Raw genomic sequence first — 114,992 nt, forward strand, 5'->3', positions numbered from 1 at the left:
CGAGCAACTTGTGGTCGGTCGTCGTCAGCATCTTCCACACGAACGAGCCCGGCCGACCTCCACCCGTCGGGACGCCCGGCGGGTGGTCGAGCTCACGCGTCGGGCGCGTGGGCGGTACAAGAGTCTCCGACATATCGCTCCCCTGTCGTTCGTTCATCCGAAACTAGGCCGGAAGCCTCGGAACCGCATTGATCTAGGTCAACTCGGTGTGAGGAAATGCACACGTGGGCGCCCCACAGGGCCACACTGGTGACATGACCGCGCACGGGGACGATTCCGGAGTCACCGGGTCCGCGCTGTTCGCGGGCTCGGTCCTGTTCGCCTCGCTGCCACCCCGGTGCGGGGCCGCCCTGGCCGCCTCGTCGCGGACGAGTACGGCGAGGCCAGGCGCGGTGGTGCAGGTGACCGGGGAACCGGTGGGCCGCCTGGTGGTGATCACGGCCGGGGCCCTCCATGTCGTCAGGGAGGACCGGTCCGGGCACCAGCGTCACGTCCGGGTCCTCGGCCCCGGGAGCCATCTCGGCCTGGTGGAGTTCGCACTGGGCTGCCCTGCCCGTCACACCGTCGTCGCCGCGGAGGCCACCACGCTGACCAGCGTCTCGCACGGCGCGCTCCGGTCAGCGGCCGCCGCGTGCCCGGTGCTCAACGACTCGATCACCCGCGAACTGGCGTGGAAGGTGGTCGAGAGCGAACAGCACCTGGCGTCGATCACCTCGGAGGACGTGCTCACGCGACTGTCCGCCTACCTCGTGTCGTTACCCGGGTCGCCCCGCCAGGACGGGCGGATCCGGGTGCGACTGCCACTGTCCCAGTCCGACCTGGCCACGCATCTGGGGACGACCCCCGAGACGCTGAGCCGTCGACTACACGACCTCATCGCCTCGGGGGCCGTCGAGAGGGTCGCGCGGCGGGAGTTCGACCTCGACCACCGCCGACTCACCGGCGCCTGAGCACCCTCACCAGATGCTGACGCGCTCCTCGGGGGCGAGCCACAGTCCGTCGCCCTCGGTCACGTCGAAGGCGGCGTGGAAATCGTCGAGGTTGCGGACCACCTGGTTGCAGCGGAACTCCGGCGGGGAGTGCGGGTCCACGGCGAGCCGGCGGGCGGCCTCCTCGGCGCGGGTCTTGGTCCGCCACACGATCGCCCACGAGATGATGAGCCGCTGGATGCCGGTCATCCCGTCGATCTCCGGGCCCACCTCGGTGCCCTCGGCGGGTTCGCCGTCGGTGCCCTGCTCGTTCGAACCCTGCTCGTTCGAACCCTGTGCCAGCCGGTAGGCCAGCAGCGCGATGGTGAGACCGCCCAGGTCGCCGATGTTCTCCCCCACCGTGAAGGCCCCGTTGACGTGGTCCTTCGTGGCGTCCAGGCCGTCGGGGGTGAGGCCGTCGTACTGGGCGATCAGCGCCTCCACGCGGGTTCCGAACGCCTCGCGATCGTCGTCGGTCCACCAGTCGACCAGGTTGCCGTCGCCGTCGTACTTCGCTCCCTGGTCGTCGAACCCGTGACCGATCTCGTGCCCGATCACCGCGCCGATCGCCCCGTAGTTGGCGGCGTCGTCGGCGTCGGCGTCGAAGAACGGCGGCTGCAGGATGGCGGCCGGGAAGACGATCTCGTTCATCACCGGGTTGTAGTAGGCGTTGACCGTCTGCGGCGTCATGTGCCACTCACCGCGGTCGACCGGGCCGCCGAGCTTGCCCAGCTCGTAGTGGTGCTCGAACTCGGCGGAGCGGCGCACGTTGCCGAGCAGGTCGTCGGCGCGGACCTCGAGCGCCGAGTAGTCGCGCCACTTCTCGGGGTAGCCGATCTTGGCAACGAACGCCTCGAGCTTGGCCAGCGCCCGCTCGCGGGTGGCCGGGGTCATCCACGGCAGACGGCTGATGGAGTAGCGGTAGGCGTCGGTGAGGTTCTCCACCAGCTCGACCATGCGCGCCTTGTGGCCGGGCGGGAAGTGCCGGGCCACGTACTCCTTGCCGACCTCCTCGCCGAGGGCGGCCTCGACCACACCGACACCACGCTTCCAGCGGGCCTTGTTCTCCTCGGTGCCGGACATGACGGTGCCGTAGAAGCGGAAGTTCTCGTCCACCAGGTCCGAGGTCAGGAACGGCGCGCGCGCGGAGACCGTCCGCCAGCGCAGCCACTGCTTCCAGGTCTCCAGCGGCTCGGAGGCCCACAGGTCGGCCACGGCGGTGAGGAAGTCGGGCTGCATCGCGACGAGCCGGCCGAACGTCTCCTCGGTGCCGCCGAGCTCGCGGGCCCACTCATGCCAGGGGAAGCCGGGGGCCTGCTGCGGCAACTCGTCCCAGGTGACGGGGTTGTAGGTCTTGTCCGCGTCGCGACGGGCCACCACGTCCCAGTGGGCGGCGGCGATGCGGGTCTCCAGCGCGACGATCCGCTCGGCGGTCCGGCGGGCCCCGGTCTCCCCGTCCACGTCGTCGACCAGCCCGGCGAGGTCGAGCATCCGGGCGATGTGGTCGGTGTACTGCTCGCGCATCTCGGCGTACTGGTCCTCACGATAGAAGGACTCGTCCGGCAGCCCGATGCCGTACTGCACCAGGTAGAGGATGTACTCGCTCGAGTTCTTGGCGTCGTTGTTGACGTAGGCGCCGATCAGGCCGCCGACGCCCACCTTCTCCAGGCGCGCCATGGCCAGCGCGAGCGAGTCGGCGTCGGTCGCACCGTCGATCTCGGCCAGATCGGGCGCGAGCGCGGCCACGCCGGCGGCCTCAACGGCGTCGGTGTCCATGAAGGAGGCGTAGAAGGCGCCGATCTGCGAGTCGACCGGGGCGTCGGTGATGATGTCGCGCACCCGCTCCTCGGACAGGTCGCGCAGGGCGAGGAACGCACCGTCGATCGGCCGGTCGGCGGGGATCACGTGCTCACGGATCCAGGTGCCGTTGACGTGCTGGTAGAGGTCGTCCTGGGGCCGGACGTCCAGATCGACGTACTGCAGGTCGAGGCCCGAGGGACGGGGCGTGTCGGTGGTGGGGATCTCGGTCGCTGTCATGTGACCAGGTTACGTAAGTGGTCGCGGGGTGGGCGGTCGGCACGACGTCGGAGGTCGCCACCTCCGTGACGACGACGAGGCGGGCCGACGGGATGCGCCGAACCGGTGAGGCGGGCCGGTGGTCGTGGATGCCGCGCGCGGCTGCCGGACGCGGGTCAGGGCAGGCCGTGGCGGGCGTTGTGATCCTTGGCGCCCTGGTAGGCGTCGACCATCCCCCAGATCCAGAACCCGAACATGATGGGCAGTCCGATGAGGATGACCGAGAGCAGAGCACCCACGAGGTAGCCGGCGAGGATGCCCACACCCCTACCGGCCCGGCCGACCAGCATCGTCCCCAGGCCGGGCACGAGGAGGGACGCCACCAGCATCAGCGCCGGGTCCTTGCGGGCCGCCGGCGGGAACTGACCGTAGGACTGCATCCCGTACCGCTGACCATAGGACTGCATCCCGTACGGCTGCTGCGCCCCGTAGGCGTACTCGGCGCCGTAGAAGGGCTGCGCGCCGTACTGACCCGGGTCGAACTGACCGCCGCCCTGCGGGCTCCCGTACGGCGGGGTTCCGTACTGCGGGCTCCCGTACTGCTGACCGCCGTAGCCGCCGGCCCCGTACTGCTGACCACCGTCGTGACCGGGCCACTGCTCGTTCGCCCGACCGCCGAACGGGTCGTCGGGCCGGTCGGAGGCGTTGCCGTCAGCGGGAGTACTCATGGGTCCACAGTATCGCGGCACCACGACAGGTCGTCCGCGATCAAGACCGCTCACACCGCCACCACAAGCGGCCCCGGCTCCACGTCCTCGCTGGCCTACGCTGCCCGATTGCACACTCATCGAGGGGTTGGGCTGCGTGAATGGACCATCGCGGGCGCGTAGCCGGGAGGTCCTCCCGGGCCGCCCCTTAATTGCGGGCCGTCATCCCGGGCCGCGCCCAGATGTCCGCGCAGTCCACGCACGCGTCCTCCGAGACGATGCCGACCCGCTGGAGTTGCCCGTACATCCAGCAGCCCAGGCAGAAGCCGAGCGCGGCCTCGGCGAGCGCGGCGGCGACCAGCACACCGAGCACGACGCTGCCCGCCACCGCGAACCCGGCGAGGAACAGTCCGAACGCGATCGAGGACATCACCAGGCCGATCGTCTGGGCGAATCGCTTGGGCGCGCCGGCGACCATCTTGGGCTCGTCGCTGACCCGCGGCGCGAGCACGTGAACCGACAGGCGACCGAACGGCGAGTACCGCGGGCCGCCGGCAACCCGGAGCACGAAACCCACCACCAGCGCTCCCGCCAGCCATGTCCGGGCGGGCTCGGGAGCGAGGAGGGTGATCACCGCGAGCGTCACCACGAGGGCGGCGGTGCACCGCGCGGCGTAGTCGTTGACGATCTCGGGGAAGGCGAACGCTTCTCGCAGACTCACAGTTCTCGCTCCTCACACACTTCGATAGACCGATCGGTCTACCTCGCGGACCAGAGTACGCCCGCGCCCCGCGGAATCCCAGATGCCGCTAGTGTCGGCCCATGATCCCCGGTAGAGCAGCGGCAGGCACCGTCGCCGCGGCGGCCGCGTCCCTCGCGCTGGCGGTGTCCGGGTGCGGCCAGGTCAGCGTCGGAGACCAGACCCCCGGGACCGCGGACCCCGCCGTCCAGGCCACGGCCACCTCGACCATCGCGACGGCCACCTCATCCCCGGGGGCGGCAGCCCCCACCGCGACGTCGCCGCCCCCGACGCCCGGGCCGGAGGCCACCCCGGGCTGCGGGACGCTGACCGAACCCGTCCACCGACTCGTCCACGGCGCCGACACCGACCGCGAGGCCGTCTCCGCCGAGGTCCGCCGCCTTTCCGACGGGGTTACCGACAACGCCCTGTCCGCGGTGGCGAGTCGACTGTCGGGCATCGCAGTGCAGCCGACCGTCTCCCCGGCTGCACTCGAGGCCGAGTGGGACCAGTTCCGGCAACTCTGCGACCTCCCCTGATCGCGCCCCCTCTACGCTGACGGCCGTGCCCCCACCGCTGCGTCGCCGCTCGAACTCACCCCGTCCACCCGCCGCCCCCGTCATCCCGAGACGGGAGCAGCTCGAGCCGCCGCGCACCGAACTCGAGACGGACGGCCTGTGGGACGGGGTCCTGGCCGCCGCCGAACACGCGCCCGACCCGGAGGAGGGCGCGGCGCAGATCGGCGGGATGGAGATCCGGGAATCCGCACTCGAGAACCTCCGGTTGAGCGGCGCCCGCGCGGACGGCCTGAGGCTGACCGATGTCGTGATCAGCGGCTGCGACCTGTCGGGACTGGTGGCCGACGGCGCCTCGCTCACCCGCGTGAGGTTCGCGGGCTGCCGACTGACCGGGATCGTGCTGTCCGACGCACGACTGACCGACGTGACATTCGAGGACTGCCACGCGGACATGATCAACCTACGGATGGCCCGACTGCAGCGGGTCCGCCTCGCCTCGACACGGTGCCGGCAGGCCGACCTGCTCGAGGCGCGCATCGCCGATCTGACCACCGAGGGCTCCGACCTGCGTGGGGCCGCGTTCGACCGGGCCACCCTCTCGGCCGTGGACCTGCGCGGCGCCGACCTGGAGGACCTACGCGGGGCGTCGGCATTGCGGGGCGCCCTCATCTCGCCCGACCAAGTGCTGGGCGTGGGCCTGGCGCTGATCGGCGAGGCGGGGATCCGGGTCGACTGACCGGTCACCCACATCCGGCCGCCCGCATCCGACCGCCCGACGTCAGGGCGCAGCGCGTCGAGTCGCTCGAGGAGAGCTCAAATCAGGTGCGAGGCGGACTCGCGCCACTGGTTCACCGCGCGGTTGATGATCGCCTGGAGCTGCAGGATCTGGTCACGATCGGTGAGCGTGATGCCCTCCGCCCCGGTCTGCAGCCGCAACTCCGGAACCCCCCGCCCCGCCCCGTGCTCGTCCAGCATCACGGTCTCGGCGACCGACACCTCCAGAAAGGGGTCGTCGCCCGGGCCATCGACCTCGGTCACGAGGTCTTGGCGGTAACGCGGGGTGGTCAGGTCGATCGCATTGTTCATTGAGGGGCACTCCCGACTGGTCGGTGGGATTGCCTTAATCGTAGGTGAGGAAACCAGGTCATCGAACGCGTGGGGCAGCGTGTTACAGGTTGTGATCAACCCGTGATCTTGGCCACTCTCCGGTCGCTCTCCGGCCACCCTCCGGCGCCTCACCGCGTCCGCTGCCCGGGCCGGAACTGGACAGATGTGAGAAATGTTGCGTGAGTTGCTTGTGTGACTGAAGGGGTTGCAACATACTCAGCCCATGACATCTGCCGGACCGTCGGCCCGACGCGCCCCCCTTCCCCGCCTTCTCGTCGCCGTGGCCTCTGCAGCAGCCCTTTCTCTCGGCCTCCTCGTCGTCGTCATCTCCCCGCGCGCCGACGCCGGCGTCCCCCTGGCGCCCGCCTACCACGGCCTCGCGCAGGGGGTCGACGCCGCGAGCTGGCAGCATCCGCACGGTGCCGGCGTCGACTGGCACGCGGCCGCCGCGTCCGGGCAGTCCTTCGCGTTCATCAAGGCCACCGAGGGCACCGGACCCGCCAACCGCTACTACGAGGCCGACGTGGCCGACGCCCGCGCCGCCGGCATGCTCGTCGGCAGCTACCACATGGCGCGCCCCGCCATGGACCCCGCGCAGCAGGCCCACGCGTTCGCCGACCGACTGCAGTCCGTCGGCGGCCCGCAGCTCCCGCCGGTGCTCGATCTGGAGAAGGACGAGGGCCTCGACCCCGCCGAGCTGGCCGACTGGACGCAGGTCTTCCTCGACACTCTCGCCCACCGGACCGGCCGCGCGCCGATCCTCTACACCTACCGCTACTTCTGGATCGATCGGATGGCCAACACCCACCGCTTCGCCGAGTTCCCGCTGTGGCTCGCCGAGTACGGGGTCTCCGAGCCCACCCTGCCCGTGATCGGCGGCTGGAACGAGTGGCTGTTCTGGCAGCGCTCCGAGACCGGTGAGGTGCCCGGCTTCACCGACGCCGTGGATCTCAACGTCTTCGCCGGAACCCGCGACGACCTCCACGCCTGGCTCGGCCACGTCGAGCCCGCACCCGCACCCGCACCCGCGCCAGCCCCCGCACCCGAATCCACACCGGAGCCCGCACCGGCGCCGCCTCCCCCGCCCGCCCCAGAGCTCGTGTCGGACCGCGAGATCGTCGAGGCGCCCGCCGGGATCCCGCCGGAGGCACCCGTCCCGGTCGAGCCGTTCACGATCCCCGTACCGCGCGACCTGCCGGCCCCGGACGGGGTGCGCCTGCCGGAGACCATCGAGATCCCCCGCGAGGTCGTGGCCCAGCTGCCGCCCGGAATGCGCTGACCCGGAATGCGCTGACCGCGGGGGACGTCAGCGCGGTGCGGGTTCGCGTCGCCGCACCACGGCGGCGCGGATCGCACGCCATCCGATGAGGAGGACGGCGGTGACGACGCCCGCCACCACCATGAAGCTCCAGTGCGGCACACGCCCGTCACCGAGACCGCGGATCACCATGCCCACCACCAGCGTGGCCAGCCACAGCAGTACGCCCGACCCGACGGCGGCGGGCGGGCGGCGGGTCGTCAGCAGGATCAGCCACCCCACTGCCAGCCCGATGAGGAACGGCCACGCCGTACCCCAGACCTGGGCCACGCCGAGCCCCTCGGAGTGCGCGCCCCGGCCGAACGTGGAGAACACCACCACCAACACCGCATCGAGCACGATCATCACCGGCACGGCCACACGACTCACCGTCTCTTCCCCTCCCGTCGCTCGCTCGCGCTGACCGAGCAGGACGCATCGCCGGCCTCGTCGTCCATGACCCCGTCCTCACGCACGCGCAGTAGCGGGATGGGACCCGAGTCGTGGTGCACGTGGGGCCGCCACGGTGTGCCCTTGAGCGGCCACATCGCCGAAATCCCGGCCGGCGGGGCCGCCGCGACGGTCTGCCGCGACGCGGCGGTATACGCCGCCGCGGGGGACGGAGAGGGGGACGACGAGGTGTTCTCCCCCGGGTCGTCGGCGTCGTCCGGGTCGGCGTCGGGGTCGAGGTCCACGGCACCCCGGTAGAAGAGGAAGAAGACCACCCATCCGGCCAGGGCGACCAGCACGAAGCTGACGATGCGGTAGACGAACACCGTCGCGAACGCCTGATGCGCACCGAGCCCGCCCGCGGTCAGGGTCGTGATGAGCGCGAACTCCACGGTCCCCAGCCCGCCGGGCGTGATGGGCGCGCTGGCCACGATCTTGCCGGTCACGTAAGCGATGCACAGGCCGCCGATGCTGTGCTGGGCACCGACCGCGTTGGCCGCCGCCCACAGGCAGCCGATGTCGGCGACCCAGTTGAGGAGGGAGAACGCGAAGGCCTTGGACAACTGCGTCTTGGTCAGTTCGACGGCCTCGGCCTGCTCGACGACCTTGCGCACCGCGGCGGCACCGTGGTCGGCGGGTTTGCGACGCCGCGCGTTGATCCACTCGAGGAGGGCCAGGAGCGCCCCCTCGATCCTGTCGGGGTTCCGGGCGGCCCACTGGACCACCACCACGATCCCCACCAGGCCCATGGCAGAAAGCGCCAGCAGGAACGGGTTGGACACCGTCCCCACCAGGAAGAAGCCGAGCAGCGCCAGCAGGACGATGCCGACGGTCGACAGCACGCCGGAGATGACGAGCTGCCACGAGGCGACGACGCGGGTGGCTCCCCACTGCCGGGTCTTGCGGTAGGTCAGGGTGGTGCCGAAGACCTGCCCGCCGGGGATGCTCGTGGAGAACGCGTTGGCGGAGAACACCAGGCCGACGCTGCCCCAGTAGCCCACCCTGACACCGGCGGACTGCAGGAGCAGTTTCTGCACCGAGCCGTAGCTCGACATCGACAGGTAGGAGAACACCAGCGCGGCCGCGACCCAACCCCAGTGCGGGCGGGTGACGGCCTCGAATCCCTCGGCGAAGAACGGCATCTGGCCACGGAGCCAGTAGAGGATGAAGGCCAGGACAGTCAGGGTCGCGATGGCCTTGAACCACGGATTGCCCAGGACCACCCGGATGCGACGCCGCGCCTCGGCGCCCCGCGTGCCCATCATCGATCCACCATATCCAAAGGATCCGACCCGGCCCAGGACCCACGCCGCAGGGCCCTGGCGAGCGTCACGCGTCGCGCCCCTGCTGACGTTCCCGCATCAGACGGGCGATCAGGTCGGAGGCGGGGATCTTCCCGTCCTCGGTGATGTCGGGTTCCTCGTCGTACTCGGGGTCACGGACCGGCTCGAACTCCGCCTCCGGCTCGAGCTCTGACTCGGACTGCCACTCCGGCTCCGGCTCGGTTTCCGGCTCGAGCTCCGCCTCCGGCTCGAACTCCGGCTCCGGCTCGGCCCCGGGCTCGCGGTCGAGCACACCCACGCCCGTGGTGGGTGCGGCGACCCCCGGCTGTCCGGCGCCCGCGGAATCCGCGGAGACCCCGGAGTCCGCGGCGGGGACCGGCTCGGCCGCGCCGGTGGTGGCGGGTCGGCCGGTGAGCAGCTCGGGCTCGTCGTCGATCTCCGCCTCGCCGAGGCCGATCCGTTCCTGGACGCGCTTCATCCACCCGGGCGCCCACCAGTTGTCGGTGCCGAGCATCTGCATGACCGCCGGCACGAGCAGCATGCGGATCACGGTGGCGTCGATGATGAGCGCGGCGATCATGCCGAACGCGATGTACTTCATCATCACGATCTCGGAGAACGCGAACGCGCCGGTCACCACGATGAGGATGAGCGCGGCCGAGGTGATGATCCGGCCGGTGTTCGCCACTCCGCTGCGGATGGCCTCCGTCGTCCGAGCGCCCCGCGAGCGTGCTTCGACCATCCGCGAGACCAGGAACACCTCGTAGTCCGTGGACAGCCCGTAGATGATCGCCATGAGCAGCACCACGACCGGCGAGGTGAGCGGGCCGGCGGTGAATCCGAGCAACCCGGACAGGTGCCCGTCGACGAAGATCCAGGTGAGGATGCCGAGGGTGGCACCGAGGCCGAGCAGGTTCATGATCGCGGCCTTGATCGGCAGCACCAGCGACCCGAACGCGAGGAACATGAGGAGCGTGGTGGCGAGCAGGACGTACAGCACGAACCACGGCAGACCGTCGACCAGGGCCTCGACCGAATCGCGCTCCATGGCGGGGTTGCCGCCGACGTACACCTCGGTGTCGGCGGGGATCGGGAACGACTGCAGATATTCGACGGTGTCGGCGGCGTCGTTCCGGTCGACCACGCCGGTCTGCAACACCACCACGTCGCGGCCCTGCGCGTCCTGCTCGCCCGAACGGGCGAACTGGAACGGACCGGTCAGACCCGGCGCCTCGTTGGCCGCCGAGCGGATCTGCGACAGGGTGCCGCCGTCGGAGCCGATCACCACGAGCTTGACCGGGTCGGTCCGGGTGCCGGGGAAGTTCTCGTCGTACTGCTCCTGCGCGACGCGCGTGGTGTTGTCCGGCGGGAGGTAGGTCTCGTTGATGCCACCGAACTTCACGCCGGAGAACGGGATGATGAGCGCGACCAGCACCACGACGACGGGGATGGCCACGGCCACCGGACGCTTCATGGAGAAGTCGGCGATGCGACCGAACAGGCCGTTCTCCACCTGCTCGCGCGAGCGGTGACGCTGCAGCCGCTTGATGCCCAGCATGTCGATGCGGTGACCGAGCAGCATCAGCACGGCCGGCAGGAGCGTCACCGACAGTGCGGCGGCGAGGATGACGGCGGCGATCGCGCCGTAGGCGACGGACTTGAGGAACGCCTGCGGGAAGATGAGCAGCCCGGACAGGGTCACGCCCACCATGACCGCGGAGAACACCACGGTCCGTCCGGCGGTGGCGACCGCCCGGCGCACCGCCGCGTCCGGTGGGTAGCCCTCGGCCATCTCCTCCCGGAACCGGCTCACCACGAACAGGCCGTAGTCGATCGCCAGGCCGAGGCCGATCAGCGTCACCACGTTCTGGGCGAAGGAGTTCACCGGGGTCACCAGCGACAACAGATGCAGCGCCCCGAGCGAACCGAGGATCGTGAGCACGCCCACCGCGACCGGCATGAACGCGGCCACGACACCGCCGAACACCACGATCAGCAGCAGGAACACCAGCGGCAGCGCGATGAGCTCGGCGCGGACCAGGTCGGCGTCCATCCCGTCCTGCAGCGCACCGGCGACCGCCTGCACACCCGCGACGTCGGTCTGGATTCCGTCGATGGCGATCTCGTCCTCGATCACCCGGAAGTTCTCGAGGATCTCCTCGTCCTCGCCGGCGATCTGGATGGAGGCCACGACGATGCCCTCGTCCCTGTTGACCAGGGCCGGGGACTGGTTGAACACGAAGCTGGTGACGCCGGTGACCTCGTCGGGGTGCTCGGTGCGGATCGACTCGAGTGAGGCGCGGATCGGGTCCTGGAAGGCGGGATCGTCGACCGAGGTGCCCTCGGGTGCGTGGTACGACACCACGACGTCGCCGAGCGCGTCGCGTCCGTACGCCTCCTGCTCGAGCTGTTCGGCGGTCGCCCACCCGCTGTCGGGGTCCTCGAACCCGCCCTGACCGAACGGGTTGCCGAACGCGGTTCCGGCGAGGCTGATGAAGGCCATGACCAGGACCGAGCACACCAGGACCAGCACGCGGCGATGGGCGACGAACCGCCCGAGTGAGTTGAACACCGGGGAACTCCTAGCGCGAGGTGAGCAGGGCCGTGAGCGGCCGCAGCGGCTGCAGCCAGGCACCCTCGTCGGGCAGGTTCTCGAGGCTGACCCGGGGCAGCGGCTCGCGGAACACACCGGGGATGTCCTCGAGGTCGAGGAACGTGATGGTGTCGTGCTGGACGGCCCAGGTGGCGTGCTCGCGGAACCCGATCACGGTGACCGGGATGTCGTGGGCGAGGTCCTCCAGCGGTTCGCGGAACGCCTGCCCGTCGGCCGAGGCCACCACCACACCCGCGAGGCGGCCGGAGGCGGCGCGCAGGTCGATGTGCTGCAGCATGTCGTCGTCGACGTCGGAGTCGTCGCTGGTCTTCGGCTTGGCGAACACGGCGAAGCCGACGTTGCGCAGAGCCTCGACCCACGGGCGGACGTTGTCCGAGGTGCCCTGGACGATGTTGGTGAAGACCGTCGCCTCGGCTTCGAGGGTGTCCTCGGTCTGCAGGGACAGGTCGGCGGTGTACCCGAGCAGCCACCGGCCGAGCGCGTCGAAGCGCGGCCGGTAGATCGCGGTGGGGCGGCCGCCCAGGATGGACCCCAGCCCCATGTCGACGTTGGGCGCGTCCCACACCAGGAGCACCACTCCCGGGGCGTCGGGCGTGACCACGTCCGTCGTGTCGTGGTTGCGCATCTCGTCAGGTGGGGTCATCGCGTCCGCCTCGGTCGTCGTCGTTCGGGGGCTGTGGAGAAGGGCGTCAGTTCGTACGACGCCAGAGGAATTCGTTGATCACTCGCTCCTCCTGCAGCCCCTTGCCCTCGAACTTCGTCACGGGTCTGTCAAGACTGAACGGTACGTGCCCGAGGTCGGTCGCGGGGTCCAGCCGTCTCAGCGCGGGCTCGGCGTCGCCGGTCTCGCCGATCCACTCGGCGTAGTCGGCGTGGTCGGTGGCCACGTGCAACACGCCGCCGGGCGCCAGGCGTGAGGCGATGAGCTCGAAGGTGCCGGACTGCAGCAGCCGCCGCTTGTGGTGGCGGGCCTTGGGCCAGGGGTCGGGGAAGAACACGCGGACGCCGGTCAGGCTCGCCGGCGCGATCATGTTGGTGAGCACGTCCACGCCGTCGCCGCGGATCATGCGCACGTTCTCGAGCCCCTCGCGCAGGACCATGCCCAGCAGCTGGGCCAGTCCGGGCTGGTAGACCTCCACGGCGATCACGTCGACGTCCGGCTCGGCGGCGGCCATCGCGGCGGTCGAGGTCCCGGTCCCGGACCCGATCTCCACGATCAACGGTGCGCGGCGCCCGAACATCTGCTCCGGGTCCACGGTCTCGTCGGAGACGTTGCGCCCGTAGGTGGACCAGTGTTCCTCCCAGTTGCGCTGCTGGCCCGGCCGCAGGGTTCCGCGGCGGAACCGGTAGGCCGTCACCCGGGGGAACAGACGGGCGCTGTCGTCAGGAGTGGCACCGTCGTCGGGAGTGGCACCGTCGTCGGGAGTGACACCGTCGTCCGGGGTCCCGTCAGCCGCCGGGGCGGGGTTCTCGCTCTGGTTCACCCGGCCATCATCCCGTAATCCGTGGTCGGGTTACGAATCCGACCGACGTCCCCGCCCGTGCCGAAGGGCCGCTCGCCGCGCCGCGCGGGTGACCCTGCCTGGGGGAAGGTCTTGCCGCGGGCAGGTCCCCACGTCACGATTATCGCGTGCCGACCGTGACCCACGACACCGAGCCCCAGGCCCCGGTGCGACCCGAGAGCCCGGATCCCGCCGCGCGCGTCCGACGCCTGCTCTCCTCCGCCCGGGAACGCTCCGGACGGTCGGTCGACCCCGCCGTCGGCCCTGTCGTGTACGACCCTGGTGCGTACGGCCCGGTGGAGGAGGCCCTCGCGCGTTTCGACGCGCCCGTCGACATCCGGATCCGCGGCGGCCTGGGGTCGGGGCGCCGCACCCTGGCCGCGGCGCTGCGGGCGCGGCGCGGGTGGCGGGCGCAGGTCGACGACCTCGACGTGCTCGCCGCTCCCGGCGCGTCGGCCACGACGGCGCCCGATGTGGAGATCGTGTGCCTGCGCACCGCCCCCTGCCGCCACGAGGAGGCGTGGGTGCGGCGCCCGCGCCGGCACGCCCTGTTGGTGGTGGCCACGGGTGTCGGTGGCGGGGGCGCCGACGGTGGCACCGACGGCGGCGATACCGACGACGACGACAAGGTCCTGCCGCGGTGGGCCCGTGGGCTGCCCGCCGTGGATGCGCGCGAGCCGGGGCACCGGTCAGTTGACGGCGTCGTGTCCTTCCTCGAGCGCGCCCTGGACGCCCTGGCGACGGTCCGGGTGGCCCGTCTCGAGGCGGAACTGGAACGCCTCGCGGTCCACGACGAGGTGGGCGACCTCGCGGAGGCCGCCCTCTGCGTCCTCGCGGGATCGGGCCCGTCGTGACCGCCGCACCCGCACCGCTCCGTGACTCTCCGCCCCGTGACTCTCCGCCCCGCGACTCCCCACCCCGTGACCTGACGATCGCGGTCCTGGGCGCACGGGACTCCGCCGCGCCCGCCGTCGCCGAGGCGCTGACCTCGGCCGCGGGCCCGGCCGTCGATGGCGGAGCCCGGATCCGTGTGCTCGTCGACGCGGCACCCGAGAACCGGCCGGACGCCGCTGTCCTCGTCGTCGACGCCGTCTGTCCGGTGCGCCCCGACGACGTCGAGGTCGCGCGCGGCGTCGCCTCCCGACTGCCGCTGGCGGTCGCCCTGGCCGGGCGCGCCGACCAGTGCACGGCCGAGGGCCTGTCGGAGACGGTCGACGTCACCACCCGGCGACTGGCCGAGGCGGGCGTGACCGCGCCGGTCCACGTGGTCGCCGACAGTCGCCCCGGGGCCCCGGGCGCCCTGCTCGCCGCCGTCGTCGCCCTCGTCTCCAGCGGCCGCCGTCCGCCCACCGCGCGCCCCGTCCCCGGCGGAGCGCCGCCACCGGATCCGGCCGTCGCGACCGTCGACTGGCTCCTCGCGCGTCGCACCGAGGCCATCACCACCCGTTCCCAGGCACTGCGGCAGGACGTCCAGGCCCTGCGCATGCAGGTCGTCCAGGATCTCCACCGGTCGGTGCGCGACCTCGGCGGGCGCGCGCGCGAAGAACTCGCCGCGGTCCCCCGCGCCCGTGTCGACGCGCTGGTCCACCAGCTCGCCGCCGACGCCGACACCGCGGTGGCCGCCACCGTCGCCCGCGCGGACCGCCGCGCCGACGCCCTCGTCGCCCGCCATCTCGGCGCCGCCGCGCCGGCGGGTCCCCGCATCCCCCCGCCCACCAGCGGGATCGCCCCGGGTCGACCGCCGCGCAACACGGGCGAGGAACTGCTCGTCATGGTCATGGGTGCCGCCGGCGGGACCGGGGTGGGGCGCATGCTGCTGTCCCCGCTCGCCGAGATCCCCGGCATCGCGGCGGTGGTCATCCCGCTCGCCCTCCTGTGCGGTCTGGTGCTGGGGTGGATCACCGTCACCGTTCGCCGCACGCAGGCGCTGCGCACCCACACCGTCGCGGCCGTGGCCGACAGGCTCGCGGCGCTGCGGGCCGACGCCGAGCAGTCACTCGGCTCGAGGATCCTCGCCGCGGAGGCCACCATCACCGACGGCTTCGCCCACGATCCCGGCCCCCGGGTCGCCGACCTCGAACGCCGCATCCGAGCCACCCGCGCGGGACAGACCGCCCCGCCGGCCCCCACGACAGGGAGTCACTCATGACCGATCCGCTGTTCGGTGCGGACTCCTTCGATCACCACCCGGCGCCCGACGTGTGCGGCCTCCAGGACGCCCCGCTGGCCGAACCCTCGTCGCTGGGACTGCACGTGCCCGTGGGCGAGGACGTCCTCGACCTCGGCTCCCCCGAGGCGGACCTCGACGGGGACGGCTTCATGGAGGCGGTCACCCTCGGCGACGACCGGGGGCTCACCGTGTACACCGACGCCGACGGCGACGGCACCGTCGACCACGTCTCGACCGTGCGGTTCGACGGCAGTTACGACTCGTGGCGACTGGCGAACCCCACGGAGGGCGTGCCCTTCGGGGGATTCACGAACGAGGCTCGCGGGGACACGACCGGCGATTTCCCGTCGCCCGCCCGGTGGGAACGCATCGATTACGGCCACATCTGACCAGCGACCTGAGGAATGCCTCATGTCCGGGTGTGCAAAGGGGGCTGCGACTGAGCAGTCGACAACGCTTGACGATACTCTGTGACTAACACCATGCACCACGCGCGAGGAGCTGTGATGACCACCACCACCATTCCCGGCCTCGAGGGGCAGGCACCAACCGATCATGCGGAGATGCTCGCGTGGATCGCCGAGGTCGCCGAGCTCACCCAGCCGGACCGGGTCGTCTTCGCCGACGGCTCCGACGCTGAGTGGGATCGCCTCACGACCGAGATGGTGGAGGCCGGGACCTTCGTCAAGCTCAACGAGGAGAAGAAGCCGAACTCCTTCCTGGCCCAGTCGGACCCGAAGGACGTCGCCCGCGTCGAGTCGCGGACCTTCATCTGCTCCGCGACCGAAGAGGGCGCCGGCCCCACCAACAACTGGCGCGACCCGGCCGAGATGCGCGAGCACATGACCGGACTGTTCCGCGGCAGCATGCGCGGCCGCACGATGTACGTCGTGCCGTACTGCATGGGCCCGCTGGAGGCGGAGGACCCCAAGCTCGGCATCGAGCTGACCGACTCGGCGTACGTGGTGGTCTCGATGAAGATCATGACCCGCATGGGTTCGGCGGCCCTGGCCAAGATCGGCACGGACGGCGAGTACGTCAAGGGCCTGCACTCCGTGGGTGCCCCGCTCGCCGAGGGCGAGCAGGACGTGCCCTGGCCGTGCAACGAGGAGAAGTACATCACTCACTTCCCCGAGACCCGCGAGATCTGGTCCTTCGGGTCCGGCTACGGCGGAAACGCCCTGCTGGGCAAGAAGTGCTTCGCGCTGCGCATCGCCTCCGCCATGGCCCGCGACGAGGGCTGGATGGCCGAGCACATGCTCATCCTCAAGCTCATCTCCCCCGCCGACGAGGTCCACTTCATCGCCGCGGCCTTCCCGTCCGCCTGCGGCAAGACCAACCTCGCGATGCTCCAGCCCACCATCGAGGGCTGGCGCGCGGAGGTCGTGGGTGACGACATCGCGTGGATGCGCTTCGGCGCCGACGGTCGGCTGTACGCCGTCAACCCGGAGTACGGCTTCTTCGGAGTGGCCCCCGGCACCAACTACTCGTCCAACCCCAACGCGATGAAGACGCTGGAGCCGGGCAACGCCATCTACACGAACGTGGCGCTGACCGACGACGGTGACGTGTGGTGGGAGGACCTCGAGGGCACCCCAGACCACCTCATCGACTGGCTGGGCAACGACTGGACCCCGGAGGGCGACGGCAAGGCCGGCAACGCCGCGCACCCCAACTCGCGCTACTGCGTTCCGATCAACCAGTGCCCGGTCACCGCTCCCGAGTTCAACTCTCCCGAGGGCGTGCCGATCTCGGCCATCCTCTTCGGTGGTCGCCGCGCCGACACGGTCCCGCTGGTCAGCGAGGCCTACTCGTGGAACCACGGCGTGTACATCGGTGCGACCCTGTCCTCCGGTCAGACCGCTGCCGCGGAGGGGCAGGTCGGCGCGGTGCGTCGCGACCCCATGGCCATGCTGCCGTTCGTGGGCTACAACGTCGGCGAGTACTTCCAGCACTGGGTCGACATGGGCGCCCGGGGCGGCGACAAGATGCCCAAGATCTTCCTCGTCAACTGGTTCCGCAAGGGCGCCGACGGCCGCTTCGTGTGGCCCGGCTTCGGCGAGAACAGCCGCGTGCTCAAGTGGGTCGTGGACCGCATCGAGGGTCGCGTGGAGGGCGACGAGACCGCCGCCGGCATCACCGCCCGCGCCGCGGACATCGACATGACCGGCCTGGACACCCCGATCGAGGACGTCGAGGCCGCCCTGGCCGTCGACCCCGAGGAGTGGCGCCGCGAGCTGCCGCTCATCACCGAGTGGCTCGAGTTCTGCGGACCCAAGGTCCCTGCCGAGGTCCATGAGCAGTTCGCCGCCCTCAAGGAGCGGCTCGGCTGACACCTGCACCTGCACGGAAAGGCCCACGCGGACGGGCCACACCATTCCCCGGTGTGGCCCGTCCGCCTCTACAGTCTGGGCGAAGCCCTGTACTACTGCCCTTGTTGATGTCACAGTTACTGGCTGTGCGGGCAACAGCGTTCCCGCCCGGAAGGAGGGGCATGAGAGGCAGCGTGATCGGCCTCATCGCGCTTCCCATCGTGGCGAGCGGCGTCGCAGCAGCCGCCGTGGCCGGTTTCGGGCTCCCCGCCCCGACGTCCGTTCCTGCCGGGCCGACCGCCACCGCCGGGATCACCGGCGAGTCGACGGACGCGTCCCCGGCCGTCGACGAGGAGTACGCGGGCACCGCCATCGAGGGGATCAAGCCGTTCCTCACGGTGATCGACGGCAGGTCGGCCCTGCCCGTACCGGAGCCGATCCCGTCGTTCCTCTCGCTGTTGACGGTGCCCTCCGTGCCGCTGGCACCGCTTCCCCCGCAGGTCGACGGCCGGGCTGCTCCCGCGGACACCATCGGTCCGCGCGCCGGGCAGGGCCCGGACCGGGTCCGGGACGACCTCGTGCCCCGCGACCCCACGACGCGCCCCGGTACCGGCTCCGGGACGGACGACCAGCCGGTGACCTTCGAACCCCACTCCGAGGGCGGGGCCGATCGAGGCGACACGCCTGACGACCGCGGACCGGGCGGCCGTCCCGCCGTACCGGCGCCCGATGCCGGTCGGCCTCCCGTGTCCGTTCCCGGACCGCCCGCAGTAGGTGGCCCGCTGCCCGGGCCCCCGCCCCATGCCGGAGAGACCGGCCGACCGGCCCATGCCGACGAGACCGGGCCTCCCCCACACGCGGGTCGGTCGCCCGCCGGCGGCGCTCCGGTGCTCGGCCGACCTCCCGTGGGGGACCGTGCCGCGAGCGGGCCGGTGACGACCTCGCCGGGGGCGGGCGCGACAGTGGACAGGCCGACAGAGGCGAGCCCGACAGTGTCCAGCCCGAGAGCGTCCGGCGACGACCACCCGATGCCGAGGTGAACGCCTCGATACGGCCGGCAGCCCCGATCCGTTGGTGGCACTCCGCCCGGCTCCGCATCACCCTCGGCATCACGCTGATCACCGCCGCCGTGTTCGCGGCGATGATGGTGTTCACGTTCCAGCTCCTGAACCTCAGCACCGAACGGGTGATGGACTCGCGGCTCAACCGGGAGGCCGCGGACTTCACGACCTTCATGACGGCGGGGATCCTGCCGTCGTTCGAGTCGGAGAACCCCACCGTCGAGCAGTTGATCCGGGCGTACCTCGCCCAGCAGTACCCGTCCTCGGAGCTGCTCCTGGTCGGGACGGCCACCGAGTCGGGCACCCAGTTCACGCTCTCCCGATACGGGCCCGACGAGGACCAGCTCTTCCCGCCGGCGATGCGGTCACAGATCCAACGGATCGGCCTGGTCTCCACCGAGAGTTCGGGGATCCTCGACGGCTCGGTGCGGTGGCGCAAGACCACGGTCGAGAGCCCCGCCGGGCTGGCCAACATCGTCGTCGCCGTCAACGACCGGGGCACTCACCAGGAGACACAGCGCGTCGTCTTCTACATGCGCTGGGCCAGCGCCGGAGGCATGGTCGTCAGCGCGGTGCTCGCGTGGTGGATCGCCGGGCGGATGCTCGTGCCGGTGCGCCGTATCCGCGAGGCCGCCGAGACCATCTCCGCCGCCGACCTGTCGAGGCGGGTCCCCTCCGACGGGCCCGACGAGATCGTCTCACTCGCCGACACGGTCAACGCCATGCTCGAACGAGTCGAGGAGGCCTACCGGACCCAGCGGGAGTTCCTCGACGATGCCGGGCACGAGTTGCGAACGCCCCTGACCGTCGTGCAGGGCAACCTCGACCTCATGCCCGACGACCCCGACGGGCGCGCCGAGGCCACCCGCCTCATGCAGGACGAGCTGTCGCGGATGACCCGCATCGTGGAGGACCTGCTCACCCTCGCCAGGGCCGACCGTCCCGACTTCCTCCGGACCGTCCCGACCGACGTCGCCGAACTCGTGCTGGACGTCGAGGCGAAGATCGACGTGATCGCCGACCGCGACTGGCGGGTGCTCCCCTACGCCGAGGGCGTGGCCCGACTCGACCAGCACCGCATCACGCAGGCCCTCATGCAGTTCTGCTCCAATGCCGTCCGCTTCACCGGACCCGGCGACACCATCGAGATCGGGTGCCGCATCATCGAGCCGGGGGATCCCACCGTGCCCGACGGGTTCGCGGCGGGGCCCGTCACCCCGTCGCCCAAGCGGGAGGACTACCGCCGCCGGCTCCTGTGGTGGGTCCGCGACAGCGGACCGGGGATCCCGCCCGGGGAAGAAGAGAGCATCTTCCAGCGTTTCCACACCGCTCGCGGCCAACTGCGCGACGGCCGGGGCGGCACCGGACTCGGCCTGGCCATCGTCTCCACCATCGCCAAGGCACACGGGGGACGTGCGTTCGCGTTCAACGCCATGGGCGGGGGCGCGGTGTTCTGCATCGTCGTCCCCCTCATCGCGCCGCCACCGGAGAAGCGCCCCCGCGACGACGAGGACGCCGGCGCCGGCCCGGTCGTGTCGGGGGACAGCGGTACGCGCTGATCCCGCCCACGTACCGGACGAACCCGCGGACACGGGACCGGGCAGCGTCCAACTGATGTCTTCCCGTGGGATACTCCGGGTTCGAGAAGGAGGGTTGCATGACGAATGTTCTCGTCGTGGAGGATGACGATCTCATCCGATCGGTGTTGGTGAAGGCACTCGGCGGCGCGGAGTACACCGCACTCGAGGCCGTGGACGGGGAGAGCGCCCAGGCGATCCTGTCGACGATCTCCGACATCGACCTGATGTTGCTCGATATCGGCCTGCCGGACACCGACGGGCTGACCCTCCTCCGCGAGGCCCGCGACCGCGGGTTCGCCGCACCCGTCATCATCCTCACGGCCCGCGACAGTGTGGCGAACACCGTCGAGGGGCTGGAGTCCGGCGCGAACGACTACATGGTCAAGCCCTTCCGCGTGCCCGAGTTGCTCGCCCGCATCCGTCTGCGGCTGCGCGAGCACGAGGCCACCGAGGACCCGGGCATCCTCGAGCACGCGGGCATGCGCCTGGACATCCGCACCCGCCGGGTCGAGGTGGACGGCCGGATCCAGGAGCTGACCAACCGCGAGTACTCGCTGCTCGAGATGCTGCTGCGCAACAAGGGCGAGACCATCAGTCGCGAGCAGCTGCTCGAGAGCGTGTGGGGCATGGACTTCGACCCGGGCTCCAACATCGTCAACGTCTACATCCGTTCCCTGCGTCGCAAGATCGGCGAGAACAAGGTGCAGACCGTCCGCGGCGTCGGTTACCGCGTGGAGTGACACCCGGCCGGTCGGCGCCGCGCCGACGCGTCCGATGTGTGAAGACCCCCGGCCGAGGCCGGGGGTCTTCACACATCTGTCGAGGCCTCAGCCCTCGCCGGGCTCCCAACCGAACGGCATGAGCACACTCTGCAGCTCGCAGAAGGCCTCGAGCCCCTCGGGGCCGTTCTCGCGACCCAGGCCCGAGTTCTTGAACCCGCCGAAGGGCGCGCTCGGGTCGAAGGCGTACCAGTTGATGCCCATCGTGCCGGTGCGCACCCGCTGGGCCACGGCCAGCGCGGCATCCGGGTCGGCGGAGTACACGGCCCCGGCGAGGCCGTACTCGGAGTCGTTGGCGATCTGCACGGCCTCGTCGACCGTGTCGTAGGCGATGACCTGCAGGACCGGCCCGAAGATCTCCTCCTGGGCGATGGTCATGGAGTTGTCGACGTCCCGGAAGACGGTCGGCTGCACGTAGGCGCCCTCGGCGACGCCCTCGGGCAGTCCCTCGACCTTGCCGCCCCCGTAGGCGATGGTCGCGCCCTCCTCGACACCCTTGCGGATGTAGCCCTCGACGGACGCCTTCTGCTTGTGGTTGGCCAGCGGGCCGAAGGCGGTGCCGTCGTCGGCCGGGTCACCCACGGGCATGGCCTTGACGTTCTCCACCAGCGCCTCGACGACCTCGTCGTACCTCGACCGCGGCGCGAGGATGCGGTTCTGGGACACACACGCCTGCCCGGAGTTCATCAGGGCGGAGAAGACCATGGTGCCGGCGTTCGCGGCGATGTCGGCGTCCTCGAGCACGATGGCGGCGCTCTTGCCCCCCAGCTCCAGCGAGCAGCGCTTGAGGCTCTGCGCGGCGATCCCGGCGATGTGCTTGCCGACCCCGGTGGAGCCGGTGAACGAGATCTTGTCGACGTCCGCGTGCGAGACCAGGTGGTCGCCCACGGAGCTGGGGCCGGTCACCACGGACAGCACGCCCTCGGGCAGGCCGGCCTCGCGGAACAGGTCGGCCAGCCACAGCGCGGACAGCGGCGTGGCCGACGACGGCTTGAGGATCACCGAACTGCCGGACAGCAGTGCGGGAGCCAGCTTGGCGGTGTTGAGGTAGAGCGGGACGTTCCACGCGGTGATGGCGGCGACGACGCCGACGGGGTGGCGGGTGATGACCGACGCGCCGAAGTCCCCGTGCCGCACCTCGGACCACGGGAAGGTCTCGGCCAGGCGGGCGTAGTACCGCAGCACACCCAGGGTCGGCGTCACCTGGATCATCGCGGCGGTGCCGGGCGGAGTGCCCATCTCGTCGGAGAGGATCTGGCACACCTCGGCCTGGCGCTCCTCGAGCATGTCGGCCACGCGGGCCAGCAGGGCGCCGCGCTCGGCGGGCGGGGCGGAGCGCCACACGCCGGACTCGAACGAGTCGCGCGCCTGGCTGATCATCTCGTCCAGGTCCTCGGTGGTGGTCTCGGCGACCCGACCCACGACCGCGTTGGTGGCGGGCGAGGTCACCTCGAGGACGCCGGTGGTGATGGGATCGGTCCAGCGGGTGCCGGAGAAGAGCTTGTCATGGACGACGACCACGGGGACCTCCGAGAGGTAGAAAACAAGAACGTGTTCCACCTCACTGTAGCGAGTCCACGGCGCCCCGTGGGGCAGCTACCCGGCCCGCATCACCAGCACCAGGTTGGACACCAGGGCCTCCCTGACCAGCGGCACCCGCACCAGCCACCACGCCCACCGCGGGTGGTAGCGCGGGAACGCCGCGACCAGTTCGGCCGATCCGGTCTGGCGTGCCCAGTCGAGCCCCTCGGCGCAGCCCACCTCGAACAGGGACTCGCCGTAGACGTTCTTGGGCGGCCGGCCGTGGCGACGCTCGTACATCCGCCGCGCCCGCTCGCCACCGAGGTAGTGGGTGGGTCCCATCTCGTGGCCGCCGAAGGGTCCGTACCAGAGCGTGTAGGAGACGACGACGAGGCCGCCCGGTCGCGTGACCCGGCACATCTCCTCGGCCATCGTCCAGGGCTCGGGGACGTGTTCGGCCACATTGGAGGAGATGCACACGTCGACGCAGTCCGATCGGATCGGCAGCGACATCCCGCTGCCGCGGATCGAGCCCGCCTGGTCCAGGCCCGCCGCCGACATCTCCCCCACGTCCGGTTCGACGGAAACGTACCGCGCCCCCTCGGCGGCGTAGGCGTCGGAGAAGTAACCCGGCCCGCCGCCGACGTCCAGCACCGTCAGCCCCGGGAGGCGGCCGGTGTCGGACCCGGGGCCCCGCCCGGCCGGCCGGTCACCGGCGCGCTCCCACAGGTCCGCCACCAGTTCGACGGTGTCGCGGGCCAGACCGGAGTAGAAGACGTCCGGGTCGGACTGCTCGAGCGGGAACGAACGCAGCAATCCGAGCGACCGACCGAGGGTGGCGCGGCGGGCCACCGAGCGCAGGGCGGGCGAGCGGTGGACGGGATCGGTGATCACGGCGGTGACGATACCGGCGGCAGCGTTGACCACCCCGTCGGCGGTCCCGACGCCCGCGTACAGTGTCCGCGTGGCTCGTATCCTGCTGCTGTGCTGGCGTGACAGCACCCATCCCCAGGGCGGTGGCAGCGAACGCTACCTCGAGCACGTCGCGGACGGCCTCGCCGGCGCCGGGCACACCGTCGTCTACCGGACCTCGCGCTCACCGGGTGCGGCCCGCTCCGCCACCACCGGGGCCGGGGTGCGGTTCAGCCGGACCGGTGGGCGGTTCACCGTCTATCCCCGCGCGCTGCTGGCGATCCTGTTCGGCAGGATCGGACTGGGGCCACTCGGTGTCCTGAGGCAGCCCGACGTCGTCGTCGACACCCAGAACGGCGTCCCCTTCTTCTCCCGCCTCGCCACCACCGCGCCCGTCGTGGTGCTGGTCCACCACATCCACCGTGAGCAGTGGCCGGTGGCCGGGTGGCTGGTCGCGCGGATCGGCTGGTGGATCGAGTCGTGGCTGTCCCCGCGCGTGCACTCGCGCAGTCAGTACGTGACCGTGTCGCTCCCCTCGGCCGACGAGCTCGCCGGGCTCGGCGTGGACCCCGCGCGCATCGCCGTGGTGCGCAACGGACTCGACCCGCTCCCGGCGGACGTCGAGCCGGGCGAGCCGGCCGCGCACGAGGGCCCCGGCACTGACACCGACACCGCCGCCCCGCGGTTGGTCGTGTTGTCCCGGCTGGTGCCGCACAAGCACGTCGAGGACGCCCTCGACGTGGTCGCCACCCTGCGCGCGAGCAGGCCCGGCCTGGTGCTGGACGTCATCGGCAGCGGCTGGTGGTCCGACCGACTGCGTGAGTACGCCGCCGAGCGCGGGCTCCTCGTCCCCGCGCCGGGCTCGGGTGCCGGCACGGGCCCCGGCCCGGACGCGGGTTCGGTCGTGTTCCACGGGCACGTCGACGAGTCCACCAAGCACCGCATCCTCGCCGGCGCCACACTGCATCTCATGCCCTCCCGCAAGGAAGGCTGGGGTCTGGCGGTGTCCGAGGCCGCGCAGCACGGGGTGCCCACCGTCGGCTACCACCACGCGGCGGGACTACGGGACTCGATCGACGACGGCGAGACGGGCCTCCTCGTGGACGATGTCGCGGCCATGACCCTGGCCACCGATCGCCTCCTGGCGGACCCCGACCTGCGGGGGCGCATGGGCGAAGCCGCGCGCCGCAAGGCCGCGGGACTGTCCTGGCCCGCCACCGGATCGGCGATGGCGCAGGTCCTCCGGGCGGTCACCGAGGGCCGGCGCGTGAGCGGTGTGATCAGCGGCCAGGCCGGCTGACCGGTCCTCCCGCGGCGTGCGCGTCCCGGCGCGCCGTGGTGGTCGCGGCAGGAACGCCGGCGACGGCAATGGCAACGACCAGGGCGAGGACCAGCGTGAGCAGCCACAGCGCGTGCGCCGCCAGCACCCATCCGCGGGCCGACGCCGGAGCCGCGGGCTCGGCGGCGGCCTCCCATCGGGCATCCGCCCCACCCGGCCCGTTCGGCGCGGCCAGCTCGTGCAGGACGAGTTCGGAGCCGGTGAACCTCGTCGTCGTCGACTCCTGCGGCGTCGCGGCCAGCGTCCGCGCCGCCCGCCCGCGCGGGCCGGCGGACGTGCGCTCGTCGAGCACCCACCGCACCCCCAGTCCGGCCAGGACGCTCGGATCGTCCCCTCGCAGCAGCGCCTCGGTGGCCCGCCTCGCGCGATCACCCTCGCCCGGCACCGCGGCCGCGTCGTCGCCGGCAGCCCCGCCGACGACCAGGTCTCCGGGCACCAGCACGCGGGTGTCGAGCAGTCGGGGCGCCGGATCGAGCACCGCCGCGCCGCCCGCCCACAACGGCGTCGAGCGGAAGGACCCCGCCGGCAGGACCAGCAGGTCACCGGGCCTCCCGTCGACGATCCGCGCCACCTGCTCCCAGTCCTGGCCGTAGGTGACCGGCCGCAGCTGGTCCCACAGGGCGCGCGGGGCGTCGGGGACGGCGGCGACGGCCACCGCCGTGAGCAGCAGGCCCGCCCCGGCCGGTCGGAGTCGCCCGGCCAGCTCGCGGGCGGCGAAGGCGAGCGCCAGCACGGTCGCCGGGAGCGCCAGTGCGACGAACTTCTGGGTGTCGCGCAGCAGACCCGCGCCGGGGACCGCGGCGACGACGGTCTCCAGCGCGGCCAGGCCCGGCCCCGTCGCGGCGGCCGCCACCAGCAGCCACGTCCCGACCGCCAGCGGTACCGTCGCCCGCACCACCGGATCGCGGCGCGCCCGCCACACCCCGCGCGCCGCCACCACCCACACCACGAGCAGCAGGACGAGCGCCACGGCCGCCCACCACGTTGACCGCGACGGCGGCACCGCCTCCGAGTTCCAGATTCCGCCCAGGGCGACCACTGATCCGAGGGTGCCGATGCCGGGCTCGGCGCGGGCGGCGAACGCGCTCACGCCCGTGCCGGCGGTCGGCGCGGTGCCGGTCCCGGCCGGGGCGAGTGCGGTCGCGAGCAGCCACGGCAGCGCGGTGACCACGGCCGTGGCGACCAACGCCAGCGCTGCACAGACGCGCCGGCCCGGCCGCGCGGCGGGACCCGCACTATCACCGGCACTGTCACCGCCACCCGCACCGCCGCTGAACAGCGACACCGTCGCGACGACGACCGCGAGGACCCAGCCCGTCGGCGTGAGCCCCGCCGCGGCCAGCGCCGCGCACGCCGCCGCCACCCGGCGCCGACCGGGCGCGCCACCGAGGGCGCCGGAGGAGGCCAACAACACCGGCATCGACATCACCGCCGCCGTCCCGGCCAGCACGGACCAGTGCCCCTGCAGCAGCCGCTCCACCACGAACGGGTTCCACACCGCCCCCACCACGGCGGTCAGGCGCAGCCAGAGCCCGGACAGCCCCGCGGCCGCGTCGCCGGGCAGGACCCGGCGCACCAGCGCCCCCGCCGCCACCGCCAACCAGATGCAGAACACGGCGGTGAGAACGCCGGTCAGCGGCCACACCGGCAACCCCACCGCCTGCAGCGCGCGGGTCGCCCACACCACCGCCACGTCCTGGGGCACCGCCCGCGCCGCCGACTCCCCCAGCCCGAGCGCGGCGTCCGACAGGGGCGGTGTCGGCGTGGCCACCCAGTCCCTGAGCAGGGGGAACCCGGGCCGCGCCACCCCCGCCAGCAGCAGGGCGGTCACCACCGCCCCCACGGCCGCGTCCACCGCAGCGTCCCTCCCGGTGGATCGCAAGGTCACGCGACGGGAACCGACAGCGGACGACATGCGCTCATTCCACCACGCCCGCGCGCGGGGCCCGCCGCCACCGCGCGGCCGCGCCGCCGGCGGCCAGCCACCGGGCCACCGCGGCTGCCCCCTACGATTCCCGGTGTGGACCATCAGGCGCGCGAGGAGGCACCCGGCACCGCCACCAGGCGCTTCCTGACCGGCGCGGGGGCGGTGACGGCCGGGTCGATGCTGGCCAACATCGCCGCCTACCTGCTGCACCTACCGGCCTCCCGGTGGTTGGGGCCCGAGGGCTACGGCGCCTTCGCCGCCCTGCTCTCCGCGCAGCTGCTGGTCGCCGTTCCGTCACTGGCGTTGCAGGCGGTCGTTGCCCGCGACCACGTGCGCGGAGTACCGGACGGGGTCCTGCGCTCGCTCGGCAGACGGGTCGCGCTCCTGGTCGCGGTGGTCGCCGCACTGGCGGTCGTCCCGGTGTCGCTGCTGCTGGACACCCCCGTCCTGGCCACCGCCGCCGCGCTGGCCCCCGGCCCGGTGCTCTGTCTGCTCACCACCGAGCAGGGCGTGCTGCAGGGCGCCGAACGGTTCCGCGCCCTCGGTGGAGTGCTCGCCCTGGCCGGCGCCGGCAAGGTGGTGCCGGCCGTCGCGGTCCTCGCCGCGGGCGGGGGCGTGGGGCTCGCGCTCGCGGCCGGGGCCGTCGGCGTGACGGTGGCCTGGCTGGTGGCGGGGTGGATCTCGACACTCGGGCCCGGGGCGTGGCGACCGCCGACCGGGACCTCCTCGACCTCACCCGGCGTCGCGGCGGTGCTTGCGGCCGGTCAGGTGCAGCTCGTGATGATGGCCCTGACCTCCGTCGACCTGCTCCTCGCACGTGCCCTGCTGTCCCCGGGGGACGCCGGCCGCTACGCGCTCGGGGCGGTCGCCGCCAAGGCCGCGTTCTGGCTGCCCCAGGCCGTGGGCACCGTCCTCTACCCGCGGATGGCCGATCCGGCCGGGCACCGGGGCGCGGTCCGTTCCGCGGTGGGCGTCCTGCTGGGCATCGGTGCCGTCGTGGTGATCGGTGCCGCCGCGGCCGCCCCGCTCGTGCCGGTGGTCGTCGGCGAGGCCTACCGGCCCGTCGCCGGACTGCTGTGGGCGTTCGCCGCCCTGGGCGTGACACTGAGCGTGCTGCAGGCGTTCCTGCTGGCGAGCATCGCCTCCGACCGGACGGTGGAGGCCGCGATCGCCTGGTGCGGGCTGGTGCTCACCGCCGTCGCGGTGTGGCTCGCGCCCCGCGGCGTCGAGAGCGTCCTGGGCGCGACACTCGTCGCGGTCGCCCTCACCACGGTCGCCGCAGGCTGGCGGGCGCTGCGCGTGCGCCCCGCCTGAGGCGAGGGCGCCGAGCGGGCCGCGCCCTCGAGCCGAGCCACGTCGCCTATCCGTTGGCGACTCACCTACCGGATCCGCTAGGTGGCGCGTGATCCGATAGGCGGAGCGGCTGGCGGAGCGGCTGGCGGAGCGGGATCGCCGAGGCCGGCTGCGGGTTCGCAGCGCCCGATCCGACGGACAGATCGCGGGAGCCGGGCGGCTGGTGTCCCCGACGGTCGCGCGGCGGTCGCGGTCGGCTGCGCGGCGGCTGCGCGGCGGTCGCGGGTCCGTCACCCAACGAGAAGAGCGTTCCGCACACTCCCTCTCGGGTGTTGTGTGCGGAACGCTCTCGGCGATCCTCCGGGTGCGGCCCCCGCTCCGGACAGGGCGGGGGCCGCGGGGTAGGACGAATCAGGCGCGGGTCCGGGTGGTCCGTCCGCCGGTGCCGCCGCGGCTCCCGCGCAGGCCCAGCACGATGCCACCGATCAGCGAGAGCAGGCCGAGGATGCCCAGCACCGCCGGGACGACGCGACCGAACGTGTTGAGCGTGTCCGCGCTGTCCTGCGCCGCGGCCAGGGTGCTCTCCTGGGTCTCGTCATTCCAGCCGGACTGGAAGCGGACGGCCGTGCGGGTCGGCTCGGCCTTCTCCTCCTCGAGACGGGCCTTGTCGGAGAAGAAGGCGTCGGCCTCGGCCTGGTCCTCGGCGAAGAACTGGAAGATGTCCTCCTTGCCGTTGATGATCTGGCCGGTCGCCGGGTTCACGTACACCGTGCGGGTGTTGGTGTAGAAGCGCCGCATGTCGACCTCGCGCTCGGGGTCACCCTCGAGGCCCCACTGGCCGGCGGTCATGCCCTCGCGGCGGTAGCTGGCCAGGACCGACTCCACGGCGGGGTCGTAGCCGTCGGAGATCGAGGCGAAGTGGTCGCGGATCGAGGACCACATGTCGATCGGGCCGAGGTCCTGGGTGAACTCGTAGGCCTCGATCCCACCGACGGACGTCTCGCCGACGAACTCGATCGGGTTGGTGGTGAAGGTGCTGGCGTCGAAGTAGTCGTAGGCCCGCTGCTCGGTGTCGAACGGGAACTTGTACTGCAGACCCTCGCGGACGAAGCCCGTGGGGGCGGTGTCGTCGGCGCCGCCGGCGACGACCTGCAGGGTGCTGGTGGCCTCGTCGACCGGCTGCGCCGTGACGCGGTCCAGCGTGATGCGGTCGACGGTGGCGTTGATCAGGGACTCGACCTCGTCGCCGCCCGCGATGTCCTCGCGCAGCAACGACTGGGCGGCCTGCAGGGTGATGACGTCGGCGTCCGACGGCTCGACGGCCATCACCCGACGCTGCGAGTACAGGGGGATGTCGTTGTCGATGAAGCACGAGACGGGGAACTGCACCTCGGAGTCGTCGGCCTCGGCGCCGTCCTGGGTCTCGACCGCCTCACCCTCGGGCGCGTCGGCCTCTCCCTCGTCCCCGGACGCGGCCTCGGCCCCGTCCTCGGGGCGGCACTCGGGCCGGTCCGCGTTGAGCTCGGTGGGTGCGTTGCCCGCCAGTGCCCTGCCCACGAGGACCGCCCCCGGCGCGACCTCGGTGACGGTTGTCGAGTTGATGTCCAGCGGGGTCTTCTTCTGCGCCGGCACCACGAAGAACACGAGCGCCAGTGCGATAGTGATCAAGAATGCGCCGAGCCCGACGAGGACCAGCGCGGGCACTGACGACCTCCGTCCCGCGGAACTGCTCTGTCGTGCCATCGGTTGTCCTCCTGGAGTCGCGCCCTCGGTCCGTGGTCACGCCCGGGTAACGTCCCCGGGTCGGCTGCCAGACCGGACCATCATCAGGAGAAGATTAACAGTGATGAAGAACGCATTTGGCACCCCCGACCACCGAGTCGGGACACTGCCCTCGGCGACGGGCTTCGTGCCGGCGCTCGAGGGGCTCCGTGCGGTCGCCGCGTTCGGCGTTCTCACCACCCATGTCGCGTTCCAGACCGGGGCCTCGACGGGGTCGTTCCTCAACCGCGTCTGGGGCCGATTCGACCTGTCCGTGGCCGTGTTCTTCGCTCTGTCGGGCTTCCTGCTGTGGCGCGCGCACGCTCTGCACGCACGCCGGGGAGGCACGGGGACCGCCCGGTCCGCCCGCGACTATCTGCGCTCCCGACTGGTGCGGATCATGCCCGCGTATCTGGTCCTGGTGGCCGCGGTGTTCCTGCTGATCCCCCGGAACGCACGGAGCTCCGCCAGCACGTGGACGTCCAACCTGACACTCACCCAGGTGTACGTCCCGGACTCCCTCGTCGAGGGGCTCACGCACGCGTGGTCGCTGTCCGTGGAGATGAGCTTCTATCTGGTGCTGCCGTTGCTGTGGTGGGCGCTCGCGGGCCTGCGCGGGCGGGCGGCGCGGTGGCGCATCCCGGCGATCGCGGTCGTGGGGGTGGCGAGCCTGGGGTGGGCGCTCCTGCCGTGGTACGAGCTGGGTCTGCACGACCGGCTCAACGACCAGATCCTGCCGCCGGCGTTCGCGTCGTGGTTCGCGGCGGGGATGATCCTGGCCGAACTCGCCTGCGCCCCGCCCGGACGGGCGGCGGCGCTGGCCCGCCACCGCCACGCACGGTGGGGGTGGTGGGCGGTCGCGGCCGCGGCGTTCCTGGTGAGCACGGTGCCGCAGTGGTTCACCGAGGGGTTCGTGCACCCGTCGGGTCCGGAGTTCGCGATCCGCACCGCGCTCGGCGCCGTGGTGGCGTTCTGCCTCCTGGCCCCGGCCGCGCTCGCCCCGGCCGGCGCGCCGTCCACCGCCCCCGCCGGCCCGGGCACCGCGGACGGCGGCGGGCTGCGCTTCGCCGTTCTCGGCTCGACCGTCCTCACGACCCTGGGTCGGTGGTCGTACGGCGTGTTCCTGTGGCACGTCCTGGTCCTGCACTTCGCGTTCCAGATCGCGGCGGTGCCCATGTTCTCCGGACAGATGCTGCGGATCTGGCTGGTGACCGCGGTGGTCTCGACGGTGGTCGCGGCGGCCGGCTACGCGTTGGTCGAGGTGCCGGCCGGACGCTGGCTGGCACCCCGGCGCGCCCCGCGCGGACGGCCCGCGGACGGCCAGCTCGCGGCCAGCCCGGCGCAGACGAGCCCCGCCACCGTCGCGACCTGAGGCCCCCACCCGTCACCGGCGTAGCCCAGTGGGTCCGGCCACGGGGCGCGGGACAGCACCGCGGCGCCGGCGACGATCCCCGCCCCGGCCCCCATGACGAGCAGGTGCCGGGCCCGCCCCACCCCGAGGTACCGGCTCGCCACCAGCGCGCCGACGGTCAGCCCGGCGGTCAGCGCCAGGCCGACGGGTCCGGCCACCGCGAACCCGAGCGTGGCGGTCGCGGCGACCGTCAGCGGTCCGCGCCCCCGCCACGGCGCGGCGCGGGCCCCCGCCCGGTCGCGGCTGCCGCGGACGAGGAACAGCAGCAGGACCAGCAGCAGTGCGAGCGGCCCGGTGAGCAGCGCCGCACGGTACGGCGCGTCGAGCGGCACGGTGAGGACGAGGGTGGCGCCGGTGGTGGTGGCGGGCAGCACCCAGCCCTGCTTCCACCCGTCGACGGTGACCGGACGCGGGTCGGTCAGCTCGGTGCCGTCGTCGGCGACGAGCCGGGCCTGCCATGCGGGCGTGACGGATTCGGGGATCACCAGGACGCGTTCGCGCGGCGCGGACGGCACGCGCAGTTCGCGCCGCGAGTCGTCCCACAGCGCGGTGGCGACGGCCCGGGCGGGGTGCGGGGCACCACCGAGGATCGGAGAGGGGCCGCCCCCGGTGCCTCCCGTGCGGCTCCCGGTTCCCGGGTCGACGACGACGAGGCCCACCGTGTCCACGGAGAACGCCTGACCCGGGTCCACCGAGACCTCCTGCGGTCCCGCGTCCAGCCGGACGGCGGAGTCGTCGCAGAGCTCGGCCGTGACCGCGCGGCCCTCGAGCAGCGCCCGTCGGCTGGCGGTGATCCGCGTGCCGACGACCCGGTCGCCGAGGTGCAGCTTCGGCCCGTCCCGGCAGGTCAGGGTGACGGGCTCGTCGTCGGCGGCGGGCAGCGCGCCGATGCGGGCGCCGGTGGGGTCCTGTACCCACACCTCGGCGATGCCGGTGGGCAGCCGCGCGCCGGTGGGACCGCGCACGTCCCGGGTGTCGTCGACGCGGACGGTGATCCGATCGGTGTGGTCGGCGGGGACGTCGACGACGACGGAGCCGTCCTCCTCCGGGGTGAGCGTGGCCAGGTCGACGCGGGTGCGTTGGACCCCGGTGTCGACGGTGATGACCTCGGGCGCGGCGGGGGCCGCGGAGCGGGGTGCCCAGAGGCGGAGCGAGCCGACGAGCTGGCGACCGGGCAGGCTCAGGGCGAGCGACGGCGCGGGAACGTCCGGCGCGTGCCAGCTGGTGGAACGGTCGCCGTCGACGGCCGCCGACGGCCTGCCCGCGGGGTCGTCCACGAGCGACTCGCCCGTCGCGCGGACCTGCCGTGCGCGGGTGGCCGGGTCCCCGCGCAGGACGTCGTCGAGGGCGGGGCCGGGACGTGGGCGCACGAGCAGTCGCGGGATCACTGTCGTGGCGGCGGGGACGTCGAGCAGGCGGGCGAAGCGGCCCGGTTCCTCGGGGTCGATCGCCAGGCCGGGGGCGCACCTGGCGGCGCCGGTGGACTCCTCGGCCCCGGCGAGTCCCTCGACCGGGCTGCCGGCGTGGACGCAGTCCGAGCGGCCGGACAGTTCCTGGCGCAGCAGCCAGCCGGACGGCGCGCGGGAGTCCTCGGGCCGGCCGGGCAGGGCGATGGTCCGTAGCAGTGGGATGTCCTGGCCACCGGCGGTCAGTCCGATCTCGGAGACCTCGAGGTAGGTGCCGCGGCCGCCGTCGGCGAAGCCCGTGGCCGTCACCCTGACCCGCCCGGTGGGGCCGGGCGGAAGTGGCACGGAGGTCTGTTCGCCCACCGCGGGGAACACCGTCGTGGTTCCGGTGTCGGTGCGCACCTCCAGTCTGCTGACGGGCGGTCCGGCGGCGGGGTCCGGGACGGTCAGCGTCAGGACGCCGCGGTCGAGGGGCTCGGGCAGGTCGATCTCGATCCATTCACCGAACGCGGACCCGTACCCGCCGGATCGCCAGGCGGTGTCGGGATCACCGTCGACGGCGGCGGCGACGGAGTGCGCCGGCCTCACCGGTCCGGTCTGGGCCGAGTCGGCCGCCGAGGACGACACCGTGACCCGGGCGTCCCACCATCGGGCCCGCGTGAGAGCCGGGTCGTCCTCGGCGACGGTCGCCGGGTAGTCGGGGACCGTGCCGCGGCTGCGGCGGGGGTCGCCCTCGGCCCGGACGGCCGAGGAGTTGTGGTCGACCCGGCCGAAGTCGGTCTCGCGATCCGCCGGGGAGTCCGTCAAGACCGGGCCGGTGGAGTTCAGCGGCCGCGGCCGCGGGAACGGATCAGACGCCGGGTCGACGCCGGCGGCGAGCGCGTCGGCCTCGAGCAGGCGCGTGACCCGGGACGGCGAGCCGACGGTGTCCTGAGACGCCAGCAGGTCGTCCAACCGGGACAGTGATTCGGGCCCTCCGGCGACGACCTGGAGGTCGCGGAGTTCCACCGTGTACGGCGCGGTCGCCGAGCGGGGCGGTCCGGGCGGCGCCGCATCCGATCCCAGTCGTGAGTCGACCCGGTAGATCTCGATCGCCGGATAGGCCGGCCGCAGCCCGGAATCGGGCACCACGACCACCTCGTCGTCGTTCCTGGCACCGTCGTCACCAACCCCGTCGTCACCAACCCCGTCGTCACCGACCCGGGATCCCCCGACGGGGTCGCCGAACTCGGCGACCTTTACCAACCCGGGCGAGCCGTCGATCGCCTGGTGCACCAGCGCCGGGCGCGGCGCGGCGGCGTCCTCGGACAGGTCGTTGCGCACCACGAGGAACCCGACGCCCAGCGACGCCAGTGTGGCGGCCATCCCGGGCGCGGCGCGGCCGTCGGCCAGTCGTTGCTGCACGGCGTCGAGGGCGCGGATCGCGGGGGCCGGCTGCAGCGGCACGGAGTCGCGGACCGCCCACGGCGTCCGGGCCAGCGGCTGCAGGGGTTCGTCCCGGGTGACCCCCCACACCTGGCGGGCGAACGACGCGCCGGGGACCACGAGCGCACGCGTGGTGCCGGCCGGGTCGGACTCCCCGTCCTCCCCGTCCTCCCCGTCCTCGCCGTCCGCACCCGGCCGGTCCACCGGCGCGTTCTCCGACAGCCACCGCGCCGCCTCCGGCCAGTGGTCGGGCAGCGCCTCGTGGGCGCCCACCGGCGCGAGCCTGCCCAGCCACGCCGGGGCCACCGACACACCCGCGGCCAACACGACCACCATCGCCACCGCCACCGACCGGTGGCGCTCCGGGTGCGCCAGCGCGTCCACGACGCGGACGCGGGGGGTCTCGCCCGGGGCGGCCCCGTCGCCGCCCCGCGCGAGTCCCGCGAGCAGACAGGACACCAGGTGGGCGACGCCCAGTACCAGCGGCAACCGCAGTAGCGGCTCGAACTTGTGGACGTTGCGCAGCGCGGCGCCCGGGCCGTCGAGGACGGCGCGCAGGGTCTCGGCGAGGCCGCCACCGGCGGGCCCGACCCACGGCGCCGCCATCGCCACCAGGCCGACGGCGCCGATCACCAGCAGCCGGCCCCGTGCGGGCATCCCGCGCCACAGCAACCCCACGACGCCGGCCGCGGCGAGCACCCCGGTGGCCAGGACGAACACCGGCTCGCTCGTGAGGTCCGCGCCGGCGGTCCGGTCGGTCGACACGAACGGGACCCACGTCGAGGCGCCACGCAGCACCTCGGTCACCGAGGACCACCGGGTGGTGACCTGAGCCGACTCGATGTAGTCGAGGAACGGGGGCGAGACCCGGCCGAGCAGCACCAACGGCACCGCCCACCACACGCACACCGCCGCAGACAGCGGCAGCCACCACGCGGCGAGCCGCGCCCAGGTGCGGTCCGGACGGTGCAGGGCCCACCACAGCACCGCGGGCAGGCAGGCGGCCGCGGTGGCGACGGCGTTGACCGCACCCATCAGTGCCAACGCCAGCGCGGCACCTGCCCCGCCCCGGCGCGGCGACATCCGCCCCTGCAGTACCCGGATGACCGGCAGCAGCACCCAAGGCGCGAGGGCGACCGGCCAGATCTCCGACGAGATCGAGCCCAGGTCGCCGAGCATGCGCGGCGCGAGCGCGTAGAGGACGCCCGCGACCGGGCGCGTGACGCGGGTGCCGATGCGCAGCGCGGCGGCGACGCGGACCACGCCGACGAAGGCGACGGTCAGCACGACGGCCCACCACAGGCGCTGGGTCAGCCAGGCCGGCATCCCGACCAGGTCGAAGACCGCGAAGAACGGGCCCTGCGGGAACAGGTATCCGTACGCCTGGTTCTGCACCTGGCCGGAGAAGGACAGCCCGGTCCACAGGTGCGTGGCCTGGGCGAGGAAGCGCCCGGGGTCCACGACGAGGTCGTACTTGGTGTCCGGGACGACCAGACCCGGGGCCTGCAGGCACGCCAGCAGGAGAAAAGCGAGGAACGCGACGACCGCGTCACGCGCGCCGGCGCCGAGTCGGGCCCCGCGGATCACCTATGCCGGCGTGAGGGGTTGACGGCTGCGCGGGATCAGCGCGCGCCGTACTCGACCTGGCCCAGCAGGGCCTGGTCGGCCGGCGGCTGCGCGACCTCGGGGATGGAGTTCTCGGCCATGGCGGTGTTGACCCCGAAGGCGACGATGCCGCCGAGGACGATTCCGCCGACTGCGCTGGCGAGCGCTCCGGTACCGAAGCTCATCGGGTTCTCCCTGCGGTTCACGTGACAGTGTCTGACGATGTCTCACGGCGGTGCTGTGGAGCACACCGACGCCGGAAGAGTAGCACCCGCGGCCCGCCGGATCGGTGGAGCGGCTCCCATAAGTCCTTACCGGCGGGTAAGTTGGGTGTGGCACATGACACCGCGCCACACCAGACCGCACCACACCGCACCGCAGAGCGCCCGCCGGGAGGAGACCTGTGACGACGGGGACCAAACGCATCCCACGCGCGATCCGCGAGCAACAGATGCTCGATTCCGCGATCAGCGTGTTCTCCGATCTCGGCTACCGGTCGGCCTCGATGGACACCATCGCCCGCCACGCCAGCATCTCCAAGCCGATGCTGTACCTGTACTACGGCTCCAAGGAGGAACTGTTCGCCGCGTGCGTGGTCCGGGAGTCCGGGCGGCTCATCGACCACCTCACCGACGCCGCGACCGGCAGCGCCGGGCCACGGCGGAGACTCGAGGGCGTCGTCCAGGCGTTCCTGGAGTTCGTCGACCAGCACACGGACTCGTGGAACGTCGTCTACCGTCAGGCATTCGCCGAACCCCAGTTCCGTGAGGAGGTCGAGAAGACCCGGTCGGTCCTGGTGGATCTGACCACCGACCTCCTCGCGCAGAACTCCGTCGACGAGCGCAGCCGCGAGGTGCTCGAGGTCGTCGCGACCGCCCTCGTCGGGGCGGGCGAGGCGGTCGCCGACCGCGTTGCGCACCGCTCGATCCCCACGTCGGTGGCCGCCGGGGTCGTCGTCGAGCTCGCCTGGCGTGGCCTCGCGGGCGACCCAGCGAAGTCACTCACCACCGCCACAGAGGAGAAGCCGTGACCGACACGTCCACCGCCACCGCCCGCCGGTCCGAGGCCGCCCGGACCCTCAGCCCGGCCGACCTCGCCAAGGGCCTGCCCTCCCTGGTCGCCGACCTGCCGTCCGTCCTCAACGGTCTCCGCATCGTCCGCACCTCGCGCAGCAGCCACAAGGTGTCCATCGGCCGCCGCTTCCAGAAGCTCGCGGCCGACCGGCCCGACGCCCCCTTCCTGAAGTTCCTCGGCACCGAGATCACCTACGGGGAGGCCAACCGGCGGGCCAACCGCTTCGCCGAGGTGCTCAGGGCGCGCGGGGTCCAGCGGGGCGACACCGTCGGCATCTGCATGGTCAACCGCACCGAGGTCATGCTCGCGATCCTGGGTGCGGTCAAGGTCGGCGCGTCGGTGGGCCTGCTCAACCACCACCAGCGCGGCGAGGTCCTCGACCATTCGCAGAAGATCATCGAGTCCAAGGTCGTGCTCGTCGGCGCCGAGTGCGCCGAGGCCGTCCAGTCCGTCCCCCGGGAGAACTGGGTCGGCGAGCTCGTCGCCGTCAGCTCCCCGATCGACCTGCCCTTCCGCGAGTTCCGCGCGAACCACCGCCCGGAGGAGCTGTCCGACCTGACCTGGCTGGAGGACGAGCTCGACGCACTGGGCGACGACGTGGGTGACACCAACCCGCCGGAAGCCGACGACACCGTGGGGAACGAGACCGCCTACTACGTCTTCACCTCGGGCACGACGGGCCTGCCCAAGGCCTCGACGATGTCCCATTACCGCTGGAACAAGGCGATGGCCGGGTTCGGCCTGTCGGGCGTGCGGCTGCGCAAGGACGACGTCCTGCTCTGCCCGCTGCCGATGTACCACAACAACGCCCTCACGGTGGGCCTCGGCTGCGTGCTCGCCGCGGGCGCCTGCATGGCGATCGAGGAGCACTTCTCGGCGTCGAAGTTCTGGGATCAGGCCCGCGCGGCCGGCGCGACCGCGGCCATCTACATCGGCGAGATCTGCCGGTACCTGCTCAACCAGGACCCCGGCCCGGGCGACCGCGACCACTCGGTCCGCGTCATGACCGGCAACGGACTGCGCCCGGAGATCTGGCACGAGTTCCAGGAGCGGTTCGGTGTCGGCCGGATCTGCGAGTTCTACGCGGCCAGCGAGTGCAACATCGCGTTCGTCAACGCCTTCAACGTCCCCAGGACCACCGGCTACTGCCCGATGGACTTCGCGATCGTCGACTACGACCCCGAGACGGGCGAGCCCCGCCGGGGCGACGACGGCCGGTTGACCAAGGTCGGCAAGGGCCAGACCGGCCTGCTGATCAGCGGGATCTCCGACTCGCAGCCCTTCGACGGGTACACCGACGCCGAGGCCACGGAGAAGAAGATCGTCCGCGACGCCTTCAGCGACGGCGACGCCTGGTTCGTCTCCGGCGACCTCATGCTCGACCAGGGTCTCAAGCACGCGTCCTTCGTCGACCGTCTGGGCGACACCTTCCGCTGGAAGGGCGAGAACGTGGCCACCACCGAGGTCGAGGCCGCGGTCAGCTCCCTGCCCGAGGTGGACCAGGCCGTGGTCTACGGCGTGGCCGTCCCGGACGCCGACGGCAAGGCGGGAATGGCGGCGGTGCGTCTGCACGACAAGTCCGACTTCGACGGTGCGGCGATGGCGAAGCACCTGCGCGACTCGCTGCCCTCGTACGCGGTACCCCTGTTCGTCCGGCTGTCCAAGGAGCTCGAGCAGACCTCGACCTACAAGAGCCGCAAGAACGAATTACGTGATCAGGCGTTCGACACCTCGAAGTTCGATGACCCGCTCTACGTGTTGTCCAAGGAGAACGGGTACGTCCCGTTCTACGATGGCGCGGAGATCGACGTCGTCGCCGGCACCGTCTGAGTCCCCCCGCCCGACCCGGCCGGCGCCCCCCTACCAGGAGGTCCAGCCGCCGCATGCCCAGTAGTCGCATGCCCAGCCGCCGAACGTCGCGCCGCGCCCGGCCCGACCTGTCCCGCCGCTCGCTGTTGATCGGCCTCTCGGCCGGCCTGGGCGGGGCGGCGGGGTGGGCCCTGACGTCGATGATCGGAGCGGGTGACGACGACGAGGGGTCCGGTTCCGGCCAGGATGCGGACTCGGTGGGGCCGCGCCCGTACGTGCCGCCCGAGGGAGCCGTCCCGGTGACCGAGCCCCGCCGCCACTACTACGCCGATCCGGGCGACACCGACGGCCAGACGTTCGGCGACCTGTACCTACCCGACTCCGCGAACCCGGCGTTGCCGGTGGTGGTGCTGGTCCACGGCGGGGGGTGGAAGGACTCGCTCGGCCTGGCGTACATGGAGAACCATGCACGCGACCTGGCGTCCTTCGACGTGGCGGTGTGGAACGTCGAGTACCGGCGGGTGGACTCCGGCGGCGGCTGGCCCACCACCGTGGCGGACGTCTGCGATGCCGTCGACCACCTCGCCGAGGTCTCCGCGCAGCTCGACGGCCGGTTGGATCTACGCCGGGTGGTGGTGGCCGGGCACTCCTCCGGCGGTCATCTCGCGCTGTGGGTTGCGGGGCGGGCGCGGTTGCCGTCCTCGCTGCCCGGGTCCCGGCCGGTCGTGCCGGTCACCGGCGGCGTCTCCCTGGCCGGGGTGTCGGACCTGCTCATGGCCGAGCGCACCGGCGACCGGTACGTCCACAGGCTCCTCGGTGGCCGCCCGGACGAGCGCCGCCAGCGCTACGTCGACGCGTCCCCGGCCACGCATCTTCCCGCCGGGATTCCGGTGGTGTGCGTCCACGGCCGCGACGACAAGGTGGTCCTGCCCGAGCAGTCCGAGTCGTATGTCCGGGCGGCCCGCCGCGCCGGCGACCCGGCCCGGGTCTCGCTGGTCCCCGGCGGGCACGACCCGTGGGGCGACATCAGCGGCACCGTGTGGCACGACACCCGCGACACGCTGCTGGCCATGGCCCGCCGCAGCCCCAACCCGGCGGGCTAGCTCCAGCCGGTGTCCACGCGGATCCGTTCGAGCCGCCGGTAGGCGATCAGCCACTGGCCGTCCACCTTCCGGTACCGCTCGTGGTAGTGCCCCCAGCCGTGGAGCCGCCGTTCACGGCCGTCGACCGACCACCACAACCGGTCCTCCATCGCCCAGATGCCGGTGGCCGTGGGCTCACCGGTGGTCGGGTCCGGGCCCGTCAGCTCCAGCAGCGGCGTGTGCCCGTGGTGGACGCTCGTCACCGGGTTCGGACCGTCGAGGGTGTCGCGGATCGCGGCGGTGAGCGCCTCGCGCCCGCGCACCTCGGCCGCACCGCCGCTCGCCGCCCACGACTCGCTGACCACATCCTCGGTGTGGCACGGTCCGTAGGCGTCCCACTGTTTGGTGTCCATGACGTACAGGCGCCGGGCGAAGACCGCCCGGATCGCCTCGAGGTCCTCCACCGCGCTCCCGTCGTGCAGCCGGCTCATGTCGTGTAATCAGCGTTGATCGAGATGTACTCGCGGCTCAGATCGCAGCCGTAGACGGTGCAGGCCCCGTCGGCCACGCCGGCGCCGCTCTCCACACCCAGGTCGACGGCGATGGTGACCTCCTCGGCCCGCATGATCTCGGTGAGCCGCTCGAGTTCGGCCTCGCCCGGGAACGCCGGGTAGGTCTCGAGGTCGCCGAACACGATGCGGACCCGCTCGGGGTCGATGTCCGTGTCGTCGTGGCACTTGCCGATCGCCATGGCGACCCGTCCCCAGTTGGGGTCGGCGCCGTGGACGGCGGTCTTGACCAGCGGGGAATTGAGGATCGCCTTGGCCACCCGCTTGGCCTGGGCCCGGTCCCGCGCGCCCGTGACCTCGACCGTGAGGAGTTTGGTGGCGCCCTCCCCGTCGCGCGCGAGCTGGCGGGTCAGGTCGAGGCAGATCGCCTCGAACGCCTCACGCAGTTCGACCTCGCCGACAGGGTCGCCCGCGCCGCTGGCCAGGGCGATCGCGGTGTCCGAGGTCGAGGTGTCGGTGTCGACGGACAGGCAGTTGAAGGTCTCGTCCACCGCGGCCCTGAACGCGGAGTCCAGCACCCCCGGTTCCACCGCGGCATCGGTGAACAGCACCGCGATCATCGTGGCCATGTCCGGTTCGACCATTCCGACGCCCTTGGCGATGCCCACGATCTCGGCGGTGCCGCCCGTCGTCGTCGTCACCTCCACCCGCGCCGTCTTGGGATGGGTGTCCGTGGTCATCATCGCGGTCGCCAGCGCGACGGCGTCGGCGTCGAACGTCGCGCCCGCCAGGCCGTCGAGGTGCGTGCGCAGGAGGTCCATCGGGTACCGCCGGCCGATGACGCCGGTGGAGGCGATGAGCATCTCCTCCGGCGCCGCCCCCACGGCGGCGGCCGCGTGATCGAGCACCTCGCGCGCGTCGGCCATGCCCTGTTCGCCGGTGGCGACGTTGGCGTTCTTGGCCACGACCACCACGCCGCGCGCCCGACCGCTCGCAGCATTGGCGCGGCTGAGCACGACCGACGGTCCGGCGAAGAGGGACCGGGTGAACACTGCCGACGACGCCGGGGAGGGACCGTCGTTGACGACGACGAAGACGTCATCCCCGCGCTCACGCAGTCCCGCGGCACCCGAGTGGGCGCGAAAGCCCGGCGGGAGCGGAATCGTCTGGGCGGCGACGGTGGCGTTCGGCGGAGTCATGCCGACCATTCTCCCCCGCCGGGGTCTGCCCGCGGTATGTGACCGCCCGGGTCGGTCCGGGACGCCGGTTCCACCCCGAAGCATTTCAAGAATGTGACACCTCTAACAAGAGAAAGATGTGCGGTCCCGTGCTCTGCATAGATAAGAAAGTGTGCAGCCGGAACACCGGGCGAAAACCACCTCTCAATTAGTAATTCCGCGATCGCTGCGTAACGTCCTCCAGCGGATTCGGGATGTACATCGCGAGTCCGAAAGCAGGACTGCACCACGAGAGCGGCGCACCCTCGCGCCGCCCGCAGACGAAAGGATCATCACATGATCGAGCAGATCTTCACCGGCGTCCTCAACTTCTTCAACAGCCTGATCGGCACCGGCTCCACCGCCGCCGAGGGCTTCGTCAACACCGGCTCCGCCGCTGCCGAGGGTGTCTACGGCACCGTCACCGGCTCGCTCGGCAACGTCGTGGGCTCGCTCTGAGCTGAGTGACGCTGGACCCGCGAGGTCCTAGTCGCATTCAACGCCGACATTCTCTTTCGAGAATGTCGGCGTTGTGCATTTATCAGCCCATTCTTCTCCCGCCTTCCGGGCTTTTCCGGGAAAGCCCGGCACGCCTTTCGGCAATGAATGTGGCGCAGATCACATTAAACCGCGAGTGCCTGCCAACCAGCGAAAGTAAAGAGCATTCCCCGTGAATCGCCCGCGCGCGACACTGAACCGGGTGACTCCTGATGCAGCCGTACGTAGCGTCCGGAGGTGAGTTCCCGACAGGCCTCGTGCTCATCGAGGACTCCGCTAAACCGAGCGACGCACCAGGCGTCGCATCCCCCGACGAAAGGACCATCTCATGGGTTCCATCGAGACTTTCCTCCCCGGCCTCGCCACCGGCTCCGCCGCCGTTAACACCGGCTCGCAGGTCGTCGACGGCGGTGCCGACCTGGCCGCCAACGTCCTCGGCTTCTTCGCCGGCCTCGTCGGCACGGTCACCGACGCCCTCGGTTCCTGAGCCGACGCGCCTGACGGCGCCTCGCCCGGGCCCGGCTTCGGTCGGCCCGAGCGCAGAGTGAGACCGGCCCCCGCTACGGCGGGGGCCGGTCTCCGCATTCCCGCAACCCGTTCGGTCGCAACCCGTTCTGTCGCGGCCCGTTCCGTCCACACGCGCCGGTACCGTGGAGCCATGGAACTCGACCTGACCCGCCACGTCGCCGCCGACCCCGACACCGTGTGGGCCGTGCTCACCGACATCCCCGAGGCGCACCGCACGCTCAGTGGCGTGCTGGCGGTCGAGATCCTCACCTCCGGCCCGTACCAGCCCGGTCTGCGCTGGCGTGAGACGCGCAAGATGTTCGGCATGAAGGCGACCGAGGAGATGATGGTGCTGGCCGTCGAGCCGCCACACTCCACCACCATCGTCGCCGAGAGCGGCGGCACCGAGTACAAGACCGTCTTCACGATCACCCCGGACGCCGACGGCGGTTCGACCCTTCGGATGCGGTTCGGTGCACACACCGCTCACGCCCCCGCGGTCTCCCGGGTCGTGATGTCCGTGATGGGCCGGTTCGCCGAGAAGTCGACCCGCAGGACGATGGAGCAGGACCTGGCGGACATCGCCGCCGAGGCCGAGCGGCGGGCCGGGTGACCCGCACCCGGCCGGGCGCCGATCAGCCCCGCAGCGCCACCGCCCGGTCCCACAGGTCCGCGACGACCTCCGACGCCGGCCGATCGGCGTAGGCGTCGGCCGCCCGCCAGCGCGACCCCGCCCACAGCGGCGGCACCTCGGAGTCCCCGGCCTGCGCGGCGGCCTTGCGCATGGGCCCGGTGAGCAGGTGCAGATGCGGGTACGCCGGGGGCGCGGCCGCATCGAACTCTTCCACGAAACCGTTGACGAGCGCCCGGGCGTAGCGGCCGGTGTAGCAGCGGGTCGGCCGGGACTCTGTGAACCCGGGGTCGGCCAGCGCGCTCCTGTGCAGGTCGCTCGTGCCGGCCTCCGGGGTGCGCAGCAGGACGGTGCCCAGCTGCACACCGTCCGCCCCGGCGTCGAGCACGGCGACCACGTCCTCCGGCGTGCTGATCCCGCCGGCGGCGACGAACTGCGTCTCCGGCAGCGCCTCACGCACCGCCCGCACCAGCGCCACTGTGGTGATGCCGTCGGGCTCCTCCCCCACCGTCGTGGTGGAGCGGTGTCCTCCGGCCTCGGCGCTCTGCACCGACAGCCAGTCCGCCCCCGACTCGACCGCCCGGCGTGCGTCGGCGACCCCGGCCACCGTGACGACCACGGTCGACCCCGCCTCCTGCAGAGCCCGGACCACGCCGGGATCCGGGATCCCGAAGGTGAAGGAGACCACCGCGACCGGGTCGGCCACCAAGGCGGCGAGGCTGGCGTCCTGGTCGAAGTCGGTGAACTCCGGCTCCTCCGGGAGCGTGACCCCCAGCCGTCGTGCGACCGGCCCGATCGCCGCCGCGTACCCCGCCACCGCGTCCGGTCCACCCGCCGCCGACAGGGCGGCGTCGGAGTCGTCGCGGTCCACGAGGAAGACGTTCACCCCGAACGGCGCGTCCGTCAGCTCACGCACACGCGCGATCTCCGCGCGGAGGCCGGCGGCGTCGAGGTACCCCGAACCGATCATCGCGAGCCCGCCCGCCTCGCCGACCGCGGCGATGAGTTCCGGCGTTGTGGGTCCGCCCGCCATCGGCGCACCGATCACGGGACGCCGCAGGTGGGACGGCAGGAGACGGGGCCGGACGTGGCGGGTGTCGTCGTGGGTCATGCCCCCGACGATACGCCCGGCGGTACCGCCCGGCGGTACCGCCCGGCGTCGGGTCACCGCATAGACCGCGCCGCCGACGACGAAGACGACGACGCCCCCGATCACCGACTGCCAGGGCAGACTCCCGGCGACCACCACGCACCCGATCGCACCCAGCACCGGCACCCAGGCCGGCAGTCGCCGGCGTCGCCGATCGAGGCGCAGTGCGGCGGTGTTCGCCACGAGGTAGTAGATCAGCACCGCGAAGGAGGAGAACCCGATCGCCTGACGGACGTCCGCGACCAGCACGATCGCGGCCACCAGCACGCCCACGCAGAGCTCGGCGACGTACGGCGTTCGCGTGATGGGATGCACGGCCGCGAGCGGCGCGGGCAGGTGCCGGTCGCGCGCCATCGCCATCGCCGTTCGGGACACGCCGAGCACCCCACCGAGCAACGCCCCCAGGGCCGCGATCCCGGCGGCGATTCGGACCACCGACGCGAGCACCGCGCCACCGCCTGACTCGCCACCGTCTCCTGCGCCACCGCCTGCCGCGCCGCCGACCTGAGCGGCCGCGTCGAGCACCGGCGCGGCGCTCGCGGCCACTCCCCCCACCCCGAGCACGTGCACCGTGGCGGCCAACACCGCCGCGTAGACCCCGATGACCACGGTGATCGCCACGACGACCGCGCGGGGGATCGTGCGGGCGGGCTCACGCACCTCCTCGGAGAGGGTGGCGATGCGGGCGTATCCGGCGAAGGCGAAGAAGCAGAACCCCGCGCCCCCGAGGACCCCGAGGACCCGGGCGGGCCACGCCTCACCGTCGACGGCGGGCGGTGGCGCCACCGGGCCGGCACTCGCGGGCCCCGTGACCCACGCCATCGCGACGAACACCGCCAGAACCGCCAGCACGATTCCGACCAGCACCTTCGACGCGGCGGCCGTGCGCTGCACGCCGAGCACCGACAGGATCGTCAGCGCGAGCACCGCCGCGGCCGCGACGAGGTCGGCGTGCCCGGGCCAGGTGTACAGGCCGACGGTGAGGGCCATCGCCGCGCAGGATGCGGTCTTGCCCACCACGAAACCCCATCCGGCGAGGAACCCCGGCAGCGGCCCGAGGTGTTCGCGCCCGTAGACGTACGTCCCTCCCGCCGAGGGGAACTGCGCCGCCAGCCGGGCCGACGACAACGCGTTGCACACGGCCACCACCGCGGCCACCGCGAGCGAGACCCACACCAGCGAGCCGGCGCGGGCCGCGGCGGGCGCGAACGCCACGAACACCCCGGCCCCCACCATCGCGCCGAGTCCCACGACGACGGCATCGGACAGGCCCAGTCTGCGCTCCAGAGTCGACGTCACCGTGTCACCATCACAAACCCGGGTGGACGGCAGATGAACGTGGCACCCGGCCCCCGCTCGAATTCGGCTCACCCGCCGGTCCGGATACATTGGGGGTCGTGTCCCTCACCCGCCGGCTCCGCGTGACGGCTGCCGTCCTCATCACCGGACTGGCGATGAGCGGGTGCGCGGACGACGAACCCGTGGACCCGGCCCCCGTCAGCGCTGCGGCCACCCCGGCAGCGACAGCGGCTGGCGCTGCGCCGCCCGCGCCACCGGCGCCGCCACCTGCACCGCCGTGCGAGTCGCCCCTGGATTCACTGAGCCAGCGGGAGCGGATCGCGCAACTGTTTACCGTCGGCGTGAGTTCGATGGCAGACGCCCGGCAGGCGGTCGAGCAACACAAGATCGGGGGGATCTTCCTCGGTGGCGGCGTCGTCGGCGAGGTGGTCTCGGGCGACGCGCTCGCCCGTCTCCAGCAGGACTCTCCCCTCCCGCTGCTGGTCGCGATCGACGAGGAGGGCGGCCGCGTGTCCCGCATCGCCCCCTACGCCGGCCCGCTGCCGTCCGCCCGGGTCATGGCGGCCACCATGAGTCCGGAGCAGGTCCGGTCGGCGGCCCGCGCGCGCGGCGAGTTCCTGCGCGGGATGGGCGTGACCGTCGACTTCGCCCCCTCGGTCGACGTGTCCGCGCAACCGGACGGCGCCGTGATCGGGGACCGCTCCTTCTCCCCCGATCCGGCCCGCGTGGTGCGCTATGCCCGCGCGTTCGCGACCGGACTGCAGGACGCCGGTGTGGCCCCGGTCTTCAAGCACTTCCCCGGCCACGGCCGCTCCTCCGGCGACAGCCACAACCAGTCGGTGACCGTGCCACCCCTGGACCAGCTCGTGCCCCACGACCTGCACCCGTTCGCCGAACTCGCCGGGACCCCCGGCGCCGGCATCATGCTGGGCCACCAGCAGGTGCCCGGACTGACCGGGGTGGACCGTCCGGCCTCGCTCTCACCGGCGGCGTACCGACTCCTGCGGGAGGGCCAAGGTTACGGGGCGCAACAGTTCGACGGACCGATCTTCACCGACGACCTGTCCGGCATGCGCGCGGTCACCGACGCCTTCCCGCTGCCCCGGGCGGTCGCCGAGTCGCTCATCGCCGGCGCGGACTCCCCGCTGTGGATCACCACGGCCGGGATCGGCGAGGCCTTGGACGCCGTCGAACAGGCCCTGGCCAATGGCGCCCTGAGCAGACAGGCCCTCGACCGCTCCCTGATGCGCATGGCGGCACTGCGCGGGATCCCCGGCTGCGTGGGCGGCCCCGCCACCGGGCAGGTCGAGGGCGCCGCCGCACTGTCCGCACCGATCCCCGACCTCGCCCCCCGCGCCGGACTGCCCGCACTGCCGGGGCCACCCGGCTGACCGGTCAGCCCGCGCCCTCCGGAGTCGCCGCGCCCCCGGTCCACACGCCCGAGGATCCGCGACGGTGCGAATCCACCAGGTGGGTGTCGACCACCCCGATCGCCTCCATCAGCGCGAAGACGGTCACCGGTCCCACGAAGCTGAAACCCCGTCGTTTGAGCTCCTTCGCGAGCGCCTCCGACTCCGGCGAGCGGCTGGGTACCTCGTCCGCGGTCCGCGGCTGCGGGGTGGTCTCCGGCCGGTACGACCAGATCAGCTCCCCGAGCCCGCCCTCGGACCGCAGGGCTACCACTGCACGCGCGTTGGCGATGGCGGCGTCGATCTTCCGGCGGTTGCGCACGATCCGCTCGTCGGACATGAGCCGGGCCACGTCGTCCTCGGTGAAGGCGGCGACAGCGTCCGGGGAGAACCCCGCGAACGCCTCCCGGAAGGCCGGGCGCTTGCGCAGGATCGTCACCCAGCTGAGCCCGGACTGGAATCCCTCGAGGACCAGCCGCTCGAACAGGCCGGCCTCGTCGCGGACGGGCACGCCCCACTCGGTGTCGTAGTACTCCCGCAGCAGGGGGTCCCGCGCCGCCCAGGGAGGTCGCCTCAGTCCGTCCTCGCAGAGCACCGTGCCGGCGGCGGAGGCGTGGTTCTGGGTCTGGTTCTGGGTCTGGATCTGTGTCTGGGGCTGGGTCTGCATGGGGTCTCCCGGGTTCATCGGACCACCCGTGTGGCGGTCGCCCGCCACCCTAGGACCGCGCTACGACAGCACGCCCGTGAGCTGGACGATCCGCACCAGAGCCAGGACCAGCAGCGCCACACCCACCACGAGGGTGAGCACGCGCCCGGCCACGCGGCCGTACGACAGGAACCGGTCGATCCGGCGGGTGGCCGCGGTGATCCCGCCCGACCGGACCCGCGCCAGGGCGACGATCAACCCGGCACTGGGCAGGATCGCGATGATCGCGAAGTACAGGATCTGCAGCAGCTTGGACCACCACGGGGTCTCGGCGAAGGAGATGAGCACCATCCCCGCGGCGAACGGCGCCGACGTCCCGGACTGGATGACGCCCAGGGCGACACCCGTGGCCATGATCCCGAACTTCTGCAGGATGTTCTGCGTCAGCGGCGCCTCGACGCTCTCCTCCTTGGCCTCGGCGGGCTGCCGCAACCCCATGACCGTGATGACGAGGCCGACCACGCCGAGCGCGACCATCGCCCACAGGTTGTAGAACAGGCTGCGGACGAACTCCTGGTTGTTGCCGATCACCCACACCGAGATCAGCGAGAGCAACACGATGCCGCAGAACGCGCCGCCGGTGAACCGTGCGGCCCGCGGCGCGAACGCGACCCCGCGTCCGGCAGAGGTCAGCCACAGGCCCGCGATGACGGCGAAGGCCAGGAGGTTGAGCGAATCGATCGCCGCGAAACCCAGCAGGCTGAGGTAGTACTGCACCGGACAACCCTACCGACGTCGGCCCGGCCGGAAGTCTCGGAGGCCGTCGGGATCAGCGTCGTCGTCGCGGTCGCGGCCCTCGTTGTCGTCCCGTTCGCCGTCGTCCCGCTCGCCGTCGTCCCGCTCGCCGGCAGAGCTCCCCTCCCGGCGCGGGCGGCCGAACACCGACCGCTCGCGGCGCCGCAGCACGTCGAGGTCCCGCACGGTCCAGCTCCGCACCGGTGCCGGGACACGCCACTGTCGCCACCACGCGACCATGCGGAACGCGAACACGAGGAAGGACAACACGGTCGCGGCGATCGGCCCCCAGGTGTCGGTGGCCACGGCGAGGGCCGTCAGGGCGGCACCGGTCGCCGCCGGGATGACATACAGGTTGGAGCCGCTGAACACCGCGGGGATCTCGTTGGCGACCACGTCCCGCAGCAACCCGCCGCCCACCGCCGTGACCACCCCGAGCAGCAGCGCCGACGCGACCGGCATCCCGTGATCCAGCGCCCGCGCGGTGCCGAAGGTGCAGAACAGCCCTAGGCCCGCGGCGTCGAACGCGACGATCAGGGTCTGCACGCGGTGGATGAGCGAACCGAGCAGGTACACGACCGCCGCCGCGACCACGGGCGCGACCAGGTAGATCGGCTCCGACAGCGCGAGCGGGGTGACCCCCAGCAGGACGTCACGGATGATGCCGCCACCGAGACCGGCGAGAAGCCCCAGCACGAGGCCACCGGTGATGTCGATGTCCTTCCGCGCCGCCAGCAGGTTCCCGGACAGGGCGAAGAAGAACACACCCATCAGGTCGAACCACAGGACCAGCGGCGAGGACTCCACGGCGGGGCCTAGACCACCGCGTCGGCCGCGTCCGACGCATCCGTGGTGGAACGCGCGTGATGACGGTTGCGCACCGCCCGGAACGTCCAGAGCTTGTTGACGATGAAGTTGATCGGCATCGTGATGAGGATCGTCAGCAGCTGACTCCAGTACTCACGGGAGTTGATCCCGGCGTCCTCGTGGAACAGCGGCTCCGGTAGGTAGAACGGGCTGGTGGGGTTGGTGAACGCGAGCTTGATGAAGATACCCGCGGCCGCCGCCACCGACCCCACCACGAGGAACGGCCAGAACTCCTGCCAGGGCGGCGCCTTGTGCCCCTTGCCGAACGTCCAGTGCCGGTTGAGCAGGAAGTTGTAGACGTTCGCCACGAGGAAGGCCACGATCCACACCAGCGTGGTGAACCGGAAGTTGAACTCCGTCCCCCCGAGCGGGAAGAGGATGTCCTGGGCGTTCTGTGTCCCGCCGTTGGCCTTGTTCATCAGGACCGTGACGATCATGTTCACGACCATGCCGGAGCCACCCACGATCCCGAACATGAGGAACTGTCGGGCGCCACGACGGTAGCGGCCGGGTTCGGGGAGGGCTGGGGTCACAGGCGATGAGTGTAGGCGTTCACCGCCCTCTCAGGCCGCGCCGTGTCCTTCCGCGATGCGTTCCGCCGGGTCCTCGATGGGCCCGGGTGCGGTGCCGTCGCCGAACGGTCGACCGCCCAGTTCCTCGCGGTGGTGCGGGGTGAGCAGACCGGACAGGTCCGGCCCCTTGGGGACCACACCGGTGGGGTTCACGTCCCGGTGGACGTCGTAGTAGTGCTCCTTGATCTGCGGGAAGTCGCAGGTGTCACCGAAACCGGGGGTCTGGAACAGGTCCCGCAGGTAGCCCCACAGCGCGGGCATCTCGGAGATCTTGTTGCGGTTGGCCTTGAAGTGGCCGTGGTAGACCGCGTCGAAGCGGACCAGTGTGGTGAACAACCGGATGTCCGCGACGGTGATCGTGTCGCCGACGAGGTAACGGCGCGTGGACAGCCGCTCCTCGAGCCGGTCCAGCGATTCCCACAGCTCGTCGTACGCCTGCTCGTAGGCGTCCTGGTCCGCCGCGAATCCGCAGCGGTACACGCCGTTGTTCACGGTGGGGTAGATCCACGAGTCCAGCTCGTCGATCTCGTCCCGGTGCTCGGCCGGGTACAGGTCCGGGGCACCCTCGCGGTGGAAGGCCGTCCACTCGGAGAGGAGATCGAAGTTGAGCTTCTGATAGGCGTTGGTCACCACCGACTTCGTGGGCAGATCGACCAGCGCGGGGACCGTGATGCCGCGCGGGTAATCGGGGATCCGGTTGAAGTAGGCCTCCTGCAGGCGGTGCAGGCCGGTCTCCGGGTCGCGCTCGTCCGGGTCGAGGTCAAAGACCCAGGAGTTGACATCGTGCGTGGGGCCCGCGAGACCCATCGAGATGACGCCCTCGAGTCCCATGAGTCGGCGCACGATGATGGTGCGACTGGCCCACGGGCAGGCGCGGGCGGCCATGAGTCGATACCGGCCGGGCTCCACCGGCCACCGCATCTCGCCCACCCTGTCCCCCACAGGTTCCGACCCGGCCGGTACGTCCGCCACCACGCGATCGTTGATGTAGGTGGCGTCGCGGACGAACTCGCCGTCGGTCGAGGCGTTCCTGGCGGGCGTGAAGTCGGTGTCGGCAGCCATGAGGGCCTCCAGAGGTCGGCGTGAGGTCATTGATGCATCACCAACATACCGGGTGGAATGTGGCCAGGCCAGCCCTCCTCCCCACAGGGGGTGTGCGACGCTGGGCACCATGGACTCCGCGCACGTCGACGACGTCCCCGCCCGCTACTCCGACTTCGCCGAGTTCGAGGTCCGCGGACGCACCCCGGTGTACCTCTCCTGGGCCCGGGGCATCGCGGACGACCCCGCCACCAGCGACCTCATCGCCTCTCTGCCCCGGATCAAGCGTCAGCCGGCACTGTTCTTCGCCGCCGCCCGTCACGCCGGCGCGCCCGAGACCGAGGACTACCCGGCCTTCCGCGACTTCGTCCACGATCACTGGCCGGAGATCGAGCAGATCGTCCTCAGCCACTCCACCCAGACCAACGAGGCCAAGCGCTGCGCGGTGCTCCTGCCGTTCCTGTCCCTGCTGCCCGGACCGCTCTCGCTGGTGGAGATGGGCGCGTCGGCCGGCCTGTGCCTGTACCCGGACCGCTACGCCTACCGGTACACGCTCGACGGCGGCGCCACCCGCGAGCTGACGCCCGCAACCGTCGCCTCTCCCGCGGCGCCCCCGGTCCTGGACTGCGACCTGCGCGACGGCGTCCCGCTGCCCCGCGCATTGCCGGAGGTCGTCCACCGGGGCGGCGTCGACCTCTCCCCCATCGATCCAGCCGACCCGGATTCCCGCGACTGGCTACGCAGCCTGGTCTGGCCCGGACAGCAGGCCGAGCGCGTGCCCCGCCTGGACGCCGCGCTCGACATCGCGGCCGCCGACCCGCCGCAGATCATCGCCGGCGACCTGGTCGAGGAGCTGGAGGCCTCCGTCGCCGCGTGTCCCGCGGGATCGACACCGGTGGTGTTCCACACCGCGGTGCTCGGCTACCTCGAGCCGCCGGCCCGCGCCGAGTTCGTCCGCCGGGTCACCGAGCTGGACTGTGTGTGGATCTCGGTCGAGGGTGTGACCCTCCTGCCCGACGTCGCCGAGCAGGTCCCGGAGTCGCTCCGTCGACACAAGGGCATCTTCGTCGTCGCCGTCAACGGTCGCCCCCTGGCCACGGCGCACGGTCACGGTGACTGGGTCCGCGCGCTCGACATGCCCTGACGCGCGCCCCCCACGCGCGCCCCGCTCAGCCGAACGGCCACCCGCGCCGCATCGGCACGTCCGTTCCGGCCCCACTCGCGTCGGGCTCGATGAGGTACTCCGTGCCGAAGGCCGCGGCGTAGATGTCCGGCGGGAACGCCAGCATCATGCCGATGTCGCTGGTCTGACTAGCGTGGCACTGCATCGCGCGACGCTTGAGGTCGATCACGTCCGCCGGCAGGTCGATCGCCCACGCGATCTCCGATTCCGCGACCCCGATGGGTTGTCCGTCGTCGCCGATGAGGATCGCCTGCCGGATCCGATCCGCGTCGAGGTCCATCCCGCCGGCCGCGAGAGCCTGCATGAACTCGGCGGCGGCGGGGCTGTCGAGCATCTCCAATTGGGCGTCGCGGTTGGTCGTGGCCTCCAGCAGCCGCGGACGCCGCGCGGCCAGCTCCACCGCGCGGCGGGCGATCCGGTGCACCGCGATGTGGTCGGGGTGCCCGTAGTTGCCGTGGTGGTCGTAGCCCACCAGCACGTCGGCGTGCTCGCGGTCGAGGATCCGCGCCACCCGCGCGGAGGCCTCGTCGACGTCGGCGCTGTGGAGGCTCAGCGGGTGGTCGTTCTGCTCCCACCCGGTCATCCCCGAATCCCGGTACCCCAGCCAGTCGATCCGGGCCACGCCCAGCACCGCCGCCGCCGCACGGGCCTCCCCCCGCCGGTGCTCGACCAGGTCGCCGTCGGGTCCGACGCGCTCGGGCCGCTCGCCGTGATCGCCGTCGGTGGCGAACACCGTCACCACCCGGTGCCCGGCGCGGGAGGCGAGCGCCATCATCCCCGCGGTCTGGGACGTCTCGTCGTCGGGATGGGCGTGGAGGAACACGATGGTCGACACCCGGACATTCTGCCCTGCCCGACCGCCCGGCGCGGGGGGTCAGCTCAGGCGCGGGCGGCGGGGTGGACGGCGAGCCAGCGGTCGAACGCCTCGGCGCTGGTGAGCTCGGGCGAGTAGCCGAAGACCTCACGGAGCCGGCTGTTGTCGAGCACCGGCTCGGGGACCGCAAGGGTGCGCTTGCCGAGCGGCGCAGCGATCTGGTCGATGGTGAGCGTTCCCGTGCCGGCGACGTTGTAGACACCGGCCGGCCCGTCGCCCACGGCGCGCACGATGATCGCCACCAGGTCGGTGTCCCAGATGAAGACGAACGGCGAGTCCGACCCCCGGACGGCGAGCAACGGTGGAACAGGGCGGTGATCTGGTTGTCCACGGTGTCGCCGAGGATCGTGCCGATGCGCAACACGACCTGGTCGAGATGGGGGTGCTCGCGGCGGGCGTCGGCCAGCATGTGCTCGACGAGCGCCTTGTGGTGGCTGTAGGCGAACGCGCTGGTGCCGCGGACGGCGTGGTCCTCGGTGATCGACACCGACAGCGCCACGTCGCCGCGCGCCCGGTGGGTGAGGATGTTGGAGACGTTGCCGGGCGGGCAGCACGCCACGAGGATCATGCCGAGCGCGACCGACCCCTGCACGCCGAGCAGCAGCGTCAGCAGGAACGTCAGCGCGGGCAGCAGCGCGAACTGTGCGGCCACGGCCACCGCGAACGCCCTGGGCTTGCGCAGCGCCAGCCGGAAGTCGGAGAGCCGGGTGTCCATGGCGATGCCGAACAGGATCAGCCCCAGGACGATCTTCAGCGTGGTGAGGGACCCGGAGTCGAACGCGATCCGGATGTCGTCGACGTTCACGAGCCGGCCCCCTGTGTCTGCGCGGCCTCCGAACCCGCCGCTTCCATGCGCGCGACCAGCCCGGTCACGGCGCCGCGGTAGGCGCTCTTGTTGACGTAGTAGGCCATCCGGTCCAGCCCGAGGTAGTGGTAGCCCCCCGTGAGGTCCGGGCGGGGACCGCGCCGGGAGGAGTCGACGACGGCGAGGGCCGCACGCCCGGCCGGTGAGTCGTCACGGCGTGCCGCGAGATAGCGGGCGACGAGGTCGGCCTGTTCGTAGCGGCCCTGCCAGCCGATGCCGGAGGCCTCGAGCATGCCGAGTACGGCGAGGTCGTCGCGGGCCGACGGGAAGATGTTGAGGTGCAGGTCCGGCGCGGCGGCGCTCTCGGCCCAGTCGAGGTGTCGCCGGTCGATGAACGGGTAGTCCAGCACGTAGCCGGTGGCGAGCATGACGAGGTCGTACTCACCAGAAGTCCCGTCGACGAACCGCACGGTTCGCCCGTCGAACCGGTCGATGTCCGCGCGGACCCCGATGTCGCCGTGCCCCACGTGCTGCAGGATCAACGAGTTCACCACGGGGTGGGACTCGTAGATCTTGTGGTCGGGCTCCGGGAAACCGAACCGGGTCGGGTCGCCGGTGAAGGCCTTGAGTACGCGTGAGTCGATGAACTGCTTGATCCGCGGGGGCAGGGGGCGGCCGCCGGACCCGAGGGTGTCGGCGGGTCGGCCGAAGAGGTACTTGGGCACGAAGTGGTAGCCGCGCCGCACGCTGATGTCGACCGACGCGGCGTGGTGGACGGCGTCGACCGCGATGTCGCAGCCGCTGTTGCCGCCGCCCACCACGAGGACCCGCTTCCCGGCCAGCTCCCGCGGGTACTTGTAGCGGCTGGTGTGGCGGACCTCGCCACTGAACCGGCCCGCGAACTCCGGGATCTTGGGCTCGGAGAGGGTGCCGTTCGCGATCACCAGCGCCGAGAACTCCCCGGCGTCAGCCTCGGGCCCGGGGCCCACCTCGTCGTCGTCGTTCCCACCCACCGCGCGCACGGTGAGTCGCCACCCGGAGTCGCGCTCGTCACTCACCGGTTCCGCGCGGATCACCTCGGTGCCGAAGCGGAACCGTTCGCGTAGGCCGAAGTGGTCGGCGAAGTCGCGGAAGTAGGCCAGCAACCGGCGGTGGTCCGGGTAGTCGGGGGTGTCGGCCGGCATGGGGAACTCGGCGAACTCCGTGGTGCGGGCGGAGGAGATGAGGTGGGCCGACGCGTAGACCGTGCTGCGCGGGGAATCGATGTTCCACAGTCCGCCGACGTCTCCGGCGAGGTCGAAGCCCACCCAGGCGACGCCCTGACGGTCGAGGTTGCGGGCTGCGGCCAGGCCGGAGGGGCCGGCCCCGATGATCGCGACTGGACGGGTGTCAAAGAGGGGCACGGGTACAGATACTGCCCCAGAACGCGAGAATCCCCGGCCGGTTTCGTCCGCACTGGACGAAATCGACCGGGGAGGGCTCGGGGCGCGCCCCCGAACTGGCCGGAGCGGGCCGGGGTCTACTTCTCGCGAACGACCGAGCCGTCGTCCTGCAGACGCAGGAGCGGGTAGATGCCGTTCTCGTCGTGGTTCTCGTCGCCGACGACCGGGGGGTTGAAGACGCAGAGCATCTGCATCTCCTCCTCCACGATGACCTGATGCTTCTCGTTGCCGTCGAGCAGGTACATGGAGCCCGCCTCGAGCGGGTACTCCTTGTCGTTGGTCAGGTCACGCAGGGTGCCCTTGCCACGGGTCAGCCAGACGGCCTCGATGTGGTTGGCGTAGTGGAAGTCGTTGGTCGTGCCGGCGGCGATGGTGGTCTCGTGGAACGAGAACCCGACGCGGTCGTCGGCCAGGACGATGCGCTTGGACTCCCAGTTGCCGTTGTTGCCCTTGATGTGGCGGTCGGTGTCGGTGATCTCTGCGGTGGTACGAACGATCATGCGGGGCCTCCTCGGCGAGGTCGTGGGTCGAGGGTGTGTGGTCTGGGCGCTCAGAGGTACTGCTGGGCGAGGACGTGGTCGACGGCCTCGTAGCAGATCTCGATGCCGCGATCGCGCTCGTCGTCGGTCAGGGTGAGCGGGGCGAGGAACTTGACGACCTCGTCGCTCGGGCCGGCGGTCTCGACCAGCATCTTCTTGTCGAAGCACCGGGCCATGACCTCTCCGGCCAGCTCCGGCTTCTCGAGGAAGGCGATACCGAACGCCATGCCGCGGCCGCGGAGTTCGAGCTTGCCCTCGTACTTGTAGACCAGCGGGGAGAAGCGCTCGCGCAGGATGCGGCCGTTCTCCAGCGTGCGGTTCTGCAGCTTGTCGTCGGACCAGTACTTGCGCAGCGCCACGTCGGCGGTGATGAACGCCATGTTGTTGCCGCGGAAGGTGCCGTTGTGCTCGCCCGGGGTCCACTCGTCGAGTTCGCGGTTGAACAGGGTGATCGCCAGCGGCAGGCCGTAGCCACCGATCGACTTGGACAGGCAGACGATGTCCGGCTTGATGCCCGCGAACTCGAACGAGAAGAACTCGCCGGTGCGACCGCAGCCCATCTGGACGTCGTCGACGATCAGCAGGATCTCGTGGCGCTTGCACAGCTCGTCGAGGGCCTTCAGCCACTCGGCGCGCGCCGCGTTGATGCCGCCCTCACCCTGGACGCACTCGACGATCACGGCCGCCGGGCGGTTCATGCCCGAGCCGGAGTCGACGAGGACGCGCTCCATCCACTGGAAGTCCTCGGTGACGCCACCGAAGTAGTTGTCGTAAGGCATCGGCGTGGCGTGGACCAGCGGGATACCGGCACCAGCGCGCTTCATCGAGTTGCCCGTGACGGACAGCGACCCGAGGGTCATGCCGTGGAACGAGTTGGTGAAGTTGATGATGGCCTCGCGGCCGGTGACCTTGCGGGCCAGCTTGAGCGCCGACTCGACGGCGTTGGTGCCGGTCGGCCCGGGGAACATCACCTTGTAGTCCAGCCCGCGCGGCTCGAGGATCTTCGAGGAGAAGGTCTCCAGGAACGCGCGCTTGGCGACGGTGTACTTGTCGAGCGAGTGGGTGACACCGTCACGCTGGATGTACTCCAACAGCGCGCTCTTCATGTCGTCGTCGTTGTGGCCGTAGTTCAGTGCGCCGGCACCGCCGAAGAAGTCGAGGTAGTCGTCTCCGTCGACGGTCGTGAGCGTGGTGCCCTTGGCGGTGTCGAATACCACCGGCCAGTTGCGCGAGTAGCTACGGACCTCCGACTCGCGGTCGGAGAAGATGTCCGTATTGGTGCTGGTGTCGTGCGTGGACTCGGTCATGGTCTTCAGATCACTCCATTTGTGAAGATGCGGGCGACGGTGGCGGGCCGGGCGGCCCGCGCGCCCTCGTCTAGGAAATCGTGTACAGGTCTTCTTGCTCGTGACCTTCGCCGAGGAGTTCGGAGCTCAGGTAGTCCTCGTCGGACAGGGTCATCCCGCGGTCTCGCGCGACGGCACCGAAGGTGCGCTGTGACGCCTCGTTGTCCGGGCTGATGGTGGTGCGCAGGCGCACCACGCCGCGCTCGGCCAGCCGGTCCATGAGGTGATGCAGCAATCGCGCCGCCAGTCCCTTGCCGCGCTGGTCGGCGTCGACGCCGACCTGCCACACGAAGATCGTGTCCGGCTCCGAGGGGCGGATGAATCCGGTGACGAATCCGACGACCCGGCCCTCGACCTCCACCACCACGGAGCTCTCCGAGAACTCCGCCCCCCACAGCACGTAGGCATAGGAGGAGTTGAGGTCGAGAACGCCGCTGTCTCGGGCGATCTCCCACATGCGGGTTCCGTCTGCCGCGGTGGGCACGCGGAACAGCGCGTCGGACGAATCAGGGTTACGGGGTACTACTCGTTCTCCTGGGTTCATAGTCGATGTCCACCGTAGTGACGTCCCCACGTTGTTGCATCACCCTTGCCCAATTCGTTACCTGAAAACACGATGAGTGTGCAGGTGGCCGCCGGGGAGTGAGGTCGGTCACGCGGCAGTCTCCGACAACGGTTCCGGCGACGGCCCTGCGGTGAGAGAATTAGGACATGGACGCCAACCCGATCACCGAATTCGACGAGGCGCGAAGTCTGCAGCTTCTGGGCACGGTCTCCCTGGGACGCCTGGTCACCGTCTCCGAGGGCCGTGCCGACATCTTCCCCGTCAACTACGCGCTCTCCCCGGAGGGCAAGCTCTTCTTCCGCACCGCGGAGGGCTCCAAGCTCGCCGGGATCACGGTCCATCCGGATGTCGTGTTCCAAGTCGACCACATCGAGGGCGACGACGCCTGGTCGATCGTCGTCCGCGGGACGGCGCGACGGCTCGACAGCTTCGCGGAGATCAACCGCGCGGAGGAACTTGGGCTCAAACCCTGGATCCCGACCCTGAAGTACAACTTCGTCGAGATCACGCCCGAGAAGATCTCCGGCCGCGGGTTCACCTTCGGCGAGGAGCCGGAGCGCTACACCGGTTACTGAGCCACGCCTCACTGGCCTGCGCCCACCTAGCCACCTAGCCACCTAGAACGGTGGTGGGTCGATGAGTTCGTCGAGGCGTTCGTGGAGTAGGGCGCGGATGCCTTTTTCGATGTCGCTGTGGTGGGGTTTGTTGCGGGCCCACCAGCGGCTGGCGCTCTCGGGGGTGGCTTTCCCGGGCGTGGTGTCGGTGGCCGCGCCGGTGCTGGCGCTGGCGGCGTCCGTGCCTGTGCCGTTCCCGGTGGCCGAGGCGGTACCGGTGCCGGGGGCGGGTGGGGCGGGGTCGTAGGTGCGGGCGCGTTCGGCCTTGCGGCGTTCAGCATTGCGGCGTTCGGTGCGGTGGCGGGCGGCGCGGCGCGACCAGAACGTCGGCTCCGCGTCGGCCTTCTCGTCGCCGGTGGGGGCGGGGCTGCGGCGTTGTTGCCGGGTCCACGCCTCGGTCTCGGCGCGGGCCTGTTCGCGCCGGTACTCGGCCAGTGGGCCGGAGGGTCGGGTGAGCATGGTGGTGCCGTCCGGGGTGCGCACCAGCAGGGTGCCGTCGGGCTGCAGTTCGTAGATCCAGTCGGAGAAAGTCTTGAACCGGTGATGACGCCGGCACATCGCCGCGAGGTTGGCCTCGATGGTGTGCCCGCCCCGTTGGGGGTCGGCGTGATCGAACGGCACCACATGGTCCAGATCACAGGCCTCGGCCGGGATCGCACAGCCGGGGTGGCGGCAGGTGCCATCCCTTAGCCGGATCCGGCGGGCCAACTGGGCGCCGGGCCGGTACTGCAGGGCGGCCCGGGCGTCATCGGCGGCCCCGATGCGCGGGTCGATGGGCTCGAAGGTGGCCCCGTCGCTGGTGGCGAGCATGTCGAGCAGGGCCTGCAGCGCGGCCTGGCCGGTGCGGGCGAACTCCACCCGGGCGCCGCCCTCGTCGCGGGCGTCGTTGCCGGTGGCGATGACGGTGACCTTCGGCCGCAACGCCACCCCGGCACCAGGCGCGCCCGACCGGCCGGAGCGGGCAGAGGTGCCAGCAAGGCCGGCATCGCCGCACACCAGGGACATCAGGGCGTCGGCGCGCCGCTCGGCGATCGAGTAGTCCTCGACCTCGCCAGCGGCCGCGCGATCGCCCGCGTTGGCGGTGTCGGCGTTGGCGGTGTCGGCGTCGGTGTTGGCGGCGGCTTGGGCGTCGGCGTACTTGTGGTCTTTCACGCGCTGGTCGAGGGCCTCGGCCAGGACGGCGGCTTCCTCGGTGGCCAGGATCGCCGAGACGCTGGACATGCCGTCGACGCCCTTGTGGAACCGCACCCCGCGGGTGCGGGCCGCTTCCTGACGGCGCAGGCGGATCCCGTTCGAGTCGTAGCGGGCGATGATCGCATCGACGTTGCCGCGGATGGCTTTCTCGCCCATGCGCACCCCGCCCTCGATCGCGGCGAGGTACTCCTCGACGACCCGCCGCTGCACCGCCTCGAGCACATCGACGTGGACGGTGGCCATCTGCGAGGCCAGGATATTCGCGGCCTGCAGATCCAGCCGCCCCTGCGCCATCGCGGACAGGATCGCCGGATACCGCAGGTGCAGATCGAGGGCGAAGGTGATCATCCGCTCGGCCCGGCCCGTCGAGATCGCCATCGCCGACACCACGTACCCGGCCGCGACATCGATCGGATCGAGCACCGCATGCCCGGGCCGACACTCACCGCCGCCCGCACCGGACTCTTCCCGGCGCTGGCATTCGACAAACAGTTCGTAACAGGCCACGAACCGGCGCGCCGCCGCGCGATTCTCGCCCATCCACCCCTCCCGCGCCGCCGCCCGCAACCCCGACAGCGACACGGGCGCCGCGGAACCGGAGCCGCCACCAAACGAGGGCGAGCCACCGGACGGGGATGGGGACGGGCCACCGGCCGCGGTGTCTGCGTTTCCGCCCATGTGCCCCACCCCCTGACCGTCTGGTTGGTATCGAATCTGTGTTCTACGATACGCACACGCATTCGAACAGGCAAGGGTTTTTTCCGCTGCTGGCCTACCTATTGATTTGCAATCACCGATCGCCCATTTCAGCGAAATGTATGATCCACTCTTCTTGATTGCTTGGGGTGGATGCCCCGTAGACCCAAACTCGGAGGCGTTCCATGACCAAGACCATCACCTGTGCCGGAGCCGTGGCCGCCGTGCTCCTCGTCTTCTCTACGGGGGCCGCCGCCGCCCAGACTTCGGAAGCCACCGGCTCCGACTCCCTCCCGGGGGCATCGGAGACCGAGGGGGGCTATCTCGGCGAGGCCGGCGAGCTGCTGCCCGGTTCTGTTACGGGTTCTCTGCCCGGTTACGCCTCCGGACCGCTGGGTTCCACCGCCACCCTCGTGTGCAATCTCGGTTCGGCGGCCGGCGCCGCCGCCAACCTGATGGGGGTGCCGTTGCAGGTTCCGGTGGGAGTCATCTGCATGGTCCTCAACCCGGTCGCCGAGTCGGCGGATGCGCTGCTCGAGGGAGACGTCCAGGGTTCCGTCGGCGCGGTGGTGTCCGGTGTGCCGCTGGTCGGCGCGTCGCTCGAGGATCAGATTGACACCGGGTCCGCCACCGAGTCGGTGGAGGGGTCCGTGGGTGATCGACTGGGTTCTGTCTCCGAGGCCGCGCTGACTCCGGAGAACTGAGGCGGCTTCCGCGCCCGGCGCCCCGCGCCCGGGGCCCGGCGCCCCGCGCCCCGCGCCCGGACTCCAGCCCCAGGGCCCTGGCTAAGGGGCGGGGTCGATCCGGGTGGTGGGCGTCGGCCTACCTAACGCTGCTGGCGCCCGAAGGCGTGCGGTTCGACGGGCTGCTGCGCCAGGGGTAGGCCCGACACCACGAGTCGGTAGGACTCGGTGACCAGCTCGGAAACCATGTCCGCGGTCAGCGTGCCGCCGGGGTGCAGCGAGATCCAATGCCGCTTGTTCATGTGGTACCCGGGCGTGATGTCGGCGTGCGCATCGCGCAGGGCCATCGAGTCCGACGGCAGTGCCTTGAGGATCACCTGACGCTCGCCGTTGACGACCGCGTGGAACATGAACATCTTCCCGCGGACCTTGAACACATCGAAGTCCGGCCCGAACGGGAACTCCAGAGTCGACGCGGGCAGTTCGCGGGCGCGCATCGCCGCGCACTTCTGGAGTTCCCGTCCGTTCATGCCGTCGACGCTACCGTCGCCGGCTCCGCGCCCGGCTCTGCGCCCGGGCGGGCGGGACGCTGCGGGTCGCCCGGCGTGTCGTCGTCCCGGCCCGGCCGGGTGATGAGCGGGTTGGCGAGTGTCCCGGCGAACTGCAATGACCCGGCCTGATCGGTCAGGTCGACCATCTGCCGCGTGTTCCGCAACTGCAGGCGGTTGAGGCACGAGTGCTTGAACCGCGGAGCGAACAGCGCCTCCCAGGTGGGATGGTGCACCTCGCCGTCGTGCACCCGGCCGTCGTAGTCCCCGCCGTCGTGGTCCTCGCCGTTGTTCCCCTCACCGCCGCGACCCTCGCCGCCGCGACCGCCGCCGGGAGCCAGGGTCTCGAGGCACTGCCGCGTCTCGTCCCAGAACTGATCCGCGTCGAGCACCCCGGCGACGTCGAGGATCGAGGCGAGGTGGCGCAGCACCCCGTCCATGACGTCGGTGTGGACGCTCAGTGCGGCTGTCTCCGCGTCCACCACGTGGCGGATCCGCTCGAGCCCAGAGGGCAGAGGCCGGTCACGCACCACGGCGACCTCCTCGCCGATGTCCTTGAACAGCGCCCGGCGCACGGTGTGGTCGGGGCCCATCACCACGATCACGTTCTCACCGTGCGGCATGAAGACCAGCCCGTGCACGAGCAGGCACCTCGCGACGGGCAGCACGTAGGCGTCGAGCAGCGTCCGGAGCCAGGTGCGGGCGTCCAGGCCCGACCGCTCGAGGTGCTCGACGGCGAGGGACCGCCCGTGCAGGTCCACGTGCAGCATCGAGGCCAGCGTGACGGCACGTTCTCCGGGGGCCAGCCGTGAAACGGGGCTCTCGCGCCACAGGGCCGCGATCATCTTGGTGTGCGGCCCCTCGTCCGAGATCCCGGCCGCGGCCGCCCGGTGGTAGGCGTCGCCGGTGTAGCCCACGGCGGCGACCTCCCGCAGGATCTGGAAATCCAGCGCGCGCAACACCGGATCCGAGGCGACGACCCCGGCCACCCAGTCGTTGACGGCCGGGGTGTCGCGCATGTACTTCGGCGACAGGCCGCGGGTGAACCCCATGTTCTGCACGGCGAGGGCGGTCTTGACGTAGCCGCGCTCGGGGTGGGTCACGTCGAAGAAGGTGCGGACGGACTGCTGTGGCCGGTACTCGCTGTCGGATTCGCCCAGGTGGACCAGGTCGTGGCGCGCGAGATCGGGGGCGAACGCCACCGCGACCTCGTGCTGCCACTGCCAGGGGTGTACGGGCAGGAGGCGGTAGTCGGCGGGGTCGAGGCCCAGTGAGCGCAGCCGGTCATCGCACCGTACGAGCGCCTCGGTGCCGAACTCGCGCGCGTAGTGGTCGCGCTCGTCGAGGCCCGTGACGGTGGCCAGGTGGCTCAGGCCGCGGCGGGCTGCCAGCCACACCAGCCGGACGGTCGACGGGGCCTCGGGCGTGTAACGGTGACGGTCGGACAGACCCAGGCCCACGCGGCCGTTGTTGGCGACGAACCCGGGATGCCCCTCGGTCATCGCGCCCTCGACCTCCTGCAGGTCGGCCTCCGCGAGCTGCTGCGCGGGTCGATCGCGGTGGTGCAGGCAGAACGCCGCCGAGCCGAGCGTGGCCGCGATCTCCTCCAGGTAGGTCCCCACGAGCGACCCGGGGATCCCCAGATGGGGCGCGAGGGTGAGGATCAACTCCTGCGCGTCCGGCTCGACCGGGACGCCGTCGACCTCGCGGCACAGCGAGGCCTCGTCGATCGCCCAGTGCTCCAGCGGCAGCACCCGCGCGCGGAACGTCCACCGTTCGCTGCCGGCGCGGACCGCGTAGACATCGGGTCCGGCGTCGGTGTGAGTGGAGCGGGTGGGCGCGAGGAGTCGCTCGTGGGAGAACTCGGCCAGGGCCTTGGCGCAGAGGTGGCGGTGCGCGCGGCGCATGGCGTGACCGGTGAGGTGGGCGTGGGGTGGCGGTGTGAACGGGGGTGACGACGACGAGACCGGCGTCGCCGTCCGGCCGATCTCCGACTCGCGGAACGCCTCGGCACTACAGATGGAGAGCAGCGCCGTCTTGTCGGGCAGGTCGACGGGGCCGTCCTCGAGGAAGCCGGCGCGGGCGTTGAGCCGGTGCACGGCGGTGTTCCGGATGTCGGGCTCGACCACCACCCGGCGGGCCGGGGCGCCGAACAGCGGCACCTCGAACGCGGTCGAGCAGATGGCCCCCATCACGGCCGCGGACGTGCCGGGGACCGGCGTGCGGGTGGGCGCGACGAGCAGGTGCATCCCGAGGTCGCCCGGCTCGTGCGGGTACCGGCCGTCGAGTTCGACGACGGCAGGGTCGTAGAACACGGCAAGGCCCACACGTAGACCGTCGATGCGCACCGTGTGCACCGACCGGTGCGGGCTCGCCGACCAGTCGGTGAGGAACTCCTCGACCTGCGCCGGGGTGGTACCCCGCATACCCCAGTAGGCGGAACCGGGATGGTCGAGCCATGCGTGCAGGGTGCGGACGGTGTCGTGGTCGAGGGCCAGTGGTTCCAGGGTGACCAACCCGGCGGGTGTGTGGACGGTGCTGGTGTGGACGGTGCTGGTGTGGGTGGGGGCGGTGGTGTTCATCGTGCCTCCTGGTGCCGGGCGGTCGGGGCGCCGAACTGCTGGAACGCGATCGACGACTCGATCGGGTAGACCTCGCGGCCGCAGATCCCGCGCAGGATGATGCTGTTGCGCATCGCTCCCATGCCCAGGTCCGGGGCGGTGAGCCCGTGGGTGTGTTCCTCCGCGTTCTGGACATGGATGAAGGAGTGTGCGCGGTCGACGGTGTGATCACGGGCCACCCGGTAGCGCCCGCGGCCGTCCCTGTCGATCTCCTCGGCGATCCCGTCGAGGAACCGCGGCGGCGTGGGGGAGTAGCCCGTCGCGAGGACGAGTCCCTCCGTGTGATGGGTCCACTGCCTGCCGGTGTCGGTGCAGTGCAGGTCCAGGCGCAGGGCAGCGCCGGAGGCGGTGGCGGGGCCGGTGCCGGTGGCGGGGTCGGCCTCCCGGCGGGCACCGTCGAGGGCCGTGGCGGCGGCCAGCAGCCCGGTGTCCAGGCCCTGGACCGAACGGCGGTAGAGCAGATCATGGATCTGGTTGATCAACTCGGCGTCGATGCCCTTGTACAACGAACGCTGCTCGCGCAGCATCCGGTCGCGCTGGTCCGGGGGCAGGTCGTGGAAATGGTCGATGTACTCGGGCGAGGTCATCTCGAGTGTGAGCTTGGTGTACTCCATCGGGAAGAACCGCGGCGAGCGCGTCAGCCAGTCGACGCGCGGCCCGTCGCCGGCGGCGGCGGAGAGCAGGTCGTGGTAGATCTCCGCGGCCGATTGGCCACTGCCCACCACGGTCACCGACCCCAGCGAGAGCAGGTCCTCCCGCCGGTGCAGGTAGTCGGAGGCGTGGAGAGCCACCGTGCCGCCACCGTCGAGCAGTCCCGTGTCGATCGGCGACCACGGGGTCGTGCCGATCCCCAGCACCAGGTGGCGGGCGCGATAGGTCTCGGTGCCCTCGCGGGTGAGGGCGGTGACACGGTAGACGGGGGCCTCGTCGTCGTCGCCCGGTCCCTCTCGTCCCTGGTCCTCCCGTCGGACGTCGACGACCTCCCGCCCCCAGCGCAGGCCGCGCACCCGCTCGGCAGCCCACCGGCAGTAGGCGTCGTATTCGGCGCGCAGCGGCTGGAAATTCTCACGGATGTAGAACGGGTACAGACGCCCGACCTGCTTGAGGTAGGCGAGGAACGAATACGGCGAGGTCGGGTCCGCCAACGTGACCAGGTCGGCGAGGAACGGCACCTGGATGGTCGCGTCGTCGAACATGAGTCCGTGGTGCCAGGCGAAGCCGTCGCGGGAATCGAGGAACACCGCGTCCAGACCCAGCGGCTCGGCCAGGCACGCCAGGCCCAGGTTGAACGGGCCGATACCGACGCCGAGCAGGTCGTGCACGCGGGAGGTGCTCAGGTCAGTGCTCACGTCAGCACCCCCGCGGTCGTGGCCTCACGTATCCCCTCGGCGAGGTAGCGAGCGGCGTCGCGGACGTCCGTCAGCACGACGGCCACGTCCTCGTCTCCGAGGTTCGGATCGAGAACCGTCAGCTTGAGACAGGGCCGGCCGTCCACGACCGTCGACGCGACGAGCGAACGACCCTCCGCGAACAGCGCGTCGCGGACGGGGCGCACGAGGGCGTCGGCCTCGTCGTCAGTGAGTGCGCTGTCGGTGACGGGACGGTCGGGCGCGGTCACCGCGGGCCGGGGCCGGAAGAGCACCGTCGACAGCGCCGGGCGCCGCACCAACTCGAGTTCCGGGTCGGCCTCGATCGTCCGGCCGATCCGGGCGGCCACGTCGATCGCCTCGTCGAGTAGACGGCCGATGCCGTCAGCGCCCAGCACGCGGAGCGTCATCCACAGTTTGAGGGCGTCGAAACGGCGGGTGGTCTGCAGGGACTTGTCCACGGCGTGGTCGTCGCCGTCGGCGGGGTTGAGGTAGTCGGCGCTCACGGTGGAGTGGCGGAAGCCCGAACCGTCGCGCAGCAGCAGCGCCGAGGCGGCCACCGGCAGAAAGAACGTCTTGTGGAAGTCCACGGTCACCGAGTCGGCGAGCCCGATCCCGTCGAGCAGGTCCCGGCGCGTCGGGGAGACCAAGAGCCCGCCGCCGTAGGCGGCATCCACGTGTAGCCAGACGTCGTGGCGGCGGCAGATGCCACCGACCGCCCGCAGCGGGTCGATCGCGCCGTGGTCGGTCGTACCGGCGAGCGCGACGACGGCCGCGACCTCGTCCCCGGCGTCGGCCAGCGCGGACAGGGTGCGGTCGAGGGTCGCGGGGTCCATCCGGTCGCCGTCACCGGGCAGGGCGATGACCGCATCCGGCGAGAGACCCAGCAGGCGGGCCGCCTTGACCACGCTGAGGTGGGCGTGTTCGCCGGTGACGATGCGCAGGCGGGTCAGTCGGGCGCCGCGGTCCGTGTCCCGCTCCGCCCCCCGGCGCCCGGGGGCCGGTCGGGCGAGGCGGTCCTCGCGGGCGGTGAACAGGCCCTGCAGGTTGGAGGCGGTACCGCCGGTGGTGAAGACGCCGTCCGGGCGGGGGGTGGCGTCGAGATCACTGGCGTCGAAAGCACTGGCGTTGAGATCACTGGCGTCGAAACCGATGAGACCGGTGACCCAGTCGATGAGCTTCTGTTCGATCAGACACGCCGACGTGCCCTGATCCCAGGTCTCCACAGCCGTATTGACCGACGTCGCGAGTGCCTCGGCGGCGACCGCCGGGATGGTGATCGGGCAGTTGAGGTGGGCGAGGTAGCGCGGGTGGTGGTAGCCCACCGCGTGGTCGAGGTAGAGACCCCGGACCTCCTCGAGTGCCCTGTCCAGCGTGCCCAGCGGCGCCGCGAGATCGACGGCGGCGGTCTGCGCTGCCAGCGTCGACGGCGACGCGGATGAGCGCGGCGTGGTCCGACCGTCGAGATACCGGCTCACCTCGGCGGTCGCGGCAGCCAGGGCGGCGGCGTGGGCCTCCCGGTTCCGGCTGCTCAACAATGGATCGTTCACGGGTACTCCGACCTACTCGGGGACAGTGGTACGGCCGAACGCTATGCAGGGTAGGCTTACCTAAACAACAGTAGAGTGAGATGAATCACGTTGTGGGACAGGTGAAGTGGAAATCTTTCCCGTAGCTGTTGCGTTCGGGCGGCGGATCCCGTTACCGTGACGCCTACCAAGGTAAGCCATGCCTAAGTCGGCCGCACTAAGTCGGCCGCACCCTCGACGACCCCGGATCGGTTACCAACCAGGCGACGTTCCACACCAGACGGAGACCCCATGACCGCACCCGCTGCACGATCCCGGCTGACGCTCGACGGACCCGACGATCCGGCACGTCCGCGGGCCCGGGCGGTACTCGTGGCCCTCGCGGCCTTCGTGGCGCTCCTGGCCGTGCTGGCCGGGTGCTCGACCGGCGCCGTCGACGGCGGCGGGGACGCCGGCGCGGGAGGCGGGGTCGAGCGGCAGGGCGAGTTCCCCCGCACCCTCTCGCACGCCTACGGCGAGACCGAGATCCCGGAGGCGCCCCAGCGAGTGGCCACCATCTCCTGGGTCAACGCCGACGTCTCCCTGGCGTTGGGTGTGGTTCCGGTGGGGATGCCCCGCAACTCGTTTGGCGCCAACGCGAACGGGTCCACGGACTGGTTCGACGCGGAACTGGAGGAGGTCGGCGGTGACATGCCGACGCTGTACTCCGAGACCGACGGAATCAACACCGAGGCGATCGCGGCCCTCGAGCCGGATCTCATCCTGGGTGTCTACTCCGGGATGACCGAGGAGGAGTACGAGACCCTCTCGAAGATCGCCCCCACCATCGCGATGCCGGAGGGCGACGTCGCGTTCGGCACCGCCTGGCAGGACTCGACCCGGCTGATCGGCGAGGCCCTCGGTCGTTCCGAGGCCGCCGAGGAGCTCATCACGGACGTCGAGGGGCAGATCGATCAGGTCGCCTCGGACAACCCGGGAATCCGCGACACGACCTTCATCTACGGCACCGTCGACCCCGACGCGGCGGAGAAGATCTACGCCTTCACCGACGTCGACAACCGCCCCCGCTTCCTCGAGCAGCTCGGTATGGTCCAGGCTCCGGTCGTCGCCGAGGCCTCGAGCGGCTCGCCAGAGGAGTTCGCGGTGACCTGGTCACCCGAGCGCGCCGACGAGCTGGTCTCCGACATTCTCGTCACCTACGCCGCCTCCCCCGAGGTCCGCGAGGCCATCGAGTCCGACCCGCTGCTCGGGCGCATCCCCGCGGTCGAGGCCGGGCGGATGGTCGTCCAGACCGACGAGCAGCAAGTGCTCTCGATCTCCGCCTCGTCGCCGCTGAGCCTGCCGTGGGCGCTGGAGAACGTCGTGCCCGACATCATCGCGGCGGCAGAGCAGGCCTGAGAAGCGTGACCAGCCCCGCGACAAGCACCGCCGACCCGCCCGCCCTCCCGGCGGGCGGGTCGGCGGTGCCTGCGGTACCGACCGTGCAGCGGCGCCACCGTGTCGTGATCGGCACGGTGGCCTCGTCGACGTTGCTCGTCGCGGGCGTGGCACTCTCGCTGTTCGTGGGAGCGCGATCCGTCGACCCGGCGGTGGTGTGGTCGGTGTTGGCGGCGCTCCCGTCGCAGGTGTTCGCCGGTGACCTCACGGCCACCCTCGCCCCCGGGTCGGGCACCGGGATGGACGAGGTGGTGGTGGCCGCCCGGGTTCCCCGCACGATCACCGCGATCCTCGTGGGCGCCGCGCTCGCGGTGGCGGGCGCCGGGCTCCAGGGCGCCACCCGTAATCCGCTCGGCGACCCGGGCCTGCTCGGGCTCACCGCGGGCGCCGCGCTCGGCGTGGTGCTGGGGCTGGCCCTCGCGCCGGCCGCCGGCCCGTCCGCCGTCGCGTTGTTCGCGGTCGCCGGCTCCCTGGCCGCGGGCATGGTGGTGGTCGGCGCCGGCCGACTCGGAGCCGACTCGGGCACCGGACTCGTCCTCGCCGGGGCCGCCGTCACCGCAGGGTGTACCGCGGTGACCTCCTCGCTGGTCATCGCCCTTCCCGGGGTCCTCGACCGGTTCCGCTTCTGGGGCCTGGGCTCGGTGGCCCGCGCGTCCGCACCCGAGATCGGTGCCGCCGCGCCGTTCATCCTGCTGGGGCTCGTCCTCGTCCTGGCCGGCGCGGCCACCCTCGACGCCCTCGCGCTCGGCGACGACCTGGCCCGCGGGCTGGGAGTGGGACCCGTCGTCGGGCGCGCCGTGGTTCTGGCAGGTGTGGTGGTCCTGTCCGGGGTCGCCACCGCGCTCGCTGGCCCCATCGCCTTCCTCGGACTACTCGTGCCGCACCTGCTGCGGCGGCTCGTCGGGGTGGGCAACCGCGTCGTCCTGGGCCTGTCGGTGATCGTGGGGCCGGTGGTCCTGCTGTTCGCGGACACGGTCGGGCGTGTGGTCGCCCCGCCCGGGGAGATCGCCGTCGGTGTGATGACCGTGGCGATCGGTGTGCCCTTCCTCATCGCCCTGCTCCGCGCGAACCGGGGGGTGAGCGGCTCATGAGCCCCGACGTCCTCGACCGAACGGCCGGCCCCGCCGGCGGCTCCTCGACCTGCACCGAGCTCGCCGAGACCGAGCAGGTCGTCCGCCACCTGTCGGCCCGCCGCCGCAGGCACGCGGTCCTCGTCGTCGTCGGACTCGCGGTGGCCCTGGTGACGGTCATGGCGGTTCGCGTGCTGCTGGGTCGCTACACGGTGACCATCCCCGACTTCATCTCCATCCTCGGCGGCGCGACGATCCCCGGCGCCACGTTCGTCGTGATGGAGGACAAACTGCCGCGCGCGGTCCTCGGCGCGCTCGCCGGCCTCGCGTTCGGCGCGTCCGGCGCGCTGTTCCGCCGCGTCCTCGGCAATCCCCTGGCCAGCCCCGACATCCTCGGGATCTCCCACGGCGCCTCCGCCGGGGCCGTGGCCGGCATGGCCCTGTGGGGGCTGCGCGGCGTGGGGGTCGTACCCGCCGCGCTGCTGGGCTCCGCCGTCGCGCTCGCGATCGTCCTGGCGGCCTCCGCCGGCCGGCACACCGGGATCGTCGGCCAACGCTTCCTGCTCGGCGGTGTGGCCGTTGCCGCCCTCGGCACCGCCGTCGTCACCCAGCTCATCGCGCGGCTCCCGCTGACCGGAGCCCAGGAAGCGGCCGTGTGGACCGTCGGGTCGCTGTCCGGGGCGTCGGGGGAGCGCATCGCCTGGCTCGCCGTCGCGCTGGTGGTCCTGCTCCCGCCGGGGATGTGGCTGCACGCCGCGCTCCGGCCCGCCGAGCTGGGGCCCGAGCTCGCCGTCGGCCTCGGGTCCCGCCCGGTCCCCACCCGTGCTGCCGCTCTGGGGGTGGGGAGTCTGCTCGCCGCCGCCGCGACGGCGGTGGCCGGCCCGCTCGCCTTCGTCGCCCTGTTGTCCACTCCCGTCGCCGCTGCGCTCGGCCGCGGACGCCCGCGCATCGGGGCGGCCGCGTTGACCGGGGCCGTGATCGTCGTGGCCGCGGACATCGTGGCCTCAGAGGCGTTGGGGACGGTCGACCTGCCCACCGGCGTGGTGACCGGCGCACTGGGCGCCCCCGCCATGCTGTGGATCCTCCTGCGTTCGAGAAAGGCGGCCTGATGAGCATCCCCGCGCCCGTCGCGTCCGTGACCCCGGCCCTGCCCATGGACCTCGGCCCCGAACCCGAACCGGCCTTCCGCTTGCGCGGCCTGACCCTGGGCTACGGTGCCGACCCGGTTATCCGCGACCTCGACCTGGACCTCCCCGCCGGACGGACCACCGTGCTCATCGGTGCCAACGGCTGTGGCAAGTCCACGATCCTGCGGGCCCTGGGGCGTCAGCTGCGCCCGCTGTCCGGGTCGATCGAGACCGACGGCCATCTGTTGTCCGAGGTCCGTGCCCGCGAGCACGCGCGGTCCGTGGCGTTCCTGCCGCAGTCCCCGCTGGTGCCGGAGGGTCTCACCGTGGCCGAGCTCGTCGCGCGCGGCCGGCACCCACACCGTCGGTGGTGGGGAGGGGGCGACGACGACGACACGGCCGTGGCCGAGGCGTTGGCGATGACCGGCACCGCCGAATTCGCCCACCGGCGGGTCGATGAGCTGTCCGGCGGCCAACGGCAACGCGTCTGGGTCGCACTCGTTCTGGCCCAGGCCACACCAACCCTCCTGCTCGACGAACCGTGCTCGTTCCTCGACCTGGCGCACCAGCTCGACGTCCTGGATCTCGTACGCGACCTGCCGCTGCCCGCCGGTCACCGCGACCACGGCACCGGCCGCCGCACCGTGGTGGCGGTGCTGCACGAACTCAGCCTGGCCGCGCGGGTGGCCGATCACCTGGTGGCGGTCGCCGAGGGCGGCGTGGTCGCCGCGGGCCCGCCAGACCAGGTGATCACCCAGGAGACCTTGCGTCGCGTGTTCGACCTGGACGCCGACATCATCACCGATCCGGCCACCGGCCACCCCGTGGTGCTGCCCCGGGGACGACGGAAGGGGACCACATGACCGCTGTAGCCGTAGAGGCACCGATCGTCGTCTCGCAGACCCGCGTCATCGACGCCCGCCCGCTGGGGGAGTCGTTCGTCCGCCTCGTGGTGGCCGGGCCCGACCTGCTGCGCTGGTCCGCCGACGTGGTGGACCCGGGCACCGTCCGGGATGCCTACATCAAGGTCATCGTGCCCCCGCCGGGCGGCGGCGGCGCGATCCCCGACGCCGACGCGATCCGCGACTGGCTCGCACTGCCCGAGGGCGAACGCGGCTGGATGCGCACCTACACCGTCCGCCGCGCGGACACCGTCGCGCTGGATGGGGAACACGTTCCCGCACTGACGGTGGACATGGTGGTCCACCCCGGTGACGACGAGGGGCCGGGATCGGCGTGGGCGCGGTCCGTACGTCCGGGCGACATCGTGCACATCGCCGGACCCGGGCGCGGGCACGCGCCGTGGGCGGCCTGGGCGCCCGGCCGCGCCGAGCGTGTCGTGTGCGCCGGTGACGAGACCGCCGCGCCGGCGCTGCTGGCGATCGCCGAGGAACTGGCCGGGGAACGGGCCACAGCCGGCTCGGTGACGCGGCGTCGGGTACAGATCATCGTGGAGGTGCCCACCCACCGCGATGCCGTGGCACTGGCGGAGGGCGCCCCGGACTTCGTCACCGTGCTGCCGCGGGAGGGGGAACCCGGCACCGCGGTGGCCCGTCGCCTGGCGGGCGTGTTGGACCTGGGCGACGAGTGTGTGCGGACCGTCCTGGGTGGGCGCCGACCCGCGGAGCGCGAGTGGCAGCCGGCGACCGCCGTCTCCGCCGGCCAGCCGTATGTATTCCTCGCCGGAGAGGCGGGGCTCGTCCGTGCCATGCGCCGCCTCGCCGTGGACGCCGCCGGGGTGCCCAAGGAGGCCGTGGCGTTCATGGGGTACTGGCGGCGCGGCGCCGCGGAGTGCTGATCGGTCCTAGGCGCCGCGGTCGGCGGGCGGGTACGACGGGTCCCGCAGCGCCCTGAGGATGTGCGGATAGCGCGACCCGGGAAGACGGTTCGCGATCGGATCGAAGTGCAGGTTCTCGTCGTCGTCCTCCCACGAGTCCACCGTGAGCCGGCCCAGCGTCTTCCACTTGCCGAGCGGCGTCGCGTGTTGCAGGGTCCACGTGCCGCCGTCGCCGGTGGGGATCGCGGCCAACAGGAGCGGGCGACCCGCGATGAGCACCGGGAACATGGACGTCATGGTGCGGCCCATTGTCCGCCAGCCCGTGGTGAGGACGTACCGGCTCAGCGGTCCCGTGCCGGTGCTGGCCAGCAGGATGTCCACCGGCCGCTCGGCGTGGATGCGGACGGCCATCCCGCCGATGTCGGGCACCGCGTCCGGCAGCCCCACCGCGCGGGAGAACCGGATCGTCGCCGGCCAGCGGCCCGTCACGTCCAGCAGGGACGACCCCGTGCGACCGACCCCGGTCACGCTCAGCGTGGCCTCGGCGATCACGCCCTTGGGGTGCAGCGCCTTCGGGCGCGCGAGTCGCGCCACCGCGGCCACGGCGCCGAACGCGGACCCGGCCAGACTGGACAGGGGCGCCGAACGCAGCGCGACCTCCTTCGACTCCGTCGTGGTGGGCACGAGAGCGGAGGACCGGGGGGAAGAAGGCTCGGCTGGAGAGCTCGCTGCGGCGTCGTCGCGGCCGGCATTCCGGGTGCGTCGGGACATGGAGTCACGATACCGACCCGCGTCAACCCAGTGCCGATCGTAGGCGGGGCAGCACCCAGTCCCACGCGATCCGCTCCTGCTCCAGACGCAGGTCGCCCCGCGCGGTCAGCAACTCCAGCGTGGCGACCTCGTCCGCGGTCAGTCGCGTGGGTTCTCTCCGGGTGGGTCTGGGGTCCGTGACGGTGAGGTCACGCCAGGTATCGAGGGTCTCGACGTCCATGAGAACGCTGACCGCGTGTGGCGCGTGGTGGCGGAGCCTGTCGAGGATCGCGAAGCCGTGGGAGTCGAGGTCTCCCCAGTAGACAATGAGGGCGGCGAGGGCCCACGGCAGTGCGGCGACGGCATCGACGGCGAATCCCCGCCCGAACAGTGCGACGGCGCCGGGTAGAGGCGGGAGGGCCAGGAACGTGGTGAGATTCTCGACGACGACGAGGTGTTGCGGTCCCGTTCCGTCGTCCCAGAGCTCGGCCAGCTGATCGACCGGGCTCTCCACATCGCGCAGCGGGAAGGGGATCGCGGGGTCGAGGATCCGCATCCGGACGCGGAGGTCGGAGCGTTTGAGTCCCAGCCCGGAGACGATCGGCGGTTCGTCGTGTGCTGCGCTGTCGCGACCCGACCGGGCAGCGTCGACGAGCTGTTCGACCAGACGGATGCGGGTTTCGATCCACTTGGTGTCGACGCCGGGAACCGCGACCTCGCGAGCTCGCAACCCCTCGGTGGGATGCTCGAGCACCCATCGGCACACTGCGAGCAATCGCTCCATGTCCCGGTCGGGAAGCTTCTCCCAGAGGGGGGCGGTGGCCGCAGCGGCCAGACTGAGTTCGGAGTGGTCGGGGCCCAATCGGAGCAGATCATCCGCCCTGGCGCGCACAGTCTCCCATCGCGCGGCTCGTCCCCCGATCCGCGCGATGGCCCGGTCGCCTCGGATCTCCACGCGCTGAGGAAGGGCGACCACACCGAAGCCGGGCAGTCGACGGTCCGCCCAGGCGACCTCCACCTCGTGGGCGCCGTGGGTAGCGCGCGCGTCGACGGAGGATTCGAACTCCCGCCACCGGCGGATCCAGTCCGCGGTTCCGGTCGGATCGCCGGATGCGCGTGCTGCAGTCGGGCATGCAGTGGAGAATCGCAGGACGTCGGTGGCTCCGGAGGCCGGGTCGGCGAGCCATTCGCGGTACCTTCGAGCGAACCGGGTGGTGCAGGCCTCGGCGAGGTCCGCGGGAGTACGCGGCGGGTTCGGCCCGGCCATGTCAGGTCGCGGCTTCCCAGGTGACCCGCTCGATGCGGGAGCGGCTACCGTCTTCGTTTCCGACCACCACGAGGCCACCGATGTACGGCTCGAGGGTCTGCAGCAACTTGAGCGGGGTCGCCAGAACCATGTGGAACCCGAAGTCGGTGAACACGTCCATCGCGCGGCGGGTGTAGTCGGGGTCGGCCCGGTCGAACGCCTCGTCGAGGACCACCGTTCCGTAGCGGGGCACGTCCGCGTCAACGTCCGCGAGCTGGAACCGCAGCGCCGCGGCGAGACAGAAGAACACCAACTTCTGCGCCTGGCCGCCCGACAGGCCCGAGGACGAATCGTGGTAGTTGGTCGGCGTTCCGGCCTCGTCGATCTCGACCCCGATGAAACCGACGTGCCGCCTGGTGTCCAGCACGGTCTGGCGCCACCGTCGGTCGCCGGCGTCCGCGGATCCCAGCCGGTCCAGTAGGCGCGACATCACCGCGAAACCGGCCTCTGCGGTGTCGACGGTGCGTTTGTCGAGCGCTCCGGAGACCGCCTTCTCCAGGTCGCCCAGGAAGTCGGTGACGGTCTCGGTGCGTCGGTCACGCACGTCGATCTGCAGCCATCGCCCGGACTGGAACTCTGATCGGCGAAGCGAATCGTTGACCGGTCTGATCCCGGTCTCTATCTCGGAGCGGGCGCGGCGGATGTGACGGGCGAGTTCGCCCAGGTTCCGGGTCTGCATGTCCCCGATCAGCCCGAGAAAACGGTCCTCGAACTCCGCGAGGCGGTCGCGGCGGAGCTGGACGAGCCACTCGACGGCCTCACCGACGAACTCCGGATCGGACTTGAGGTCGGCCTTCCTGGCGGGCCACCGTTCCAGGTACGAGGTGAGGACCGAGGTGATCCGACGGTGGATCCTGTCGCGTTCGGTCGCGGTGGCCACCTGCTCGGCGGCGATGGCGCGCTCCGCGCGCTGGCAGACCTCCTGCACGTTGTCGGCGGTCAAGCGGCGCGTCGCCGCCGAGAGTCGCCTCCGGATGCGGGCTGCGGCGGCCTCGTCGATGCCGCGTTCCTCGTGGCCGGTGAGGCCGGCGAGCCGCCTGCCCAGGCTCTCCACGACGCTGGCGGCGACCGCTCCGGCCCTGTTCGCGGAGTCGTAATCCGCCTGGGCCCGCGATTGGGCCTCCTCCGCGGCGCGTAGGTCCCGCTCCATCTCGGCGACTTCCGGGTGCTCCTCGCGCCACTGTTCCAGCCGGTCACGGGCGGCACGAGCACGTTCGTCGGCGGTGTGCGAGTCCACCTCCTCCCACCGCAGGCCCATGAGGGTGATGGCCGCGCGTTGGCGGGCGCGGCGCTGCGCGTCGAGGTCGTCCAGTCCGGCCCACTGCCGCTCGTGCGTGTCCATACGCGCCCGGATCTCGTTCCGGAGGGAGGTGAGCGCGTCCACCTTGGAGTCGTCCATACCGCCCAGCTGGAACGCGGCGGGGTCATCGATCCGTCGACGGTCGTCCTTCTCGAAGCGCGCACCCCGTCTGATCAATCCGTGCAGGGTGACGGCTTTGTCGTGCTGATCCAGTTCGGCGGGGGTCTCGACGCAGGTCACGTCGAACTCGCCGGCGAGCCTGCGGTTGAGCCACTGGCGGAACGGCCCGTCGGCGGGTCGGACCTTGCGAACGAGGCTATAGGGGCCGGTGCGGCGGGTCGCGGAGTCATCGCCGTGGTCGACCACCTCGTAGACCAGACGCACGCCCAGGTGGGTCGAGTCGACGGCGGCGGCAACTCGTGCCCGGAGGTGGTCGGGGACGAGCATCGTGCGGGCGAAGCCGGACAGGACCCGCTCGATCGCGGGACGCCAGCGGGCGTGCTCGGCGGGGACGTCGAGGAGTTCTCCGGCAAACGGCAGTTCGCGCGCACCCAGCCCCGCCGAATCGCACACGAGGTCCCGCGCGGCCAGCAAACGCGAGTCGATGTTCGAGCGGTGGCGCAGCAGAGCCTGTAACTGCGCGGTCACCTCCTCGAGCGAGCGCTTCTCTTCGTTCAGGGAGCCGGCCACGTCGCGCAGTGTCTCGCGATCCCGCGCCCGCTCGGCCTCCTGTTCCGCGTCCTCGCGCTCGAGCGTGGCGAGCAGGACGGCGAAGTCCTCGGCGGACGTCGGAAGGGTGCCACCCAGGCGCTCGACCTCGGTCTGTGCGCGCGCACGCCGGGTGGAGACGGCGGTGGCGTGTTCGAGGGCTCGGTCGAGCTCCCGTGCGAGTTCGTCGCGCCCGGCGCCGGCGCTACCCCGGAGGCGGGCACGGATGTCGTCGGTCGCCGTGCGTCGGGCGTCGAGTCGCTCTCGAGTTGACGCGACGCTCGACTCCGCGGCGACCAGCGCCCCGCGGGCCGTCCGCAGCTCCTCTTCGACGAGCTCGGTGGTCACGGCGGCCTGCACCGCGGGAAAGGCCACATTCTCGGCGTCGAGTTCCTCGGCTCGGTCCAGTACGCGATCCCGGGAGGCCCGGAGGTCCGCGAGAGGGGTCAGATGGGCGATCTGCTCGCGCACGTCGACCACGGACCGGTGGGCTTCGCGGAGTTCTGCGAACTGCGCCACGGCGCGGTCGGCCACAGCGAAGGTGCTCGGCTCCTCCAGCATGAAATCGCGGAAGAGTTGGTCGAGACTCGACAGTGATTTGGCCGACAGGGTCCGGTGCAGCAGGAGCTGAGCGGACTCGGAGGCGATGCCGAGCCGCCGCCGGAACGCGGCGGCGAACGCCGAGTAGCTGTCGTGGAACCGCACCTGGGGGATCTCCCGCTTGAGCGCCCGCTTGTCGATACCGCTGCGGAGATAGCCGAACAGGTCCGGCAGGTCCAGGGGCTCGGTGGACGCGTGCTCACGGATGCCGTGGAGACGCTTGACGCCCGCTGCGGAGTTGTCACCCGAACGCAGGTACATCAACAGCAGGAGGGTTACGCAGGTGCCGCGGCCACACGAGTACGTCAGCGCGATCGCGGAGTAGGTGGCCCTGGGCCGCAGGTAGACGGAGGACAGGTCACCGGATTCGGCGTCGGCGCCGCGCCGCCAGGCACCGCGGATGTAGGACACGAGCGTGCGTCCTGACCCTCGGCCCGCCTCCTCTTGGGCTGCAGCGTTGAACCGCAGGTGAGCGGGGGGCACGAGCACCGCCGAGACGGCGTCGATGAGGGTGGACTTACCGGACCCGGAACCGCCGGTGATGAGGAAGCCCTTCCGCGGAACCTCCACGTCGTGATACCCGTCGAGCGTTCCCCAGTTGCAGACCTGGATCCGCGACAACCGAAGTTGACCAGGGTGTTCCGGAGCCCCGGGAAGCTGCAGTGCTTCAGTCATCGTCGACCACTTCATCGTCGCCCACCTCGTCGTCGAACACGTCGCCCTCGAACAGGGCAGCGTCCCGCCCGGCCGCGCTCTCACCGTCGGGCCCCCCACGCGACTCGATCAGTGCGCGGTACTCGTCGCGGATTCCCGCGACGACGTCCGCGTCGAACAGGTGGCGAAGCACTGGAGAGACCTCGGCGCGGCCCCCGGTCTCCGTGTCCGAGAGCAGTGAGTAGGACTTGAGACGATTCCACGAGGCATCGAACTTGCGCGCGTACCGGCTGCGGTCCGAGTCGACGACCGAACGGTAGACGTCGATCCGCTCGGCCACGTCCTCACGATCCACGATCACGCGCTCGCCAGGCTGGGCCACGGACAACTCGGACCGCAGGTGCAGGAGCAGGACGGTGTCCATGTGCGACAGCGTCTCGGTGCGTAGCACTGCCGGGACGTCAACCTGACCACCCGTGTCGACCTGCCTGGTGAAGGCGATGCCGGCATCATGGTCCAGCACCAGATCGAGGAACACATCCGCCAGTCTCGATCGAATGGCGGGCTCGTCGGAGACCACGGCCGCCCAGATCTCCGGGTGGCGGTGCGCCTGCACCAGTGGGCCAGTGAGCAACCGGGCCAGGGCGCGCCGGGAGGCGAAGGACAGTGTCCCGGTGTCGCCGGGCCACAGGCCCTGATCGGCGGCCTCGTCGGGTCCGTCAGCGTCGGCCGCTGCAGGGGTCGTCACAGATCATCCTCCAAAAATCGCTCGGCGCTGAAGACCAGTGTGGGGATCCGGGCGCTCAGTGTGGAGTCGAAGCCGCTCGACCACGTGACCGTCTCAACCGGACGCGGGTCCTCGGACGGGGCTTCCGCCTGCGTGGCGATGGCCAGGTTCAGCAGTCCGACGATACTGGCGACCCCCTGGGTGGCCGGGTGTTCGCGAAGGATCGCCCCGATCGACGACGGCCCGAACCTCGACACGACGTCACGGACATGAGAGCGGAGTTCGGTCTCGTCGATCTCCGAGGCGCGGACCAGCGCTGTCAGGGCCTCGAGGTCCGCGTGACCCTCCTCGTGGTGCGTGACCTCCGCGGCCACGAGTTCCTCGCCCGGATTACGCAGGCGCAGGGCGCCGACGGATCGGGCCGACATGCCGATCCGACGGAGCTGGACCGACATCTGGCTGGTCGGCTTCACGGCGCGGGCGCTGCTCGCCTCGGCGGCGGCGGCGCGGGCGGACCGGATCAATGCGAGCACCTGCCGGTGTTCGACGTAGGCGTCGGAGGTGACGAAGTGCCGGAGGCTGCGAGATAGAGAGGTGAGAACCCCGTTGACCTCCGCCCCGGCCGTCTCCATCTCATCGAACAGCGCCCTGAGGTCGCGCCTGGCGGACGGGGGCAGGTCGTCGACCTGCGGCCGACTCAGGATGTCGTCTATCCACGTGTCGACCGACGCCGAGCGCTCGGGGTCGAGCAGTACCGAGTAGAAGGACGAGAAGCTACGGCCGGCCTCGGAGTCGCCGATGAGGTCGACCCCGCCGAAGACTGCGTCGAGGACGTCGCCGCGGGCACCGTCCTGGTCGAGAAGACGACGTCGAAGATCCTGGTTGAGCGAGTCGAATTCAGCGCGGACGCGGGCGAAGTCCGCGGGGACATCGTCCGCCCCCCGAAGGATCTCCGACACCTTCTCCGCGACCCGTTCCGGGCCCGCGAGATCCACCTCACCCTCCTCCACACGGGCGATGGCGGCATCGATACGGTCCCGTTCGCGGTGGAGGGCGGCCAATCTGCCCTGGACCGAAGGATCGGTCTCGCGGGCGAGATCCTCCAGCTGCCGGGTGAGGGTCTCCACCCGGGACACGGTCAGCCCGCGCCGTGGAGTCTGAAGGCCGTCCAGGAAGTCCATCACCACCAGCGCGGCCTGGGTGGGCTCGAGCGTCTCACCCGTCGCGGCAGTCCCCGGCCGGCGGAGCATCCATCCGGCATCCACCCAGGTACGCACGTAGGACTGTGCAGTGCCGGGGACCTCCGTGCCGGCGTCGCGTACGGCGGTCAGTGTCCGGTCCAGGAACTCGTAGAACTCGGACGAGGGGACACGCCTGGACGACCCCTCGAACACCTCGGTCAGTACCGCGACGATCAACGGCCACAGCTGACTCCGCAGCAGCGCCAGAACAGCCGACTCGGCGCTGAGGCGGGAGAACGCGAGGTAGCGCGCGAGTGCGGACACGTGTTCATGGTGGCACGCGACACCGACATCACTCGTCCTGAGGTGGCGCCGGAGGTGATCAGTCGTCCACGCCCCGGGCGGCCAACGCGTCGCCCAACTGGTCGGCGGTGGTGAGCGCGCCGAGCACGGTCGGCACCACGAGCGCGCGGATCGACATGCCCAGGCCGCGGGCCTTGCGGGCCTCGGTGACCTGGCGAAGCCGACGCGCGAGCAGGGGGATGGCGCGGATGGTCAATACCAACACCAGTGCGATCCGGTCCGGTGAGACACCGACGTGCCGCAGCGGCTGGGCGGCCCGCGTGACGGCGTCTAGCATGTCCGAGACGCGGGTGGTCAGGGCGACGAGGCCCGCCACCGTGATCGCGACCAGCAGGGCCCCGCAGACCCGGAGGGCGGTGTCGAGGTCGGCGACGATCCACTGGAGTACCAGGATCGCGATGAGCATCGGCAGCACCGGGCGGACCTGGTCCCACGCCGCCCGCGGACGGATCCGTCCGATCGCGTAGAGGACCGCGGTCACCCCCAGGGCGGGCAGCACGTGCCAGGGCTCGCGTATCGCCAGGGTGGCGACGAGGATGAGCACGCACACCAGCAGGATCTTCCACCCCGCCGGCAGTCGGTGCAGGAGCGAGTTCCCCGGTTGATAGGTGGCGAACACCTAGGCCCCCGGCCCCGAAACCAGGGCGATCCGCCGATAGCCCGCCAGCGCTGGGCCGGGGGCGTCGTCGATCACGACCCGGCCGCCGTCCACCACCAGGACGCGGTCGAAGTCGGCGACGAGGTCCAGGTCGTGCGTCACCACCACCAGCTGCTGCTGCAACCCGGCGAACGTCTCGGCGACCAGTGCGCGGTTACGCAGATCGAGCAGGGTCGTGGGCTCGTCGGCGACCACCACGGCGGGTTCGATCACCAACACCGCAGCCAGGGCCAGCAACTGCTTCTGGCCCCCGGAGAGGAGGTGGCACGGATGTTCGGCATGGCCGGCCAGGCCGTAGGTCTCGAGCACCTGCGCGACTCGTCGTCGTCGCTCCTCCCGGTTCAGACCCGAACGGCGCAGCGAGAAGTCGACGTCCTCCTCCACGGTCGGCATGACGATCTGGGTGTCCGGATCGGTGAAGCAGAAGCCCACACGGCGGCGGATCGCCGCGCCCTTGCGGCGGGTGTCGAGGCCGTCGACGGTGACCGTCCCGGTGGTGGGGACCACGAGACCGTTGATCATCCGAGCGAGCGTCGACTTGCCGCCGCCGTTGACGCCGACGATCCCGATGCGTCGCTCGGTGAGGGTCAGGTCGACGTCGGCGAGGACGGTCCGGTCACCGTAGGCGTGGCCGACCCCGTCGAAGCGGATCTCCGTGCTGGTCACTTCCGGCGCAGCGGCGCGATCAGGCCGGGACGTGCCTTGTGGACCTGCGTCGCGACGATCGCCGTGACGACCGCCTTGACGAGGTCACCCGGCAGGAACACCGTGTTGGCGGCGATCGCACCGCCGAGCGTCAGTTCGGTGCGGAGCAGCATGCCGGCCACCCCGGCGGCATAGATGACGACGATGCCGCCGAGGATGTTGATGAGCAGTCCCGGGACGAGCCGGTAGCGCGGCATGATCCACGCGGTGAGCAGCCCGATCACGATCACCGCCGGGATCCAGCCGATGAGGAAGCCCGCGGTGGGGCCGGCCAGCGAGGTCAGGGTCGTGCGGCCGCCCGCGAGGACGGGCAGCGCGAGACCGATGACCATGACCGCGAGCACCGACAGGGCGCCCTTGCGCCAGCCGAGCAGTGAGCCCGCGAGCATCACGCCGAGCGTCTGCAGGGTGATGGGCACGCCCGCCGAACCGATGCTGATCTGGCCGGGTAGGCCCAGCACCACGATGAGGGCGGCGAAGACCGCGATCTGGGCGAGGTCTCGGGTGGCGCTACGGGCCGGGGCCCGGTCGACGGTGGTGCTCACTGGACTCCTTGGCTCCGCGGGTGCTGCTCGACAGCGTGATCCGGTCCATTGTCGCGCGTGTCACGTCGGATGGCCTCATCGGGCTCCAGCGCGTGCGGTCGCCGCCCGGATGGATTCCACTTAGGGTGATCCAGATCATAGTCGGGCGAGCAGGGGTGGCGCGTCATGGGTCGAGCACGAGACGGACGCGGAACACTCATCGTCACATTGCTCGCCGCTCTGGTGCTCGCGGTGGTGTCCGTCGTCCACTCGCCGCCGACCGCGGGTGCCGCGTCGTATTCGGTCTACCTCGATGTCCCGGCCGACAACGCCGACGGTGAACTGGCGGGCGGCGTCTCCACCGGGATGACCACCGACGTGACGGAGCTCCGGGCCGCGCTCGACGTGGTGAGGGCGGCCGGCGTGGACCCGCACCGCTATTCGACCCTGGCGCGCCAGTACTGGCTCGCGGTCGGAGCGGAGAACGCCGACATCGACCTGGGGGAGTGGGAACCCGCCCGTGGTTTGGCGGCGAATCTCGACACGGTCGACAAGGTGTACGTCAACTACCTGCGCCTGTACAACTCCCACGACGGATACTGGTGGGCCGGGATGGCCGGGCTCGCGGGGATGTCGTTCGCCGCCGGATTCTGGGACCTCGACGAGGTCGGCGGGCTGCTCACCGTGCCGGGCGTGCACGAGGTGGGACTCGGGGTCGGAGGGGCGATGGCCGGCGTGCCGTGGGAGGTGGCACGCGAGATGCCGCGCGACGTGCACCTGCTGGCCACGGCCGGTCCGACCCTGCGGCGGCCGGATGTCGACTGGTACATGCACCGGCTACTCGTCATGCAGCGCCACATCTTCACGGACATGATCCCGGTGCACGAGGCCTACGCCGCAGGGGGATTGTCCGCGGTCGAGGAACTCGCCGCGGGAGGAGCGTACGACGACTACGCGCTGGAGTCCTGGCGGATGCTCGACGCGGGATCCCCCGACGGCCTGTCCGAGGCCCTGCTGCGGATGGCGTCCCGGGAGCAGAACCAGATCATCGCCGACCAGTGGGACGCCACCGCCGCCGGCCGCGGCGACCTCGGCAGGGTGCTCACCTACATCACCACCGTCGGCGGTGCCCCCGACATTCCTGGCGCACGCACGCTGGGGCAGTTCCGACCACTCTCGGTCCGCGCCGAGGTCGGCGGTCAGCCGGTGGTCGCCCACACGCCGCTCCCGGCCTTCAACTGGGCCGACCGCGAACCACGGTGGGAGTACATCGAACAGGACCTGGTGCCCGCGTACCGATCGCTCGTCCGCGACCGCCCCGACGAGGCGCCGCAGTATCTCGACGTGGGATTCCGTCCCCGCGCGGAGCAGAACCGGATCCTGGTGCGTCTTCCGGAGTTCGCCGGTCAGATGACCACGGGGTGGGCGGTCGTCCCGGGGCGGTAGGGGAGGACGATCACAACTCCCGGCAGGGCGACCGACTCGCCTGCTCGGAACCGCCCCTCGCCCTCGTGCCCGACAAGATGCTGACATCGTGTCGCGAAGATCACCGGGCCGGTGCCGCCCGGATGTGCGCCCGCTCGCCCTGCCGGCCCACCAGGCTGAGGAACTCCACCGGGCCGGCGCTCGTGGCGCCGAACCAGTGCGGGGTGCGGGTGTCGAACTCGGCCGCCTCGCCCGGCGTGAGGACGAGATCGTGCTCGCCGAGGACCAGTCGGAGCCTGCCGTCCAGGACGAACACCCAGTCGTAGCCCTCGTGGACGTGGAGGTGGGGCTCGTCGTCGTCACTCCCGGTGGGGAGCACGAACTTGTACGCCTGGATTCCGCCCGGTCGGCGCGACAACGGGATCACGGTCGCGCCGTGGTCGGTGGCGATCGGCTGCAGCGTCACCCTCGGGTCACCGGTCGGCGGGGCGTCGACGAGCTGGTCCAGGGTGACGCCGTGTGCCCGCGCCAGCGGCAGCAGTAGTTCGAGGGTGGGTCGGCGCTGCCCGGACTCGAGTCGCGACAGCGTGCTGGTGGAGATCCCGGTGGACTCTGCCAGCGCGGTCAGTGTGAGGTCGCGGCGTTGCCGGAGGGCCCTCAGCCGCGAACCCACGGCGTCGAGGGTGCGGGCGGTCGGATCGGTCATGCGCCGAGTTTGCCAGACTGGCAAGGTTAGTTGCGACATCCGGGTGAAGGGACCATCGTCGAGGGGGACGAGGCCCGGAACCGGTGGCCCGGAGAGCGGAGGTCGACAGATGGACTCGGACGATCGGGAACTGCGGGATGTGGTGGTGGTCGGTGGCGGGGCGGCCGGCCTGAGCGCCGCGCTGACGTCGGCCCGCGCCCGCCGTCGGGTGACGGTGGTGGACGCCGGCGAGCCGCGCAACGCTCCCGCCGAGGGGGTCCACGGGCTGCTCGCCCTGGACGGCGTGAGCCCGTCGGACCTGCTCGCGCGAGGCCGCGCGGAGGTCGGACGGTACGACGGCGAGGTCCTCGACGGCGAGGTCGTGGACACACGCACGGCCGGGCACGGCTTCGACGTGATCCTGCGCGACGGTTCGGTACTGCCCACCCGCACGCTGCTCATCGCGACCGGGGTGAGCGATGAACTCCCCGACATCCCCGGGGTCTCCGAGCAGTGGGGGCGCGGCGTCCTGCACTGCCCGTATTGCCACGGTTGGGAGGTGCGCGACCAGCGGATCGGCATCCTGGGGATCCACCCGATGTCCGCGCACCAGGCCATGCTGTTCCACCAGTGGAGCCGGGACATCACGTTCTTCGGCGGCGGTCGCCCGATCGACGAGCAGGATCGGGTCGCCCTGGCCGCCCTGGGCATCCCGATCGAGGAGCGGGGGATCTCGGGCGTGGTGGCCGACGGTGGGCGGGTGGTCGGCGTGGAGGTCGACGACGACGAAGTGATCGATCTGGACGCCGTGGTGGTGGCCACCCGGTTGACGGTCGGGGTCGAGCCGTACGCGGCCATCGGTCTGGAGGCGGTCGATCACCCGGTCGGCACGGTCATCCCGACCGACGAGATGGGCGCCACCCCGGTGCCGGGGGTGTGGGCCGCGGGCAACTGCGCCGATCTCATGGCGCAGGTCGGAGCCGCCGCCGCCCAGGGGGCCCGCGCCGCGCAGCAGATCAACGCCTCGCTGATCATGTCCGACCTCGAGAAGGCGATCGAGGTGCGCGATGGCACACGAGTTTGACCGCGCCTACTGGGACGACATCTGGGCGGGTGCCGGCGGCAGCGTCGGAGACGACGACGGTGACCGCCCGGCCGCGATGGCCGCGAACCCCCCGAACCCGCACCTGATCCGGGAGGTCTCCCGCCTCGTCCCCGGGACCGCGCTCGAGGCGGGCTGCGGCGCCGGGACCGAAGCGCTCTGGCTGGCCTCGCAGGGCTGGCAGGTCACCGGGGCGGACATCGCCGCGGAGGCGTTGACGATCGCCGCCCGGCGCTCGGCGGAGCTCGGGCTGTCCGGCCGGGTGTCGTGGGTGGAGGCGGACCTCTCGGCTTGGGAGCCTCCGGCGCGGTACGACCTGGTCACCACCCATTACGCCCACCCGGCGATTCCGCAGCTGGACTTCTACGAGCGGCTCGCCAGCTGGGTCGCCCCTCGCGGCACGCTGCTCATCGTCGGGCACCTGAACGACGCCGGGCATGGGCGGCACGGCGGGCACGTGACCCACGCCGGGCACGATCGCGGCGCCCATCCGCCGGCAGAGGCCGGTGTCACCGCGGCGTCCGTCACCGCGCGGCTCGAGGCCGACCGGTGGGAGATCGTCGCGGCCGAGGAAACCTCGCGCGAGATGCCGGGCCACGGCGGCGCGCCCGTGACGGTCCACGACGTCGTCGTCACAGCCACTAGGAGGCCCTGAGGCGGTGGGTCGCGGCGTGTGGCCGACCCGCGCGACGGTGGCGAAGGTAGTTCTTATACATGGCCCGTGTCATCCCCGCTCACCCCGTCTACGGACATCCCACCGAGGAGAAGGTGGTCGACCTCCTCCGCGACCAGCTCTCCGACGACAGCCTGATCGTCGTGGGTCAGCGGGTGTCCACATACGAGAAGGAACACGAGGTCGACATCCTCGTGGCGATGCCCGGCGCGGGGATCGTGGCGATCGAGGTCAAGGCCGGGCAGATCGCGATCGAGGACGGCCGGTGGGTTCAGGGCAGCGGCACCAAGAAGGTCACCATCGACCCGGTCGCCCAGTGCCGCGACGCCCTCTACGCGTTGCGCGGGTACGTCAGTGAGGATCCGCGGTGGCCGGATCAGCTCCAGCGCTGGACCCACATGCTGGTGTTCCCGAACGCCTCGATCCCCGCGGACTTCGCGATGCCGGAGATCCCGCGAGACCGGATCGTGGACCGCGATCAGCTCGACGACCTCGCGATGATCGCCTTCCGGTTGGCCCGGGACTCGGGCGCGGCTGACCGTCCGTTCCTGTCCGCGGACACCGTCGACCGGCTGTCCGAGATCCTCGGAGGTCGGGGGATGCCCCAGCGCGACGTGGTGGCCCGCGCGGCCGAGAACGCCGACATCGCCGACGCGCTCACCCGTGAACAGTCGGTGCTCCTGCGGGCGGTCGACGCCCTGCCGCGGGTGGAGATCCGGGGCGGCGCCGGTAGCGGTAAGACCTATCTGGCCCTGGAACAGGCACGACGGTTGTCAAGGGACGGGCAGCGGGTCGCACTGATCTGCTACTCGCACGGGCTGGCCAGCTACCTCAAGCGGGTCACCAGCGGATGGAAGCGCCGGGAGAGGCCCGCGTACGTCGGTGAGTTCCACGCCCTGGGCGTCGACTGGGGCGCGCCGGTGGGGCCGGATGAGCGAATTCGGTCCACCGAGACGGTGCGGTGGTGGGAGGAGGATCTGCCCCGGTTGATGTCCGACCTCGCGGACGAACTGCCCGACGGCAAGCGATTCGACGCCGTGATCGTCGACGAGGCCCAGGACTTCGCCGACAGTTGGTGGCAGCCGGTCGTCGGAGCGCTGCGTGACAGGGAGAACGGTCGGCTCATGATCGTCGGCGACGCGGGCCAGAGTGTGTTCGAGCGTGCCGGCCGTCCGCCCGTGGACCTCGTGCCGCTCGTGCTGGACCACAACCTGCGCAATACGCGGCAGATCGCCAGCGCGTTCATGCCGCTGGTGGGTCAGCGCATGGAGTTGCGCGGCGGCACAGGTCCCGCCGTCCGGTACGTGGAGGTGCCGGAGGGCGCCGATCCCGTCGCGGTGGGTGACGACGAGGCGATGCGGCTGCTCGACGAGGGGTGGGAGCCCCGCGATGTGGCGCTGTTGACCATCGGCTCGCGTCACCCCATGCAGGTCGAGCTCCAGGAGGACGGCAACGACGCCTACTGGGAGACGTTCTGGGACGGCGAGGACATCTTCTACGGTCACGTCCTCGGCTTCAAGGGTCTCGAACGACGTGCCGTGGTCCTGGTGTGCAACAGCTACGCGGGCATCGACCGCCTCCGCGAGCGCATCTACGTGGGACTGTCACGGGCGACGGACGTACTCGTGGTGGTGGGGGAGATCGACACCTGAGCTCTCGCGGACGACACCGGCCGCCCCGGCCTCGAGGGGAGGCCGGGGCGGCCGGGGCGCGACGGAGTGGTGGATCAGCTCCCGAGGTCGGTCTCGCCCTCGACGAGCTCGGCTTGCTCGGCCCTCTGGTTGCCGTGCGAGACGGCGATCTTGCGCGGCTGGGCCTCTTCGGCCACCGGGATCACCAGGCGCAGGACGCCGTCGGTGTAGTCGGCCTCGATCTTGTCGGTCGCCAGGCCCTTGCCCATGGCGAGCTGCCGGGCGAAGGTCCCCGACTGCCGCTCGTGCATGAGCCACTGCGCGTCACCCTCGGCAGGCGCCCGCCGCTCGGCGCGGACAGTGAGGGTGCGGTCCTCCACGTCGATGTCGATGGTGGAGGGGTCGACCCCTGGCATATCGATGAGCCCGACGAAGCGATCGCCCTCCTTGTAGAGGTCCATCGGCAGGGAAGTCGAGGCGGTGGCGCTGCGGAGCCCCTCGCCCAGGAGGCGATCGAGCTCACGGAACGGATCGAAACGGGTGCTGGTGGCCATGATGGTCTCCTTCTGGGCTGATCGGTGTGCGCCCGGTATCTCCGGGGTCGCACACGGTTCAACCCTCGAGCGGAGTTGAGTATTCCCGACTCAGGTCGACATTTTTCGGTTGAGTCCGCTCCGCTCAGCCCGGAGGCCGACGTGGTTCACGGGAAGGCCGGCTTCGGTGGAACCGGAGGGGTACCTCGCGCCGTCACCCCGAGTAGGAGAGGCTCGGGCGCCCACCGAGAACGGGCGTCCACAGTGTGCGGACATCGGGGCGGGTGCCTCGGCTATGGCCTGGTGGAGAGCCCTCGCGTTCGAAGGTCAGACGATGCGGGGGTCCGATTCCCCTGAGGTGTTCGTCCTCCTGACCTTCAGCGTGATGTTCTTCGTCGCGGCCGATCTGACGGGGGCAATTCTTCTCTGGCATCTGAAGTGGAGTGAACGAACCATCATGAGGACTCGTGCCGCGGTGGCGGGACTGATCATCGTGTACGGCGCGACGTCCACCACGACGCTCGCCCTCATCGCGGCGTCCGAGTGGGCGCTGGGTGCGATCCTGCCGGGGGCGTTCACCGCCTACGTTCTGCATTTCACTGTTCGCGGGCACCGCGTCCGCCGGGACCGGCGGGACAGTCCCCACCCCGTGGAGTCGTGAAACGTTGTCGCACGGCTGGTCGTTCTTCGCCGTGGCTCTCCCTTACTCCCGGACGAGGTTCCCGGGGAAAGCGCTCGTCCCGGCGGGTTTCGACGCTGACGAAGCCCGGGATCGGCGACTCCACGCCGGACCCGCCCCAGGGCGCGGGTGCGCGCGCCGGATCCCCGGGATCCACCCGCGCAGGTGGCCCGGATCGCGGTGCTCGCGGCCGCTACTAGACTGGTGAAAGGTCGTCGCGTGCGGCGTCCGCAGTACCGCGTTCTCCGGAACGCGGTGCTCGCGGGCCCGTTCGTGCCGTCCCGGCACCCCACTGAAAGGCCACACCATGCTCTCCCGCATCGACCTGCGCGGTCGCTCACTCGGCACGGCCGAGTTGCGGCGCACACTCCCGCGCGGCGCCGCCGACGTCGACTCGGTCGTCGACACCGTCCGCCCGGTGGTCGAGGCGATCCGCGAGCACGGGGCCCCGGCCGCACTCGAGTACGGCGAGAAGTTCGATTCGGTCCGTCCGGCGTCGGTGCGGGTCCCGGCCGAGGTCATCGCCCGGGCGGTCGACGAGTTGGACCCTGACGTCCGAGCCGCGCTGTCCGAGGCGATCCGTCGTGCCCGCATCGTCCACTCAGCGCAGCGCCGCGGTGACACCGTCACCGAGGTCGCCCCCGGGGGGTTCGTCACCGAGCGGTGGGTACCGGTCGAACGCGTGGGCCTCTACGTTCCCGGCGGCAAAGCCGTTTACCCCTCCAGCGTCATCATGAACGTCGTACCGGCGCAGGTCGCCGGGGTCGGGTCGCTGGCAGTGGCCTCTCCGCCCCAGGCGGATTCCGGTGGCTGGCCGCACCCGACCATTCTCGCCGCGTGCTCACTGCTCGGGGTCGAGGAGGTCTGGGCGGTGGGCGGCGCCCAGGCCGTGGCGTTGCTCGCGTACGGCGGTCAGGACACGGATGACTCCGTTCTCGAGCCCGTCGACATGGTCACCGGGCCCGGCAACGTGTACGTCACCGCCGCCAAGCGCCTGTGCCGCAGCGTCGTGGGCATCGACTCCGAGGCGGGCCCCACCGAGATCGCCATCCTCGCGGATGACACCGCCGACCCGGTCCACGTCGCGTACGACCTCATCAGCCAGGCGGAGCACGACCCGAACGCCGCGAGCGTCCTGGTCACCCACTCCGAGACGTTGGCGGACGCCGTGGACCGCGAGATCGAGTCGCGCTACGAGGTGACCCTCAACTCGGACCGGGTGCGCGAGGCGCTCGAGGGTCCGCAGTCGGGCATCGTCCTGGTGGACGATATCGAGGCCGGTCTGCGGGTGGTCGACGCCTACGCAGCCGAGCACCTCGAGGTCCAGACCCGCAATTCCGCAGCCGACGCCGCCCGCGTGCGCAATGCCGGCGCGATCTTCGTGGGCGCCTACTCGCCCGTCCCGCTCGGGGACTACGCGGCGGGGTCCAACCACGTCCTGCCCACGTCCGGTACGGCGCGACACTCGTCGGGGTTGAGCGTGCAGACCTTCCTCCGGGGGATCCATGTCGTCGACTACGACCAGGCCGCCCTCAAGGAGATCGCGCCGACCGTGGTCGCACTCGCGGACGCCGAGCGGCTGCCCGCGCACGGTGAGGCCGTACGGGCCCGATTTGAGGACCTCGGCGCGGGAGAGGACGGACGATGACCGATTCCCCACGTCCCGGAGTCGGGCTCGGCGCCCTCCCGCTGCGAGAGAATCTCCGCGGACAGAGCGCCTACGGGGCCCCGCAGCTCGAGGTCCCCGTACAGCTCAACACCAACGAGAACCCACACCCGCCCAGCGCGGAACTGGTCGCCGACATCGCCGGCGCCGTCGCCGCAGCCGCCGAAGACCTCAACCGCTATCCCGACCGCGACGCCGTCGCACTGCGCACCGACCTGGCCTCGTACCTGACCCGCCAGACCGGCGTCGATCTGGACGTGGACATGGTCTGGGCCGCCAACGGTTCCAACGAGATCCTGCAGCAGCTGCTGCAGGCGTTCGGCGGGCCCGGGCGCAGCGCCATGGGCTTCGTCCCCAGTTACTCGATGCACCCGATCCTCGCGGCCGGAACCGATACCGAGTGGATCCCGGTGGATCGCGGGTCCGACCTGTCCATCGATATCGCCGCTGCGGTGGCGGCGATCGAGGAGCACCGGCCGGACGTGGTGTTCGTCACCACGCCCAACAACCCCACGGGGCACGTGGTCGACCTCGACGACCTGCGACGCCTGCTCGACATGGCCCCCGGCATCGTGGTGGTGGACGAGGCGTACGCGGAGTTCTCGCCGTCCCCGAGCGCCTGCACCCTGCTCGCCGACTATCCGACCAAGCTCGTCGTGTCGCGGACCATGAGCAAGGCGTTCGCCTTCGCGGGTGGCAGGCTCGGCTACTTCGCGGCCGACCCGTCCTTCGTCGAGGCCGTACTGCTCGTACGGTTGCCCTACCACCTGTCGATGATCGCGCAGGCCGCTGCCCGTGCGGCGCTTCGTCACGCCGACGAGACGTTGGCCTCCGTCGCGCTGCTCGCCGGGGAACGCAAGCGCGTCACCGCCGGGCTGGAGGAGCAGGGCTTCGAGGTGCTTCCCAGCGAGGCCAACTTCGTGCTCTACGGGCCGTTCGTGGACGCGACGCGCGCGTGGCGGCGTTATCTGGACGCCGGCGTGCTGATCCGCGACGTGGGCATCCCGGGTCGACTTCGTGCGACCATCGGGCTCGAGCACGAGAATGATCGGCTGCTGCGGGTGAGCGCCGAATTGGCGGTCGACGAGATCGAGACCCGAACCGAGGAGAAGCGATGAGTGAACAGACCGCGCGGCGGGGTCGTGTCGAGAGGTCGACCAGGGAGTCGTCGATCGTCGTGGAGATCGACCTCGACGGGACGGGCCGGTCCGACATCTCGACCGGGGTGCCGTTCTTCGACCACATGCTGACGGCCTTCGGCCAGCACGGTGCCTTCGATCTCACCGTGCGCGCGACCGGTGACAGCGAGATCGAAGCGCACCACACGGTGGAGGACACCGCGATCGTCCTGGGACAGGCGCTCGCGCAGGCCCTCGGCGACAAGCGCGGCATCCGCCGCTTCGGTCAGTGTTCCCTGCCCATGGACGAGACGCTCGCCGAGGCGATCGTCGACGTCTCCGGACGGCCCTACTTCGTCCACACCGGTGAGCCCGAGATGATGGTCGGCTACGTCGTGATCGGTCACGACAGCGCGCCCTACGGAACGGTGCTCAACCGGCACGTGTTCGAGACCCTCGCCTACAACGCCCGGATCGCGTTGCACGTCCGCGTGCACTACGGCCGCGATCCGCACCACATCACCGAGGCCGAGTACAAGGCGGTCGCGCGTGCTCTGCGCGCAGCCGTCGAGCCGGACCCGCGGATCACCGGCATCCCCTCGACCAAGGGCGCGCTGTGATGCCGGCGTGACCCCGCGCGTCCACACCCCGGGGGCGTTCTCGAAGCTGGCGCGTACCCCCGGGGTCCCGGCCGCGTTCGTCCTGGTCCTGCTCGCCTTCGGCGGGTTCTCCCTGCTGCTGCCCGTGGTGCCGCTCGCCGTGGTCCGTGGTGGCGGGAGTGAGTTCGTCGCGGGCGCCACCACCGGTGTGTTCATGACCGTGACCGTCCTGTTCCAGCTCGCCACCCCGAGAGTCACGGCCGCGATCGGTTATCGCTGGGTACTGGGTATCGGCAGCGCGCTGCTCGGTCTCCCCTCGGGTCTGCTCGCACTGTTCGACGGCCCGTTCGCGGTATTGGCGATCAGTGGAGTGCGAGGCGCAGGATTCGGCATGATGACCGTCGCCGGCTCGGCTCTGGTGGCAGAACTCGCGCCCCCCGGCATGCTCGGTCGGGCGACGTCGCTGATCGGACTCGCCGTCGGCATCTCCGAAGCCATCTTCCTGCCGGTCGGCCTGTGGCTGCTCGACCTCTTCGGCCTGCCCACGGTGGCCTGGGCGGCCACCGGGTTCGGCGTCGTGGGACTGGTCGCCGCCGCTCGACTGCCTCACGTGTTCCCGAGCCCCCCGGGGGAGTCGGACCAGTCGGCGCTCGGCCCGAGGCAGGTCGTTCTCCTCCTGGCCGGGCCGTTCCTGGTCATGGTGGCGGTGACCCTGCCCTACGGAGCAGCGGCATCGTTCCTGTCACCCGCGTTGGATTCCATCGTCTCCGGAAGCGGCGCGGTCGTCGCCGGCGTGGGACTCGGACTATTGGGCGCCGGTGTCATCGTCGGCCGCACCGTCGCCGGGCTCATCTCGGACCGACGTGGACCCGGGGCACTGGTCTGGCCGGGTCTCGGGGTGGCGGCACTCGGAATGCTCGGCATCGCCGGGTTGTTGACGATTGAGGTGAGCCCCTGGTGGTTCCTCGTCCCGACCGTCATCTTCGGTCTCGGGTTCGGAGCCGTCCAGAACGAAGCCCTGGTCGCGTCGTTCGAACGGATGCCGCGCTCGCGCCTGGGGACGGCGTCCGCGTCGTGGAACATCTCCTTCGACGCCGGTACCGGTCTCGGATCCGTCGTCATGGGCGGGTTCGCCGGCTTCGGCTACGTCGTGCTGTTCACCGTGGCGGCCGGAGTCGTCCTCGCGGTGGGCGGCCCGGCGGCGGTGGGCGCCCGACGCACCAGGCCCACGCGCGATCTGACCCTGACCGACACCGGCGATAAGGTGAACCAATGACGACTTCCGCCACACGGGTAGCACTCCTGGACTACGGCTCGGGAAACCTGCGGTCCGCGCACCGTGCGCTCGAGCGGGTCGGCGCCGAGGTCGAGCTCACCTCGGATCCCCGCGTCGCCACCGAGGCGGAGGCGCTGGTCGTGCCGGGGGTCGGCGCGTTCGCCGCCTGCATGAAGGGCCTCGAAGCGGTCAAGGGCCCCCGGATCATCGGTGAGCGTCTCGCCGGCAGCCGGCCCGTCCTGGGAATCTGCGTCGGCATGCAGGTCATGTTCGAGCGAGGCACCGAGTTCTCGGACGGGGAGCACGAGGACTCGCCGGGCGTCCCCGGGTGTGGTGAGTGGCCCGGTGTGGTGGAGAAGCTGCACGCGCCTGTGCTGCCGCACATGGGTTGGAACACCGTCGAGGTGCCCTCGAACAGCGTCCTGTTCGCCGGCATGCCCGCCGACGAGCGGTTCTACTTCGTCCACTCCTACGGCGTCCAGCACTGGGAGATGGAGCCGTCGGATCATCTGCGCGCCCCGGACGTCACCTGGGCCGAGCACGGCACCAGGTTCATCGCGGCTGTGGAGAACGGGCCGCTGTCGGCCACTCAGTTCCACCCCGAGAAATCGGGCGACGCGGGACTGCAGCTCCTCGAGAACTGGATCCGTTCTGTCCGATAGGGGTGAAGGGGACCGGGCCCCGGTGTCCTTCGCCGTGCTCGCGCTGGGCGTGGCCGGGGCGGGAGTCCTCGGCCTCGCGCTGACCGCGATCGCGGTGGCCGTGCTCCCCGTGCCGCCGGTCGGCAAGGCCGTCGTCGCACTGGTCGGGCTGATCCTCGCGGTCGCGGCGATGGGTCTGGTGTCCAACCGCATCACCGATCGCGCGATCCGCGCCGAGTACGGCGAGGAGCCCGGCGGGCAGGCGGAGCGCCCCGGTGACGACGGACTAGGCTGATGGCCGTGACCAACGCCAATTATCTCGAACTCCTGCCCGCCGTCGACGTCGCAGACGGTCAGGCCGTCCGTCTCGTACAGGGGGAGGCCGGGACCGAGACCTCGTACGGGGCGCCGCTCGACGCGGCGCTGCAGTGGCAGCGTGACGGTGCGGAATGGGTTCACCTCGTGGACCTCGATGCCGCGTTCGGCCGGGGCTCGAATCGCGATCTCCTCGCCGAGGTCGTGGGGGCGCTCGACGTCAAGGTCGAGATGTCCGGTGGCATCCGCGATGACGATTCGCTCGAGGCCGCCCTGGCCACCGGCTGTGCGCGCGTGAACCTCGGTACGGCCGCGTTGGAGAACCCGGAGTGGTGTGCCTCGGCCATCGCCCGGCACGGCGATCGGATCGCGGTGGGACTCGACGTGCGAGTGGTCGACGGCGAGCCCAGGCTGCGTGGTCGCGGATGGGTCTCCGACGGCGGCAACCTCTGGGAGGTTCTCGAGCGTCTGGACGCGGACGGCTGCGCCCGGTACGTCGTCACCGACGTGTCCAAGGACGGCATGCTGAACGGGCCCAACCTCGAGATGCTCTCGCAGGTGTGCGCGGCCACCGATGCCCCTGTCGTGGCGTCGGGCGGTGTCTCCTCGGTCGCGGACCTCGAGGCCATCGCCACGCTGGTTCCGCAGGGTGTGGAGGGCGCGATCGTCGGCAAGGCGCTCTACGCGGGCCGGTTCACCCTTCCCGAGGCGCTCGCCGCCGTCAGCCGACGCTGACCACGCGGCCTCGTGACCGCCAGGTAGCTTCCCGACCCCGCATGACCTCGAGCAGGAGGCCCGAGATGGACGATCAGACCGGAAATGCCCTGCCGACGGACCTCCCCGTCGACCCGGCCGAGGCGCTCGCACTGGCGACGCGCGTGCTCGACGAGGTGACTCCTCGCTTCGTCGAGGGGGTCGGCGCGAAGGGCATCCAGAACAAGGGATCGCGCAACGACTTCGCGACCGAACTGGACCTCGAGTTGGAACGCCGTATCTCGGAGGCCCTGAGGGAGGGGACAGGGCTCGAGGTGCACGGTGAGGAGTACGGCGGTCCGCCCGTCAACGAGGGCACCCTCTGGGTGGTGGACCCCGTCGACGGCACGGCCAACTACTCGTTGGGCATCCCGACCGCCGGCATCCTGGTCTCGTTGGTCCACGAGCGTCAGCCGGTGCTGGGGCTGACCTGGTTGCCGCTGCTGGGGATGACGTTCACCTCGATCGCGGGGGGACCGCTCAAGGAGAACGGCGCGGAGGTCTCGCAGATCTCCGACGTCTCCATCCGCGACGTCGCACTGGGGCTGGGTTCCCTCAACACCGGTGCCCGCACGACCTACCCTCCGGCGTATCGCCGCGAGGTCTTCGAGCAGCTCACGCTCGACGCGGCCCGGACCCGCAAGTTCGGCTCCACCGGGGTGGACCTGTCTTTCGTCGCGTCGGGGCGACTGTCGGCGGCGGTCAGCTTCGGCAACTTCGCGTGGGACAACGCGGCCGGCGCCTCCCATGTCCGCGCAGCGGGTGGTGTGGTCACCGACCTCACGGGGGAGCCCTGGTCCACCGACTCCCAGTCCATCCTCGCCGCGGGCCCGCGAGCCCACGCGGAGGTCCTCGACACGATCCGTCAACTCGGCGAGCCGAGCAACTTCTTCGAGGCCGGGCGACGGCGCGCCACTCCGGAACCCGAGAGCCCCCGTCCGTGGCTACAGAGCGGGCGGTGACCGGATCATGACACTCGCCACCAGGGTCATCCCGTGCCTCGACGTGGACGCCGGGCGCGTGGTCAAGGGCGTCAACTTCCTCGACCTCCGCGACGCGGGTGATCCCGTGGAGTTGGCCGCCGCCTATGACGAGCAGGGCGCCGACGAGCTGACCTTCCTCGACGTGACCGCGTCGTCGTCGGGTCGCGGGACCATGATCGACGTGGTCAAGCGCACCGCCGAGCAGATCTTCATCCCCCTCACCGTGGGAGGAGGCGTGCGTACCGAGGAGGACGTCAACCAGTTGCTGCGGGCCGGCGCGGACAAGGTGAGCGTCAACACCGCCGCCATCGCCCGCCCCGAGCTGCTCGGCGAGCTCAGTCGACGATTCGGCTCGCAGTGCATCGTCCTGTCCGTGGACGCGCGGACCGTACCCGAGGGGTCCGAGCAGACCCCGTCGGGATGGGAGGTCACCACGCACGGTGGTCGCCGCGGTACCGGCATCGACGCCGTCGAGTGGGCGCGGCGCGGGCAGGAGCTCGGCGTGGGCGAGATCCTGCTCAACTCGATGGACGCCGACGGCACCAAGGCGGGTTTCGACCTGGCGATGGTGAAGGCGGTCCGCGAGGCGGTGTCGATACCCGTCATCGCCTCGGGCGGTGCCGGTGCGGTCGAGCACTTCGCTCCGGCGGTCCACGCCGGGGCCGACGCCGTCCTCGCGGCCAGTGTCTTCCACTTCGGGGCGATGACCATCGGCGACGTGAAGGACGCGCTCGCGGCAGAGGGGATCACGGTCCGATGAGCGCCCACGTCCTGGATCGGTCGATCGCCGAGAGGCTGTCGCGCAACGCCGACGGCCTGGTCGCCGCGGTCGTGCAGGACGCGACGTCGGGCAGGGTGCTCATGATGGCGTGGATGGATGACGCCGCGCTGGCGGAGACGCTGGCGACCCGGCGGGGTGTGTACTACTCCCGCTCGCGTGGGCAACGGTGGGTCAAGGGGGATACCTCCGGCCACGTGCAACACGTGCGTCGCGTGGAGATCGACTGCGACGGAGACACCGTCCTGCTCCATGTCGACCAGACCGGCGCGGCCTGCCACCGGGGCACCACCAGCTGTTTCGACACCGCAACCCTGCTCGGAGAGGACTGAACGGCGTGCCCTTCATCCAGATCAACCAACTCGACGGGATGGCCGCGGCGGACAAGGCCCGCGTCATCGAGGCGGTCACGGCCGCGTACGCCGAGGCCTCGGGCAAGGACCCGGCGAAGGTGTGGGTCCACGTCCACGACATGCCGCACGATTCCTTCGGGATCGCCGGCAAGGCCTTCGGATGAGCACCGAGACGACCACGTTCGAACAGTTCCGCGCGCTCGCCGCGGGCCACCGGGTCGTGCCGGTGGTGCGCACGGTGTTGGCGGATTCCGAGACCCCGTTGTCCGCGTACGTCAAGCTCGCCGGCGACCGACCGGGGACGTTCCTGCTGGAGTCGGCGGAGCACGGGCGCTCGTGGTCGCGGTGGTCGTTCATCGGCTGTGGGGCGGCCGCCGCGTTGACCGTCGACGGCTCGGGCGAGGCGACGTGGTGGGGCAACGTGCCCGCGGGCGCGCCCACCGGCGGTGACCCGCTGGACGCGCTCCGGAGGACACTCGACCTGTTGCGCACCGATCAGATCCCGGGACTTCCCCCGTTGACGTCGGGGATGGTCGGTTACCTCGGGTACGACATCGTGCGCCGGCTCGAGCGGATCCGGCCCGACACCGTCGACGACCTGCAGGTGCCGGAGATGGTCCAGTTGCTGGCCACGGATCTGGCGGCGTTCGATCATCATGAGGGCCGCATCCATCTCATCGCCAACGCGGTCAACTGGGACGGCAGCGACGAGCGGGTCGAGCAGGCCTACGCGGACGCGGTGGCCCGGGTCGACTCGATGACGGCGCGGCTAGCCGACCCGGGGACGGGCGGCGTGAGCGTGTTCGACACTCCCGCCCCCGATGTGCGTCGCTGCACCGACGAGTCGACGTACCACGCGCGGGTCGCCGACATCATCGAGCAGATCTACTCGGGCGAGGCCTTCCAGGTGGTGCTCAGTCAGCGGTTCGAGGTCGACACCGCCGCCTCGCCGCGCGACGTCTACCGGATTCTGCGCACCACCAACCCGAGCCCCTACATGTTCCTCATGACGATCCCGGACGGTAGCGGGGAGGACGGGTTCGGCGATACCGCCTTCACCATCGTGGGATCGAGCCCGGAGGCGTTGGTGACCGTCCAGGACGGGGCGGCGACGACCCATCCGATCGCGGGGACCAGACCGAGGGGCGACGACGAGGAGCACGACGTCCTGCTCGCCAAGGACCTGGTGGATGACGCCAAGGAGAACGCCGAACACCTGATGTTGGTCGATCTCGGTCGCAACGACCTCGGCCGGGTCTGCGTGCCGGGCACGGTGGAGGTGACCGAGTTCCGCCAGGTCGAGCGCTACAGCCATGTGATGCACCTCGTGTCCACGGTGACCGGGCGCCTGGCCGACGGGCAGACGGGCATCGACGCCGTGACCGCCTGTTTCCCGGCCGGCACGCTGTCCGGTTCGCCCAAGCCCCGCGCACTGCAGATCATCGAGGACCTCGAGGACACGCGACGCGGTGTGTACGGGGGCGTGGTCGGCTACGTCGATTTCGCCGGCAACACCGATCAGGCCATCGCGATCCGGTCGGCCGTGATCAAGGACGGCACGGCCTACGTCCAGGCGGGTGCCGGCATCGTCGCCGATTCGGTTGCCGCCTCGGAGGATGCGGAGTGCCGCAACAAGGCGATGGCGGTCCTGCGGGCCGTCGCAGCCGCGGAGACACTGCGCGACGCCGGGGAGGGCCGGTGACCCACCGCGCCCGTCTGCTGGTCCCCGTCGTGCTGTTGGTGGTGGGGGCGGCGCTGCTGTGGGTCGCCTCGCGGATGGTGTGGCTCGACGTGGTGGCCTTCAACGACCAGTCGGGAGAGGGCCGACGGGCCCTGACCGGAGCGGACTGGCAACCCGCCCTCGTCCCGCTCGCACTGGGCGCGCTGGCGGCGATCGCCGCTGTGGCCCTGGTCCGAGGTACTGCCGCGCGAGCGGTGGGCGCCGTCATCGCGCTGCTCGGCGTGGCCGCCGGGGGCCTCATGGCGATGTCGGTGGGGGAGGTCGACGCCGACCGGGTCCACTCGGTGATCACGAGTGACGAGGGCCTGGCCCGGACCGATGCCGGGCCGGGTTCCGAGGGCGCGGAGGCGATCCCGCAGTGGTCGGAGATCACCGAGTTGTCGACCCGGCCCGCGGGACCCGTGATCACCGGCGCGGGCGCCGTCGCCCTGTTGGCGGCGGGGATCGTCGTCCTGGCCAGTCCGGCCCGCCCGGTGCGCCGTGACGACCGGTACGTGACCCCGGCGGCCCGGCGGGAGGGTGCGGCGACCGGACCGGACACGGAGGACGACGCCGGGCGGGATCTGTGGCAGGAGTTGGACGACGGACGGGATCCGACCGGCTGACCGGGTCGGGGCGGTCCCGATTCGGGAACCCCGGCCGGGACCTCTATTGTCGATCTCGATCACACTTTCCGCCCTACGACTGCAGAGGGAGGTCACGGTGGGTACCGTGCTCGACTCGATTCTCGACGGGGTCCGTGAGGACGTCGCGGCCCGTGAGGCCGTCATCGATATGGCGGCCGTGAAGAAGGCGGCCCAGTCGGCGCCGGACCCGCTCGACGCGCTCAAGGCGTTGCGCGATCCCGGGGTGGGCGTCATCGCCGAGGTCAAGCGAGCCAGCCCGTCCAAGGGCGCCCTGGCCGAGATCCCCGACCCCGCCGTCCTGGCCCGGATGTACGAGGAGGGCGGGGCGCGCGTCATCTCCTGCCTCACCGAGGAGCGCCGTTTCAACGGCAGCCTGGCCGATCTCGACGCGGTCCGCCGCGCGGTCGACATCCCGGTTCTGCGGAAGGACTTCGTGGTGGGGCCGTACCAGATCCACGAGGCGCGGGCGCACGGCGCGGATCTGATCCTGCTCATCGTGGCCGCGCTCGAGCAGGACGCCCTGGTGTCGCTCCTCGATCGCACCGAGTCGCTGGGTATGACGGCGTTGGTGGAGGTCCACACCGAGGAGGAGGCCGACCGCGCGCTGGAGGCCGGAGCCACGGTCATCGGTGTCAACGCCCGCAACCTCAAGACACTCGAGGTCGACAGGGACGTGTTCTCCAGGATCGCGCCCGGGCTCCCGTCCGACGTCGTCAAGATCGCCGAGTCCGGGGTCCGGGACGCCTCGGACCTCCTGGCGTACGCCAGCGTCGGGGCGGACGCCGTGCTCGTGGGCGAGGGACTGGTGACGCAGGGCGACCCGCGGGCGGCCTGCAACGCCCTGGCCACGGCCGGTGCCCACCCGTCCTGCCCGCAGGGACCCCGCTAGTCCGGTGCCGCCGGCTTCAGGCAGACTGGGGACGTGAACTCCAAGGATTTTCCGTCACTGCCCACCATGGGAGAGGTGCTCCGGTCCACCACCGGACATGAGCCCGACCAGCGGGGCCACTGGGGGCCGTTCGGCGGCCGTTACGTCCCCGAGGCCCTGATGGCGGTGGTCGACGAGGTGACCGACGCCTACGCCAAGGCCCGGGCGGACGACGAGTACCTCGACGAGCTCGACCGGTTGCAGCTCCACTACTCGGGTAGGCCGTCGCCGTTGTACGAGGCGACGCGGTTCGGTGCGGAGATCGGTGCGCGGGTGTTCCTCAAGCGCGAGGACCTCAACCACACGGGTTCCCACAAGATCAACAACGTCCTCGGCCAGGCGCTGCTCGCGCAGCGGATGGGCAAGAAGCGGGTGATCGCGGAGACCGGCGCCGGTCAGCACGGGGTGGCCACGGCGACGGCGTGTGCCCTCCTCGGCCTCGAGTGCAAGGTCTACATGGGCGCGGTGGACGTGCGCAGGCAGGCGCTCAACGTGGCGCGGATGCGGTTGCTCGGTGCCGAGGTCGAGGCCGTGGAGATCGGTTCGGCCACGTTGAAGGACGCGATCAACGAGGCGATGCGGGACTGGGTCGCCCACGCGGACGACACCTATTACGCGTTCGGTACCGCGGCCGGGCCGCACCCCTTCCCGACGATGGTCCGCGACTTCCAGCGCGTCGTCGGCGCCGAGGCCCGGGTGCAGATCCTCGATCAGGCCGGTCGGCTGCCGGACGCCGCCGTGGCGTGCGTCGGCGGTGGTTCCAACGCGATCGGGTTGTTCCATTCGTTCATCGACGACGAATCGGTTCGTCTGGTCGGGTGCGAGGCCGGGGGTGACGGCGTGGGGTCCGGACGCACCGCGGCGACCGTCAACGCGGGGACGCCCGGGGTCTTCCAGGGTTCGTACGCCCATCTCATGCAGGACTCCGACGGGCAGACGATCGAGTCCCATTCGATCTCGGCGGGCCTGGACTACCCGGGTGTCGGGCCCGAGCATTCGCGCCTGGCGGAGATCGGGCGGGCCGAGTACCGCCCGATCACGGATACCCAGGCCATGGACGCGTTCGCTCAGTTGTGCCGCACCGAGGGCATCATCCCCGCCATCGAGTCGGCGCACGCGATCGCCGGTGCCGCGCAGCTCGCCGCGGAGGGCGTGGACCTCATCCTGGTCAACGTCTCCGGTCGCGGCGACAAGGACGTCGACACCGCCGCCCGGTGGTTCGGCCTGTTGGACGGGGGGACCCCGCCCGAGGCCGGGGTGGATTCGAGCCAGGGCGCCGACGACGGCGCGGGCGAGTTCGCGGACGGAGGAGTCGAGGGATGAGCGTTCTCAGTGACGTGTTCGAGCGGTGCCGGAGCGAGGACCGGGCCGCGCTCATCGGCTACTACCCGGCGGGTTACCCGACTCTCGAGGGGTCGATCGACGCCGTGCGCACGATGGTCGAGGGCGGATGCGACATCGTCGAGGTCGGCATCCCGTACTCCGATCCCATGATGGACGGGCCGACCATCCAGGCCGCCGCCGACACCGCGATCGAGGCCGGGTTCCGCGTGGCGGACACCTTTGAGGTGGTCCGCGCGGTCGCCGCGGCCGGTGCGGTCCCCGTGGTCATGACCTATTGGAACCCGGTGCTCCAGTACGGTGTCGACCGTTTCGCTGCCGACCTCGCCGCCGCCGGCGGTACCGGCGTCATCACGCCCGACCTCATCCCCGACGAGGCCGACGACTGGATCGCCGCGTCGGACGCCCACGGAATCGACCGGGTGTTCCTCGTCGCGCCGTCGTCGACCCCCGAGCGACTCGCGATGACGCTCTCCCACACGGGCGGTTTCGTCTACGTCCAGGCCGTCATGGGTGTCACCGGCGCCCGGGACGTCGTCTCGGACGCGCCCCGGACCCTCACCGCGCGGGTCCGTGAGATCTCCGGCCTCGCCTGTGGGGTCGGGCTGGGGGTGCGCAACGGTGAGCAGGCGGCCGAGATCGCCTCGTACGCCGACGGCGTGATCGTCGGGTCGGCACTCATCACGGCGGCGACCGAGGGGCTCGACGCCCTCGGGAGGCTGACCGCCGAGTTGGCCGAGGGCGTCCGTCGAACCGGAGCAGCGTCGTGATCCCCAGCCCTCCCCAGGGCGTCTGGGAGATCGGTCCGTTCCCCCTGCGTGCGTATGCCCTGTGGATCATCCTCGGCATCGTCGTCGCCATCTGGTGGGGCGAGAAGCGCTGGGTCGCCCGTGGCGGCCGGGCCGGGGTCGTGATCGACACGGCGCTGTGGGCGATCCCCTTCGGCCTGATCGGCGGACGGATCTACCACGTGGCCACCGATTGGTACCGCTACTTCGGAGAGGGCCGCGATCCCGTCGACGCGTTGAAGATCTGGGATGGCGGCCTGGGCATCTGGGGGGCGGTCGCGTTCGGCGCTCTCGGCGCCTACATCGGTCTGCGCCAACAGGGCATCCGGGCGCTGGGGGCGCTGGGCGATTCGATCGCCCCCGGCATCGTGTTGGCACAGGGGATCGGCCGACTGGGCAACTACTTCAACCAGGAGCTCTACGGCCGCGAGACCGATGTGCCCTGGGCGCTGGAGATCTACCAGCGCTACGACGAGTCCTACGGGTACTCGGAGACGATCGGGCGGTCGACCGGACAGGTGCTGGCGACCGTTCACCCGACATTCCTCTACGAACTGCTGTGGAACGTTCTCGTGGCGATCGCCCTGGTGCTGATCGACCGGCGGTTCCGCCTGGGCCACGGTCGGCTCTTCGCCCTCTATGTGGCGTTGTACTGCTTCGGTCGCTTCTGGGTGGAACTGCTGCGCGCGGACGCCGCCACGGAGGTGTTCGGACTGCGCATCAACACCATCGTCTCCCTCGTGGTGATGCTCGCCGCGCTGGTGTATCTCTGGCGGGCCCGCCGCGGCCGGGAGGAGGCCTCCGACCTGCGGGCGCCGGACGACGTCGGGGACGACCCGGCGGAGGGTGGTCCCGCGGGCGACGCACCCCCGTTGGCCGGTCGTTGACCTCGGGTTAACCGGGTGGCCGGTCGGGGGGACTAGATTGGTACGAGTGAATCGTCGTACCAAGATCGTCTGCACCCTGGGTCCCGCCGTCGCGTCGGAGGAAGGAATCCGAGAGCTGGTCGACGCGGGCATGGATGTCGCCCGCCTCAACTTCAGCCACGGAGAGCACTCCGACCACGAGGCCAACTACCGATGGGTCCGCAAGGCCTCCGACGAGTCCGGCCGGGCCGTCGGTGTCCTCGCGGACCTGCAGGGCCCCAAGATCCGACTCGGCCGCTTCCTCGAGGGCCGGCACGAGTGGGAGGAGGGCGACCGTGTCGTCATCACCGTCGCCGAGGTGGAGGGCACCAAGGATCGCGTCTCGACCACCTACAAGGGGCTGGCGAACGACGCCCGCCCGGGAGACCGCCTCCTCGTCGACGACGGCAACATCGGACTGACCGTCGAAAACGTCGACGGTGACGACGTCCAGTGCGTCGTGACCGAGGGCGGTACCGTCTCCAACAACAAGGGCGTGTCCCTGCCGGGCATGAACGTCTCGGTCCCCGCGTTGAGCGAGAAGGACATCGCCGACCTCCGGTTCGCCCTCGGCCTGGGGGCGGACTTCATCGCCCTGTCGTTCGTGCGGTCGCCGGCGGACGTCGACCTCGTGCACGAGGTGATGGACGAGGTGGGCATCCACGTTCCCATCATCGCCAAGCTGGAGAAGCCGGAAGCCGTCAAGAATCTCGAGTCCATCGTCCTGGCATTCGATGCCATCATGGTGGCCCGGGGCGACCTCGGCGTGGAGTTGCCGCTGCAGGAGGTGCCGCTGGTCCAGAAGCGTGCCATCCAGATCGCGCGCGAGAACGCCAAGCCCGTCATCGTGGCCACCCAGATGCTCGAGTCGATGATCACGAACTCCCGGCCCACCCGGGCCGAGGCGTCCGACGTGGCGAACGCCGTCCTCGACGGGGCGGACGCGGTGATGCTCTCGGGGGAGACCTCCGTCGGCAAGTACCCGATCGAGACCGTACGCACGATGTCGTCCATCGCACTCGCGGTGGAGTCGGACTCCACGGCCGCGCCGGATCTGGTGCACATCCCACGGACCAAGCGCGGTGTCATCTCCTACTCCGCCCGCGAGATCGGTGAGCGGCTGGGGGCGAAGGCGCTCGTCGCGGTCACCTCGACGGGGGATACGGTGCGGCGGCTCGCCCGTCTGCACAGCCACCTGCCGCTCATCGCCATCACCAGCGACCCCCGCATCCGCAGCCAGCTGGCGCTGACGTGGGGGACCGAGACCTTCCTCACCGACCGCGTCAACGACACGGCGGAGATCGTCAAGGTCACCGACGAGATGCTGCTCCCGCTCGACGGGTACAACGAGGACGACCTGATCGTGCTCGTCGCGGGGAACGTGCCGGGCGTCGAGGGGTCAACCAACTTCATCCTCGTCCACCGGATGGGCGAGGTCGACCACTGATCACCATCGGATAACAACCGACAGGCGCCGGTGAGCAAGCCGCTCACCGGCACTTTCGTCTGTGTTCGTGCCTTTGACGTGACAGAGTCGAGACACTTCTGTTACCTTCGTGGAGTCGACTGGGAAGCCGGTCACGTCCCTGCTTCACCCGCTCCAGTCTCCGAGGTTCCCTGATGTCCGACGCCACTCGCATTTCCTACGCCGAGCTCGCCGATCGACTCGGCGTCGAGGGCACCGGCGCGACCGCCGGGCGCCACCGCGCCGCCCGCTCGTCCAACATGGGCCGCCTCGTTGCCGGCACCGTCGCCGGCGCCGCCCTCTCCGGCGGCATGGCCATGGCCGCCGCCCCCGCAGCCTCCGCCCAGTCCGCCGAGATCAACGCCGACCAGCTGACCGAGATGGCGCAGGGCGTCATCCAGGGCATCGGCCTCACCGAGGACCAGCTTCGGGAGTACGCGATCGACCCGGCTGTGTTCGGCTCGCTCGGTGTCCCCTCGGTCGGTGGCGCCCACGCCCCGACCTACGGTCCGATCACCTCCGGCTTCGGCCCCCGTTGGGGAACGTTCCACAACGGCACGGACTTCGGTGCACCGATCGGGACCCCGATGTTCGCCGCCAAGTCCGGCACCGTCGTGGCTGCCGGCCCGGCCTCGGGGTACGGACTGTGGATCCGGATCCAGACCGACGACGGCCACCTGCTCGAGTACGGACACAACGACCAGAACCACGTCTCGGTCGGCCAGCGGGTCAACGCCGGGCAGGTCATCGGAACGGTCGGAAACCGCGGCTACTCCACCGGGCCGCACCTGCACTTCGGCGTGCGCAACCCGGCCGGCCAGTGGATCGACCCGGTGCCGTGGCTCCGCGCCAACGGCGTCGCCGTCTGATCGATCGACGCCCCCGACACGCACCCGTCGCGCCCCGTCTCCCCTCGAGGAGGCGGGGCGCGACCGCGTTGACGGGCCACGTGTCGGGCCTTTCTGACACAGTGGGGCGAGAGAGTCCACCACCAGTCGAGAGGCGATCCATGTCGCAGACCGTCAAGGGCGTCATCGCCCGTAGCAAGGGGGCCGAGGTCGAGTTGGTCGACGTCGTCGTCCCCGATCCCGGACCGAACGATGTCATCGTGCGGGTGCAGGCGTGCGGCGTCTGCCACACGGACCTGGCGTACCGGGACGGCGGGATCAACGACGAGTACCCGTTCCTGTTGGGCCACGAGGCCGCGGGCATCGTCGAGACCGTCGGTGACCGGGTCACCCATGTCGCCGAGGGCGACTACGTCGTCCTCAACTGGCGCGCGGTGTGCGGTGAGTGCCGGGCCTGCAAGCGTGGCCAGCCGCAGTACTGCTTCGCCACCCACAACGCGTCCAAGAAGATGACGCTGAGCGACGGCACCGAGCTCACCCCCGCGCTCGGCATCGGCGCGTTCATCGACAAGACCCTCGTCCACGAGGGGCAGTGCACCAAGGTCGACCCGGCGGCGGACCCGGCGGTCGCCGGACTGCTCGGATGCGGTGTCATGGCCGGCATCGGCGCGGCCGTCAACACCGGACAGGTCAGCCGTGGCCAGTCCGTCGCCGTCATCGGGTGCGGTGGAGTCGGTGTCGCCGCGGTCGTGGGCGCCCGACTTGCGGGCGCCTCGACGATCATCGCGGTCGATATCGACGACACCAAGCTCGAGTGGGCCAAGGACTTCGGTGCGACCCACGCGGTCAATTCGACCTCGACCGATCCGGTGGCCGCTATCCAGGAGCTCACGGACGGCTTCGGCGCCGACGTCGTGATCGACGCCGTCGGTCGGCCGGAGACGTACGAGCAGGCCTTCTACGCGCGTGATCTCGCCGGGACCGTGGTCCTGGTGGGCGTGCCCACGCCGGAGATGCGGTTGGAGTTGCCGCTGCTGGACTTCTTCGGCCGTGGTGGCTCGCTCAAGTCGTCCTGGTACGGCGACTGTCTGCCCGAGCGCGATTTCCCGATGCTCGTGGATCTGCATCTGCAGGGTCGGCTCCCGCTCGAGAAGTTCGTCTCCGAGCGGATCGGCATCGGGGCCGTCGAGGCGGCGTTCGAGGCGATGAAGTCCGGTTCAGTCCTCCGATCGGTGGTGACGATGTGAGCGAGATCCACACCAGCGCCGGGCACGCCGGCGGTCTGCGTATCGAGAAGGTCGTCACGAGCGGCATCTTCGCGCTCGACGGCGGCGAGTGGGAGGTCGACAACAACATCTGGATCCTCGGGGACGACTCCGAGGTGTACGTGATCGACGCCGCGCACACTGCCCAGCCGATTATCGACGCGGTGGCGGGCCGCCGGGTCAAGGGCATCCTGTGTTCGCACGCCCACAATGACCACATCACCGTGGCGCCGGAACTGTCGGAGAAGCTGGATGCGCCGATCCTGGTGCACCCGGGTGACCAGATGCTGTGGGACGAGACCCACCCCACCGTCTCCCACGGCGAGCTCTCCGACGGGCAGCGTCTGGAGATCGCGGGTACCCTCATCGACGTGATGAACACGCCCGGGCACTCACCGGGATCGTGCGTTTTCCACGTTCCCGAGGCGGGCGTGTTGTTCTCCGGCGACACCCTGTTCTCCGGCGGACCGGGGGCAACGGGCCGCTCGTACTCGGATTTCCCGACCATCATCACCTCCATCCGCGAGCGCATCCTCACGCTGCCCGCGGAGACGCTGGTGCACACCGGTCACGGTGACGGGACGAAGGTCGGGGACGAATCCCCGCACCTCGAGGAATGGATCGCCCGAGGGCACTGAGACCGCCGCCGTGGGCGCGGGGAGGACTGACGCGGGGGAGGGGCCGGGGAGATGACGACGACGAGGACGCCCGCAGAGTCCGGTCCTCCCACTCCGTGGCACACCCTCGCGCCCGCGGAGGTGTTGTCCCGCCTCGGTGCGGGCCCGGACGGGCTCACCAGCGCCGAGGCGGGCGCCCGTCTCGTCCGGCACGGGCCCAACACCTTGCCCGAGGCCGAGCGGGTGCCCGCGTGGCGGCGGGTGGCGAGGCTGTTGGCGGATCCGATGATCCTCGTGCTCGCGGTCGCGGCTGCGGTGAGCGCGGGGGTGTCCCGGGAATGGGAGACCCCCGTGGTCATCCTGCTGGTGGTCGCACTGAACACGATCCTCAACTACGTCCAGGAGACCCGTGCCGAGGCCGGTCTCGCAGCCCTACGCGATATGTCGGTCCCGCACAGCCGGGTGGTGCGGGACGGCGTGGAGGCCGAGATCGACAGCAGTGGGCTCGTCCCGGGCGACATCGTGGTGGTGGAGTCCGGAGACAGGGTCCCCGCCGACGGCCGGATGCTCTCCGGATCCCGGTTGCAGGTGGCCGAGGCGACGTTGACCGGGGAGTCGGCCCCGGTGGACAAGGCCGCGGGAGCGGTACAGGACGTCGACGCGCCTCTCGGAGACCGCGCTGGCATGGTCTTCATGAACACGGAGGTCACCCGGGGCCGGGCGCGCATCGTGGTGACCGGTACCGGTGAACACACCGAGATGGGCGCTATCGCGGACCTGCTGGGCGGTGCGGGCGCCGGTCCGACGCCGCTGCAGAAACGGATCGGTACGCTCGCCCGCGTCCTCACCGGGATCGCGCTGACCGTGGTGGGACTGGTCCTCGTGATCGGGCTCGTGCGCGGTCAGTCCTGGGAGGACATGCTCCTGTCCGCGGTCTCCCTGGCGGTGGCCACGATCCCGGAGGGGCTCACGGCGGTCGTGGCGTTCACGCTCGCGATGGGTGCCTCGCGCCTGGCCCGCGAGGGCGCGATCATCAAGAACCTCGCCGCCGTCGAGACACTCGGTTCGACGAGCCACATCGCGACGGACAAGACCGGGACCCTCACTCTCAACGAGATGACCGTCACGCGGATCGTCGCGGGCGGCGGGTCGTACTCCGTGACCGGGACCGGATACGACGGGGCCGGGACCGTCCTGTCGTCCGACCCGGACGTCGTACCGGACCTGAGACGGGCCGCGGTGGCCATGGCGTTGTGCAACGACGCGATCGTCGCCGACGGGCGACTGGTCGGAGATCCGACCGAGGGCGCACTGTTGGTGGCGGCGACCAAGTGCGGGATCGACGTCGAGGGGCTGCGCGCCGCCCGTCCGCGGGTGGCCCAGGTCCCGTTCGACTCGGCGTACAAGTTCATGGCGACGGTCAACCGCGCACCGGGTGGAGACCTCGTCCTCCACGTCAAGGGTGCCACCGGTGCCGTTCTGCCTCGCGCCACGCACGTCTGGGACGGGGCGACGGCGGTGGAGCTCGACGACGAGCGGCGTGGAGCGTTGCGCGCGGACACGGAGGGGCTCGCCGCGTCCGGCCTGCGCACGCTGCTCGTGGCTGCCCGGCCTTTCGGCGACGGTGACGGACAACCCGACGAGGACTCTCTGCTCGGCGAGGTCCGCGACCTGACCGTGCTCGCGGTGCTGGGGATCGTCGACCCACCGCGGCCACGTGCGGCCGAGTCGATACGCATCGCACACCAGGCGGGCATCTCGGTGCACATGATCACCGGTGACCATCTGGTCACGGCCTCGGCCATCGCCCGCGACCTCGGTATCGGCGGGGAGGCGGTGAGCGGTGTCGATCTGGACCGCATCGACGCCGAGGAGCTGTCCGCCCGGGCCGCTCGCCTCGGCGTGCTGGCCCGCGTGACCCCCGAGCACAAGATTCGGATGGTGCGGGCCCTCCAGGCTGACGGGGACGTGGTGGCGATGACGGGAGACGGTGTGAACGATGCGCCCGCCCTGCGCCAGGCCGACATCGGGATCGCCATGGGGATCACCGGTACCGACGTGTCCAAGGGCGCGGCGGACATGGTGCTCACCGACGACAACTTCTCGACGATCGTCTCCGCGGTGCGCCAGGGGCGGGGGATCTACGACAACATCGTCAAGTTCGTGAAGTTCCAGCTCACCACCGCGTGGGCGTTCGTGATCGTCTTCCTGGCGAGTGGTCTGTTGGGGCTGGCGACGGTGCCGTTCACCGCGCTGCAGGTTTTGTTGGTCAACATCGTCATGGACGGCCCGCCGGCGATGGCCCTGGGCGTCGAGCCTGTGGAGAAGGACGCCATGCGCAGGCCTCCGCGGCCGGCCGGCGAACAGATCCTCACTCCGGCGCGATTGGTGCGGATCCTCTGGCTGGGTGTGGTGATGGCCGGGGGTACCCTGCTCGTGCTGGCGTCCGCCGAGGCGGTGTTCCCCGATCGAGCAGGGGAACCGCTGTTCGCCACCACGTTGGCGTACGCGACGTTCGTCTTCTTCCAGGTGTTCAACCTGATGAATGTCCGATCCGACCACGGCTCGGTGTTCTCCCGCGACATGGCGCACAACGCCCCGATCTGGGTCGCGCTGGGCGCGGTGCCGCTGCTGCTGATCGCGGTGGTCCAGGTGCCGTTCCTGCAGGGCGTTTTCGACACCACCTCGCTCCGCGCCGACGAATGGCTGCTGGCCACCGCGGTGGCGTCGTCGATCCTCTGGCTGGAGGAGCTGCGCAAGGCCGGCGCGAGATGGCGTACGCGACGGGCCGGTGCGTCGGGCAGGATGGACGTGGTCTGACGCGCCCACCCGAGGGCGCCGCCACCACCGCGTCAGGTAGCGGGCGCGACACGGTCGGACCGACGAGGAGGAGTCATCATCATGGCCAGGGTCACCGCCAGCAACACCATCGTCATCGAGGCGCCCGTCGAGGCCGTGAGCGCGGCGATCGCCGACTACGCGCAGGTCCGGCCCCGCATCCAGCCCGAGCAGTTCAGCGCCTACCGCCTGATCGAGGGTGGACAGGGGGACGGCACCGTTGCGGCGTGGAACCTCCAGGCCACCAAGAAGCGAAGCCGGGACGTCAAGGCCAACGTCACTGTCGACGACGCCGCCGCGCACTGGTCACTCGTGGAGAAGGACGAGAACTCGTCCATGGCCACCACCTACACGGTGCGCGAGGCGACGGGGGGCGCGCTCGTCGAGATGACCACCTCGTGGGACGGCGCCGGGGGAGTGGGTGGATTCTTCGAGCGGACCTTCGCGCCGGCCGGGCTCAAGCGCATCCAACACGCCCTGCTGTCCAATCTCAAGGACGACCTCGAGGGGTAGCCGACCGGGCTCCGACCGGGCTCAGTCCGGCCGGGCTCAGTCCGGCCGGTCCGCCGAGCGGGAGCGGTCCGCCGAGGGACTCGTCGTAGTCGTGGTGGCGGACTCGGCCGCCTCGACATCCGTCCCCGTGGGCGCGGCCGCCGCGGCCGCCTCACGCGCGGCCTCGGCCTGTGCCGAGCCGGTCCGGAGCACGATCTGCGGCATGAACGCCAGGATCACCGAGGCGGCCACGGCGAGGATGCCGGCCACCAGATAGATCTCGGACATGCTCAGTGCGTAACCCTGCTCGAAGGGGTGGGCGACCAGCTCGGGAAGCCGGTTGATCACCGAGGAGTCCTTGGTGACCGTCTCCAGTGCCCCCGCGCCGGTGGTCGGGTCGGCGAGCGCCCGGACGATCCCGTACGCGTCGGGGTCCTGCCGCAGGACAGGGTCGGCGAGGCCCTCCCGTACGCCGCGGGCGAGGCTACCGTCGGCGGCGGCCTGCTTGAGTTCGCCCGAGATGGAGCCACCGACGCGGCTGAAGAGAATTGACAGGAACACCGCGACGCCGGCGGTGCCACCGAGCTGACGGAAGAAGGTGGCCGACGCGGTGGCCACACCGATCTCCCGCGGACTCACGGCGTTCTGGACGATAAGGGTGAGCGGCTGCATGCAGTTGCCGAGCCCGATGCCCAACACCAGCATGTAGACCATCACCAGCGTCAGCGACGTGTCGGCATCGATCGTCCACAGCAGGAACAGGCCGACAGCGGCCACCGCCGTGCCGAAGATCGGGAACTCGCGGACACGACCGGTCCTGGAGATGAGCTGGCCCGACACGATCGAGGCACCCATCATCCCCGCGACCAGCGGGAGCATCATGAGTCCCGACTCCATGGGATCGGCGCCGTGCACGATCTGCATGTACAGCGGCAGCGTCATCATGCCGCCGAACATGGCCATACCCACGATCACGCCTCCGACCGTGACGATCGCGAAGGTGCGGTCGCGGAACAGGCGGAGCGGGATGAGGGCCTGGTCGCCCGCGCGGGCCTCCACGATGAGGAAGAGCCCGATGCCGGCCAGCCCGACGATGTAGCAACCGAGGGCGGCAGGGGATCCCCACCCCCAGGTGTTGCCCTGCTCGGCCACCAGCAGGAGCGGCACGAGTCCGACGACGATCGCGGCGGCGCCCGCCCAGTCGACGCGATGGTCGACCCGGACGTTCTTGACGTTGAGCGTGATCATCACGAGGGTCAGGGCCGCCGCGCCGATGGGGACGTTGATGAGGAAGATCCAGCGCCACCCGTCGATGCCGAAGATCGTGTCGGCGCCGGCGAAGAACCCGCCGATCACCGGCCCGAGTACCGACGACGACGCGAAGACCGCCAGCATGTAGCCCTGGTACTTGGCGCGGTCACGCGGCGGGATGATGTCGCCGATGATCGCGAGCGCCAGGGACATCAGTGCGCCGGCGCCCAGTCCCTGGATGCCGCGGAAGACGGCGAGCATGTACATCGAGGTGGCGAGCGTGCAGAGCAATGAGCCGAACACGAAGATGACGATGCCGATCACGAAGAACGGCTTGCGCCCGTAGATGTCGGAGAGCTTGCCGTACAGGGGCGTCGAGATGGTGGACGTCATGAGATACGCGGTGGTGACCCACGCCTGGGCGTCAAGGCCCTGCAGGTCGTCGGCGATGGTGCGGATCGCCGTGCTCACGATGGTCTGGTCGAGGCTGGCCAGGAACATGGCGGACATGAGGCCGGCCAGGATGACGAGGATCTGGCGGTGCGTGAACTCGCCGTCCTCGCTTGCGTGGACCGAGGATGTCTTGGGAGTGGTCATCGGTTCTCCTCGGCGGAGGTGAGAGAGCAGAGTTCGGCGTGGAGGGAGTCGGCCAATCGGGCGAGGTCCGCGATGAAGGCGTCCGCCCGGTCCGGCGTCCAGTCCTCGAGGAGGCCGGCCATCCAGTCACCACTGCGCTCGAACACTTGGCTGACGAGATCGGTGCCCTCGGCGGTGAGTGTGACGAGGCTGGCACGTCCGTCATCGGGATCGGGGACCTTTGCGATGAGCCCGCGGGTCTCGAGTTGGCGGACCTGGCGACTCACCACCGAGACGTCGGTGTGGACTCGGGCGGCCAGGTCGGTGACCCGGGCCGGGCCGTCATGGATGGCGAACAGCAGCGGATGCGCGGACGGCTCGACGGCCTCGTCGTAGCGGGGCACCGAGAGGTTGACCGCACGCAGGAGTTTGACCACCCGCGAGAGGTCCACCACCAACCGGCCACCGCGTTCCGCGTCTATCGCCATCTTGACTCCTCGAACCGATTGCTTGCAACAAGCAAACATTACGCGCGTCGCGGACCACCGCGCCACCGGCTGGCGCGCGGGTGGAGAGGGCGGAGGCGGTGATGAGGTGATGAGGTGATGAGGTGATGAGAGGAATACGAGCGGGTCTGACCTCGCTCGAGCGGTGGTGCCCCCGGTCGGACTCGAACCGACACTGGACGGGTTTTGAATCCGTTGCCTCTGCCAATTGGGCTACGGGGGCGAACGCGGTGAACCGCTGGTCCGGAAGTCTAACCGACGACCGATGAGCGTCTGTCCGACGCCCGCCCTAGAGTGGCCGTGTGAGCACCACGAGTCAGACCGCAGAAGCCAACACCGCCCCCGGTTCGGGCGCCACCTCCGGCGCCACAGCGGGGGAGGGGCCCACCCGCCTGCTGCTCCTGGACGGGCACTCACTCGCGTTCCGTGCGTTCTACGCGCTGCCGGCCGAGAACTTCTCCACGGCGTCCGGGCAGCACACGAACGCCGTGTACGGATTCCTGTCGATGGTCGCCAACCTGGTGACCGAGGAGGAGCCCACGCACCTGGCCGTGGCGTTCGACGTCTCCCGTGCGACGCTGCACCGCACGGCGGAGTACCCCGAGTACAAATCCACCCGGTCGGCCGCGCCCGAGGAGTTCAAGGGGCAGGTCGAACTCATCCAGGAGGCGCTGGTGGCGCTGGGGGTGCGGACGCTGTCGCTGGAGGGCCACGAGGCCGACGACATCATCGCCACCCTCGCCACCCACTCGGGCGGTGCCGAGACGCTGATCTGCACCGGGGACCGCGACGCTCTGCAGTTGGTGTCCGACGAGGTCACCGTCCTCTATCCGGTCAAGGGGGTATCCGAGCTCGCCCGCTTCACACCCAGCGCCGTCGAGGCGAAGTACGGGGTGACACCGGCCCAGTACCCGGACGTCGCCGCGCTGCGCGGTGACACCTCCGACAACCTCCCGGGCGTGCCCAAGGTCGGCGACAAGACCGCAGCCAAGTGGATCACCCAGTACGGCACCCTCTCGGAGCTCATCGCGCACGCGGACGAGGTCAAGGGCAAGGTCGGTGAGAGCTTCCGCGAGCACCTGCCCCAGGTGCAGCTCAACCGGCGGATCACCGAGCTCACGCGTGACCTGGACCTGGGCGTCGAGATCAGGGACCTCGTCCGCGCCACCCCGGAGCGTGCCGACGTCAACGCACTGTTCGACCGGTTGGAATTCGGCCCCCAGGCGCGCGACCGATTCCTCTCCGCCTTCCTGCCGGAGGGCGCCCCCCAGCCCGCCGCCGAGGTGGAGCTCGAGCAGGCCTCGGTGCTGCACGCCGGCGAGGTCTCCGACTGGCTCGCCGCCCACGCGCCGGCCGGGCAGCGGCACGGCCTCGTCGTCGTCGGGCCCTCCCGACCCGGCGCGGGCGACGCGCAGACCATCACCATCGCCGCCGCCGGCGGAGCCTCCGGACACCTCGACCTCGCGAACATCGGGCCGGACGACGAGCAGGCGCTGCGCGCCTGGCTGGCCGACGACGCGGTATCCAAGGCGGTCCACGACGCCAAGGCCGCCACGCACGCACTGACGGGACGCGGGCTCCGGTTGGGCGGGGTGACCATGGACGTGGCCCTGGCCGCCTACCTGGTGCGACCCGGACAACGCAGCTACGGACTGGCGGAGCTGTTCCAACGTCACCTACAGCGCGAACTGCCCGAGGCTGAGGCGGGGGACAAGCAACTGTCCCTGCTCGACGATGTCGATGACGCCGAGACTGAGCAGAAGAACGCCGACGCCGCCGCGACCCGCGCCCGCGCGGTGGTCAATCTCGCGGAGCGGCTGGACGTGGAACTGGAGCAGGTGCACGGGGCGCGCCTGATGGCGGAGATGGAACTGCCGCTCGTGCCGGTGCTGG

The 114,992-nt window shown here is 71.2% G+C and carries 103 protein-coding genes, 1 tRNA gene and 3 pseudogenes (1 of these 107 running past the window's edge); 58 read left to right on the forward strand and 49 right to left on the reverse strand.

Annotated features, from left to right (window positions below; all coding sequences use genetic code 11):
* The first annotated feature begins 254 nt into the window (after nt 1–254).
* Nucleotides 255–950, forward strand: coding sequence for a Crp/Fnr family transcriptional regulator (locus NR111_RS07315; protein WP_067715997.1), 696 nt, complete (start codon nt 255–257; stop codon nt 948–950).
* Between the two features lie 6 nt (nt 951–956).
* Here the strand turns inward: NR111_RS07315 and NR111_RS07320 are convergent, their stop codons facing one another.
* The 3 genes from NR111_RS07320 to NR111_RS07330 form a co-directional block, all read right to left on the reverse strand.
* Nucleotides 957–3,005: a M13 family metallopeptidase gene (locus tag NR111_RS07320; protein ID WP_256820433.1), complete on the reverse strand. Its 2,049-nt coding sequence runs from the start codon at nt 3,003–3,005 to the stop codon at nt 957–959.
* Between the two features lie 155 nt (nt 3,006–3,160).
* Nucleotides 3,161–3,712, reverse strand: a complete 552-nt coding sequence (locus tag NR111_RS07325; protein ID WP_069390026.1) for a hypothetical protein — start codon at nt 3,710–3,712, stop codon at nt 3,161–3,163.
* Nucleotides 3,713–3,899: 187 nt separating this feature from the next.
* Nucleotides 3,900–4,412 (reverse strand): DUF4395 domain-containing protein, encoded by a 513-nt coding sequence (locus tag NR111_RS07330; RefSeq protein ID WP_096906655.1) that lies wholly within the window; start codon nt 4,410–4,412, stop codon nt 3,900–3,902.
* A gap of 101 nt (nt 4,413–4,513) precedes the next feature.
* Between NR111_RS07330 and NR111_RS07335 the strand changes: the two genes are divergently transcribed.
* Nucleotides 4,514–4,969 carry a hypothetical protein gene (locus tag NR111_RS07335; protein ID WP_143337737.1) on the forward strand — a complete coding sequence of 152 codons (456 nt, stop codon included), beginning with the start codon at nt 4,514–4,516 and terminating at the stop codon, nt 4,967–4,969.
* Nucleotides 4,970–4,994: 25 nt separating this feature from the next.
* On the forward strand, nt 4,995–5,684 hold the full coding sequence (locus NR111_RS07340; RefSeq protein ID WP_096906654.1) for a pentapeptide repeat-containing protein: 690 nt from the start codon (nt 4,995–4,997) through the stop codon (nt 5,682–5,684).
* Between the two features lie 77 nt (nt 5,685–5,761).
* On the opposite strand, the gene NR111_RS07345 is transcribed toward NR111_RS07340, so the two are convergent.
* Nucleotides 5,762–6,034 (reverse strand): hypothetical protein, encoded by a 273-nt coding sequence (locus NR111_RS07345; RefSeq protein ID WP_067715983.1) that lies wholly within the window; start codon nt 6,032–6,034, stop codon nt 5,762–5,764.
* 244 nt (nt 6,035–6,278) lie between these two features.
* On the opposite strand from NR111_RS07345, the gene NR111_RS07350 reads away from it, so the two are divergent.
* Nucleotides 6,279–7,334, forward strand: coding sequence for a glycoside hydrolase family 25 protein (locus tag NR111_RS07350; RefSeq protein ID WP_256820434.1), 1,056 nt, complete (start codon nt 6,279–6,281; stop codon nt 7,332–7,334).
* Nucleotides 7,335–7,361: 27 nt separating this feature from the next.
* Here the strand turns inward: NR111_RS07350 and NR111_RS07355 are convergent, their stop codons facing one another.
* The 5 genes from NR111_RS07355 to trmB form a co-directional block, all read right to left on the reverse strand.
* The gene (locus tag NR111_RS07355; RefSeq protein WP_227022187.1) at nt 7,362–7,742 is read right to left on the reverse strand and encodes a DUF3054 domain-containing protein; all 381 of its coding nucleotides are present in this window, start codon (nt 7,740–7,742) and stop codon (nt 7,362–7,364) included.
* The gene (locus tag NR111_RS07360) at nt 7,739–9,067 is read right to left on the reverse strand and encodes a YbhN family protein (RefSeq protein WP_256820435.1); all 1,329 of its coding nucleotides are present in this window, start codon (nt 9,065–9,067) and stop codon (nt 7,739–7,741) included. Before NR111_RS07360 ends, NR111_RS07355 begins: the two co-directional genes overlap by 4 nt.
* Before the next feature lie 64 nt (nt 9,068–9,131).
* Nucleotides 9,132–11,657: an MMPL family transporter gene (locus tag NR111_RS07365; RefSeq protein ID WP_256820436.1), complete on the reverse strand. Its 2,526-nt coding sequence runs from the start codon at nt 11,655–11,657 to the stop codon at nt 9,132–9,134.
* Nucleotides 11,658–11,667: 10 nt separating this feature from the next.
* Nucleotides 11,668–12,342: an NYN domain-containing protein gene (locus NR111_RS07370; protein ID WP_156523571.1), complete on the reverse strand. Its 675-nt coding sequence runs from the start codon at nt 12,340–12,342 to the stop codon at nt 11,668–11,670.
* A gap of 46 nt (nt 12,343–12,388) precedes the next feature.
* Nucleotides 12,389–13,183: a tRNA (guanosine(46)-N7)-methyltransferase TrmB gene (gene trmB, locus NR111_RS07375; RefSeq protein WP_256820437.1), complete on the reverse strand. Its 795-nt coding sequence runs from the start codon at nt 13,181–13,183 to the stop codon at nt 12,389–12,391.
* A 146-nt stretch (nt 13,184–13,329) separates the two neighbouring features.
* Between trmB and NR111_RS07380 the strand changes: the two genes are divergently transcribed.
* The 7 genes from NR111_RS07380 to NR111_RS07410 all read left to right on the forward strand — a co-directional run bounded on the left by NR111_RS07380 (nt 13,330) and on the right by NR111_RS07410 (nt 21,064).
* Nucleotides 13,330–14,055: a hypothetical protein gene (locus tag NR111_RS07380; RefSeq protein ID WP_256820438.1), complete on the forward strand. Its 726-nt coding sequence runs from the start codon at nt 13,330–13,332 to the stop codon at nt 14,053–14,055.
* Nucleotides 14,052–15,350, forward strand: a complete 1,299-nt coding sequence (locus tag NR111_RS07385) for a hypothetical protein (protein ID WP_256820439.1) — start codon at nt 14,052–14,054, stop codon at nt 15,348–15,350. Before NR111_RS07380 ends, NR111_RS07385 begins: the two co-directional genes overlap by 4 nt.
* The gene (locus NR111_RS07390) at nt 15,347–15,760 is read left to right on the forward strand and encodes a DUF6802 family protein (RefSeq protein WP_256820440.1); all 414 of its coding nucleotides are present in this window, start codon (nt 15,347–15,349) and stop codon (nt 15,758–15,760) included. Before NR111_RS07385 ends, NR111_RS07390 begins: the two co-directional genes overlap by 4 nt.
* A 117-nt stretch (nt 15,761–15,877) precedes the next feature.
* Entirely contained in the window at nt 15,878–17,704 is a 1,827-nt protein-coding gene (locus NR111_RS07395; protein ID WP_256820441.1) for a phosphoenolpyruvate carboxykinase (GTP), read from the forward strand.
* A 161-nt stretch (nt 17,705–17,865) separates the two neighbouring features.
* Nucleotides 17,866–18,723: a hypothetical protein gene (locus NR111_RS07400; protein WP_256820442.1), complete on the forward strand. Its 858-nt coding sequence runs from the start codon at nt 17,866–17,868 to the stop codon at nt 18,721–18,723.
* Nucleotides 18,720–20,303, forward strand: a complete 1,584-nt coding sequence (locus tag NR111_RS18685) for an ATP-binding protein (RefSeq protein ID WP_256820443.1) — start codon at nt 18,720–18,722, stop codon at nt 20,301–20,303. Before NR111_RS07400 ends, NR111_RS18685 begins: the two co-directional genes overlap by 4 nt.
* Nucleotides 20,304–20,401: 98 nt before the next feature.
* A complete protein-coding gene (locus tag NR111_RS07410; RefSeq protein ID WP_067715955.1) occupies nt 20,402–21,064 on the forward strand; it encodes a response regulator transcription factor in 663 nt (220 codons plus the stop codon).
* An 87-nt stretch (nt 21,065–21,151) separates the two neighbouring features.
* Here the strand turns inward: NR111_RS07410 and NR111_RS07415 are convergent, their stop codons facing one another.
* Nucleotides 21,152–22,663 (reverse strand): aldehyde dehydrogenase, encoded by a 1,512-nt coding sequence (locus NR111_RS07415; protein WP_256820444.1) that lies wholly within the window; start codon nt 22,661–22,663, stop codon nt 21,152–21,154.
* Between the two features lie 36 nt (nt 22,664–22,699).
* Nucleotides 22,700–23,518: a class I SAM-dependent methyltransferase gene (locus tag NR111_RS07420; RefSeq protein ID WP_256820445.1), complete on the reverse strand. Its 819-nt coding sequence runs from the start codon at nt 23,516–23,518 to the stop codon at nt 22,700–22,702.
* A gap of 70 nt (nt 23,519–23,588) precedes the next feature.
* Here NR111_RS07420 and NR111_RS07425 point away from each other — a divergent pair, with 70 nt between their 5' ends.
* Entirely contained in the window at nt 23,589–24,836 is a 1,248-nt protein-coding gene (locus NR111_RS07425; RefSeq protein WP_256820446.1) for a glycosyltransferase family 4 protein, read from the forward strand.
* Here NR111_RS07425 and NR111_RS07430 read toward each other — a convergent pair.
* The gene (locus NR111_RS07430) at nt 24,817–26,790 is read right to left on the reverse strand and encodes a hypothetical protein (protein WP_256820448.1); all 1,974 of its coding nucleotides are present in this window, start codon (nt 26,788–26,790) and stop codon (nt 24,817–24,819) included. The two genes, NR111_RS07425 and NR111_RS07430, sit on opposite strands and share 20 nt — an antisense overlap.
* A 105-nt stretch (nt 26,791–26,895) precedes the next feature.
* Here NR111_RS07430 and NR111_RS07435 point away from each other — a divergent pair, with 105 nt between their 5' ends.
* Nucleotides 26,896–28,116 carry a polysaccharide biosynthesis protein gene (locus NR111_RS07435; RefSeq protein ID WP_067715947.1) on the forward strand — a complete coding sequence of 407 codons (1,221 nt, stop codon included), beginning with the start codon at nt 26,896–26,898 and terminating at the stop codon, nt 28,114–28,116.
* Nucleotides 28,117–28,506: 390 nt separating this feature from the next.
* On the opposite strand, the gene NR111_RS07440 is transcribed toward NR111_RS07435, so the two are convergent.
* Nucleotides 28,507–29,799 (reverse strand): DUF3068 domain-containing protein, encoded by a 1,293-nt coding sequence (locus NR111_RS07440; RefSeq protein ID WP_256820449.1) that lies wholly within the window; start codon nt 29,797–29,799, stop codon nt 28,507–28,509.
* Nucleotides 29,800–29,941: 142 nt separating this feature from the next.
* Here NR111_RS07440 and NR111_RS07445 point away from each other — a divergent pair, with 142 nt between their 5' ends.
* Nucleotides 29,942–31,228 (forward strand): acyltransferase, encoded by a 1,287-nt coding sequence (locus tag NR111_RS07445; RefSeq protein WP_256820450.1) that lies wholly within the window; start codon nt 29,942–29,944, stop codon nt 31,226–31,228.
* Nucleotides 31,229–33,396: 2,168 nt separating this feature from the next.
* On the opposite strand, the pseudogene NR111_RS07450 reads toward NR111_RS07445, so the two are convergent.
* Nucleotides 33,397–35,685 (reverse strand): annotated as a pseudogene (locus NR111_RS07450) (DUF3367 domain-containing protein); the annotation flags it as partial.
* Between the two features lie 35 nt (nt 35,686–35,720).
* Nucleotides 35,721–35,888, reverse strand: a complete 168-nt coding sequence (locus NR111_RS07455) for a DUF2613 domain-containing protein (RefSeq protein ID WP_082923887.1) — start codon at nt 35,886–35,888, stop codon at nt 35,721–35,723.
* Nucleotides 35,889–36,106: 218 nt separating this feature from the next.
* Here NR111_RS07455 and NR111_RS07460 point away from each other — a divergent pair, with 218 nt between their 5' ends.
* From NR111_RS07460 to NR111_RS07470, 3 genes are read left to right on the forward strand one after another with little or no spacing between them, the layout of a single operon-like run.
* The gene (locus tag NR111_RS07460; protein WP_082923886.1) at nt 36,107–36,733 is read left to right on the forward strand and encodes a TetR/AcrR family transcriptional regulator; all 627 of its coding nucleotides are present in this window, start codon (nt 36,107–36,109) and stop codon (nt 36,731–36,733) included.
* On the forward strand, nt 36,730–38,607 hold the full coding sequence (locus NR111_RS07465) for a long-chain-acyl-CoA synthetase (RefSeq protein WP_256820451.1): 1,878 nt from the start codon (nt 36,730–36,732) through the stop codon (nt 38,605–38,607). The genes NR111_RS07460 and NR111_RS07465 overlap by 4 nt, the downstream gene beginning before the upstream one ends.
* A gap of 53 nt (nt 38,608–38,660) precedes the next feature.
* Nucleotides 38,661–39,689: an alpha/beta hydrolase gene (locus NR111_RS07470; protein WP_256820452.1), complete on the forward strand. Its 1,029-nt coding sequence runs from the start codon at nt 38,661–38,663 to the stop codon at nt 39,687–39,689.
* On the opposite strand, the gene NR111_RS07475 is transcribed toward NR111_RS07470, so the two are convergent.
* Nucleotides 39,686–40,159 (reverse strand): nuclear transport factor 2 family protein, encoded by a 474-nt coding sequence (locus NR111_RS07475; protein ID WP_154831062.1) that lies wholly within the window; start codon nt 40,157–40,159, stop codon nt 39,686–39,688. The two genes, NR111_RS07470 and NR111_RS07475, sit on opposite strands and share 4 nt — an antisense overlap.
* Nucleotides 40,156–41,376 carry a bifunctional glutamate N-acetyltransferase/amino-acid acetyltransferase ArgJ gene (gene argJ / locus NR111_RS07480; protein ID WP_256820453.1) on the reverse strand — a complete coding sequence of 407 codons (1,221 nt, stop codon included), beginning with the start codon at nt 41,374–41,376 and terminating at the stop codon, nt 40,156–40,158. The genes NR111_RS07475 and argJ overlap by 4 nt, the downstream gene beginning before the upstream one ends.
* A 315-nt stretch (nt 41,377–41,691) precedes the next feature.
* Between argJ and NR111_RS07485 the strand changes: the two genes are divergently transcribed.
* The 3 genes from NR111_RS07485 (at nt 41,692) to NR111_RS07495 (ending at nt 43,012) form a co-directional block, all read left to right on the forward strand.
* Complete coding sequence (locus NR111_RS07485; protein WP_206473064.1) at nt 41,692–41,853, forward strand: hypothetical protein; 162 nt, start codon at nt 41,692–41,694, stop codon at nt 41,851–41,853.
* 367 nt (nt 41,854–42,220) lie between these two features.
* The gene (locus NR111_RS07490) at nt 42,221–42,379 is read left to right on the forward strand and encodes a hypothetical protein (protein WP_182616812.1); all 159 of its coding nucleotides are present in this window, start codon (nt 42,221–42,223) and stop codon (nt 42,377–42,379) included.
* Nucleotides 42,380–42,550: 171 nt separating this feature from the next.
* A complete protein-coding gene (locus NR111_RS07495) occupies nt 42,551–43,012 on the forward strand; it encodes an SRPBCC family protein (protein ID WP_096906637.1) in 462 nt (153 codons plus the stop codon).
* 22 nt (nt 43,013–43,034) lie between these two features.
* On the opposite strand, the gene NR111_RS18810 is transcribed toward NR111_RS07495, so the two are convergent.
* Both NR111_RS18810 and NR111_RS18815 read right to left on the reverse strand, forming a co-directional pair.
* Nucleotides 43,035–44,141, reverse strand: coding sequence for an NAD(P)H-dependent flavin oxidoreductase (locus NR111_RS18810; RefSeq protein ID WP_374210702.1), 1,107 nt, complete (start codon nt 44,139–44,141; stop codon nt 43,035–43,037).
* A gap of 27 nt (nt 44,142–44,168) precedes the next feature.
* Nucleotides 44,169–45,479, reverse strand: a pseudogene (locus NR111_RS18815) (APC family permease); the annotation flags it as partial.
* Between the two features lie 98 nt (nt 45,480–45,577).
* Between NR111_RS18815 and NR111_RS07510 the strand changes: the two are divergent.
* A complete protein-coding gene (locus tag NR111_RS07510; RefSeq protein ID WP_206473075.1) occupies nt 45,578–46,870 on the forward strand; it encodes a glycoside hydrolase family 3 N-terminal domain-containing protein in 1,293 nt (430 codons plus the stop codon).
* Nucleotides 46,871–46,874: 4 nt separating this feature from the next.
* On the opposite strand, the gene NR111_RS07515 is transcribed toward NR111_RS07510, so the two are convergent.
* The 5 genes from NR111_RS07515 to NR111_RS07535 are packed head-to-tail and all read right to left on the reverse strand — an operon-like array spanning nt 46,875 to nt 50,830.
* Nucleotides 46,875–47,555, reverse strand: a complete 681-nt coding sequence (locus NR111_RS07515; protein ID WP_067715923.1) for a DNA-3-methyladenine glycosylase I — start codon at nt 47,553–47,555, stop codon at nt 46,875–46,877.
* A gap of 60 nt (nt 47,556–47,615) precedes the next feature.
* Complete coding sequence (locus NR111_RS07520) at nt 47,616–48,311, reverse strand: hypothetical protein (protein WP_067715919.1); 696 nt, start codon at nt 48,309–48,311, stop codon at nt 47,616–47,618.
* Nucleotides 48,312–48,320: 9 nt separating this feature from the next.
* Nucleotides 48,321–49,136, reverse strand: coding sequence for a trimeric intracellular cation channel family protein (locus NR111_RS07525; RefSeq protein WP_067715918.1), 816 nt, complete (start codon nt 49,134–49,136; stop codon nt 48,321–48,323).
* 8 nt (nt 49,137–49,144) lie between these two features.
* Nucleotides 49,145–49,729 (reverse strand): GtrA family protein, encoded by a 585-nt coding sequence (locus tag NR111_RS07530; protein WP_082923884.1) that lies wholly within the window; start codon nt 49,727–49,729, stop codon nt 49,145–49,147.
* Between the two features lie 30 nt (nt 49,730–49,759).
* Entirely contained in the window at nt 49,760–50,830 is a 1,071-nt protein-coding gene (locus NR111_RS07535) for a glutathione S-transferase family protein (RefSeq protein WP_067715913.1), read from the reverse strand.
* 109 nt (nt 50,831–50,939) lie between these two features.
* On the opposite strand from NR111_RS07535, the gene NR111_RS07540 reads away from it, so the two are divergent.
* Complete coding sequence (locus NR111_RS07540) at nt 50,940–51,953, forward strand: DUF2332 domain-containing protein (RefSeq protein ID WP_256820455.1); 1,014 nt, start codon at nt 50,940–50,942, stop codon at nt 51,951–51,953.
* Between the two features lie 25 nt (nt 51,954–51,978).
* On the opposite strand, the gene NR111_RS07545 is transcribed toward NR111_RS07540, so the two are convergent.
* The 7 genes and pseudogenes from NR111_RS07545 to ectA form a co-directional block, all read right to left on the reverse strand.
* The gene (locus NR111_RS07545) at nt 51,979–52,827 is read right to left on the reverse strand and encodes a PIG-L family deacetylase (RefSeq protein WP_256820456.1); all 849 of its coding nucleotides are present in this window, start codon (nt 52,825–52,827) and stop codon (nt 51,979–51,981) included.
* Between the two features lie 44 nt (nt 52,828–52,871).
* Nucleotides 52,872–53,165, reverse strand: coding sequence for a hypothetical protein (locus NR111_RS07550; protein ID WP_256820457.1), 294 nt, complete (start codon nt 53,163–53,165; stop codon nt 52,872–52,874).
* Nucleotides 53,166–53,401: 236 nt separating this feature from the next.
* Nucleotides 53,402–53,581 (reverse strand): annotated as a pseudogene (locus tag NR111_RS18485) (bile acid:sodium symporter family protein); the annotation flags it as partial.
* An 86-nt stretch (nt 53,582–53,667) separates the two neighbouring features.
* A complete protein-coding gene (locus tag NR111_RS07560) occupies nt 53,668–55,074 on the reverse strand; it encodes an NAD(P)/FAD-dependent oxidoreductase (protein WP_256820458.1) in 1,407 nt (468 codons plus the stop codon).
* A 116-nt stretch (nt 55,075–55,190) separates the two neighbouring features.
* Entirely contained in the window at nt 55,191–55,613 is a 423-nt protein-coding gene (locus tag NR111_RS07565; protein WP_067715905.1) for an ectoine synthase, read from the reverse strand.
* Between the two features lie 50 nt (nt 55,614–55,663).
* Nucleotides 55,664–56,959: a diaminobutyrate--2-oxoglutarate transaminase gene (ectB, locus tag NR111_RS07570; protein ID WP_256820459.1), complete on the reverse strand. Its 1,296-nt coding sequence runs from the start codon at nt 56,957–56,959 to the stop codon at nt 55,664–55,666.
* Between the two features lie 70 nt (nt 56,960–57,029).
* Nucleotides 57,030–57,542 carry a diaminobutyrate acetyltransferase gene (gene ectA, locus NR111_RS07575; protein ID WP_154831075.1) on the reverse strand — a complete coding sequence of 171 codons (513 nt, stop codon included), beginning with the start codon at nt 57,540–57,542 and terminating at the stop codon, nt 57,030–57,032.
* Nucleotides 57,543–57,709: 167 nt separating this feature from the next.
* On the opposite strand from ectA, the gene NR111_RS07580 reads away from it, so the two are divergent.
* Nucleotides 57,710–58,138, forward strand: coding sequence for a pyridoxamine 5'-phosphate oxidase family protein (locus tag NR111_RS07580; protein WP_069390131.1), 429 nt, complete (start codon nt 57,710–57,712; stop codon nt 58,136–58,138).
* Between the two features lie 42 nt (nt 58,139–58,180).
* Here the strand turns inward: NR111_RS07580 and NR111_RS07585 are convergent, their stop codons facing one another.
* Complete coding sequence (locus tag NR111_RS07585) at nt 58,181–59,911, reverse strand: HNH endonuclease signature motif containing protein (RefSeq protein ID WP_256820460.1); 1,731 nt, start codon at nt 59,909–59,911, stop codon at nt 58,181–58,183.
* A gap of 341 nt (nt 59,912–60,252) precedes the next feature.
* On the opposite strand from NR111_RS07585, the gene NR111_RS07590 reads away from it, so the two are divergent.
* The gene (locus NR111_RS07590; protein ID WP_256820461.1) at nt 60,253–60,771 is read left to right on the forward strand and encodes a hypothetical protein; all 519 of its coding nucleotides are present in this window, start codon (nt 60,253–60,255) and stop codon (nt 60,769–60,771) included.
* A gap of 122 nt (nt 60,772–60,893) precedes the next feature.
* Here the strand turns inward: NR111_RS07590 and NR111_RS07595 are convergent, their stop codons facing one another.
* The 4 genes from NR111_RS07595 to NR111_RS07610 are packed head-to-tail and all read right to left on the reverse strand — an operon-like array spanning nt 60,894 to nt 66,836.
* Nucleotides 60,894–61,280 carry an MmcQ/YjbR family DNA-binding protein gene (locus tag NR111_RS07595; protein ID WP_119191854.1) on the reverse strand — a complete coding sequence of 129 codons (387 nt, stop codon included), beginning with the start codon at nt 61,278–61,280 and terminating at the stop codon, nt 60,894–60,896.
* On the reverse strand, nt 61,277–63,880 hold the full coding sequence (locus NR111_RS07600; RefSeq protein WP_256820462.1) for a GNAT family N-acetyltransferase: 2,604 nt from the start codon (nt 63,878–63,880) through the stop codon (nt 61,277–61,279). Before NR111_RS07600 ends, NR111_RS07595 begins: the two co-directional genes overlap by 4 nt.
* Nucleotides 63,877–65,268, reverse strand: coding sequence for a lysine N(6)-hydroxylase/L-ornithine N(5)-oxygenase family protein (locus NR111_RS07605; protein ID WP_256820463.1), 1,392 nt, complete (start codon nt 65,266–65,268; stop codon nt 63,877–63,879). Before NR111_RS07605 ends, NR111_RS07600 begins: the two co-directional genes overlap by 4 nt.
* The gene (locus NR111_RS07610; protein ID WP_256820464.1) at nt 65,265–66,836 is read right to left on the reverse strand and encodes an aspartate aminotransferase family protein; all 1,572 of its coding nucleotides are present in this window, start codon (nt 66,834–66,836) and stop codon (nt 65,265–65,267) included. Before NR111_RS07610 ends, NR111_RS07605 begins: the two co-directional genes overlap by 4 nt.
* A 270-nt stretch (nt 66,837–67,106) precedes the next feature.
* Between NR111_RS07610 and NR111_RS07615 the strand changes: the two genes are divergently transcribed.
* The 5 genes from NR111_RS07615 to NR111_RS07635 are packed head-to-tail and all read left to right on the forward strand — an operon-like array spanning nt 67,107 to nt 72,247.
* A complete protein-coding gene (locus NR111_RS07615; RefSeq protein ID WP_256820465.1) occupies nt 67,107–68,213 on the forward strand; it encodes an iron-siderophore ABC transporter substrate-binding protein in 1,107 nt (368 codons plus the stop codon).
* A 5-nt stretch (nt 68,214–68,218) separates the two neighbouring features.
* Entirely contained in the window at nt 68,219–69,343 is a 1,125-nt protein-coding gene (locus NR111_RS07620; protein WP_256820466.1) for an iron ABC transporter permease, read from the forward strand.
* Nucleotides 69,340–70,431: an iron chelate uptake ABC transporter family permease subunit gene (locus NR111_RS07625; protein ID WP_256820467.1), complete on the forward strand. Its 1,092-nt coding sequence runs from the start codon at nt 69,340–69,342 to the stop codon at nt 70,429–70,431. The genes NR111_RS07620 and NR111_RS07625 overlap by 4 nt, the downstream gene beginning before the upstream one ends.
* On the forward strand, nt 70,431–71,312 hold the full coding sequence (locus tag NR111_RS07630) for an ABC transporter ATP-binding protein (protein WP_256820468.1): 882 nt from the start codon (nt 70,431–70,433) through the stop codon (nt 71,310–71,312). The genes NR111_RS07625 and NR111_RS07630 overlap by 1 nt, the downstream gene beginning before the upstream one ends.
* A complete protein-coding gene (locus NR111_RS07635) occupies nt 71,309–72,247 on the forward strand; it encodes a siderophore-interacting protein (RefSeq protein ID WP_256820469.1) in 939 nt (312 codons plus the stop codon). Before NR111_RS07630 ends, NR111_RS07635 begins: the two co-directional genes overlap by 4 nt.
* A gap of 6 nt (nt 72,248–72,253) precedes the next feature.
* On the opposite strand, the gene NR111_RS07640 is transcribed toward NR111_RS07635, so the two are convergent.
* The 8 genes from NR111_RS07640 to NR111_RS07675 are packed head-to-tail and all read right to left on the reverse strand — an operon-like array spanning nt 72,254 to nt 81,723.
* Nucleotides 72,254–72,997 (reverse strand): phosphodiesterase, encoded by a 744-nt coding sequence (locus NR111_RS07640; protein WP_256820470.1) that lies wholly within the window; start codon nt 72,995–72,997, stop codon nt 72,254–72,256.
* Nucleotides 72,998–73,019: 22 nt separating this feature from the next.
* The gene (locus tag NR111_RS07645; RefSeq protein ID WP_069390394.1) at nt 73,020–74,243 is read right to left on the reverse strand and encodes a Wadjet anti-phage system protein JetD domain-containing protein; all 1,224 of its coding nucleotides are present in this window, start codon (nt 74,241–74,243) and stop codon (nt 73,020–73,022) included.
* Between the two features lies 1 nt (nt 74,244).
* The gene (locus NR111_RS07650; RefSeq protein ID WP_256820471.1) at nt 74,245–77,565 is read right to left on the reverse strand and encodes an ATP-binding protein; all 3,321 of its coding nucleotides are present in this window, start codon (nt 77,563–77,565) and stop codon (nt 74,245–74,247) included.
* Nucleotides 77,558–78,292, reverse strand: coding sequence for a DUF4194 domain-containing protein (locus NR111_RS07655; RefSeq protein WP_069390395.1), 735 nt, complete (start codon nt 78,290–78,292; stop codon nt 77,558–77,560). The genes NR111_RS07650 and NR111_RS07655 overlap by 8 nt, the downstream gene beginning before the upstream one ends.
* A complete protein-coding gene (locus tag NR111_RS07660) occupies nt 78,289–79,776 on the reverse strand; it encodes a DUF3375 domain-containing protein (RefSeq protein ID WP_069390396.1) in 1,488 nt (495 codons plus the stop codon). The genes NR111_RS07655 and NR111_RS07660 overlap by 4 nt, the downstream gene beginning before the upstream one ends.
* A 58-nt stretch (nt 79,777–79,834) precedes the next feature.
* Nucleotides 79,835–80,434: an energy-coupling factor transporter transmembrane protein EcfT gene (locus NR111_RS07665; RefSeq protein ID WP_067713923.1), complete on the reverse strand. Its 600-nt coding sequence runs from the start codon at nt 80,432–80,434 to the stop codon at nt 79,835–79,837.
* Nucleotides 80,435–81,139: an ABC transporter ATP-binding protein gene (locus NR111_RS07670; protein WP_256820472.1), complete on the reverse strand. Its 705-nt coding sequence runs from the start codon at nt 81,137–81,139 to the stop codon at nt 80,435–80,437.
* Nucleotides 81,136–81,723: a biotin transporter BioY gene (locus tag NR111_RS07675; protein WP_256820473.1), complete on the reverse strand. Its 588-nt coding sequence runs from the start codon at nt 81,721–81,723 to the stop codon at nt 81,136–81,138. The genes NR111_RS07670 and NR111_RS07675 overlap by 4 nt, the downstream gene beginning before the upstream one ends.
* Before the next feature lie 165 nt (nt 81,724–81,888).
* Between NR111_RS07675 and NR111_RS07680 the strand changes: the two genes are divergently transcribed.
* A complete protein-coding gene (locus NR111_RS07680; protein ID WP_256820474.1) occupies nt 81,889–83,148 on the forward strand; it encodes a hypothetical protein in 1,260 nt (419 codons plus the stop codon).
* A 100-nt stretch (nt 83,149–83,248) separates the two neighbouring features.
* On the opposite strand, the gene NR111_RS07685 is transcribed toward NR111_RS07680, so the two are convergent.
* Entirely contained in the window at nt 83,249–83,833 is a 585-nt protein-coding gene (locus NR111_RS07685) for a helix-turn-helix domain-containing protein (RefSeq protein ID WP_120285857.1), read from the reverse strand.
* A 109-nt stretch (nt 83,834–83,942) separates the two neighbouring features.
* Here NR111_RS07685 and NR111_RS07690 point away from each other — a divergent pair, with 109 nt between their 5' ends.
* From NR111_RS07690 to NR111_RS07700, 3 genes are read left to right on the forward strand one after another with little or no spacing between them, the layout of a single operon-like run.
* Nucleotides 83,943–84,896 carry an NAD(P)/FAD-dependent oxidoreductase gene (locus tag NR111_RS07690; RefSeq protein WP_256820475.1) on the forward strand — a complete coding sequence of 318 codons (954 nt, stop codon included), beginning with the start codon at nt 83,943–83,945 and terminating at the stop codon, nt 84,894–84,896.
* Nucleotides 84,880–85,569: a bifunctional 2-polyprenyl-6-hydroxyphenol methylase/3-demethylubiquinol 3-O-methyltransferase UbiG gene (locus tag NR111_RS07695; protein ID WP_256820476.1), complete on the forward strand. Its 690-nt coding sequence runs from the start codon at nt 84,880–84,882 to the stop codon at nt 85,567–85,569. Before NR111_RS07690 ends, NR111_RS07695 begins: the two co-directional genes overlap by 17 nt.
* Nucleotides 85,570–85,628: 59 nt before the next feature.
* Complete coding sequence (locus NR111_RS07700; protein ID WP_256820477.1) at nt 85,629–87,239, forward strand: NERD domain-containing protein; 1,611 nt, start codon at nt 85,629–85,631, stop codon at nt 87,237–87,239.
* A 74-nt stretch (nt 87,240–87,313) separates the two neighbouring features.
* On the opposite strand, the gene NR111_RS07705 is transcribed toward NR111_RS07700, so the two are convergent.
* A complete protein-coding gene (locus tag NR111_RS07705) occupies nt 87,314–87,772 on the reverse strand; it encodes an Hsp20/alpha crystallin family protein (protein WP_067713942.1) in 459 nt (152 codons plus the stop codon).
* Between the two features lie 313 nt (nt 87,773–88,085).
* Here NR111_RS07705 and NR111_RS07710 point away from each other — a divergent pair, with 313 nt between their 5' ends.
* The 24 genes from NR111_RS07710 (at nt 88,086) to NR111_RS07825 (ending at nt 110,787) form a co-directional block, all read left to right on the forward strand.
* Complete coding sequence (locus tag NR111_RS07710) at nt 88,086–88,412, forward strand: hypothetical protein (protein WP_156523528.1); 327 nt, start codon at nt 88,086–88,088, stop codon at nt 88,410–88,412.
* A gap of 325 nt (nt 88,413–88,737) precedes the next feature.
* Complete coding sequence (hisD, locus tag NR111_RS07715) at nt 88,738–90,078, forward strand: histidinol dehydrogenase (protein ID WP_096905593.1); 1,341 nt, start codon at nt 88,738–88,740, stop codon at nt 90,076–90,078.
* Nucleotides 90,075–91,214, forward strand: coding sequence for a histidinol-phosphate transaminase (locus tag NR111_RS07720; protein WP_096905592.1), 1,140 nt, complete (start codon nt 90,075–90,077; stop codon nt 91,212–91,214). Before hisD ends, NR111_RS07720 begins: the two co-directional genes overlap by 4 nt.
* Entirely contained in the window at nt 91,211–91,834 is a 624-nt protein-coding gene (gene hisB, locus NR111_RS07725) for an imidazoleglycerol-phosphate dehydratase HisB (protein WP_096905591.1), read from the forward strand. The genes NR111_RS07720 and hisB overlap by 4 nt, the downstream gene beginning before the upstream one ends.
* 7 nt (nt 91,835–91,841) lie before the next feature.
* On the forward strand, nt 91,842–93,089 hold the full coding sequence (locus tag NR111_RS07730) for an MFS transporter (RefSeq protein ID WP_067713962.1): 1,248 nt from the start codon (nt 91,842–91,844) through the stop codon (nt 93,087–93,089).
* On the forward strand, nt 93,086–93,751 hold the full coding sequence (hisH, locus tag NR111_RS07735) for an imidazole glycerol phosphate synthase subunit HisH (RefSeq protein WP_067713964.1): 666 nt from the start codon (nt 93,086–93,088) through the stop codon (nt 93,749–93,751). Before NR111_RS07730 ends, hisH begins: the two co-directional genes overlap by 4 nt.
* A gap of 22 nt (nt 93,752–93,773) precedes the next feature.
* Nucleotides 93,774–94,025, forward strand: coding sequence for a hypothetical protein (locus NR111_RS07740; RefSeq protein WP_067713966.1), 252 nt, complete (start codon nt 93,774–93,776; stop codon nt 94,023–94,025).
* Complete coding sequence (gene priA, locus NR111_RS07745; protein WP_119191827.1) at nt 94,025–94,780, forward strand: bifunctional 1-(5-phosphoribosyl)-5-((5-phosphoribosylamino)methylideneamino)imidazole-4-carboxamide isomerase/phosphoribosylanthranilate isomerase PriA; 756 nt, start codon at nt 94,025–94,027, stop codon at nt 94,778–94,780. Before NR111_RS07740 ends, priA begins: the two co-directional genes overlap by 1 nt.
* A gap of 65 nt (nt 94,781–94,845) precedes the next feature.
* Nucleotides 94,846–95,760: an inositol monophosphatase family protein gene (locus NR111_RS07750; RefSeq protein ID WP_067713971.1), complete on the forward strand. Its 915-nt coding sequence runs from the start codon at nt 94,846–94,848 to the stop codon at nt 95,758–95,760.
* 7 nt (nt 95,761–95,767) lie between these two features.
* The gene (hisF, locus tag NR111_RS07755) at nt 95,768–96,541 is read left to right on the forward strand and encodes an imidazole glycerol phosphate synthase subunit HisF (protein WP_067713974.1); all 774 of its coding nucleotides are present in this window, start codon (nt 95,768–95,770) and stop codon (nt 96,539–96,541) included.
* Complete coding sequence (gene hisI, locus NR111_RS07760) at nt 96,538–96,891, forward strand: phosphoribosyl-AMP cyclohydrolase (protein WP_067713976.1); 354 nt, start codon at nt 96,538–96,540, stop codon at nt 96,889–96,891. Before hisF ends, hisI begins: the two co-directional genes overlap by 4 nt.
* Nucleotides 96,892–96,896: 5 nt before the next feature.
* Nucleotides 96,897–97,076: a tautomerase family protein gene (locus tag NR111_RS07765; protein WP_067713978.1), complete on the forward strand. Its 180-nt coding sequence runs from the start codon at nt 96,897–96,899 to the stop codon at nt 97,074–97,076.
* Nucleotides 97,073–98,614: an anthranilate synthase component I gene (locus NR111_RS07770; RefSeq protein WP_067713982.1), complete on the forward strand. Its 1,542-nt coding sequence runs from the start codon at nt 97,073–97,075 to the stop codon at nt 98,612–98,614. The genes NR111_RS07765 and NR111_RS07770 overlap by 4 nt, the downstream gene beginning before the upstream one ends.
* Nucleotides 98,611–99,258: a TIGR02234 family membrane protein gene (locus NR111_RS07775; protein ID WP_067713985.1), complete on the forward strand. Its 648-nt coding sequence runs from the start codon at nt 98,611–98,613 to the stop codon at nt 99,256–99,258. Before NR111_RS07770 ends, NR111_RS07775 begins: the two co-directional genes overlap by 4 nt.
* 97 nt (nt 99,259–99,355) lie before the next feature.
* Nucleotides 99,356–100,168 (forward strand): indole-3-glycerol phosphate synthase TrpC, encoded by an 813-nt coding sequence (trpC, locus tag NR111_RS07780; protein WP_067714103.1) that lies wholly within the window; start codon nt 99,356–99,358, stop codon nt 100,166–100,168.
* A gap of 66 nt (nt 100,169–100,234) precedes the next feature.
* A complete protein-coding gene (gene trpB / locus NR111_RS07785; protein ID WP_069390397.1) occupies nt 100,235–101,530 on the forward strand; it encodes a tryptophan synthase subunit beta in 1,296 nt (431 codons plus the stop codon).
* A complete protein-coding gene (trpA, locus tag NR111_RS07790; RefSeq protein ID WP_067713990.1) occupies nt 101,527–102,318 on the forward strand; it encodes a tryptophan synthase subunit alpha in 792 nt (263 codons plus the stop codon). The genes trpB and trpA overlap by 4 nt, the downstream gene beginning before the upstream one ends.
* Entirely contained in the window at nt 102,315–103,223 is a 909-nt protein-coding gene (gene lgt / locus NR111_RS07795; protein ID WP_067713993.1) for a prolipoprotein diacylglyceryl transferase, read from the forward strand. Before trpA ends, lgt begins: the two co-directional genes overlap by 4 nt.
* Nucleotides 103,224–103,269: 46 nt before the next feature.
* A complete protein-coding gene (pyk, locus tag NR111_RS07800; protein WP_067713995.1) occupies nt 103,270–104,688 on the forward strand; it encodes a pyruvate kinase in 1,419 nt (472 codons plus the stop codon).
* A 173-nt stretch (nt 104,689–104,861) separates the two neighbouring features.
* Nucleotides 104,862–105,575: a M23 family metallopeptidase gene (locus NR111_RS07805; protein WP_082923784.1), complete on the forward strand. Its 714-nt coding sequence runs from the start codon at nt 104,862–104,864 to the stop codon at nt 105,573–105,575.
* Between the two features lie 140 nt (nt 105,576–105,715).
* Nucleotides 105,716–106,801, forward strand: a complete 1,086-nt coding sequence (locus tag NR111_RS07810) for an S-(hydroxymethyl)mycothiol dehydrogenase (RefSeq protein WP_256820480.1) — start codon at nt 105,716–105,718, stop codon at nt 106,799–106,801.
* The gene (locus NR111_RS07815) at nt 106,798–107,457 is read left to right on the forward strand and encodes an MBL fold metallo-hydrolase (RefSeq protein WP_256820481.1); all 660 of its coding nucleotides are present in this window, start codon (nt 106,798–106,800) and stop codon (nt 107,455–107,457) included. Before NR111_RS07810 ends, NR111_RS07815 begins: the two co-directional genes overlap by 4 nt.
* A 51-nt stretch (nt 107,458–107,508) precedes the next feature.
* Complete coding sequence (locus tag NR111_RS07820) at nt 107,509–110,256, forward strand: cation-translocating P-type ATPase (protein ID WP_096905580.1); 2,748 nt, start codon at nt 107,509–107,511, stop codon at nt 110,254–110,256.
* 81 nt (nt 110,257–110,337) lie between these two features.
* Nucleotides 110,338–110,787, forward strand: a complete 450-nt coding sequence (locus NR111_RS07825) for an SRPBCC family protein (RefSeq protein ID WP_067714004.1) — start codon at nt 110,338–110,340, stop codon at nt 110,785–110,787.
* 36 nt (nt 110,788–110,823) lie between these two features.
* Here NR111_RS07825 and NR111_RS07830 read toward each other — a convergent pair whose 3' ends face one another.
* From NR111_RS07830 to NR111_RS07840, 3 genes are all read right to left on the reverse strand, one after another.
* The gene (locus tag NR111_RS07830; protein WP_256820482.1) at nt 110,824–112,614 is read right to left on the reverse strand and encodes an MDR family MFS transporter; all 1,791 of its coding nucleotides are present in this window, start codon (nt 112,612–112,614) and stop codon (nt 110,824–110,826) included.
* The gene (locus tag NR111_RS07835; RefSeq protein ID WP_067714010.1) at nt 112,611–113,081 is read right to left on the reverse strand and encodes a MarR family winged helix-turn-helix transcriptional regulator; all 471 of its coding nucleotides are present in this window, start codon (nt 113,079–113,081) and stop codon (nt 112,611–112,613) included. The genes NR111_RS07830 and NR111_RS07835 overlap by 4 nt, the downstream gene beginning before the upstream one ends.
* Nucleotides 113,082–113,245: 164 nt before the next feature.
* Nucleotides 113,246–113,322, reverse strand: a tRNA-Leu gene (locus NR111_RS07840).
* Nucleotides 113,323–113,401: 79 nt separating this feature from the next.
* Between NR111_RS07840 and polA the strand changes: the two genes are divergently transcribed.
* Nucleotides 113,402–114,992, forward strand: the 5' portion of a protein-coding gene (gene polA / locus NR111_RS07845; RefSeq protein WP_256820483.1) for a DNA polymerase I. The gene runs 1,196 nt beyond the window's last position; the window shows 1,591 of its 2,787 coding nt (coding positions 1–1,591); its start codon is at nt 113,402–113,404; the stop codon falls past the right edge of the window.

This window comes from Dietzia sp. Die43 (assembly GCF_024519835.1).
Lineage (GTDB): Bacteria > Actinomycetota > Actinomycetes > Mycobacteriales > Mycobacteriaceae > Dietzia > Dietzia kunjamensis.

Excerpts from the sequence above, each read along its gene's own strand:
- NR111_RS07315 (WP_067715997.1), top strand. The coding sequence starts at position 255 with ATGACCGCGCACGGGGACGATTCCGGAGTCACCGGGTCCGCGCTGTTC.
- NR111_RS07320 (WP_256820433.1), bottom strand. The coding sequence starts at position 3,005 with ATGACAGCGACCGAGATCCCCACCACCGACACGCCCCGTCCCTCGGGC.
- NR111_RS07325 (WP_069390026.1), bottom strand. The coding sequence starts at position 3,712 with ATGAGTACTCCCGCTGACGGCAACGCCTCCGACCGGCCCGACGACCCG.
- NR111_RS07335 (WP_143337737.1), top strand. The coding sequence starts at position 4,514 with ATGATCCCCGGTAGAGCAGCGGCAGGCACCGTCGCCGCGGCGGCCGCG.
- NR111_RS07345 (WP_067715983.1), bottom strand. The coding sequence starts at position 6,034 with ATGAACAATGCGATCGACCTGACCACCCCGCGTTACCGCCAAGACCTC.
- NR111_RS07350 (WP_256820434.1), top strand. The coding sequence starts at position 6,279 with ATGACATCTGCCGGACCGTCGGCCCGACGCGCCCCCCTTCCCCGCCTT.
- NR111_RS07360 (WP_256820435.1), bottom strand. The coding sequence starts at position 9,067 with ATGATGGGCACGCGGGGCGCCGAGGCGCGGCGTCGCATCCGGGTGGTC.
- NR111_RS07370 (WP_156523571.1), bottom strand. The coding sequence starts at position 12,342 with ATGACCCCACCTGACGAGATGCGCAACCACGACACGACGGACGTGGTC.
- NR111_RS07390 (WP_256820440.1), top strand. The coding sequence starts at position 15,347 with ATGACCGATCCGCTGTTCGGTGCGGACTCCTTCGATCACCACCCGGCG.
- NR111_RS07395 (WP_256820441.1), top strand. The coding sequence starts at position 15,878 with ATGACCACCACCACCATTCCCGGCCTCGAGGGGCAGGCACCAACCGAT.
- NR111_RS07400 (WP_256820442.1), top strand. The coding sequence starts at position 17,866 with ATGAGAGGCAGCGTGATCGGCCTCATCGCGCTTCCCATCGTGGCGAGC.
- NR111_RS07410 (WP_067715955.1), top strand. The coding sequence starts at position 20,402 with ATGACGAATGTTCTCGTCGTGGAGGATGACGATCTCATCCGATCGGTG.
- NR111_RS07430 (WP_256820448.1), bottom strand. The coding sequence starts at position 26,790 with ATGTCGTCCGCTGTCGGTTCCCGTCGCGTGACCTTGCGATCCACCGGG.
- NR111_RS07445 (WP_256820450.1), top strand. The coding sequence starts at position 29,942 with ATGAAGAACGCATTTGGCACCCCCGACCACCGAGTCGGGACACTGCCC.
- NR111_RS07455 (WP_082923887.1), bottom strand. The coding sequence starts at position 35,888 with ATGAGCTTCGGTACCGGAGCGCTCGCCAGCGCAGTCGGCGGAATCGTC.
- NR111_RS07470 (WP_256820452.1), top strand. The coding sequence starts at position 38,661 with ATGCCCAGTAGTCGCATGCCCAGCCGCCGAACGTCGCGCCGCGCCCGG.
- NR111_RS07475 (WP_154831062.1), bottom strand. The coding sequence starts at position 40,159 with ATGAGCCGGCTGCACGACGGGAGCGCGGTGGAGGACCTCGAGGCGATC.
- argJ (WP_256820453.1), bottom strand. The coding sequence starts at position 41,376 with ATGACTCCGCCGAACGCCACCGTCGCCGCCCAGACGATTCCGCTCCCG.
- NR111_RS07485 (WP_206473064.1), top strand. The coding sequence starts at position 41,692 with ATGATCGAGCAGATCTTCACCGGCGTCCTCAACTTCTTCAACAGCCTG.
- NR111_RS07490 (WP_182616812.1), top strand. The coding sequence starts at position 42,221 with ATGGGTTCCATCGAGACTTTCCTCCCCGGCCTCGCCACCGGCTCCGCC.
- NR111_RS07495 (WP_096906637.1), top strand. The coding sequence starts at position 42,551 with ATGGAACTCGACCTGACCCGCCACGTCGCCGCCGACCCCGACACCGTG.
- NR111_RS18810 (WP_374210702.1), bottom strand. The coding sequence starts at position 44,141 with ATGACCCACGACGACACCCGCCACGTCCGGCCCCGTCTCCTGCCGTCC.
- NR111_RS07515 (WP_067715923.1), bottom strand. The coding sequence starts at position 47,555 with ATGCAGACCCAGCCCCAGACACAGATCCAGACCCAGAACCAGACCCAG.
- NR111_RS07535 (WP_067715913.1), bottom strand. The coding sequence starts at position 50,830 with ATGGCTGCCGACACCGACTTCACGCCCGCCAGGAACGCCTCGACCGAC.
- NR111_RS07540 (WP_256820455.1), top strand. The coding sequence starts at position 50,940 with ATGGACTCCGCGCACGTCGACGACGTCCCCGCCCGCTACTCCGACTTC.
- NR111_RS07565 (WP_067715905.1), bottom strand. The coding sequence starts at position 55,613 with ATGATCGTTCGTACCACCGCAGAGATCACCGACACCGACCGCCACATC.
- ectB (WP_256820459.1), bottom strand. The coding sequence starts at position 56,959 with ATGACCGAGTCCACGCACGACACCAGCACCAATACGGACATCTTCTCC.
- ectA (WP_154831075.1), bottom strand. The coding sequence starts at position 57,542 with ATGAACCCAGGAGAACGAGTAGTACCCCGTAACCCTGATTCGTCCGAC.
- NR111_RS07580 (WP_069390131.1), top strand. The coding sequence starts at position 57,710 with ATGGACGCCAACCCGATCACCGAATTCGACGAGGCGCGAAGTCTGCAG.
- NR111_RS07585 (WP_256820460.1), bottom strand. The coding sequence starts at position 59,911 with ATGGGCGAGAATCGCGCGGCGGCGCGCCGGTTCGTGGCCTGTTACGAA.
- NR111_RS07590 (WP_256820461.1), top strand. The coding sequence starts at position 60,253 with ATGACCAAGACCATCACCTGTGCCGGAGCCGTGGCCGCCGTGCTCCTC.
- NR111_RS07595 (WP_119191854.1), bottom strand. The coding sequence starts at position 61,280 with ATGAACGGACGGGAACTCCAGAAGTGCGCGGCGATGCGCGCCCGCGAA.
- NR111_RS07600 (WP_256820462.1), bottom strand. The coding sequence starts at position 63,880 with ATGAACACCACCGCCCCCACCCACACCAGCACCGTCCACACCAGCACC.
- NR111_RS07615 (WP_256820465.1), top strand. The coding sequence starts at position 67,107 with ATGACCGCACCCGCTGCACGATCCCGGCTGACGCTCGACGGACCCGAC.
- NR111_RS07625 (WP_256820467.1), top strand. The coding sequence starts at position 69,340 with ATGAGCCCCGACGTCCTCGACCGAACGGCCGGCCCCGCCGGCGGCTCC.
- NR111_RS07630 (WP_256820468.1), top strand. The coding sequence starts at position 70,431 with ATGAGCATCCCCGCGCCCGTCGCGTCCGTGACCCCGGCCCTGCCCATG.
- NR111_RS07635 (WP_256820469.1), top strand. The coding sequence starts at position 71,309 with ATGACCGCTGTAGCCGTAGAGGCACCGATCGTCGTCTCGCAGACCCGC.
- NR111_RS07640 (WP_256820470.1), bottom strand. The coding sequence starts at position 72,997 with ATGTCCCGACGCACCCGGAATGCCGGCCGCGACGACGCCGCAGCGAGC.
- NR111_RS07645 (WP_069390394.1), bottom strand. The coding sequence starts at position 74,243 with ATGGCCGGGCCGAACCCGCCGCGTACTCCCGCGGACCTCGCCGAGGCC.
- NR111_RS07650 (WP_256820471.1), bottom strand. The coding sequence starts at position 77,565 with ATGACTGAAGCACTGCAGCTTCCCGGGGCTCCGGAACACCCTGGTCAA.
- NR111_RS07680 (WP_256820474.1), top strand. The coding sequence starts at position 81,889 with ATGGGTCGAGCACGAGACGGACGCGGAACACTCATCGTCACATTGCTC.
- NR111_RS07685 (WP_120285857.1), bottom strand. The coding sequence starts at position 83,833 with ATGACCGATCCGACCGCCCGCACCCTCGACGCCGTGGGTTCGCGGCTG.
- NR111_RS07690 (WP_256820475.1), top strand. The coding sequence starts at position 83,943 with ATGGACTCGGACGATCGGGAACTGCGGGATGTGGTGGTGGTCGGTGGC.
- NR111_RS07695 (WP_256820476.1), top strand. The coding sequence starts at position 84,880 with ATGGCACACGAGTTTGACCGCGCCTACTGGGACGACATCTGGGCGGGT.
- NR111_RS07700 (WP_256820477.1), top strand. The coding sequence starts at position 85,629 with ATGGCCCGTGTCATCCCCGCTCACCCCGTCTACGGACATCCCACCGAG.
- NR111_RS07705 (WP_067713942.1), bottom strand. The coding sequence starts at position 87,772 with ATGGCCACCAGCACCCGTTTCGATCCGTTCCGTGAGCTCGATCGCCTC.
- NR111_RS07710 (WP_156523528.1), top strand. The coding sequence starts at position 88,086 with ATGCGGGGGTCCGATTCCCCTGAGGTGTTCGTCCTCCTGACCTTCAGC.
- hisD (WP_096905593.1), top strand. The coding sequence starts at position 88,738 with ATGCTCTCCCGCATCGACCTGCGCGGTCGCTCACTCGGCACGGCCGAG.
- NR111_RS07720 (WP_096905592.1), top strand. The coding sequence starts at position 90,075 with ATGACCGATTCCCCACGTCCCGGAGTCGGGCTCGGCGCCCTCCCGCTG.
- hisB (WP_096905591.1), top strand. The coding sequence starts at position 91,211 with ATGAGTGAACAGACCGCGCGGCGGGGTCGTGTCGAGAGGTCGACCAGG.
- hisH (WP_067713964.1), top strand. The coding sequence starts at position 93,086 with ATGACGACTTCCGCCACACGGGTAGCACTCCTGGACTACGGCTCGGGA.
- priA (WP_119191827.1), top strand. The coding sequence starts at position 94,025 with ATGGCCGTGACCAACGCCAATTATCTCGAACTCCTGCCCGCCGTCGAC.
- NR111_RS07750 (WP_067713971.1), top strand. The coding sequence starts at position 94,846 with ATGGACGATCAGACCGGAAATGCCCTGCCGACGGACCTCCCCGTCGAC.
- hisF (WP_067713974.1), top strand. The coding sequence starts at position 95,768 with ATGACACTCGCCACCAGGGTCATCCCGTGCCTCGACGTGGACGCCGGG.
- hisI (WP_067713976.1), top strand. The coding sequence starts at position 96,538 with ATGAGCGCCCACGTCCTGGATCGGTCGATCGCCGAGAGGCTGTCGCGC.
- NR111_RS07770 (WP_067713982.1), top strand. The coding sequence starts at position 97,073 with ATGAGCACCGAGACGACCACGTTCGAACAGTTCCGCGCGCTCGCCGCG.
- trpB (WP_069390397.1), top strand. The coding sequence starts at position 100,235 with ATGGGAGAGGTGCTCCGGTCCACCACCGGACATGAGCCCGACCAGCGG.
- trpA (WP_067713990.1), top strand. The coding sequence starts at position 101,527 with ATGAGCGTTCTCAGTGACGTGTTCGAGCGGTGCCGGAGCGAGGACCGG.
- NR111_RS07805 (WP_082923784.1), top strand. The coding sequence starts at position 104,862 with ATGTCCGACGCCACTCGCATTTCCTACGCCGAGCTCGCCGATCGACTC.
- NR111_RS07810 (WP_256820480.1), top strand. The coding sequence starts at position 105,716 with ATGTCGCAGACCGTCAAGGGCGTCATCGCCCGTAGCAAGGGGGCCGAG.
- NR111_RS07820 (WP_096905580.1), top strand. The coding sequence starts at position 107,509 with ATGACGACGACGAGGACGCCCGCAGAGTCCGGTCCTCCCACTCCGTGG.
- NR111_RS07825 (WP_067714004.1), top strand. The coding sequence starts at position 110,338 with ATGGCCAGGGTCACCGCCAGCAACACCATCGTCATCGAGGCGCCCGTC.
- NR111_RS07830 (WP_256820482.1), bottom strand. The coding sequence starts at position 112,614 with ATGACCACTCCCAAGACATCCTCGGTCCACGCAAGCGAGGACGGCGAG.
- NR111_RS07835 (WP_067714010.1), bottom strand. The coding sequence starts at position 113,081 with ATGGCGATAGACGCGGAACGCGGTGGCCGGTTGGTGGTGGACCTCTCG.